General features: G+C 44.4%; 87 protein-coding genes (1 of these 87 only partly in view). 52 read left to right on the top strand and 35 right to left on the bottom strand.

Going from position 1 to position 109,456, the window contains the following annotated elements:
- Positions 1 to 336: 336 nt before the first annotated feature.
- The 4 genes from A3EU_RS30755 to crcB are packed head-to-tail and all read left to right on the top strand — an operon-like array spanning position 337 to position 3,651.
- Entirely contained in the window at positions 337 to 1,260 is a 924-nt protein-coding gene (locus A3EU_RS30755) for a carbohydrate kinase family protein (RefSeq protein ID WP_020537226.1), read from the top strand.
- Between the two features lie 24 nt (positions 1,261 to 1,284).
- Positions 1,285 to 2,193, top strand: coding sequence for a pseudouridine-5'-phosphate glycosidase (locus tag A3EU_RS0116135; protein ID WP_020537225.1), 909 nt, complete (start codon positions 1,285 to 1,287; stop codon positions 2,191 to 2,193).
- Positions 2,194 to 2,223: 30 nt separating this feature from the next.
- The gene (locus A3EU_RS0116130) at positions 2,224 to 3,282 is read left to right on the top strand and encodes a glycosyltransferase family 4 protein (RefSeq protein WP_020537224.1); all 1,059 of its coding nucleotides are present in this window, start codon (positions 2,224 to 2,226) and stop codon (positions 3,280 to 3,282) included.
- Positions 3,283 to 3,294: 12 nt separating this feature from the next.
- Positions 3,295 to 3,651, top strand: a complete 357-nt coding sequence (crcB, locus tag A3EU_RS0116125; RefSeq protein ID WP_020537223.1) for a fluoride efflux transporter CrcB — start codon at positions 3,295 to 3,297, stop codon at positions 3,649 to 3,651.
- Here the strand turns inward: crcB and A3EU_RS0116120 are convergent.
- The 7 genes from A3EU_RS0116120 to A3EU_RS0116085 form a co-directional block, all read right to left on the bottom strand.
- The gene (locus A3EU_RS0116120; protein WP_020537222.1) at positions 3,641 to 3,979 is read right to left on the bottom strand and encodes a hypothetical protein; all 339 of its coding nucleotides are present in this window, start codon (positions 3,977 to 3,979) and stop codon (positions 3,641 to 3,643) included. The genes crcB and A3EU_RS0116120 overlap by 11 nt on opposite strands.
- 7 nt (positions 3,980 to 3,986) lie before the next feature.
- The gene (locus A3EU_RS0116115) at positions 3,987 to 4,259 is read right to left on the bottom strand and encodes a hypothetical protein (protein WP_020537221.1); all 273 of its coding nucleotides are present in this window, start codon (positions 4,257 to 4,259) and stop codon (positions 3,987 to 3,989) included.
- Positions 4,256 to 5,008, bottom strand: coding sequence for an LPS export ABC transporter ATP-binding protein (lptB, locus tag A3EU_RS0116110; protein WP_026211427.1), 753 nt, complete (start codon positions 5,006 to 5,008; stop codon positions 4,256 to 4,258). The genes A3EU_RS0116115 and lptB overlap by 4 nt, the downstream gene beginning before the upstream one ends.
- A 39-nt stretch (positions 5,009 to 5,047) precedes the next feature.
- Positions 5,048 to 5,806 carry a hypothetical protein gene (locus A3EU_RS32950; RefSeq protein WP_156825790.1) on the bottom strand — a complete coding sequence of 253 codons (759 nt, stop codon included), beginning with the start codon at positions 5,804 to 5,806 and terminating at the stop codon, positions 5,048 to 5,050.
- A gap of 56 nt (positions 5,807 to 5,862) precedes the next feature.
- A complete protein-coding gene (locus tag A3EU_RS32945) occupies positions 5,863 to 7,299 on the bottom strand; it encodes a glucosaminidase domain-containing protein (RefSeq protein WP_020537218.1) in 1,437 nt (478 codons plus the stop codon).
- Between the two features lie 184 nt (positions 7,300 to 7,483).
- Positions 7,484 to 8,554 (bottom strand): phosphotransferase family protein, encoded by a 1,071-nt coding sequence (locus A3EU_RS0116090; protein WP_020537217.1) that lies wholly within the window; start codon positions 8,552 to 8,554, stop codon positions 7,484 to 7,486.
- Positions 8,555 to 8,615: 61 nt separating this feature from the next.
- A complete protein-coding gene (locus A3EU_RS0116085) occupies positions 8,616 to 9,806 on the bottom strand; it encodes a Pycsar system effector family protein (protein ID WP_020537216.1) in 1,191 nt (396 codons plus the stop codon).
- Between the two features lie 296 nt (positions 9,807 to 10,102).
- Between A3EU_RS0116085 and A3EU_RS0116080 the strand changes: the two genes are divergently transcribed.
- Entirely contained in the window at positions 10,103 to 11,650 is a 1,548-nt protein-coding gene (locus tag A3EU_RS0116080) for a hypothetical protein (protein WP_156825789.1), read from the top strand.
- 24 nt (positions 11,651 to 11,674) lie between these two features.
- The gene (locus tag A3EU_RS0116075; protein ID WP_020537214.1) at positions 11,675 to 13,036 is read left to right on the top strand and encodes a DUF5723 family protein; all 1,362 of its coding nucleotides are present in this window, start codon (positions 11,675 to 11,677) and stop codon (positions 13,034 to 13,036) included.
- A gap of 76 nt (positions 13,037 to 13,112) precedes the next feature.
- Here A3EU_RS0116075 and A3EU_RS0116070 read toward each other — a convergent pair whose 3' ends face one another.
- From A3EU_RS0116070 to A3EU_RS30735, 10 genes are all read right to left on the bottom strand, one after another.
- A complete protein-coding gene (locus tag A3EU_RS0116070) occupies positions 13,113 to 14,747 on the bottom strand; it encodes a S41 family peptidase (RefSeq protein ID WP_020537213.1) in 1,635 nt (544 codons plus the stop codon).
- A gap of 149 nt (positions 14,748 to 14,896) precedes the next feature.
- Positions 14,897 to 15,964, bottom strand: coding sequence for a ribosome small subunit-dependent GTPase A (rsgA, locus tag A3EU_RS0116065; RefSeq protein WP_020537212.1), 1,068 nt, complete (start codon positions 15,962 to 15,964; stop codon positions 14,897 to 14,899).
- 22 nt (positions 15,965 to 15,986) lie between these two features.
- Positions 15,987 to 16,754 (bottom strand): alpha/beta fold hydrolase, encoded by a 768-nt coding sequence (locus tag A3EU_RS0116060; protein ID WP_020537211.1) that lies wholly within the window; start codon positions 16,752 to 16,754, stop codon positions 15,987 to 15,989.
- Between the two features lie 76 nt (positions 16,755 to 16,830).
- Entirely contained in the window at positions 16,831 to 18,048 is a 1,218-nt protein-coding gene (locus A3EU_RS0116055) for a metal-dependent hydrolase (protein ID WP_020537210.1), read from the bottom strand.
- Between the two features lie 79 nt (positions 18,049 to 18,127).
- Complete coding sequence (locus tag A3EU_RS0116050) at positions 18,128 to 18,586, bottom strand: NUDIX domain-containing protein (RefSeq protein ID WP_020537209.1); 459 nt, start codon at positions 18,584 to 18,586, stop codon at positions 18,128 to 18,130.
- Between the two features lie 244 nt (positions 18,587 to 18,830).
- The gene (locus A3EU_RS0116045) at positions 18,831 to 20,228 is read right to left on the bottom strand and encodes a vWA domain-containing protein (RefSeq protein ID WP_020537208.1); all 1,398 of its coding nucleotides are present in this window, start codon (positions 20,226 to 20,228) and stop codon (positions 18,831 to 18,833) included.
- A 220-nt stretch (positions 20,229 to 20,448) separates the two neighbouring features.
- On the bottom strand, positions 20,449 to 23,790 hold the full coding sequence (gene ileS, locus A3EU_RS0116040; RefSeq protein WP_020537207.1) for an isoleucine--tRNA ligase: 3,342 nt from the start codon (positions 23,788 to 23,790) through the stop codon (positions 20,449 to 20,451).
- Between the two features lie 420 nt (positions 23,791 to 24,210).
- The gene (locus tag A3EU_RS0116035; protein WP_020537206.1) at positions 24,211 to 24,936 is read right to left on the bottom strand and encodes a hypothetical protein; all 726 of its coding nucleotides are present in this window, start codon (positions 24,934 to 24,936) and stop codon (positions 24,211 to 24,213) included.
- A 37-nt stretch (positions 24,937 to 24,973) separates the two neighbouring features.
- Positions 24,974 to 26,761, bottom strand: a complete 1,788-nt coding sequence (locus tag A3EU_RS30740; RefSeq protein WP_020537205.1) for a CocE/NonD family hydrolase — start codon at positions 26,759 to 26,761, stop codon at positions 24,974 to 24,976.
- A 34-nt stretch (positions 26,762 to 26,795) separates the two neighbouring features.
- On the bottom strand, positions 26,796 to 28,424 hold the full coding sequence (locus tag A3EU_RS30735; protein WP_020537204.1) for an ArnT family glycosyltransferase: 1,629 nt from the start codon (positions 28,422 to 28,424) through the stop codon (positions 26,796 to 26,798).
- A gap of 131 nt (positions 28,425 to 28,555) precedes the next feature.
- On the opposite strand from A3EU_RS30735, the gene A3EU_RS30730 reads away from it, so the two are divergent.
- The 3 genes from A3EU_RS30730 to A3EU_RS0116010 all read left to right on the top strand — a co-directional run bounded on the left by A3EU_RS30730 (position 28,556) and on the right by A3EU_RS0116010 (position 31,794).
- On the top strand, positions 28,556 to 29,320 hold the full coding sequence (locus A3EU_RS30730) for a M15 family metallopeptidase (RefSeq protein ID WP_245569365.1): 765 nt from the start codon (positions 28,556 to 28,558) through the stop codon (positions 29,318 to 29,320).
- A 154-nt stretch (positions 29,321 to 29,474) separates the two neighbouring features.
- Complete coding sequence (locus tag A3EU_RS0116015) at positions 29,475 to 30,440, top strand: AAA family ATPase (RefSeq protein WP_020537202.1); 966 nt, start codon at positions 29,475 to 29,477, stop codon at positions 30,438 to 30,440.
- Positions 30,441 to 30,678: 238 nt separating this feature from the next.
- Complete coding sequence (locus A3EU_RS0116010; RefSeq protein WP_020537201.1) at positions 30,679 to 31,794, top strand: DUF4837 family protein; 1,116 nt, start codon at positions 30,679 to 30,681, stop codon at positions 31,792 to 31,794.
- Here A3EU_RS0116010 and A3EU_RS0116005 read toward each other — a convergent pair.
- Positions 31,791 to 32,210, bottom strand: a complete 420-nt coding sequence (locus A3EU_RS0116005; RefSeq protein ID WP_020537200.1) for a Fur family transcriptional regulator — start codon at positions 32,208 to 32,210, stop codon at positions 31,791 to 31,793. The two genes, A3EU_RS0116010 and A3EU_RS0116005, sit on opposite strands and share 4 nt — an antisense overlap.
- A 127-nt stretch (positions 32,211 to 32,337) precedes the next feature.
- On the opposite strand from A3EU_RS0116005, the gene A3EU_RS30725 reads away from it, so the two are divergent.
- On the top strand, positions 32,338 to 32,748 hold the full coding sequence (locus A3EU_RS30725; protein WP_083937446.1) for a MerC family mercury resistance protein: 411 nt from the start codon (positions 32,338 to 32,340) through the stop codon (positions 32,746 to 32,748).
- Between the two features lie 315 nt (positions 32,749 to 33,063).
- Here A3EU_RS30725 and A3EU_RS0115990 read toward each other — a convergent pair whose 3' ends face one another.
- Both A3EU_RS0115990 and A3EU_RS30720 read right to left on the bottom strand, forming a co-directional pair.
- Positions 33,064 to 33,771, bottom strand: a complete 708-nt coding sequence (locus A3EU_RS0115990) for an SGNH/GDSL hydrolase family protein (protein WP_211213941.1) — start codon at positions 33,769 to 33,771, stop codon at positions 33,064 to 33,066.
- A gap of 496 nt (positions 33,772 to 34,267) precedes the next feature.
- Positions 34,268 to 36,919 (bottom strand): DUF5686 and carboxypeptidase regulatory-like domain-containing protein, encoded by a 2,652-nt coding sequence (locus A3EU_RS30720; RefSeq protein WP_020537196.1) that lies wholly within the window; start codon positions 36,917 to 36,919, stop codon positions 34,268 to 34,270.
- A 413-nt stretch (positions 36,920 to 37,332) separates the two neighbouring features.
- Here A3EU_RS30720 and A3EU_RS0115980 point away from each other — a divergent pair, with 413 nt between their 5' ends.
- From A3EU_RS0115980 to A3EU_RS0115950, 7 genes are all read left to right on the top strand, one after another.
- Entirely contained in the window at positions 37,333 to 37,650 is a 318-nt protein-coding gene (locus A3EU_RS0115980) for a hypothetical protein (protein ID WP_020537195.1), read from the top strand.
- A 28-nt stretch (positions 37,651 to 37,678) separates the two neighbouring features.
- Entirely contained in the window at positions 37,679 to 39,580 is a 1,902-nt protein-coding gene (gene mutL / locus A3EU_RS0115975; RefSeq protein ID WP_020537194.1) for a DNA mismatch repair endonuclease MutL, read from the top strand.
- 102 nt (positions 39,581 to 39,682) lie between these two features.
- Positions 39,683 to 40,465 carry a rhomboid family intramembrane serine protease gene (locus A3EU_RS0115970; RefSeq protein ID WP_020537193.1) on the top strand — a complete coding sequence of 261 codons (783 nt, stop codon included), beginning with the start codon at positions 39,683 to 39,685 and terminating at the stop codon, positions 40,463 to 40,465.
- A 221-nt stretch (positions 40,466 to 40,686) separates the two neighbouring features.
- Complete coding sequence (locus tag A3EU_RS0115965) at positions 40,687 to 41,658, top strand: rhomboid family intramembrane serine protease (protein ID WP_020537192.1); 972 nt, start codon at positions 40,687 to 40,689, stop codon at positions 41,656 to 41,658.
- Positions 41,659 to 41,661: 3 nt separating this feature from the next.
- A complete protein-coding gene (locus tag A3EU_RS0115960; protein ID WP_020537191.1) occupies positions 41,662 to 42,681 on the top strand; it encodes an endonuclease/exonuclease/phosphatase family protein in 1,020 nt (339 codons plus the stop codon).
- 142 nt (positions 42,682 to 42,823) lie between these two features.
- Entirely contained in the window at positions 42,824 to 44,326 is a 1,503-nt protein-coding gene (gene cysS, locus A3EU_RS0115955) for a cysteine--tRNA ligase (protein WP_020537190.1), read from the top strand.
- A 52-nt stretch (positions 44,327 to 44,378) separates the two neighbouring features.
- Entirely contained in the window at positions 44,379 to 45,152 is a 774-nt protein-coding gene (locus A3EU_RS0115950) for a sulfite exporter TauE/SafE family protein (protein WP_020537189.1), read from the top strand.
- Between the two features lie 42 nt (positions 45,153 to 45,194).
- Here A3EU_RS0115950 and A3EU_RS34835 read toward each other — a convergent pair whose 3' ends face one another.
- Positions 45,195 to 47,201, bottom strand: a complete 2,007-nt coding sequence (locus tag A3EU_RS34835; protein WP_020537188.1) for a 4Fe-4S binding protein — start codon at positions 47,199 to 47,201, stop codon at positions 45,195 to 45,197.
- A gap of 257 nt (positions 47,202 to 47,458) precedes the next feature.
- Here A3EU_RS34835 and A3EU_RS0115940 point away from each other — a divergent pair, with 257 nt between their 5' ends.
- Complete coding sequence (locus A3EU_RS0115940) at positions 47,459 to 49,006, top strand: glycine--tRNA ligase (RefSeq protein WP_020537187.1); 1,548 nt, start codon at positions 47,459 to 47,461, stop codon at positions 49,004 to 49,006.
- A gap of 177 nt (positions 49,007 to 49,183) precedes the next feature.
- Here A3EU_RS0115940 and A3EU_RS0115935 read toward each other — a convergent pair whose 3' ends face one another.
- The 3 genes from A3EU_RS0115935 to A3EU_RS30710 all read right to left on the bottom strand — a co-directional run bounded on the left by A3EU_RS0115935 (position 49,184) and on the right by A3EU_RS30710 (position 53,781).
- Complete coding sequence (locus A3EU_RS0115935) at positions 49,184 to 50,605, bottom strand: outer membrane beta-barrel protein (protein WP_169433362.1); 1,422 nt, start codon at positions 50,603 to 50,605, stop codon at positions 49,184 to 49,186.
- Positions 50,606 to 50,651: 46 nt separating this feature from the next.
- Positions 50,652 to 51,218 carry an RNA polymerase sigma factor gene (locus A3EU_RS0115930; RefSeq protein ID WP_020537185.1) on the bottom strand — a complete coding sequence of 189 codons (567 nt, stop codon included), beginning with the start codon at positions 51,216 to 51,218 and terminating at the stop codon, positions 50,652 to 50,654.
- Positions 51,219 to 51,318: 100 nt separating this feature from the next.
- Positions 51,319 to 53,781 (bottom strand): DUF5916 domain-containing protein, encoded by a 2,463-nt coding sequence (locus tag A3EU_RS30710; protein WP_020537184.1) that lies wholly within the window; start codon positions 53,779 to 53,781, stop codon positions 51,319 to 51,321.
- Between the two features lie 282 nt (positions 53,782 to 54,063).
- On the opposite strand from A3EU_RS30710, the gene A3EU_RS0115920 reads away from it, so the two are divergent.
- From A3EU_RS0115920 to A3EU_RS0115905, 4 genes are all read left to right on the top strand, one after another.
- Positions 54,064 to 58,092: a tetratricopeptide repeat protein gene (locus A3EU_RS0115920; RefSeq protein ID WP_020537183.1), complete on the top strand. Its 4,029-nt coding sequence runs from the start codon at positions 54,064 to 54,066 to the stop codon at positions 58,090 to 58,092.
- Between the two features lie 98 nt (positions 58,093 to 58,190).
- Entirely contained in the window at positions 58,191 to 59,126 is a 936-nt protein-coding gene (locus A3EU_RS0115915) for a glycosyltransferase family 2 protein (protein WP_020537182.1), read from the top strand.
- A 107-nt stretch (positions 59,127 to 59,233) separates the two neighbouring features.
- Positions 59,234 to 59,923, top strand: a complete 690-nt coding sequence (locus tag A3EU_RS0115910; protein ID WP_020537181.1) for a helix-turn-helix transcriptional regulator — start codon at positions 59,234 to 59,236, stop codon at positions 59,921 to 59,923.
- A gap of 79 nt (positions 59,924 to 60,002) precedes the next feature.
- Positions 60,003 to 60,962 (top strand): alpha/beta fold hydrolase, encoded by a 960-nt coding sequence (locus A3EU_RS0115905; protein ID WP_026211426.1) that lies wholly within the window; start codon positions 60,003 to 60,005, stop codon positions 60,960 to 60,962.
- 141 nt (positions 60,963 to 61,103) lie between these two features.
- On the opposite strand, the gene A3EU_RS0115900 is transcribed toward A3EU_RS0115905, so the two are convergent.
- From A3EU_RS0115900 to A3EU_RS0115885, 4 genes are all read right to left on the bottom strand, one after another.
- Positions 61,104 to 64,496 carry a methylmalonyl-CoA mutase family protein gene (locus A3EU_RS0115900; RefSeq protein ID WP_020537179.1) on the bottom strand — a complete coding sequence of 1,131 codons (3,393 nt, stop codon included), beginning with the start codon at positions 64,494 to 64,496 and terminating at the stop codon, positions 61,104 to 61,106.
- 283 nt (positions 64,497 to 64,779) lie between these two features.
- Positions 64,780 to 65,607 carry a DUF2306 domain-containing protein gene (locus A3EU_RS30705; protein WP_020537178.1) on the bottom strand — a complete coding sequence of 276 codons (828 nt, stop codon included), beginning with the start codon at positions 65,605 to 65,607 and terminating at the stop codon, positions 64,780 to 64,782.
- A gap of 117 nt (positions 65,608 to 65,724) precedes the next feature.
- Positions 65,725 to 66,414 (bottom strand): LytR/AlgR family response regulator transcription factor, encoded by a 690-nt coding sequence (locus A3EU_RS0115890; protein WP_020537177.1) that lies wholly within the window; start codon positions 66,412 to 66,414, stop codon positions 65,725 to 65,727.
- A complete protein-coding gene (locus A3EU_RS0115885; RefSeq protein ID WP_020537176.1) occupies positions 66,401 to 67,441 on the bottom strand; it encodes a sensor histidine kinase in 1,041 nt (346 codons plus the stop codon). The genes A3EU_RS0115890 and A3EU_RS0115885 overlap by 14 nt, the downstream gene beginning before the upstream one ends.
- Before the next feature lie 136 nt (positions 67,442 to 67,577).
- Here A3EU_RS0115885 and A3EU_RS0115880 point away from each other — a divergent pair, with 136 nt between their 5' ends.
- The 6 genes from A3EU_RS0115880 to A3EU_RS0115850 all read left to right on the top strand — a co-directional run bounded on the left by A3EU_RS0115880 (position 67,578) and on the right by A3EU_RS0115850 (position 76,148).
- Positions 67,578 to 69,290: a hypothetical protein gene (locus tag A3EU_RS0115880; RefSeq protein WP_020537175.1), complete on the top strand. Its 1,713-nt coding sequence runs from the start codon at positions 67,578 to 67,580 to the stop codon at positions 69,288 to 69,290.
- 200 nt (positions 69,291 to 69,490) lie between these two features.
- A complete protein-coding gene (locus A3EU_RS30700) occupies positions 69,491 to 70,309 on the top strand; it encodes a thioredoxin family protein (RefSeq protein ID WP_020537174.1) in 819 nt (272 codons plus the stop codon).
- Between the two features lie 618 nt (positions 70,310 to 70,927).
- Complete coding sequence (gene thrS, locus A3EU_RS0115865; protein WP_020537172.1) at positions 70,928 to 72,847, top strand: threonine--tRNA ligase; 1,920 nt, start codon at positions 70,928 to 70,930, stop codon at positions 72,845 to 72,847.
- Positions 72,848 to 73,072: 225 nt separating this feature from the next.
- Positions 73,073 to 74,986: a T9SS type A sorting domain-containing protein gene (locus A3EU_RS0115860; RefSeq protein ID WP_020537171.1), complete on the top strand. Its 1,914-nt coding sequence runs from the start codon at positions 73,073 to 73,075 to the stop codon at positions 74,984 to 74,986.
- 88 nt (positions 74,987 to 75,074) lie between these two features.
- On the top strand, positions 75,075 to 75,557 hold the full coding sequence (locus A3EU_RS0115855) for a DUF4265 domain-containing protein (protein ID WP_020537170.1): 483 nt from the start codon (positions 75,075 to 75,077) through the stop codon (positions 75,555 to 75,557).
- An 81-nt stretch (positions 75,558 to 75,638) separates the two neighbouring features.
- On the top strand, positions 75,639 to 76,148 hold the full coding sequence (locus tag A3EU_RS0115850) for a type III secretion system chaperone family protein (protein WP_020537169.1): 510 nt from the start codon (positions 75,639 to 75,641) through the stop codon (positions 76,146 to 76,148).
- A 27-nt stretch (positions 76,149 to 76,175) separates the two neighbouring features.
- Here A3EU_RS0115850 and A3EU_RS0115845 read toward each other — a convergent pair whose 3' ends face one another.
- Positions 76,176 to 77,855, bottom strand: coding sequence for a T9SS type A sorting domain-containing protein (locus tag A3EU_RS0115845; RefSeq protein ID WP_020537168.1), 1,680 nt, complete (start codon positions 77,853 to 77,855; stop codon positions 76,176 to 76,178).
- Between the two features lie 290 nt (positions 77,856 to 78,145).
- Here A3EU_RS0115845 and A3EU_RS0115840 point away from each other — a divergent pair, with 290 nt between their 5' ends.
- Complete coding sequence (locus A3EU_RS0115840) at positions 78,146 to 78,472, top strand: T9SS type A sorting domain-containing protein (protein WP_020537167.1); 327 nt, start codon at positions 78,146 to 78,148, stop codon at positions 78,470 to 78,472.
- A 112-nt stretch (positions 78,473 to 78,584) separates the two neighbouring features.
- Here A3EU_RS0115840 and A3EU_RS35640 read toward each other — a convergent pair whose 3' ends face one another.
- Positions 78,585 to 80,477 (bottom strand): glutamate-cysteine ligase family protein, encoded by a 1,893-nt coding sequence (locus A3EU_RS35640; protein WP_483805859.1) that lies wholly within the window; start codon positions 80,475 to 80,477, stop codon positions 78,585 to 78,587.
- Positions 80,478 to 80,755: 278 nt separating this feature from the next.
- Between A3EU_RS35640 and A3EU_RS0115830 the strand changes: the two genes are divergently transcribed.
- From A3EU_RS0115830 to A3EU_RS0115775, 9 genes are all read left to right on the top strand, one after another.
- A complete protein-coding gene (locus A3EU_RS0115830; protein ID WP_020537165.1) occupies positions 80,756 to 81,286 on the top strand; it encodes a hypothetical protein in 531 nt (176 codons plus the stop codon).
- 102 nt (positions 81,287 to 81,388) lie between these two features.
- Positions 81,389 to 82,303, top strand: coding sequence for a hypothetical protein (locus A3EU_RS0115825; protein ID WP_020537164.1), 915 nt, complete (start codon positions 81,389 to 81,391; stop codon positions 82,301 to 82,303).
- A 16-nt stretch (positions 82,304 to 82,319) separates the two neighbouring features.
- Positions 82,320 to 83,216 carry a hypothetical protein gene (locus A3EU_RS0115820; RefSeq protein WP_156825788.1) on the top strand — a complete coding sequence of 299 codons (897 nt, stop codon included), beginning with the start codon at positions 82,320 to 82,322 and terminating at the stop codon, positions 83,214 to 83,216.
- A gap of 534 nt (positions 83,217 to 83,750) precedes the next feature.
- A complete protein-coding gene (locus tag A3EU_RS0115810; protein WP_044086062.1) occupies positions 83,751 to 83,963 on the top strand; it encodes a hypothetical protein in 213 nt (70 codons plus the stop codon).
- 150 nt (positions 83,964 to 84,113) lie between these two features.
- Entirely contained in the window at positions 84,114 to 85,088 is a 975-nt protein-coding gene (locus A3EU_RS0115805) for a DUF4271 domain-containing protein (RefSeq protein ID WP_020537160.1), read from the top strand.
- Positions 85,089 to 85,186: 98 nt separating this feature from the next.
- Complete coding sequence (locus A3EU_RS0115800) at positions 85,187 to 85,969, top strand: uroporphyrinogen-III synthase (protein WP_020537159.1); 783 nt, start codon at positions 85,187 to 85,189, stop codon at positions 85,967 to 85,969.
- Between the two features lie 88 nt (positions 85,970 to 86,057).
- On the top strand, positions 86,058 to 86,729 hold the full coding sequence (locus A3EU_RS0115790) for an NUDIX hydrolase (RefSeq protein ID WP_156825787.1): 672 nt from the start codon (positions 86,058 to 86,060) through the stop codon (positions 86,727 to 86,729).
- A 760-nt stretch (positions 86,730 to 87,489) separates the two neighbouring features.
- Positions 87,490 to 88,311 carry a hypothetical protein gene (locus tag A3EU_RS0115780; RefSeq protein WP_020537155.1) on the top strand — a complete coding sequence of 274 codons (822 nt, stop codon included), beginning with the start codon at positions 87,490 to 87,492 and terminating at the stop codon, positions 88,309 to 88,311.
- Positions 88,312 to 88,347: 36 nt separating this feature from the next.
- The gene (locus A3EU_RS0115775; protein ID WP_020537154.1) at positions 88,348 to 89,385 is read left to right on the top strand and encodes a S66 peptidase family protein; all 1,038 of its coding nucleotides are present in this window, start codon (positions 88,348 to 88,350) and stop codon (positions 89,383 to 89,385) included.
- Positions 89,386 to 89,487: 102 nt separating this feature from the next.
- On the opposite strand, the gene pyk is transcribed toward A3EU_RS0115775, so the two are convergent.
- Positions 89,488 to 90,921 carry a pyruvate kinase gene (gene pyk / locus A3EU_RS0115770; RefSeq protein ID WP_020537153.1) on the bottom strand — a complete coding sequence of 478 codons (1,434 nt, stop codon included), beginning with the start codon at positions 90,919 to 90,921 and terminating at the stop codon, positions 89,488 to 89,490.
- A 438-nt stretch (positions 90,922 to 91,359) separates the two neighbouring features.
- Between pyk and A3EU_RS0115765 the strand changes: the two genes are divergently transcribed.
- The 7 genes from A3EU_RS0115765 (at position 91,360) to A3EU_RS0115730 (ending at position 98,832) form a co-directional block, all read left to right on the top strand.
- Positions 91,360 to 91,599, top strand: coding sequence for an acyl carrier protein (locus A3EU_RS0115765; RefSeq protein WP_026211423.1), 240 nt, complete (start codon positions 91,360 to 91,362; stop codon positions 91,597 to 91,599).
- Positions 91,600 to 91,751: 152 nt separating this feature from the next.
- On the top strand, positions 91,752 to 92,996 hold the full coding sequence (gene fabF / locus A3EU_RS0115760; protein WP_020537151.1) for a beta-ketoacyl-ACP synthase II: 1,245 nt from the start codon (positions 91,752 to 91,754) through the stop codon (positions 92,994 to 92,996).
- A gap of 299 nt (positions 92,997 to 93,295) precedes the next feature.
- Positions 93,296 to 94,033 (top strand): ribonuclease III, encoded by a 738-nt coding sequence (rnc, locus tag A3EU_RS0115755; RefSeq protein WP_245569363.1) that lies wholly within the window; start codon positions 93,296 to 93,298, stop codon positions 94,031 to 94,033.
- 1,590 nt (positions 94,034 to 95,623) lie between these two features.
- Complete coding sequence (gene porG, locus A3EU_RS0115745; protein WP_020537148.1) at positions 95,624 to 96,430, top strand: type IX secretion system protein PorG; 807 nt, start codon at positions 95,624 to 95,626, stop codon at positions 96,428 to 96,430.
- 9 nt (positions 96,431 to 96,439) lie between these two features.
- Positions 96,440 to 96,850 (top strand): secondary thiamine-phosphate synthase enzyme YjbQ, encoded by a 411-nt coding sequence (locus A3EU_RS0115740; RefSeq protein WP_020537147.1) that lies wholly within the window; start codon positions 96,440 to 96,442, stop codon positions 96,848 to 96,850.
- Between the two features lie 45 nt (positions 96,851 to 96,895).
- On the top strand, positions 96,896 to 97,525 hold the full coding sequence (locus A3EU_RS0115735; RefSeq protein ID WP_020537146.1) for a LysE family translocator: 630 nt from the start codon (positions 96,896 to 96,898) through the stop codon (positions 97,523 to 97,525).
- 236 nt (positions 97,526 to 97,761) lie between these two features.
- On the top strand, positions 97,762 to 98,832 hold the full coding sequence (locus A3EU_RS0115730) for a lysylphosphatidylglycerol synthase transmembrane domain-containing protein (protein ID WP_044086075.1): 1,071 nt from the start codon (positions 97,762 to 97,764) through the stop codon (positions 98,830 to 98,832).
- A gap of 373 nt (positions 98,833 to 99,205) precedes the next feature.
- Here the strand turns inward: A3EU_RS0115730 and A3EU_RS30690 are convergent, their stop codons facing one another.
- Genes A3EU_RS30690 through lpxK form a run of 3 tightly spaced genes read right to left on the bottom strand, consistent with a single transcriptional unit; the run spans position 99,206 to position 102,286 of the window.
- Positions 99,206 to 99,895 carry a DUF547 domain-containing protein gene (locus tag A3EU_RS30690; RefSeq protein WP_020537144.1) on the bottom strand — a complete coding sequence of 230 codons (690 nt, stop codon included), beginning with the start codon at positions 99,893 to 99,895 and terminating at the stop codon, positions 99,206 to 99,208.
- Between the two features lie 25 nt (positions 99,896 to 99,920).
- On the bottom strand, positions 99,921 to 101,222 hold the full coding sequence (locus tag A3EU_RS0115720) for a 1-acyl-sn-glycerol-3-phosphate acyltransferase (protein WP_020537143.1): 1,302 nt from the start codon (positions 101,220 to 101,222) through the stop codon (positions 99,921 to 99,923).
- Positions 101,219 to 102,286 carry a tetraacyldisaccharide 4'-kinase gene (lpxK, locus tag A3EU_RS0115715; protein WP_020537142.1) on the bottom strand — a complete coding sequence of 356 codons (1,068 nt, stop codon included), beginning with the start codon at positions 102,284 to 102,286 and terminating at the stop codon, positions 101,219 to 101,221. Before lpxK ends, A3EU_RS0115720 begins: the two co-directional genes overlap by 4 nt.
- A gap of 37 nt (positions 102,287 to 102,323) precedes the next feature.
- On the opposite strand from lpxK, the gene A3EU_RS0115710 reads away from it, so the two are divergent.
- Together A3EU_RS0115710 and A3EU_RS32935 are read left to right on the top strand one after the other, a co-directional pair.
- The gene (locus A3EU_RS0115710; RefSeq protein WP_020537141.1) at positions 102,324 to 103,046 is read left to right on the top strand and encodes a nucleotidyltransferase family protein; all 723 of its coding nucleotides are present in this window, start codon (positions 102,324 to 102,326) and stop codon (positions 103,044 to 103,046) included.
- A 10-nt stretch (positions 103,047 to 103,056) separates the two neighbouring features.
- Positions 103,057 to 103,713 carry a DUF2459 domain-containing protein gene (locus tag A3EU_RS32935; RefSeq protein WP_020537140.1) on the top strand — a complete coding sequence of 219 codons (657 nt, stop codon included), beginning with the start codon at positions 103,057 to 103,059 and terminating at the stop codon, positions 103,711 to 103,713.
- Positions 103,714 to 103,730: 17 nt separating this feature from the next.
- Here A3EU_RS32935 and A3EU_RS0115700 read toward each other — a convergent pair whose 3' ends face one another.
- On the bottom strand, positions 103,731 to 104,423 hold the full coding sequence (locus tag A3EU_RS0115700; protein WP_020537139.1) for a hypothetical protein: 693 nt from the start codon (positions 104,421 to 104,423) through the stop codon (positions 103,731 to 103,733).
- 281 nt (positions 104,424 to 104,704) lie between these two features.
- Between A3EU_RS0115700 and pth the strand changes: the two genes are divergently transcribed.
- The 5 genes from pth to A3EU_RS30680 form a co-directional block, all read left to right on the top strand.
- Complete coding sequence (gene pth / locus A3EU_RS0115695) at positions 104,705 to 105,367, top strand: aminoacyl-tRNA hydrolase (protein ID WP_020537138.1); 663 nt, start codon at positions 104,705 to 104,707, stop codon at positions 105,365 to 105,367.
- 122 nt (positions 105,368 to 105,489) lie between these two features.
- On the top strand, positions 105,490 to 106,959 hold the full coding sequence (locus A3EU_RS0115690) for a phytoene desaturase family protein (RefSeq protein ID WP_020537137.1): 1,470 nt from the start codon (positions 105,490 to 105,492) through the stop codon (positions 106,957 to 106,959).
- Positions 106,960 to 106,979: 20 nt separating this feature from the next.
- On the top strand, positions 106,980 to 107,816 hold the full coding sequence (locus A3EU_RS0115685) for a phytoene/squalene synthase family protein (RefSeq protein WP_020537136.1): 837 nt from the start codon (positions 106,980 to 106,982) through the stop codon (positions 107,814 to 107,816).
- Between the two features lie 30 nt (positions 107,817 to 107,846).
- Complete coding sequence (locus A3EU_RS0115680) at positions 107,847 to 108,548, top strand: carotenoid biosynthesis protein (RefSeq protein WP_020537135.1); 702 nt, start codon at positions 107,847 to 107,849, stop codon at positions 108,546 to 108,548.
- Between the two features lie 11 nt (positions 108,549 to 108,559).
- Positions 108,560 to 109,456 carry the 5' portion of a lycopene cyclase family protein gene (locus tag A3EU_RS30680; RefSeq protein ID WP_020537134.1) on the top strand. Its footprint extends 258 nt past the window's final position, so the window shows 897 of its 1,155 coding nt (coding positions 1–897); it begins with the start codon at positions 108,560 to 108,562; its stop codon lies beyond the right edge, outside the window.

The raw sequence follows: 109,456 nt of genomic DNA, 5'->3' as shown, positions 1-109,456 counted from the left end.
AGGAAGCTAAATCGCGTTTTATTTTCTGCGCAATACTAAGAGCTTGTTGGGAAATTTAATTTGGTGAAAAGGAAATAGTTAAAGTATTCGACGGAAATAGGTTGGTGCTTCCTGATTTTCAAGGATTTTCGAACCTGCCGTCGANCTAAAAATCTCACTTAGCCCGCTAAGCTCGATTTTGACTTCTTAGACAGAACCGTAAATCGTTGAACTCCGAGGAGGAACGACGATCAGCGAAGCTAAAATCAGTTCGCAAATTTCCCAACAAGCTCTAAGTGAGCGTAATACAAATTGGAATCACTTATTTTAGCTCGAATATTAAACATCCCTGAAAACATGAGTAGACCAATCTTTGTGTTGGGGGCAGCGCTTACAGATATGGTAGGCTTTCCTCAACGAAAACCAGCTTTAATGGATTCTGTACCTGGGCGAGTAGCCAAAACTTCAGGCGGAGTGGGCCGAAATCTTGCTGAAAACCTGGTTCGACTGGGTTTACCTACCGAGTTGATTACCGCTTTTGGTGACGACCGCAATGGTAAGGCACTTCTTTCTGAATGCCAGGAACTAAACATAGGTGTACGTTATAGTATTTTAGCTAATGGCCGCAAAGGGGCATTGCACCTCGCTATTTTAGACGAAAACAATGACCTATATGCGGGAATTGCAGACCTTTCTATTTTAGAGGTGATTACTCCTACGTACTTAGCGTCTCAGTTGCCAGCATTGGAGGAGGCTAGCTTAATTTGTTTGGAAACCAATACACCGCCAGCAGCTATCGAATGGCTATTGGAACAAGAACTAGATGTACCGATTTACCTTGACCCTGTTTCTGCTCATTTAGCAACACGGGTACAGCATCAACTTGGGAAGTTTCATACCATAAAAGTTAACCGTCGACAGGCAGAAATCTTGGGTGGTCGCCCGCTAGATCAATTGATGGATGTTGAAAAACTGGCCAATAAATGGATCGCATCGGGGGTTCAACGCGTATTTATAACGCTGGGCAGCCAAGGGGCTTATGCTGCTGATGCCGAGCGGCAGATACACCTGCCTGCGGCAAAGGTGACTGTGGCCGATACTACTGGCGCAGGCGATGCTTTCCAGGCTGGCCTTATCTGGGCCAGTTTGCGGAAATGGTCACTGGAAGATTGTTGCCGAGCAGGGTTGGCCGCTTCAACCGTAGCGGTACGGGCCGAAGGTGCAATTAATAAAGAAATGTCGCAGGCGATCTTATTAGAGCATATTCGTAAATTTTGCTAAGTATTTCCCAAACCTGATAAACCAATGAGTCCATACTTGAAAAAAAGCCCGGAAGTCGCCGCCGCCTTAGCAGAAGGGAAAGCCGTAGTGGCATTAGAATCGACAATTATTTCGCACGGAATGCCTTACCCGGAAAACGTGGAAACGGCACTAAAAGTAGAAAAGGTAGTGAGAGCTGCGGGTGCTGTGCCGGCAACGATTGCTATTTTGGACGGAAAGTTGTGTGCGGGCTTGAGCCTTGAACAGATAGAAACCCTTGGAAAAGAAGGTACAGCAGTAGCCAAAGCCAGCCGCCGGGACATTCCCTTTCTTTTGGCAAGAAAGGAACTGGGCGCAACGACGGTTGCTGCAACGATGATCATTGCCGCCCAGGCTGGAATCGAGCTTTTCGCGACTGGCGGTATTGGTGGTGTTCATCGAGGTGGAGCAATGAGTTTTGATATTTCAGCAGATTTACAAGAATTGGCAAGAACGAGTGTCGCAGTCGTCTGTGCTGGCGCAAAGTCTATATTGGACTTACCTTTGACATTAGAATACCTAGAAACTTACGGTGTACCCGTGATCGGCTATCAAACCAATGAGTTTCCGGCCTTTTACTCCCGTGAAAGCGGATTGAGTGTAGATTATGCATTGCATACACCAGCAGAAATCGCCGAAGTTTTGAATACTAAATGGAGTGCAGGCTTAGTAGGTGGAGCAATTATAGCCAATCCTGTGCCGGAAAAATTTAGTATGGATGCTACTTACCTTAACGGTATCATTGAACATGCACTAATAGAAGCTACGCGTGACAAGATAAAAGGGAAAGCTGTTACGCCCTATTTGTTGAGTAAAGTTAAGGAATTAACCGCGGGCAAAAGCCTGGTTTCCAACATTGAACTGGTGCTTAATAATGCACGGTTAGCTGCTGAAATAGCAGTAGCTCGTAGCTAGTATGGCGATTTTTTCACTTAAAAAAGAAGCATGCTTTTATTGGTATTCAGCTTCCTTACTGCATTCGCACTAACTTATTTTGCGATACCGTCGATTATTCATATTGCGCGTGACAAGCAATTGTATGATGTGCCAGTTGAGCGTAGTTCTCATTATGAAAGCACCCCTTCTTTAGGGGGGATCGCTATTTTTTCCGGTGCTATTTTTTCCATGATTTATTGGACCCCCCTGGGTGGATCAGATCACTTGCAGTACGTTCTTTGTGCGATGCTAATTCTTTTGCTTATTGGAGCTAAAGATGATATCTCGCCTGTTTCGGCTAATAAAAAAATTATTAGTCAGATCATGGCTGCTTCTATTTTAGTGATAAAGTCAGATACGCGCTTAGAAAGTCTCTATGGTGTAATGGGCCTTCATGGGCCACTACCTGAAATTATGGTGATTATTCTTTCTGTTTTTACCATTTTGGTGATTACTAATGCATTTAATTTAATTGACGGCATCAATGGCTTGGCAGGAAGTTTGGCGGTGTTGATTTTTACCACTTTTGGGGTATGGTTTTTTGTCGCAGGTTTTACTCCTTTGGCGGCGATAGCTTTCGCTGTAGTAGGAGCAGTATTGGCTTTTCTTAAATACAATTACTCTCCTGCTCAAATTTTTATGGGAGATACAGGTGCTTTGATGTTGGGATTAATGTCGGCATTTTTGGCAATTAAGTTTATTGATTTGAATGATGGTTTAACGGCGAGTAACCCTTACCGTTTAAAGGGAGGGCCAGCGGTGGCAATAGGTATTCTGTTGATTCCACTGTTTGATACCATTAGGGTGTTTTCGACTAGAATAATTAGGGGGCAACCTCCACTAAAAGCGGATCGTCGGCATATTCATCATTTGTTAATTGATGCCGGAAAATCCCACACAGAAGCAACAGCTATTCTGGTAGGATTGAGCATGTTTGTTATTGCTTTGGTCTTGTTTTTCCACGATAAGCTGAATATGCACTTGGTTATTTTATTTGAGTTGGCACTTATGAGTGTTTTTAGCTTTTACTTTCATCAAAAGGCCAACCATAAACGTAATACCAATTAAAGAGCTTATGTTATGGCGTATTTCTGGGTTTTTTTTGGAGGTGGGCTAGGAAGCTTGTGCCGCTTCGCTTTAGCAACCTGGCTTAATCGGGCGGAAGCTTATCCATGGGGAACCTTCGTAGCAAACGGATTGAGTTGTATTATTCTGGGAATGCTGGTCGCTTTTGTCAGCAAGCAAGGCTTAAGTACAGAGTTGAGATTGCTCTTGTTGACGGGTTTCTGCGGTGGTTTTTCAACGTTTTCAACGTTTTCAAATGAACTGGTACAAATGCTGAGGCAAGCCAATTATTTTACTGCGGGGAGCTATCTTCTAGGGAGTATTTTCTTTGGCTTATTGGCCATCTGGTTAGGGATGAAAATTATTGAGTGATACGTTTCTTTGTAACGGTATCAAAAAGAGGAGCTAGTTCCAGACTGTCTTTTAGTTCTAATAATTCCGGTTGATCAGGTCGTAGTGGCTTAAGAGGCCGATCCAATGTGTCTTTTTTTCGGCGAGCTTGCTCGATAATGATAGAGTCTGCAAGGAGCCCAGCTTCTTCGAGCGCTCTATCCAGGCATCGGCGATTGATGATGGCCTCAAATTCAGTGAGGCGTTCCTCTACCTTTTCTGCAATAACAGCATCAATATCAACGTGCGTAGCACTTTCACATCCAGCAAAAAGAACCAGGAAGAATAGAACTGATAATAACTGCCACATACTTTAATTAATTTGCTGTTCTGGTGCGTAAACGCTCCTCTTCTGCCAGTCGCTGTTTGACGATACTGTCAACCGCTAATTGTACCATTTCGGGATAACGTTGCTCACACAAGCTGTCCCAAATAGGGCGTAAGCTATCCAATTTGCTCGTGTAGAGCGTGTCGATTCTGTTGCGTTCTGTTGGTGTAAGGCGTAAGCTTACGTTTTGTGTTTGGTTATCACAAGCCGTAATAAGGATGAAAAATATTATGAGGAAGAAGGCAGAAATAATTCGGTTCATTCGCGATCATTTACATCAATAACCTTTCGTCGAAGTTCAAAATGCTTACCGAGATATACTTTTCGGACGATTTCATCGGCAGCTAACTCTTCGGCCGTACCTGCTTTTAGGATGCTCCCTTCAAACATTAGGTAGGCCCGATCTGTGATAGACAGTGTTTCTTGTACATTATGATCGGTAATCAAAATGCCAATGTTTTTGGTCTTAAGCTTAGCCACAATGTATTGAATATCCTCTACCGCAATAGGGTCGATACCAGCAAAAGGTTCGTCGAGCAGGATGAAGTTGGGGTTGGTGGCTAGTGCTCGGGCGATCTCGGTACGCCGACGTTCTCCGCCAGAGAGCGTGTCGCCAAAAGATTTACGTACTTTTTCCAGTCTAAATTCCTCGATCAGTGATTCCAGCTTATCTCGCTGTTCTTCCTTGCTGATAGTTGTCATCTCCAACACGGCCTTGATATTATCTTCTACAGAGAGCTTCCGAAAGACGGAAGGTTCCTGTGGCAGGTAACCAATGCCCCGGCGAGCGCGCTGGTACATGGGTAAATCAGTGATGTTTTCATCATTGAGGAAAACATTGCCTTGATTGGGTTGAATAAAACCAACCGTCATGTAAAAGGTAGTGGTTTTTCCTGCACCATTAGGGCCGAGCAATCCAACAATCTCCCCTTGGTGTACTTCCAGGGAAACTTCTTTTACGACTTTGCGACGGCCATAAATTTTTACTAAATTTTCACTGCGCAGGATCATCATATCTGGTCGAAATCGATAGTTTAATAGTTTTGCTTACTAATCAATGTATTCCACTTTACGCAAGAATCGTGCACCTACGGTTATTTCAAAAGTAAGGTTGCGGATTTTACGCTCCTGTAGGGTGGTTGTTTGCCCGTTAATTGGATTTCTCACATTGTTAATGCTCGGTTGCTGGTACTGCAGCGAAAAATCAGGATTGACCGTAAATTCTACTATCCCCTCAACATATTCCGAGAAAGGAAAGTTGAGTCCTCCTCCTGCTAGAAAGCCATAATTGAATCGGCGAACACCAAAAATCTGATTTTCTGAAAAATAGACATTGAAAGGATAGATCCCTACCGAGATCTGGTTGACTTGAGTAAATCGTTCGTATTCATCCAGGTTGGTCGTCAGTGTATAATCACCGCGAACACCAAATAGATAGTATACATTGCTATTGCCTACTTTAGTGATAACCTGTTTGGCTCCAAGCGATAAACTAAGATTATGAAATTCAAAACGCTGTGTAGGAAAATCAACAAAACTAGCGTTGAAGGGATTCCCAAAAAGTGAGCGCCGAATAGCACTCCCTTTCAAGTGATAACCCATTTGTGCAAAGAGAGAAAACTGACCTTCTGCAGGAGCGCTTTCTACCGAAAGGATCGCGTGATAACCTACAAGAGGGTCGCGTTCAAAAGCATTCCATTGTTGGGTAGCCATCGTCAAACCTCCTTTGACGCCATAAAAAGAGCCTTGGCCCCAGCTTTGATAACTCAATAAAAAAGATCCAAGGAGTAATAGTAATCTGATATACATGGTAGTAAGGGATAGTCTGGGTACAAACATAAGCTATCCCTTACTGTTCTCCAATTTTACTTAACACGAAGCTTCATTCCAGCCTGAATCGTATTGGTGGTAATACCATTAAAGCTTTTCAATTGATCAACGGTGATGTTATAGCGCCGTGAAATGCCATAGAGCGTTTCTCCAGCAACAACCGTATGGTAAACCGGAGCACCACTTGTATTATCGCTAGGGTTTGTGGTTGGTGCTGGAGGGTTTGGTACTGGAGTGATTACTGGTGGATTGCTCGTGTTTGGTGCAGTAGGTGTTGTTGTAGGACTGGGTGCTGGTGGACGGTTTGGATCAACGATGATAATAGGTACATCAGGCTTAGTGCCACCACTCGTGGGCGTTTCTGGTTGTACGATTACAGGAGGAGGCGTTACAGGGCGCGTTGGCGCAGGTAAAGTCTCTTCTTCCTCAGGTTCTTCCATGTCCAATTCGCCGTTTGGCAAAACGGGTGCAGCTGGGCTTAAATCTAACGTTTCTTCCTGCTCAGAACGGAGTTTTGGAGCATCTTTTACTTTGCATCCTCGAAGTTTTATTTTTTCATTTACAGCAGGTTCTTCCCCGGAAGATAGGCGGTTACGCTTATACAGTTTACTCATTTTTACAGCATACTCCTGTGAAATAGTAAACATGGTCTCTCCTATGCCGACGGTGTGATATTTATCCTTGCCGCGGTAGCCGTTTCTCTTTGGTTGTAAATAAATACGCTCTCCTTCTGCAACGTCTTGTTGGCTATTGCCGATTTTCTCATTATAGCTAATCAAGTTACGGACACTTACATCTACTCTTTTTGCAATATCCTCCAGGCTCTCGCCTTCTGAGACGACAACATAACGGACATCATTGTTATCAAGAATACCACTAGCAACGATATCTGAAGGGGTGTCAATATCTACAGCGGTAGTATTGTCATAACGGAAAAGTTCATAACGCTCAATGAGTGAAATGAGACTTTCAGGATACGTAGGACTGGTTGCATAACCTGCTTGCTTAAGCCCGTAAGCCCAGTTGCGGTAGTCCATAGGATCTAACCGGAAAAGAAACCCGTAACGAAAAGCCTTGCGAGGGTCACGAAGAAATTCAGAATGTGCGATATAGGAGGCATCACTGTTTTTATAAGAACGGAAACAGCTTTTAATGAGCTTACCATTGGCGTCATAGTCATCGTCTTCACGGTAGATGTTATCACCTTGCCAATCAGCACCACATTTGATGCCAAAATGGTTGTTGGCGCGGCGTGCAAGAATACTCTGCCCTGCATTAGACTCCAAAAGGCCCTGTGCTAATTTGATACTCGCTGGAATACCTGTCCGTTCCATTTCCTGTACGGCAACATCCTTGAAGCGATTAATATAATTAAGCTGGGTTTCACTTTGTTGAGCCATTAACCCAAATGAAGGGGTTGCCAACAAAAGCAGCAAGGGTAAAAGAGCTAGTGATTGAAATCGATTGAACATTACGCAGGAGGTTTTGGAGATAATTAAGCCGGTATAAGATAAGGAAAATAGGGATGCTGTTTTTCTATCTCTAAAGGTCTTCTTTTACGAGATAAAAATCAGCTTATTAACGCTAAAGTCTGTTCTAACTATTTTGTCGAAAGCAAATTCTTAGTCTTTTTTTAACGGTATTGGCTCATAAGCGCTACAAAAGTCGACTAATACGGTCTTTTTCAATGGCGAGGCGTGCTAGGTTACCGAAATAATGTACAGCATGAATGAGTTCGCCAAAACGAGGATCTTTGCTGTGGCCTTGCTTCCAACGAGAATAAATTTGCTGGACAATTACTCCTATTTTGAATGCACCGTAAACGAAGTAAAAGAGAATATCATCAAGTTGATGGCCAGTGGTGTGTTGGTACCTCTCTACGACTTCCATCCGCGTGAGGTTGCCAGGTAGCCAAGTTAAATTACCTGCTGCCAACTGCATTACTTTCGCTTCGGGGGCTTCACTCCAATAGGCAAGGCTGGTTCCTAAATCCATACGGGTATCTCCTACGGTAGCCATCTCCCAATCTAAGACAGCCAAAATACGCGCAGGTTCTGCTTGGTCTAGTACCAGGTTGTCATACTTATAATCATTGTGGATTAAGCCCGGATAGCCATCGGCCGGTTGGTTTTGTACCATCCAGTTGGCCAACTCTTCCATAACGGCAATATCGTCTGTTTGTGCATTGTGGTAGCGTTTTGTCCATCCACTTACCTGGCGTGCAACGTAACCTTCAGGTTTACCCAACTCACTTAACCCGGTGCTTTCAATGTTGATTTGATGCAATAAGGCGAGATTGTCGATGGTTGCTTCCGAGATGGCCCGCATTCGTGGCGGTGATAAATCAAGACCTTTGGGAGGTTTGTTTCGTAAAATTACGCCTTCTACCCTCTCCATGATATAAAAAGTATACCCAAATAGAGTTTCGTCTTCACATAGATGAATAAGCGCAGGGATACGGCCATAAATAGTTCTCATTTTTTCTAAAACCCGGTATTCACGAGCCATATCATGGGCCGATTTGATCTTTGCACCAAGGGGTGGCCTGCGTAGTACCCAGTCCCCAAGGTTGGTGCGAAGCAGGTAGGTTAGATTAGAAAAACCACCAGGAAACTGTCTTACTTCTATGATGTTGGTAAGCTCGGGGACATGTTTTTTTAGATAAACACTAAGCGTATCTATATTAATCTTCTCTCCGGAACGTACATCAATGGTTTGATCTTGCATAGTTACTAATAAGGAGGACTAAAGGATAACACAAAAAGAAAGCTTCATTTTCTGCGCAATACTAAGGCAGGAATAAGGTGAATAGAAACAAGGCCACGGTGATGATGAGCCCTACCATGAATATGTTGTAGGAAATAGACAGGTAACGATATTTTTTGTCCAGTACTTTTCCCAGGTGGTATAAATCCTCTACCATACTATTGTAAAGCAAAGTACTACTTTGGAACGTTTTATTCATTGCCTGGGTGAATTTCCCTAAAGGAAGACGAACAAAATTACCGAAAAAAGCCAAACCTACAGGTACCTCCTCTTCACTAGTAGGTAGCTGTGTAACTTTCGGGCGAGCAGAAAGGACCGCAAAGATCAGTGACGCCAAACCAGTAACCAAGAAAATTACTACGGGTAGCAAAATCATGGGTTGGGTTTCCGCTATATTTCGATAAGATAAAAAAGTAATCAGCACACTGATGAGTATCGAGTTGACGCTAATCATAATATTGGCCTTGTTATCAGCAATAGCACTGAGGTTAATATGATTGCGGTATACTGTGCGAAAATAGGTCTGTGTTCCTCTGATAGGCAAGCTGGTTTCAAGTTGGCCAAAAGGCGCTTTTGTTTCGCCTGTGGTTACTGATGCCTGGTTGCGCCTTATCTTTTCGAGTCGTTTTTTCTGAACTAAAATTTGATGAGCTATTTTTTGTTGCCAGTATGTTTTTCCGGCGCTCGTTTGGTAGCGAAGATTGAGAAGCTCTTGTAATTTTAATTGGGCTTGCTCTACTTGTTGCCCTGGGCCACTGCGCAGTTCTTGTTCAAGTGCTCTTAAGTCTGCCCAGTGGTGGTTATCACTGTTGCAATAGATACCAATTAGTGCGTCAGCTAAGAGCTTACTGGCTAGGTTGTCAGGAGTTTGTTGATAAGTGGCTTTTAAGCAATATTCAACAAGGGGGAATAAGTTTTCTTTTTCTTGTTGTTTAAGAAAATCTCGACTGCTGGCTTGTGCCGCAGAGAAGGGGTGCTTACGATTCTGTAGATAGCCCAGTGGGTAAAAGAGTGCTGCTATTTGGGCCGTCTGGATAGTGTCGGGGTCAGCGTGTTCTGAATTTCCAAATTGCAAAACCAACGCTTCCAAAAAATAGGCCAGTTGGTCATCATAAAGTAGTACTTGAGGATCTTGGTACTGTATACACAAGGCCGTTATATGCTTTTTGGCAGCAGCGATCAAAGGGTTGAGTACAGTTGGCGAGACGTCCATTGCTTGTTTTTAGATAAGCTCAAGATAAGCAGTTGGCGGTAATTATTAAGTCTGAGATAATTTTTGTCTTCCGCGCTGCGTTTTTCCAAAGCAGAATGAGTAGCCTTGCAGCATTTCCTTTACCTTTACCGTTAGAACAACGAAAGGTTGAGGTTTTATCTCTTCTGTTGATTCTTAGCAATGTCTACCCACTTCCCCACAGAGATTAAAGGCACCTTCCTTTATTTAAATTTCTTACAGTGCAATGTTGTTGTCATAGGCAGTTGTTGCCGTAAGCCTAAACGTCTACGAGAGTTATGAGAAAATGGAGCCAGTTAATGGTCTTGCCGCTACTTCTATTGTTAGGATGTAGCCAATTTGCAGACCTAGAAGGTGTGGAGCGTTCGAATTATGATGCAGCTTATGCTGTGCCGCTACTCAACACCAGTTTTTCAATGAATGATCTATTGGAAAATTTTGAAGAAAACTCAGTACTTACCGTTTTGCCTGATGGATTGTTGCGTTTGCAATACAGCGGGAGCGTACTGACAGAAAATGCCGATGATGTTTTTGAAGCGATCAATTCGACACTTTCTGGTGTTGGAGGGATCATTATCGAGGACAATATTCAGGCTTTACCTTTTTCCGGACCTGATGGTTTGGTGATTGATAGGATGGAGTTGAAAGAAGGCCAAATGTTTTGGCAATTCGAAAACTGCCACGATAAACCAATTACTGCAACAATGACCTTCCCGACAGTAATGCTAGATGGAGAGCCATTGTCCTTTACACGTACCATTGCAGCTGATACCGGAACAGGGACTTGTCCTTCGCTAAACAATGCTTTGTCTCCGATAAACCTGGAGAATTATATAATTACGCCAGAAAATGATTCTATCTATGTAGAATACACTGCGGTGGATACCGACGGTGTAGAGATTCCTCCTTCTTCCAATAATTCTATTCTCATCCTGGGGCTGGCATTCAGCTATGCAGAAGGGTATATGGGGCAGATTCAACATTCTAGTGGGGTGGATCGTATTGATATTGATTTCTTCGATAATTGGATTAGAGGGGATGTTTACTTTGAAGATCCTGTCATTACGTTCAATTTTGCCAACTCTTTTGGTATTCCTACCCGATCGGTAATTGAGCAGTTTGATATCATTACAGTAGATGGTGATACCCTGCCTTTGGAAAGTATCTATATCGAAGAAGGGATTGATTTTCCTTTCCCTACCTTGAATGAAGTTGGACAAACAAAATCTACCGATTTTGTTTTTAACAAGGATAATTCTAATATTCGAGAAGTGCTAGGTGCAGGGCCAGTAGCTATCGTCTACGATGTAGATGCGGCGACCAATCCAGAGGGAAATACAGATATCCGAGGGTTTGTAACGGATAGTTCTTTTTACGAAGTAAGGGTAGATGTAGACCTCCCTCTTTATGGTTCTGCAATTAACTTTGGTGTGCGCGATACATTCGATTTAAATCTAGGCGATTTTGATAAGGTTGATTATGCCGAATTCAAGCTGGTGACAGAAAATGAGATGCCCGTAGCGATAGGTATTCAGGGGTATTTTCTTGACGGGAATGGTACTGTTTTAGATTCTTTGTATACTGAGTCGACTCGCGTAATTGCCGGGGCACCTGTTGGAGTAGATGGCCGGCCTACAGGTATGCAGGAAACGGTTACTTACAGTGATTTTCCTTCGGATCGTTTTGCTATTATCAAAAATGCTGCAAAACTGGAAATAGTAGCTACCTTTTTCACAACAACAGATGGGCAGCAATCGGTACAGATTTTAGGTGACCAGGATGTAAAGGTGAAGCTAGGCGCCATCTTTGGTGTAACGGAAAATTAGGAAATCTCTCTAAAAATGTATCTAATGAAACATATTTTTATACTGCTGACATTAGCAGTAATGAGTATTACCTCTTTGCGAGGACAAAGTGATTTAAGTAGCCTGTTATTAAGCAATAGCTGGCAGGAAATGAATGCCAATCCAGCTTTACAACCAGCAGGTATTGTTGTCAATTTGCCAGGTTTTTACAACAATCTGTGGTTGACCAACATCACCTTTAATGACTTGGTGGTGGAGGAAAACGGTACAACGGTTCTGGATATTAGCAATGCGATTGACCAGATGGAAGCGCAGAACGTTTTGCGCGAAGATTTTGATATTGAAACCATCGGAATCGGTTTTCACATCGGGCGTTTAGGGCTTAGTGTCGGGCACCGGCTACGGTTCAATGCGCTGATTGATTACCCTAAAACGCTGGCACAGCTTATCTGGGAAGGTAATGCGCAGTTTGTTGGTGAAACCGTCAGTTTTGGGCCGTCATTTGATCTTACCGCCTATCATGAATTTGCACTTGGCGCTTCTTACAAAATTGGTGACAATGTGCAGATTGGTGGTAAAGTAAAATTGCTTAGCGGAGGTGCAAACTTGAATACAGAACGCAATGACTTACAGCTTACGACCAGTGATGATGTGTATCAATTGACGATGGACGCTGACCTTTTACTGAACACAGCGGGCACCCTCTCTTATGATGGCTTACGAGATGTAGGGGTAGATTTTAATTTTGGCAATTTCTCTACAGAATCATTGTTTAGTGGCAATAGTGGATTGGCTTTTGACCTGGGGATTGCGGTGAAATTGGGTAAACTCCAACTGTCAGCTAGCGCCCTGGATTTAGGTGCAGAAATCAGCTGGGAGGAAGAAGTAGCCAACTATTCACTAGATGGCCTCTACGAATTTGAAGGCCTGGATGTAGCCCAGCAGCTATTGGATGATGGAGAGTCTTTTGGAGATGTTATTGATTCCCTGTATAACACCTATGAGCCCACAGAAACCAACAATGGTTACACGACGACCATTGGTGCGAAATACTACTTTAGTGGTCAGTATGAAGTTTCGGAAGATATTCTTGTAGGCTTGATCGCCTATACCGATAACTACAAGGATGTGAACACTACCGCAGTTGCTGTTTCCGGAAGCATTAATTTTTCACCCGTACTTCGGGTAGGAGGCTTCTACGGTTTGCGCAATGAGCGACTGGATAACCTGGGTGTAAATGCGACCTTAAGTCTTGGCCCCGTTCATTTAATGGCAGCAACCGATAATATCATTTCTGCCTTTCGGCCAAAAGATGCTCACCTGGCTAATTTTCGAGTAGGATTGAATTTGGCTTTCGGTCAGGAAAAGGAGGATGTTGACAGGAGTAATGGGAATAGGATGTTTTAGAAAAGGCTTTTCTTGAAATAAAAAACGGTGCTGCTTTCACGAAAGCAGCACCGTTTTTTATTCAATGAGGAGATGTTTAATTCCCCAGAATACGGTCGTACTCCGCTTTATTGTTCAAAATCCGAATCGCTTCGTTAACCTCTGGGTCATTGCGTAAACCGATCTGTACTTTACCTTTTTGGTAGTAATACCGGCCAGCAATTTCCTTTTCAATCAAGCGGATAATCAAATCGCGGTGCTTATTGAGTTCTGATGCTTGTGCATTATCGAACTTCAACTGTAGGGCGGTGATCTCACTCGTCAGGTTTACTTCTTCAGCGGTTGCTTTTTCAGCCAGTGTTTTCAGTACTTTTTCGGCATCACTTTGGTACGAAAAGTTGGTCCGTTGCAGGTAGGTTTCAAAACCGGCAAAATCTGTGAACCGGAAGGTGTCCGTAGAGTCGATCGTGGGATGATCTTGGGCCCATTCCGTGACGTAGTTGAAAATAACATCATCCTCCAGCAAGGATTTGATGATGCCATCATCAGTAGCAGCCTCCAAAAGGATATCAGGCTTCACACCACCACCATCAAGGACGGTTCTGCCGCTTCTTGTTTTAAACCGGGCACGCTTTTCATCGGCAATAGCCACAGGTTCGCCGTTTTTGTATTCTACACTTTGGATACAGCGCTCGCTGGGGATATAGTATTTGGCAGTAGTGACTTTAACCCGGGCGTTATAACCGACTTCCATGGTGTTTTGTACCAATCCTTTACCGTATGTACGTTGACCAATGAGGATTCCTCGATCATAATCCTGCATCACACCACTAACAATTTCAGAAGCAGAGGCAGAACCTTTGTCTACAAGTATTGCCAAAGGAATTTCGGTATCAATCGGCTGGTTGACTGTTTTGTATGCTCGGTCCCAGTCTTTGACCTTACCTCTGGTTGTAACGACAACTTCATCGCGAGGAATGAAAATATTACTAATGTTTACCGCCTCGTTAAGCAGTCCACCACCGTTGCCACGTAGATCGAGAACGAGCCCTTTTAGACCAGGGTTCTCCTGCTTGAGGCTTTGAAAAGCTTCAATGATATTACGGCCAGCATTGCGCGTGAAAATTGAGAGATTGATATAACCAACACCCTCGTTGAGCATTCCGAAATAAGGAACGTTGGGAACGTCAACATCACCACGTGTAAGCTCAATGTTGATGTTTTCCGGTACACCCGGTCGATTGATAACCAAACGCATTGTAGTTCCAGGAAATCCTCGCATGATCTCTTCCATCTCTTCCATGGAGCGACCAAGAGCGCTTTTCCCATCTACAGAAATAAACCGATCGCCAGCTTTCAATCCAGCCATGTCGGCGGGTTGATCTTTGAACAATTCGGTAATGGTAATGTATTCTCCAATCTTCTTACTCTTGGTGCCAATACCGTGATATTTACCCTCGTTAATCACTCGGTAACCTTCAATGTCCGATTCGCTGATGTAGTTGGTAAAGGGGTCTAACGAACCCACCATTGCTTCCAGCCCCGTACGCATCAATTGACCAGGGTCAATCTCGTCGACGTAGTTGGTATTTACTTCTTTATAGAGGTTCGTGAATATTTCGATGTTCTTGATGATTTCGAAATACTTATCCTTCTCATTGCTAATCGTAAAAGCGGTACCCAGTAGAAAAGTAGCTACCAAGCTTCCGACAATCAGAATACGCTTACTCATTGTTATTCGTTTTTATCACCCAAATTATACGCTTAATATAGAGGAATGTTGTCAACTGACGATAAATTGACACTAGTATTGCTGTGAACGTTTAGGTAAGAGGTGTGGACGATGAACGGAAGTCCTGATCACATAACTTTTGCACGTCCTCAGTATTTATTTGATTTTCTGGATTTTTTAAAATGTTTTATCATTTTTCCAAAATCTTTATCTTTCTTCCTTTTTTCTGCCACCGTTGCTTCGTAGTGCTCTCTTTCTCGTACCATTTTTTGATAATTCTGATATAAGTTACTATCAATTTCACCTTTTTCTATTGCGTCTAGTATAGCACAATCAAGCTCTACAGTATGAGTACAATCTTTAAATTTGCATTGTTTAGACAAATTGGTAATTCTTTCAAATGTGATTTCCAACCCAACTTCTGCATCAGCTATTCCTATTTCCCGCATTCCCGGGTTGTCTATAACAATTCCACCATCCTTGAGAACCATCATTTCTCGATGACTGGTGATATGGCGCCCTCTGTTTGTACTTTCACTAATCAAGTTGGTTTTCATCAAATCTTCGCCTGCCAAATTATTCAAAAGGCTCGATTTTCCAACTCCGGAGGAGCCTAGTAAACAATAAGTCTTTCCCTTTTCTATTAGCCCTCGAAGTTTATCTATACCCAGTTGGGTTTCATTACTTATTGATATTAGAGGAATATTTTCAATTCTTTCTTTGACTTGTTTTTCCAAGTCTTCTAGTGTGCCCTTCTCTATTAAGTCTATTTTGTTTAATATAATGATGGGTTCCACGTGTGATGTATGGCAAATAGTTAGATACCTTTCAAGTCTATTAATGTTAAAATCTCTGTCTACTGCTTGTACTAAAAAGCCATAATCAATATTAGTAGCGATAATTTGCTTTTCTCCATGCTTTCCTACAGCTTGCCTTTCAATGATCGTCTTTCTGGGAAAAACATGATGAATTAATACTTTATCATCATCATATTCTGAAATGGCAACCCAATCACCTACCGCTGGGAAATCTGACCTTTCTTGTGCTGTAAACCTTAAATGGCCTATTATTTCTGCTTCGTATTCTTTTGAAATAGTTTTTACGATATACCTTTCTTTGTGTTCACTAATTACTCGACCTACTTCAAATGAAGAGAGGTTATTCTCTGTTCGATAATTTTCTAAACTTGTAGTATACCCTAAGTCTTCAAGCGTCATTTTCTTGTATTCTGTACAATACTTATTGTTCTTCTAAAAAGGTACTGACCAGTTGAAAAAGTTCCTCTGGTTTTTGAGCATGAACCCAATGCCCCGCGTCTGCGACAGACTTCAATTCAGCAGCAGGAAAGTTTTTTTGTAAAAGAGGAAGGTCGGTATCATCAATATAATTGGACGCAGCTCCTCGGATAAATAAAGTTGGGCCATCAAAATTTTCGTCCGCAGTAATGTTCTCGAGTATGGCCTCATAATCACGCGTAAGGATGGGCAGGTTCATTTTCCAACGGTAGCCGCCTTCCTTGTTGCGTGTAAGATTTTTTAGTAAAAACTGACGTACACCGAAATCGGCAATACGCTCTGCGAGTATACTGTCAGCTTGTTTACGATCTTCAATGGTTGCTAAATTCAAATCATTGAGCGCTTCTACAATGGTTTCGTGCCCACCGGGATACTTCTTCGGAGCAATGTCAACCACAATAAGCTTATTGACCATATCTGGAAAATGAGTGGCAAACTGCATGGCTGTTTTTCCTCCCATCGAATGCCCCAGCAGGTTTGCCTCATACATCCAGTTTGCTTCCATAAATGCCTTTAAGTCTTCCGCCATAAGCGGATAAGAATGCGCATCCATGTGAGGGGAACGCCCGTGATTTCTTTGGTCGATGATAAAGACGGTGTAATGCCCCGCCCAGCGCTTGGCCAGTGTCTGCCAATTGTCTAGTGTTCCAAAAAGTCCGTGGAGTATAAGCAGTGGTGGCCCTTGGCCAAAAGTTTTATAGTTAAGTTGCATCGTTATTAATCTGTGTCAAAAAAAACGTAGACTGGACTTTACCGAAGGCATTCCTACAGAATAGTCCGTCCAAAAACTATTGTCCCATTATCCGTTCCCACAACCCGGACATACTTGCTTCCCGGTCTTCAGGCCCCTGTTGAACATGAACGGCTTGTAATTGCCCGGCCTTTTCCTGCAGGAGGAAATAGAAAATATGCTGTGGCCGTTTTCCTGGAACATCAATCTGTCCGTAGCGGAGATCATTCATCCTAAAGGTAGAATCATTTTCTTGTTCTACATTAAAGTAACCATCGGAAAACCAACGCAGAATATTTACATCGCGATCATCCCAGTGGTCTTTGACCAGTTGATGGTTTTTAGGAACCTCTTTTAGTTTAAAAAACGGTGCTTTATCAAGCAAGGAGTACTGCCCCATATAAAAACTGGTAGGCGTTTCGGCCGTACCCTGCCAGAGGAGACTGTTAAGAATCGTTGGCCCAACCACGTGTCGCGTAGCAGTGATGTTTTCTTTCTCCAGGGTAGCTTCCATGCGTTGATTTGCATACCAAAAAAAGCTGGTGCATAGCAGGAGGTAAGCGCTACTGATAATGATCCCCGCCCAATTGTAACGCTGCCGCTTTTTGCTGCCGCGTATTTGCCTGCTGGCCAAAATAAGACAAACCAAAAATGGAAGAGTATAAAGTGGGTCAGCGACAGATACCACGTTCCATGCGATTCTGATGGTGCTGAAAGGCTCAAATAATTGGGTGCCGTACGTCGTACAAGCATCCAGTAAAGGGTGGGTAAGGATAGCCCAGAAAAAAAGTTGTGTCCAAAGCCACCAACCAGGGTTTTTATTGACGGAAGGTGTCTTGCGCCTTTTTTCACGAAAGTAAATAACCAAAGGGAACGCAATCATCGCCAAGCTTACGACCAAGGCGATACTGCCGATATTATTTATTTCTAGCGGCATCAACGAGCTGCCGATTAATACAGCAAGGAAGAAAAAGGCCCATCCCGCAAATAGAGAGACCTTCTCATTTTTCGGCCATTTTCCTTCTTTACCTCCGTATAGTCGGTGTACCAACAACCCCATTCCCAGTGGAATCACAACAGAAAAAAGAATAGAATGCGTGAATGCGCGATGATAGGCTAGCGCACTAACTTGGTCGGTAACGAAGTTGGCGAAGATATCAAGGTCAGGAAAAGTACCCGCTATTGCGCCCCAGAGCATAGCTCGGTTGCCGGCTTTTTTGCCTAGTACAACTTCGCCTACTGCGGCGCCCAGTGTGATTTGTGTAAGACTATCCATGAATGATGTTGGATGTGAAGAACGATGGTACAACACCAAAAGCACGCCGTAAGTTGAAGGACTAGGTTACTGTAATTTTTTAGTCCATGTCCCCCAGATAAACAGGCCGTTTGGGATGATCCAGGTCAAACAGCCATTGGATCATATCCAGAGGGTAAAACTTAGCCTCTGCAAGCTCTTCTAGCGGTACCCAACTTACACCAATTTGGTAACGATCAGCTCCCGTTCCCATCTTAGGCTCGGAGCCTGGCGCCAAATGGCAGCGAAAGAAAAACTCAACCTGATGGACGTGCCGCAGGCGGGCCTGCCCAGGGTGATTGAGCCCGATATAATCTCTAACAAACAGCAACTCCCCTACCTCTACTTGCACACTGGCTTCTTCCCAGCACTCACGAACCACAGCCTCTTCCAGACTTTCTTGGTACTCTTGCCCACCACCAGGAACACAGTGGAAAATACCACGTTTGTCCTCGTTTTTATTGCAAAGGAGTTTTCCATCTTGGATGATAATTGCTTTGACTGAGTTACGGATACGCATAGTTCGGGCTTTTAATGATACACGATGAAATGTAGGCGAACAAGGTAATGTTAAAAAAGATTCCAAGAGGTGCTGTGTAATTACGTTTTTCTGGCGGTTCTATGTATGTTTTTCTATTTATTAATACACTAAAAACTCTATATGACTAAGTGAGTTCACCTTGAATATGCCACCCTTATAATCCCTTATATTTCCTGATATGGTTCAAAAAAAAACCTGGTGCCTTTGGTGGTGAAAAAAATACTTACTCCGGAAAAATCGCCCACAAATTCTCCGTCGCAGCCCCCCAGCAATCGACTCTCCGGAGTTCAGGGAGATCAAATCGACAGGCTTTCACAAGATCAAAGCGGTATTCTTCCAGCCGGCAGCGGTTGCCATCCATGTAGAGGAGTCGGCCAAAGGTGTTTTCCGTAAGGCAAGTATATTCTGCGAAAGCATTGGTATTGTCTAAGCTTGCCCCGAGGAAAGTCATGATATTGATAGTGATTTTCTGGCTGGCCAGGCTATTGGTCCACTCACAGATATCTACGCCAGGCAGGCGACACACATTTTCGCCATCACTGATGAAGATAAGCGCTTTGGAAGTGTTGGGGTTGTCGGTGAAAAGGGTTGGCGTTTCTTGAAGAATCGTCAATAAAGGGGTCGTTCCGTCCGGTACCAGGAATTGTAAGGCATAGCCCATGTCTTTACGACTCAGTTCTCCGGCAGGGTGCCACAGGCGCGGTACGGTACCGCAGTCTCCGCCGATAGTACCAATGCCTACCTGGGTTTCATCAGAAAAAGTTTCGAGTAGTAGCTGAGCTGTTTCACGCATCACATCAAAGCGATCTTCTCCAATACAGCTGACTTCTTCCATGACCATGCTCCCTGAAATGTCTAGTAGAAAGACGACCTCGTCGTAGTCTACAAATTCAAGGAGTGGCTGCACATTGGCAGGAAGGCTGGTGTATTCGTAGGTTTTTAGTTGCCGGTCTTCGCGATTTTGAATACTATCCTCTACAATGAATTCAGTAGCAATACCGAGGGTGTCTATCAGGCGTTGATAATTCTCAGCGGCTTGTCTATTCTGTACATCAGCGCGATAAGCAGCAAGAAAACTGACCATACCCCGTTCTAAATCTCTTCGGTGTACGTGGTAGTGTGGGGCCAGGTCGGCGTGAGCTGCAGCACCTTTTCCTTGGTTCATCACCTGTGCGTATCCGAGGGCATTGAGCATGATAGAGCGCTCCTCTGGATACGGTAATTCTGTTTGTAATTCAATCGCTCGATTTAAGGGGGCAATAGCTTTGCCATAGCGTAGGCCGTAGAGATTGATCATCCCGGCGACAAAATGCTGCAAACTGGCCAAGTGTACATAATCTGGGTGCCGAGGGCTAAGCATGGTTTTACCATTGCCTAGTACTTCTAGCGCATCGTCTGTTTTTTGCTGTTGCCCCAAAGACAAGGCGTAGGCCAGCGCAAAATTATATTGATTAGGATGTAACTGATATGCTTTTCTCAAATGATTTTCAGCCCGACTGTAGTTGCCTTCCGAAAAATAGTACGACCCCAGGAAGTAATTGCGATAAGCTTCCTTTCCACCACCAGCCATTGCCGCCTGGGTGAAAAGGAAAAGCAGGAATAGGAGTAACAATCGTTTCATGGGGATCGTCAGGTTAGAGGAAAGTGTTGCCGCACATAGTATTGTGCAGAAAACAAAGTGTATTTTTTCTTAAGTTTTTCAAATAGTTAAAACGCTTTAAATGAAGCGCTTATTTATCTATTATGAAAAACAAAAACACACTTTGTTTTCGTGCTGTTCCTCAAACGCAAGGCGGCAACACTTTATGTCTGTACTTAGAAAGAATAACTACGACCTAATCTTAAGATCGCTTATTCACTTCAATCGTAGCCTGCAATTCTCCAGGCAATTCTATCGCTTCTCCCCCATTTGGAGTACCAATACTTAGCTCGTCGGCCAGTACTTCTCCTTTGATCAAGTCGCCAAAGTTGGTCACAGCACGCGCAATGGTTGGGTCTTCGCTGATGACTACTGTGATGCGGTCCATTACTTCAAAGTTCTTATCCTTGCGGATATTCTGAATGCGATTGACCAGCTCTCGTGCCATACCTTCGTCTTCCAGAAGATCAGTGAGCGTCAAATCTAAGGCGACGGTTAAGCTGCCATCGGTGGCTACTTTCCAGCCGGGGATATCCTCGGTGGTGATTTCGAAATCTTCCATTGTCAACTCGAAGTTCTCATCTCCTACGACTAAAGTATAGGTTCCTGATTTTTCGAGGGCTGCAATATCGTCCTGGTTGAATTGGTTGATCGCCTGTGCGGCGGCCTTCATGTTTTTACCCAGTCGCTTACCAAGGGTCTTGAAGTTGGGCTTGATCCGCTTTTTGAGGAAGCCTTCTTCATCATCGCGCAAATAAGCTATTTCCTTCACATTAACTTCAGCTAAAATGAGGTCTTTCACCTCTTCTACCTGGCGTTCGAAACCGGCATCAAGTACCGGCAGTAAAATCTTTTGTAGCGGCTGCCGTACCCGGATCATATCCTTTTTACGGATACTAAGTACAAGGCTGGAAATACGCTGGGCATAATCCATTCGCTCCTCCAGGCCAAGGTCAATCAAGGATTCGTTGGCAGGCTCCAATAAACTCAAGTGTACTGAATCAAACTGTAGGCGAGAACCTTCCTTTTTGGCGTCATCTTTTACGCCTTCTGTAAGGTTGCGGTACAACCAGTCACTAAAGAATGGTGCTACTGGCGACATCAACTGGGCCGTAGTTACAAGGCATTCGTACAAGGTCTCGTAGGCGGCTTGCTTGTCGGCATTCATTTCTCCTTTCCAGAAACGACGGCGACAAAGGCGTACATACCAGTTGCTCAAGTGTTCGTCTACAAAGCGTTCGACGGCACGACAGGCACGAGTAGGCTCGTAGGCAGAAAACTGCTCTTGAACCTCCTTCGAGAGACTGTTGAGTTTTGAAATAACCCAACGGTCGATCTCAGGACGATCTGCCACCGGGATACTTTGCCCCGCTTGTGGCTGCCATTTATCGATATTCGCGTAAAGCGTGAAGAAGCTATAAGTATTAAAGAGCGTACCGAATAGTTTACGGCGCACTTCTTCAATGCCTTCCAGATCAAACTTGAGGTTGTCCCAAGGGTCGCTGTTAGCCATCATGTACCAGCGGGTAGCATCTGCGCCGTACTGCTCCAATGTTTTAAATGGATCGGCAGCATTGCCGAGTCGCTTCGACATTTTCTGGCCGTTCTTGTCCAGTACGAGTCCGTTGGAGACGACGTTTTTGAACGAAACGGTATCATAAGCCATCACGGCAATCGCATGTAGCGTATAGAACCAACCACGGGTTTGATCAACACCTTCGGCGATAAAATTGGCAGGGTAGCTTTGCCCAAAAGGAGCGTTGAAAGGCTGCTCGTCGCCGGCGGCCAGTTTCTCGTAGTCAAGTCCCCATTGGGCGTAAGGCATGGAGCCAGAATCGAACCATACGTCGATCAGGTCCAGCTCGCGCTTCATAGCTTGCCCGTCTTCACTTACCAGTACAACATCATCAATGTAGGGGCGGTGAAGGTCTTTAGGTACTTCCTGGTTCAAGCCCAATGCTTTATTGGCTTTCTCTACCTCACGGGTGAGTTCGGGAATAGAGCCAATACATAACTCTTGCTTCCCGTCTTCGGTCCGCCAGATCGGTAGCGGAATTCCCCAAAAGCGAGAACGACTCAGGTTCCAATCTTGTAGGTTCTCCAACCACTTTCCGAAACGACCTTCACCAGTACTGGTAGGCTTCCAGTTGATGGTCTTGTTGAGTTCAGACATGCGCTCTTTGTAATCGCTGGCACGCACAAACCAACTATCAAGTGGGTAGTACAATACTGGGCGATCTGTACGCCAACAGTGTGGGTACGAGTGCAGGTATTTCTCAGAATGGAAAAGTTTATTCTCTTCCTTCAGTTTGATTACGATGTCAACATCTGTTGGGCGATCTTCTTTCTGGCCATAATCCTTTACGTAGCGACCGGCAAAATCGGTGACTTCTGCCACAAATTTACCTTGGCGATCAACCAGTGGCATAGGGTTGTCAAACTCATCTTTCACCAACAAGGCAGGGATGTCATTTTCCTTAGCCACGCGCATATCATCTGCACCGAAGGTTGGTGCAATGTGCACGATACCGGTACCATCTTCGGTGCTCACGAAGTCACCAACAATCACGCGAAAAGCGTCACCTTCGGGCTTAACGTAAGGCATCAGTTGCTCGTAGCGAGTACCTGCCAACTCAGCGCCGGTCATTTCGGCTACGATTTCGATATAAGGGTAAGGCTTGTTGCCAGGAACGGCATCAGCTGCCGTCATGTCGGGCTTAGCTTCTGAGAAATAAGCATTCAGCCTATCCTTCGCGAGTGTCACGAAGATCGGTTCCTGTGTATAGCGGTTGAAGGTACTGACCTTCACGTAAGGAATCTTTTTGCCTACAGCAAGTGCTGTATTTGACGGGAGTGTCCAAGGCGTAGTCGTCCACGCTACGATATACTCGTTGTCGGTATCTTTTACTTTAAACTGAGCAACCGCCGAGGTGTCACGAATTTCCTTGTAGGCACCTGGCATGTTTAGTTCGTGCGAACTTAGGCCCGTACCCGCAGCAGGAGAAAATGGCTGAATGGTATACCCTTTGTACATCAAGCCCTTGCGGTGCAAGCGCTGCAAAAGGAACCATACCGATTCGATATAGCTGTTCTCGTAGGTGATATAAGGATTATCCAGGTCTACCCAATAGCCCATCTTGCGGGTCAGGTCATCCCAGATGTCCTTGTAGCGCATCACTGTTTCGCGACACTTCTGGTTGTACTCGTCGACTGAAATTTTCTTACCAATGTCGTCTTTGGTGATGCCTAATTCTTTCTCTACACTCAGTTCGATAGGCAAACCATGCGTGTCCCAGCCACCTTTGCGGTCAACGCGCTCCCCTTGCAGGGTATGAAAGCGACAGAAAATGTCTTTGATCGCACGGGCCATCACGTGGTGAATACCAGGTAGGCCGTTGGCAGAAGGAGGGCCTTCATAAAAAACGTAAGTCTTCTCTGGATCGCGCTCCTGGATAGATCGATCAAAGATTTTTTCGTTCTCCCAAAATTGGAGGATCTCCTGATCGATTTCCGGTAAGTTCAGCTGTTTATACGACTTGTACATCGGTAGCGTACGGATGTTTAGATTCTCTGATCTTTTTTGTGTTTGGAGTCAAGCGAAAACAAAAATCACGTTCCTTGTCAGTCACTTACGATTGTTGCTTTAGCTTGACCACAAAAAAATCAGAGAAGGTTAATTTTCAATGAATGTGCAAAAGTACAAAACAAAAAGCTCCGACAGAGGCCATCTGTCGGAGCTTTTTGTATAGCAAAAATTAGCACCTACAGATCGCCGGGCGAACTGATGATAATAATGCTAATAATTATACTTTGCTGTTGCATGTGGCGAATATAGGTGTTTTTTGGAGATGGGGCAAGAAATAAATGAGCGGTCGTTCCTTTCAGTTGGTAAAACTAGGTACGCTTGACCTGGAATATGTTGCTTCAGTATCGAGTACGCTTGCTTCATTGCTTATTTTCTGAATCACTGTTGTTTTGTCAGAATGTAGCCTACTCCAATCATCGCCATTTGATCAAAAGCTACATGGTTAAAGCTTTCTTTCCCCCCGATGCCACAATTAAGTCTTAATGCTGTAGAAATCGCAATTTTATCACTTACCATAAATTGGAATCCAGCCTTTATAATAATTCCAAATTCTAGTTTATTCAAGTACTCATTGGGATCATAATTGGTTCCTCTGCTATTATTTGTAGGAGTCGAAATGTTATAATTATCTACTACAGTTCTGGCCAACGGAACCCCTAGATAACCACCCATGTCAAAATAAAGAGGCATCGTTTTAGTAAGCCTACGACCAACAAATCCTGAGAGATTCATATAAGTTAAGTCCATGTTGATTTCGTGACTTATCCCACCCGCAAGGCCTCCAGCGTACGTGCTCACAGTGAGTGTTCTCCTTAAAACGGACAACTCTACACTTCGTCTTTTCTTTTCATGTGCCTTCAATAAAGCAAGACTTATTACTCCTGTTCCAGAATTATCTTCCACATATGTTCTGTAAGTAAATTGCTCGTTTTTGTACCAATGACTATATTGATTTACACCCCAATAGCCTGTTATTACTTTTGTTTGGGCAGAACCTTGTGAAGGAAGGGAAATGATTGCAAAAATACCTGTTAGAATAGCAGTTTTTACAGGGTTTATGTGGATATGTGAGAGGGCATTCCATAATATTACAATTGATTTCATGGGTTTACTTTTATATAGGAGTGTAAGCGCTTCAAGTTTAAAAATCCTTTAGAACCGGCAAATCAATAAACGAAACATAAGCCTTACTTCGGTGGACCTTGTAAACCGGAGTGCCCTCCTTTGGTGCTCGATCAAAGGTGTCTTTGTCGGAGCCTGCAATTGCGATTCTCAAGGAATGCCCTTTTTTCATAAGTACGGAAGTTGGCCACAATTTGAACGTGATTTCTTCCACTTTATTCATCGGCATTGGTGCTGCATCGAGTAGATAAAAGGAATGATAAGGAACATGATCGGACATCGGGTTTTGGGATATTTTACGATGTTCAAGCAGTAGTCCGCCCTCCGTGATATAGCGGCTCTTTCCGTTGGGATCAATGTCTTCCAGATAAACAAAAATGGCACCCTCTTGATGGGTAGAAGATAGCTGCAGGGTTATCGCTGGAGTTCCCGTAATTTGCAGATCTTTCTTGAAGGGGTCCGTTGTATATGTTAGCATCATGGAATCGACAGCATTCCGATTATCAAGATTTAAAACAGGTTTGCCCATTTGTGTTGACCACCTGTTGTTATTTCCTGTTGAAACAGAAAAGTCGACCCGGTATTCATCGATACCTTTAGGTTCGTTGGATGGTGACGTCGCTAGCTTTCCGTTTTTAGCCAAAAAGTATTTAACGCGTGATTGTCCCTGAGGAGGCCAACTATCAGTTGTTTTGAATGCTTCTTCGCCAAAGTTGTAATATTTTACGGTTGGCCAGTCATCAACCTCCTCCCCTTTGACTTTCAAATAATGATCAAAAAAATCCAATTGCAGTTGAAGCTGCTCCGCGACAGAAGGAACGGGATCGATTGCTTTATCCGAAACAATAAACGGGCTTGCATGTGATCCTCCTCCGTGAGCAGTAGGCATTAAGACTACTTTTTGTGGATTGGGAAAATTTTGTAACCTTAATAAAGCACCCTCTGCTGTACCCGCATCCATCCAACTCGCTAGGACTAGCATAGGTACCTGTGATTCAGAAATCTCTTTCTGCCAATGAATTGGAGAGCACTCTTCGTGGGTGAAATCGCCAAACTTTGAGTCTTTATATTTTGCATCTTTTGCCGCCTCTAACACATCGGGATTATCTTGATGCTCAGCAATTGCTTCTTCCGGAAAGGTGGCCGTAACCCGTCTAACGCTTGTCTGTAAAACATCTGTAGCGTTATTGTCCAACCAATGGACGACCTTACTCCATTCGGCAATAAAGCTAGTGGCAAGCATTCCGTAAGGCCTGCCTGGACTTTCATAAATGTCAAAATCTGACCAACCGGGAATGACTGCTTTAACTGCTTCGTGGCCCGTGGCACATAATAATTCTGCGGTAGTTCCTGAATATGACGTTCCGTAAGCACCAACACTGCCATCTGACCAGGGCTGGTTGACGATCCAATCGACTATATATTTGGCATCCTGCACTTCAGTAGGGGTGTATTCCCCTGGTCTTCTGCCGTAAGAAGCACCGGTTCCTCTGACATCAACTTTGACCAAAATATAATCATTGGTTAAGAAGATACTGTCTCGCTGGCGCAGTGCTGGTGTCGAAGCGCCGGTTTGAGGATCTTCTGTAGATCGCCAATACCTTGTCAATTCTATAAGTGCTGGTAATTTTCTGGTTTTATCTCCTTCCGGAAAGTATACATCAACGGCCAACTTTGTTCCATTGACCGCCGGAACATAATAAGACGCTGAGGCGCCAAAAGAAACGTCGGCTTTAGCAGCCTGATGGCAACCTGGTTGATAGACTGAAACAAGGAGAATGGTGAAAATAAGTTGCAGGTGCTTCATTTTCAATGAATTATTTGGATGTTAACATATATCCCTAAAACCCCGGCCTTTCCCCCACCGTCAACCGCTCAATTTCCTTGGGATCAACCGTACGCAATTGTCCCACGTAATAGTTTGGATAGGACGAATGACGAACCATAAAGGAATCTACCTGATTACGGAATAAGGTGGGATCATACTGCTGCGCATTATAGATGTAGTAAGTAGTAGTGTCAAATTCGCTATATACCCTGGGTATGATCCGGTTCATTGTTTTTTCAATATGGTACGAATTGGCAGGCTCCATGTGCGTCTCGTTAAAGACTTTCAGTTCGCGATCCTGCCAGCGGTTAGCAAAAGCGACGGACGAATTTTCGAGGTTTTGCCCCCGTCCGCCCATCGCTCGGGGAGGGAGGGCTAGCAAGTCGAAACCAACCCTAAAGACAATAAACGCAGCGGCAAGAATAAAAAATTGAGAGGAGGGCTTTTTCCAGTAATAATAAAGCAAGCCAGCTAATGGCAAAAAAGCACTGATCCCCTTTAGGTAAAGATTTGGGATGGCTTGGGTGTCTTTTACAAACAAAGTAGCCAAGGCTCCGCCCGCTAAAGCAAAAATGAAAACACCGCCAAGGATGTAAAATACCTTATCCCAGTTATCGCGCTCGGCGGTAGCTGGGGGGATCATTTTGACCAGCAGGATAAAGCCCAGTGGCAAGAGCATCAAAATATAGCGAGGGTAAAAATTCGGCGAAAGCCAATAAACGGCCAGGTTGACGAACAGTGCATAAAAACAAAACCTCAGGAAGAAATAGCCTTGTAAGCGTTCTCTGTTTTTCTTTTTTACCAATAAATATAAAAGTAAAGTCCATGGGAGAAAATGGTAGAATAACTCTACCGGGAAATTAAGGACGTGCTTGATCGTGTCTCCCCAACCGTAAGCAACGGCAGTACGCTTACCTGATTCTACAAAAAGGGCCTGGAAAACATTTTCCAAGCTGTTATACTGGTTGTAAGCGAGGTAATAAACAGCCAATATTCCTACCGCTAAAAGTCCACTGCCGATATGCGAGAGCGAGAATAACCGTTTCCATTCCTTTTTTAAAATGAGGTAAGTTATCAGTGTCAATCCTTGAAAAACAATCGCAGGCAACCCTTTTAGCATAAAAGCCACAACCATTAGCAGGTAGGAAAGCAGAAACATTCGATTCCAGCGTTCTCGCTCTCCCTGATGATAGATGACCATAATGAGGCCAAAAGTTACCCAGGAAAAACAAATGTCGATCAAGCCCAAAAGCGATTCCCAGAAAAGAATGCGGCCGCAGGTAAGTAAGAGTAAGGCCACCAGAAAAGACCGCTCAAAACTCATATGCCGGCGACAAACACGGTATACCGTAGCTGCAAACCCTAGTAAGCAAAGTACCATGGGCAGGCGCGCTGCCCACTCACTTGCTCCTCCGTGCAGATAAAAAGACAAGGCCAGTATCCAGTTCCAAAGCGGGGGCTTGTTATAATAATAATCACCGTGTAAAGTCGGGGTAATGTAGTTGCCACTCCAGAGCATTTCCAGTGCCACCACTGAGCGATTGCCTTCATCGTCGATAAAGGGCTGTACGCCTAGATTAAGGAGAAATGCTACAGGAATAAGTAGCAGGATGGACCAGAATAGCCAGCGAGGTAGTTGCACTTCTTTACGTATCTTTGGATGAGGAACAGCACAAAAACGAATGCCCCATTTGTTTTTTGCGCGATACTAGGTACAAAAGTACGGATTCAAGAGCAATCAATTTACAACCCTACCATAGAGCAGACTAATTTATGGAGCAGCCAAACACCTTCTTATTTAAAAACACATTGCGGCAGTGGATGCTTTTAGCCCTATTGAGTACAGGAGGTTTGGTCGCCGCTTGCGAGGCATCGCCTGCCGAAAGTGATCAAGCCGAAACGACGAAAGCGAAGATCATGGAGGTGGCTCAATTGGATACTGTCGTAAAGCCACCACCGCCACCCGCTCCCGATACCTTTGATTATGATACCACCCAGTGGCTGGAATTGATCTATCTAGACAGCACCATTCAGTTGGATTTGCGTTACGCCACTGAAAATAATTTTGTCGGTCAGGTGATGTACGATTGCCCAAGGTGCTTCTTGCGCCCCGCAGCTGCACGGGCAGTGATAGCTGCTCATCAAGAGCTGCAAGCCGAAGGCTTAGGCTTGAAAATGTACGACTGCTACCGTCCGCGTGATGTACAATGGAAACTTTGGGAAATCTTTCCCCAGCCCGGCTATGTCGCCGACCCCCGAAAGGGCTCTATTCATAACCGGGGTGGAGCGGTAGATCTTACTATTGTTACCTTAAAAGGAGAGGAATTAGCGATGGGTACAGATTTTGATTTCTTCGGCCCCAAGGCCAATCATACCTACACCGACTTTCCGGAAGAGGTACTCAAAAATCGCATAAAACTAAAGACCTTGTTAGGGAAATATGGCTTTTCGCCCATTCGTAGCGAATGGTGGCATTACAATTTTAGAGAGGAAAAATATGAGCTGGCAGATGCAGAATGGAAATGCCCAGAGGAATAAGCGCTAGTTAATCACGTTCTGTCTTTTGAACCATTCCTAACGAGATACGTATACATTGCAGTCAAGCATTTGACTATCTTCGATAAATTTAGCAACTTGCGTCCTCTTTTAGCTAGAATACTAAGTGAGCGTATAAAAATAATGTATTAACCCCATGGCGGAGTATAAATCAGATGTAGAAGCGGTAGACGCCCTTGCCCGCGCTTACCAAGCGTTGAAAACCGAAATAGGTAAAGTAATTGTAGGGCAGGATGAAGTGGTGAAGACCGTAATTATTTCCCTCTTCAGTAACGGCCACAGCTTATTGGTGGGGGTACCAGGTTTAGCAAAAACCTTGTTGGTAAGTACCATCGCCGAAGTGCTTGACCTCGATTTCAAGCGTATCCAGTTTACACCGGATTTAATGCCGAGTGATATTACCGGTTCGGAAATCCTGGATGAAGACCGCCACTTTAAGTTTAATAAAGGGCCGCTGTTTTCAAATATCGTCCTTGCGGATGAAATTAACCGTACGCCGCCTAAAACACAGGCTGCTTTATTGGAAGCCATGCAGGAGCGTTCAGTTACTGTAGCAGGGGTGCGCCATCCATTACCAGCACCATTTTTTGTATTGGCTACACAGAACCCTATTGAGCAAGAAGGTACTTACCCGCTGCCAGAAGCGCAGTTGGACCGTTTTATGTTCAATATTCCGCTCACCTACCCTTCTTACGAAGAAGAAATTGCGGTAGTGAAAGCTACGACAGGCAAGAAGGTTACAGAGTTGAAGCATATCCTGAGCGCGCTTCAGATTATGGAGTTTCAGCAATTGGTACGAAAGATTCCTATTGCCGATAACGTATTGGAATATGCTGTAGGTTTGGCATCAAAAACTCGCCCCGGTACAGATCGTGCAACGGCAGAGGTTAACAACTACATCAGTTGGGGTGCCGGCCCACGTGCTTCTCAATACTTGGTTTTAGGTGCTAAGTGTCATGCCGCTATCAGTGGCAAGTACTCGCCAGACAAGTCGGATGTACAGGCCATTGCCAACTACGTGTTGCGCCACCGTATCGTACGCAATTACAAAGCAGAAGCAGAAGGCGTCACCGAAGAAGATGTGATCACACATTTGCTATAGATAAAGTACTTGTTGTACTAAAAGAGACAAGTGAAATAGCCTGCTAGTGGAGAGTTTTACCATTGGCAGGCTATTAATTTGATTATGTTGGTCAAGTGGATAACCAATAAACTAACCCGGTGCTTTCGACCGGGTTTTTTAATTTAGGTATATCTTTACCAAACAAGCTCTAAAGAAAGTAGTACGCCAAAAGTGGCGTTTCTTTCATCTATCCAGTTATCAAAGATTAATAACGAACATGCAAAGAATAAATAAGCCTAGAGCCGACCATTTTGTCGGACAAGTAGTCTCCTATATACTTGTCTTTAGCTTCCTCGTATTGAATGTTTTTTCTTGTGCCCCAGAGGCTGTTCAGAAAAGCTTCGAGGCGGATAAAATTGCTTTTGGTAAAATCAATCGTATCAACGTACTGTGTGATCAGGACGTTTGGGATGGCCCGCTTGGAGACAGTATCCGGTATTATTACGGTGCAGCCTACCCTATTTTGCCTCAGCCCGAACCCATCTTCGATCTTCGGCATATTACACTGGAAGATTTGCGTAAGGATCCGCTGCGGAAAGAATTGCGGACTTACATCATTGTTGGCGACTTAGCCGACCAGAGCTCTGAAACCTCCGCCTTGATTCGTCGGGATGTAGGTACGGAAAAAATTAGCTCTACGACTGCCGAGAACGGCTATGGCAATTCTGTGGCCCGCAACAAATGGGCAAAAGGGCAAACCATCGTCTACCTTTACGGTAATTCAGCTGATAAGTTGGTCGATAATATTATCAATAGCTTTTCTGCTGTGGCTAAGCGTTTGCATCAAGCTGATGAGAAAATTATCGATGCTACCGCTTTCTTCAACGGCGAAAATGTCGGCTTAGCCAGTGAAATCAGTGCCCTTATGGGCGTGAAAATGCGCATACCAGAGGAGTTTAAGCCTGCAATGAAAGAAAGTGATATCGTTTGGCTACGCCGGGAAACTTCCGAAGCCAGCAGTAATATTATTTTGCAAAAGGTTCCTTACACTGATCAGTCTCAGTTGTCCAGAGAAGGAATCAAAGCCATCCGCAATGAGATGGGCAAGGCCTATGTGTCTTCTACCCTACCCGACACCTATATGCGAATCAATGACGTGGATCTTCCTTTGATCGTGGAGACCACGAGAGTCAATGGTGATTACGCACTGGAAGCCCGCGGTATTTGGGATATCGTCAATGACTTTATGGGGGGAGCATTTGTGAGCTACCTCATCTACGACCCCAACAAGGAAGAGCTACTCTTTATGGATGCCTTCGTGCATGCTCCAGGAAAAGAAAAAAGAGATTTGATGCAGCAGTTGGATTATATTCTTAATACTGCGCAGTACTAATTTTCACAGTTATTACAAGTGCCCTCCAGGACCAAGTGGGTTTGCTGAACTTTGAAACCTCTAGGTACCTGGATGGTGCTTGTTGTAATACTATCCAGGCAGATGGTCTTCCCACAGTCATTACAATGAAAATGCGCATGCTCATCATGGTGTCGGTGCTCGGTACAAGCATCATTACAAAGCGCATATTTTGTAGCGTTTCCGCTGTCTACCACCTGGTGGATAAGCCCCTTGTCTTCAAATGCCTTTAGTGTTCGATACAGCGTTATCCGGTCAGCATCAGGTAGTCGCTGCTCCAATTCTGGATGCGTAATGGCCTGCTTTCCCGCTTCCAGAAAAATCTTCAGCACCTCCCCTCGCATAGCTGTCTTGCGAAGTTCGTGTCGTTGTAGTAATTCAACAATTGTTTGATTCATTTTACAAAGATAACCAAAGCCGAAAAAATAAATTTATGCATCTTGTCTACTTTCATAAAACCTTTTAACTTGCAATATTGTTGCATTTGTCTATCTTTGTGAATAATCTAACAGGTTAGGCTTAACTATGCGACTAATTCGTTCTTATTTAGATATAATGGGCTTCTCCGCCTCTTTTCTCTGTGCAATACATTGTTTGCTCATGCCTTTGATATTGTCTTTCGGTTTGGTAGGCGGCCTCAGCTGGTTGGAAAGCCCGCTGGTAGAGTGGACTTTTATTTTGAGCACACTGGTTCTCGCAAGTTGGTCTTTACTCGGGTCATTGCCTCACCACCACAACAAGCGCCCTTTGATCATTGCCGCCATCGGATTCATCATTATCCTTGGTGTTCACCTGTTAGAGCATGTCGTTGGCCATTTCGTTGCCGCTATTGGTGGGGTACTGATTGCTTATGCTCACTACATCAACTGGCGCTTACTTCACAACCATGACCAAGCTCCTACTCCGTCTTCTGCTTATGAACTGATTCACGAGTAATTCAAGAAAAGAGTTGTTTCGCTTTTGGGGCCATGCCTTCTCCCGACTGATGCAGTCGGGATCGGCACCAGGCCATCCGTTCTTACCTTCGGTACCACTGCTGTCCCTTGTCCTTAGTCCCTCCGGGCCTCGCACTCCAGGCGCTGCCTTGCGTGTTAAGGATGGCTAATAGTAAGTTACCCATTTTAGGCTAGAGATTTGGTTGTTGAACAAGGCGCGAAGAACGAGCATAGCCAAAGCTACGCAAGTGATGAGTAACGAAGTTCAGCGACGAAAGATCAGTATTAAAGGGAGGAAGTTATTATTCGCCAACCCCTAATCTTCCAATTCCTCTTTTACGGTCGGTAACATTAAACTCACCCAACGCGCATACTGTGCACCAGAAGGGTGAAGGCCATCACTAGCTACCAATGAGGGCATGCTTAAGCCCTCTCTGGAAATCGGTGTAATATCAAAGTACCGCACCCCATAAGTTTCTGCAATAGCTTTGTTGACCGCGTTGTAAGCGTCAATACCTTCACTGATCGTGGGGTTGCCATTTCCGAAAGGGGTAAAGGCATAATCAGGTATCGAAATCACGAAAACCCTCGTCAGGTCGCCTGCCGCAAATTCTATGGCCTGCTCCAGCAATGACCGAAATTCTTCCTCGTAAGGTCCAATGGGCCGGTTCCTATATTGGTTATTTACCCCAATCAGCAGCGTGACCAGATCATACGTGGTTTGGAGATCATCACGCACTGCAATGCCATCCGCCAATTCATCTGTCGTCCAACCCGTACGGGCAACAATATCTACCGGAGAGAGCTCAATGCCAAATGGCGCCAAACTATCAGCCAGCTGCTTGGGGTAGCGCTCCCTTTCGGCTACAGATTCTCCAATCGTGTAAGAATCCCCCAGCGCCAGGTAACTGATCGGCGTAGTTGCTCCGGGCAGCGGCGGAAAAGGCCCCTGCGGTTTAGCTACCTCATTGGTGTTACAAGTTCCGATTAGTATAGTGACAACAAGGAGGAAGAGATATCGCATGGTAATGAATTGGTTATACATTTAAAGCTAAAGTCAAGAGGATTGTTTACAATGCCTCATTGTAAAAATGTATTCCTATGCGACGTCGGATTAATATCTGACACTTATTAATCCGACGTCGCTATGTATCCTTCCTCTGGAAGTATCTCGTGAATGAAAGTCAATACAAACGATTTAATCATTTGTCCGATATAGGCGGACTTAAAAAATCAGGTATTTGTACGACGCTCTCCGAGGTCGGAGTAATCTTGTAAATGTTGTAGCTACCAACGTGAGACCTCTGCCGAGGTCTTAGAAGTACCTTGTGAAAATGTCAACTAAATGTCGGAATCTAATAAGGAATCGTTCATTTTTTTCCTGCCAATAGATGGCACTTGGTATAACATCCATTTAGGGTTATCAAAATCTCTATACCCTTTACCTCGTACTTGATACAGTGAGATTTGCCTTATGCCCTTTGCTTCTTAGGAACTCAAAAGGCAAATCTCACTTTAACTTAATCATTCGTCTCCACATCCACCGTAGCGAAACTGCCAAAAATATTAGAGGCCACGCCAATCCTGATACCCCAATCTTGATATTTACCATCCTGGAAGCCAACAATAGCCTCTACCCGCAGGAAGCGCAAGATGTTGTCGATGCTGTAACCGACCTCGGTATAGTGATTGCTTTCAGGAGTGTTGAGATAGTTGACGAAAAAGTTTTCTCTAGCCCCCGTCATTTGTATTTCCCAAATTTGAGTTAGCAAAAAGCGGCGAAATTGGTAGTGGGCATGAGCAGCCAACCAACGATCGCTGGTGCTATAGGTGTAGTAGGGCAATAAGCGAAACGCTCCCACAGGGTCAGCAGTTGTAAAAATCATCTGGTTGCCTGCAAAGTGCTGGTAATCGGCCAGGCCTACGTAGTCGTTGTTTACATAAAGCCCCATGTCTAACTTGAGGTCAATTTTACCACGGGCGCCAGGGCGGATGGTATGCCGGTAAGTAAGCCCTACCCTTTGGTAATCGGTAATACTTTCATTGAGGTCAGGGATGCCTTGGCGGTAGTTGAGTGTAAAACTAGGCGAGGAGCCCTCTACCGCAGAACGATTGCCATTTCTAATGCTGTATTTTTGCCAAGGATTGAGGGTGAATGAAAGGTCCAGCGTTGCTGCCTTCTCGGTTTGTGGGACCAAGATTGGAGCTTCCAAAATCAAAGGTACATTGTCTGCGTATACTCTACTTTCGGAGTTGATCCAAGTTTGGCCAGTTGTGTTTTGGAGGGTACGACGGTCAGCCCACTCTACCATTACGCTGGCCTTGGCCGTTTCGCGCCAGTTTTTCCGCCAGTTGGCACCCATGAATTTTTTCTCGTAAATATTTACGTAGTTGCGTTCCCCTAGTAGCGCGTAAAAAGTATTGAACAACTGGTTCACGGGCCGTGGTTCGTTGTATTGGGTGACCATGCGACCACCGCTCAATCGGAGCAAATTGCGGCTGTGATCTGGCCCAAAGCGGTAATCAGCATCGCTGTCCCAAGTCAGGCGATCCCACGAAAAGCCATAGCGTGGTGTTAGTGCCAACTGAAAGCGATTACTTTCACCGCGCTGGGTGTAACGTAGCCGGGTTTCCAGCCAATAACCTTCTACGGGGTTGAATCCGGCATTGTGTAGGCCATCATAATGGATGAGTTTACCTTCGCCTAGCTTAAGGTTGGTACCACTGATGATATTGAAAATCGGAAATTTGTTTTTCTTCTTACCGGCGTTCTTGACGCCATCAGCAGCCTCTTCTTCGGCAACTTTTGCGGCAACGGTTATCGAATCCTGTACTTCATAACCACGTACTTCCGCCTTGGTAAGCGGAATAGGGCGAATAACAGCCCAATAGCTAGAGTCACGCTTGGTGGCGAGGGAGTCAATCACTTGAGAATAGTTAGATACAACTTCGGGTTCTTCCTGTTCTTGTTGTTCTTCTTTTTCGTACTCCCGCATCATCCGGCGAAGGTCTTTTCGACTCAGTTCCTCGCCGCTGTTTAGTTTTTCGTCAATACTTGCCAGGTCTTGTCGATCTTTTTGGCGGGCTTCTGCCGTGCGGGCCAGTTCGCGGTCAATTTTTTCATCAATCACCTGAAAATCTACATCCAGATCAGGATTGATCCTTACTTTATAGTCACTGACAGAGGCTAGGTAGCGGTAATCAAAACCAAAGCCGAAAATTTTACCAGTCACTAAAAACTTATGGCTCACTGGTAGCCATACACTCTCTTCCACAGGGGCGTATACTTGTTTGATATCAAAGCGAATACCTAGTTTGTAAACTTCAAGCTCCAAACTGTGGATGCCCCATAAATCTTCAATAATATAGATGTAGCCCGAGAAAACATTATCGCCGCGACTACGTGGAGTGACTTTGATTTTATTGACATTAAAACCACGGTCATTAAAATATCCGGCAAGTTCAAACTTGTAATAGCCAAAAGCTTTGGTAGAAAGTGGAGATACCGCCTGTGCCACATCAGGCTCATAAAAACTACCGTAAATATAACCGTTGGGGCTAGAGCCATTGTCTTCTCCTTGGGTGTTTACTGATATAACCTTTTCGCGAAAGGTATTGGGGCGCTCGTACTCAATAAGGGAGACAGATTCCGAGGTGAAAGCTGTTGTTGAGTCGGCTTTTACGCCTTCTTTTTCTAGCATTCGTCGTGCTATGCCAGGGGTGTTGAGCAATCGGCCAGAGCCCTTGATGTAAACCCTGGCTTCGTAATAATCTACCTGCTGGCGATGGAAATCTGCTTTTGCAATGGCTTTTCGCATGACGGTATACGCAGGGTCTTCCCCTCCATCAATAATCTCTACCGCATCCAACTCGAAAGTTTGAGCAACCAGCTGAATATTTAGCTCTTTCATGTTTTGCCCAATACTCACGCGTTGCACCTGCGTTTCGTGCCCCAAATGCTGAAATACTACGCGGTAATCACCAGGCAGCATTCGAAATTCATAATAGCCCTCGATATTGGTGACGGTGCCCGAACCAAGTTCGTCAATATAAATCGTGGCAAACTCAAGTGGCTCTCCGGCTGCGTTGCGGATAAACCCTTTTATTCCACCAGCGGCATAAATGCTACTGACGATAAGGGTGAGAAACAATAGGGTTGTAAACTTACGCATGAATTACAGATTTTATGTAGGGTTGACTTTTAATTAGGATGCAAAATAGTTGCTCTAGGTTCGTCAAACAATATCGTTGCTAATCTACACCAGGTCAAAAAAAGAAGACAGCTTAATGATTCTTTAAGACAAAGGGAAGAAAAAGGATTATTAGTTGATTTGCACTAACAATTCCTTAAGAGGGCTATCATTGCAACAAGCGCCAAAGTAAGACTGTTTATCATCTTGCATCTGAAGTAGAGTTTTCTAAATTAGTATTTTTACCTAATCGTTAGTGACTCTTTAAGTTGGATTTGTTGGGGGGAGGTGCCAAAAATAGGAAGTCGGACCAAAGAAAACCCTCAAAGTGAAACTCGTCGAGCAACCAAGTAAAGGAGACTTGAAAATAATTCAGAGAAGAAAATAGAGATATTATGTTCGGTAAAAGACGCATGTTTAAAGTGCCCGTGCACCAGAAGTTTGATTACAAACCGATGTATTACGATCCGAAAAAGGAAGAACTAGAAGAGCGGATCAAAGGTTTGAAAGAGTTACAGAAAGACGATGTTGAAGGAGCCAAGGCACGAATTGCCAGCGGGATGCGGAGTAGCTATTTGGCCGATCAGCAGTATCGCAAACGGCAGGTGTTGCGCTCTAATCTGGTCTTGGTAGGTGTAGTAATTATGTTGATTGTCTTGGGCTACCTCCTTTTAAATGTATATTTGCCTGACTTGAACAAATTTATTCAGTAAGCTTTTTTGCGCAATACGTAGTTATTAGATGTCAGATATTATCCAGCTCTTACCAGATGCTATTGCCAGTCAGATTGCTGCAGGAGAAGTTATTCAACGCCCTGCTTCGGTCGTCAAGGAATTGATGGAAAATGCTATTGATGCTGGTGCTGATCACATCCAGTTGATCATTAGGGAGAGTGGGAAAAACCTGATTCAGGTGATCGATAATGGCTGCGGTATGTCGGAAACAGACGCCCGTATGTGTTTTGAACGACACGCGACAAGCAAGCTGCGGGTTGCGGATGACCTTACTCATATCCGCACGATGGGCTTTCGTGGCGAGGCCATGGCTACTATCGCGGCCATTGCCCAGGTAGAGTTAAAAACTCGCCGCTATTCGGATGAATTGGGCGTGCGTATACTGATGGAAGGCTCTGCGTTGAAATCACAGGAGCCTTGCCAAACGGCTTCTGGAACTTCTATATCCGTTAAGAATTTATTTTTCAATGTGCCTGCCCGTCGTAATTTCCTGAAGTCGAACTCTGTGGAGATGCGGCATATTCTCGATGAGTTTCAGCGAGTAGCTTTGGCGCATCCTGATATATTTTTCAGCCTGCACCACAATGATTCGGAAACTTACCACCTGCCCGTTGGGAATCTTCGGCAGCGGATTGTCGGTATTTTTGGTAACAACTACAACCAGCGCTTAGTACCGGCTTCAGAAGAGACGGATATCTTGCAATTATCGGGTTTCGTCGGGAAACCTGAATTTGCCAAAAAATCAAGAGGAGATCAATTTTTCTTTGTCAATAGGCGCTACATCAAAAGTAGTTACCTGCATCATGCGGTCATGTCGGCCTACGAGGAACTGTTGCCACAGGGGGTTCATCCTTTTTACGTTCTATTTCTCAATATGGATCCTGCTCGCATTGATGTGAATGTACACCCTACAAAGCAGGAGATTAAATTTGATGACGAAAAACTAGTTTACAATTACCTCAAAGTTGCAGTTCGCCATGCTTTGGGGCAATACAGTGTGACTCCCACGCTTGACTTTGAGCAAGGAGGCAGTTTCTCGTCCACACGTATGAGCCCTCCTCCAAGGGTGGAGCGATTCAACACCATTGAGTCTAGCGCTACAGCAAAACCAGGTACAGGGGTTCCACGAAGTAATAGTGGCGCTTCAGGTTCTTCTGATAGTAGTTTTCGAAGAGATAAAAACAACCTGGAAAACTGGCAAAAGCTTTATGAAGACCTCGGTGAAGGAGAGGACACAGCTCCTGCTTTCCCAGAAACGGAAGGAGGAGATGGAATGATTACCATCGAAAGCAAAATGTCGCAAGACCTCCCCCTTGGCCCCAATGCAGAGCAAGGATATCGAGAGGACAAGAATCCTTATCAATTACATCATCGCTACATTGTCAACTCCATCAAGTCGGGTTTTGTCTTGATTGATCAACAGGCAGCACACGAGCGTATCCTATACGAACAATATTTGCAAGCACTGGAGCAACAAAAAGGCGTAAGCCAAGGGCAGCTCTTTGCCCAGACGATCGAACTGAGTCCAACAGATGCTGTTCTGCTCAGCGAGATGTTACCAGAATTAAAACTTTTGGGTTTTGATATCGAAGAATTTGGCCAAAACGCTTTTGTTATCAATGGTTTGCCTACAGAAATTGCAGGAAAACAAAACGAAGTAGCCATTATTGATCAATTGATTAGTCAATACCGGGAACAACTCGATCTAAAATTAGGGACCAAGGAGACAATAGCCAGAGCGATGGCCCGCAGTGCGGCAATAAAGCGCGGCAAACGCTTGGATGTTTCCGAAATGCAATTAATTATTAATCAGCTTTTTGCTTGTTCAAACCCCATGCGTAGCCCTAGCGGTCGTTCCTGTTACCTGACGTTTTCATTAGACGAGCTAGAGCAGAAGTTTGCCGAATAAGGGGCTACCTTGGTAAGGTATAGGGGGCTTTACAAAACAAAAACGACTTTTGTAAGCTTATTAGTTAACTGTAGACTTACAAACAATCATACCTGTTCAACCATGCGAATAACTGACGTAGCCAAAAATTTGCTCATCATTAACGTCTTGTTTTTTCTGGCGGGGCTCATTTTTGGTAATGAGCAGATGCTAGATTTGATGGCTTTGCACTACCCGGCTTCGCCATTGTTCAAGCCCCTACAGATTGCCACGCACTTTTTTATGCACGGTGGTATGCTGCATTTGTTTTTCAATATGTTTGCGCTGGTGCTGTTTGGTTCTTCTCTGGAGGCGCTTTGGGGCCCACAGAAATTTTTGTTTTTTTACTTTGCATGTGCTATTGGGGCTGCCGTTTTACATATGGGGTTTACCTGGTGGGAGATGACGAGTATAGAGAACGCTATAGCGCTTTTTAAGGAATATCCCACCTATGCCAATTTTGATAACTTCTTGGAAGCCAGTAGGCTCAATCGAGATTTTCTGAACCAGGATGCACTCAATCAAATGAGCCGTGGTATGACTCCACAGATGATAGGAGAAGCAAACGGTGTGATTAGTGAAATCTACAATGGCAAGCTCAATATACCAATGGTGGGTGCCTCGGGTGCTATCTATGGGTTATTACTGGCCTTTGGGATGTTGTTTCCGGAAAGGGAGCTCATGTTGATTTTTCTACCTATACCAATCAAGGCTAAGTATTTTATTCCGGTGTTGATGCTGATTGAACTATATCTAGGNCTTAATCAGTTTTCTTGGGATAATATTGCTCACTTTGCTCACTTAGGAGGGGCAGTTACAGGATTCTTCTTAATTTTGTACTGGCGAAAATTTGGTAGCCGCTGGTAGAGAAAACGCAAAAGAAAGCATCGTTTGTTTTTGTAAGCAATACAGAAAATAACGACCGTAGGTTTTTTTGTTAAAACTTACTGATTGTTATTTCGTTATCATAATAGGTGACAAGCTAACTTTTCTGGCCTGACAGTAGAGAAGTCCCCTAGGTTGCCAAGATGCTTCGCCATCTTTTAATCATTTTGAACGTTCGTATAACGAGTAGACCAAAATCCGACATGTTTAGGTCCATCTGGGAAGATATAAAACGAGAATTCAGTTACGGCAATATGGTAACCCGCCTGGTTATCATCAATGCTGGTGTATTTGTTGTCATTAATTTGATTTGGGTTATCCTTCAAATAAGCAATGGTTACACCTCCTCACCTCTTTACAGAGAAATACTTTCGCTCTTTGCAATGTCTTCCAATTGGCTGGATGTCCTTGTCTATCCATGGTCGATTATCACCAGCATGTTTCTTCACGAAGGGTTTTTCCATATCCTCTTCAATATGCTTATGCTCTATTGGTTTGGGCGCGTCATAGGGGATTTAGTGGGAGATCATCGAATACTTCCTTTGTATTTGCTTGCGGGCTTGGCGGGGAATTTGACCTATTTTATCTACGCCAACTGGATTCACCCTTCTCCGGGCATTGCCTACGGAGCAAGTGGTGCCGTTATGGGCATTGTGATTGCTGCAGCCGTGCTTGCACCAGACAAGGAGATGCGATTAATCCTACTTGGTGATGTAAAATTAAAATACATCGCTGTCGCACTTCTACTCATTGATGTTATTGGTATAGGTGGCTTGGATAATACCGGAGGGCATTTTGCTCACCTTGGCGGCGCTGCTTTTGGTTGGTTTTTTATTCGCCGATTACAGCAGGGGGATGATCTTTCTGCTCCTGTTAATAACTTTATTCATAAAGTAAGAGAGTTTTTTCGCGGACTGGGACAGGATCGGAGCAAAAAGAAAGAGCGGGGTGGCCCAAGGGTGGCTTATCGCAACCCAAATAATAAAAAAGAACAGGCTACACGTAGTAACCGATTCACTCGTCGTAAGACAGAAAAGAAAACCGGAGGAACGCCTGGAAATGGCCTTTCTCACGAAGAAAAAGTAGACGCTATTCTGGAAAAAATCAAGGAGAGTGGCTATGAAAAGTTAACAGAGGAAGAAAAAAAATACTTATTCAACGCCAGTAAGAAGTAGCTCTTGATCCGCTTATCCCACCTTATTCTAGTGATTGTCACCCTGGCATCTTACTTGCCTCGACTCATTAATCCAGATGTTTTTTGGCCGATAGCATCTATGGGCTTGTTAGCACCCAGTCTGTGGGGACTAACATTTCTTTTTGCAATTTACTGGTTGTGGAAAAAAGACAACGCTGTTTGGCTTTCGGTGATAACCTTGCTACTAGGGTGGGATATGCAGAGTAATGCTTTTGCTATTCCAGATGGAGGCGCTACAGCAGCTACCACAACAGTTAAGGTCGCGTCCTTAAATGGTCATGGTTTTCGAGAGCAAACAGATGAAGATATTGCCACGTTTTTGAAAACATTAGATGTAGACGTACTTCTTCTCCAGGAATTTAGAATCAGAGAAGAAGGAAATGCTCTAGCAAAGGAAATTCAAAAGCAAGCGGAGTTTCCTCACGTTTATCGTGAAAAAGAAGCCCAGTTGGCTGTTTTTAGTCGCTACCCATTGAAGAATGGAGAAATACATTATTTTTCTAATCGTGTCAATGGATATCTTATGGTTGATGTGGTAACAGAGGAAGGAACGTTTAAACTTATCAACGCTCACCTTCAAACCAATGGTATTTCAAATTTAGCTAGCCAAGTAACACAAGATGGTAGCCTTCAGGAAAAGAAAACATGGCAGAAAGTAAAAACCATGTTTGGCCGCTATGGCCGTTCCAATAAAGTACGGACCCAACAAGCCCGCAAAATTCTTGCTGCTAGTCAAAAAACAAGTTTACCTGTACTGCTAGTAGGTGATTTCAATGATATTCCTACTTCTTACCTCTACGAACTTTTTCGGACTGAATTTGAGGATGCTCACTTGGCACAGTCATGGGGGCTGGGAACAACTTATGAGGGCTTACTTCCTGGTCTACGCATTGACTACATCCTGCCGGATGCAGATTTCACAATCTATGATTTTGACCGAATTCCCTGTTCTTTTTCTGATCACCAGGCAATCCGGGCAGAAATTAGCCTTCAAAAGCACTAATCCTTTTCAAAAAAGCGGTTTGAGCCAATTCTGTTGTTATTTTTGCGGAAATATTGATAGGTGGGGACAAAATGACCAAAAAATTGGTTAGCAATAAATATCTCCTTCTAAATAAGGAACAGCACCCAAAAAAGCTGAATACATGAGTCAGGATTTAATTGTTCATAACAGCCTGAAACGGCAAAAAGAAGTTTTCACCCCTCTGGAAAAGGGATACGTGGGTATGTACGTATGTGGACCAACCGTCTACAGCGATGTCCATTTGGGAAACTGCCGCACCTTTGTCAGCTTTGATGTGATCTACCGTTATTTATTGCATCTCGGTTACCGGGTGCGCTATGTGCGGAACGTAACCGACGTGGGCCACCTTACTGGTGATAGCGATGACGGAGAAGATAAAATGTCGAAACGTGCTAAGCTGGAGCAGCTGGAGCCAATGGAAGTGGCCCAGAAGTACACGATTGGTTTTCACGACATGATGCGTATTTTTAATACGCTTTCTCCTAGTATCGAACCTCGTGCTACAGGGCATATTCCTGAACAAATCGAAATGGTACAGGCTATTCTGGACAATGGTTTCGCCTACGAAAGTAATGGGTCTGTCTATTTTGATACCCTTAAATTCGCTGAGGAGAAAGGGATTTACGGAGAACTATCTGGCCGCAAAATCGATGAGCTGCTGGTAGAATCTCGTGATGATTTGAAAAATCAGGACGAAAAACGCCATCCTGCAGATTTCGCCATCTGGATGAAAGCATCACCGGAGCACCTCATGCGTTGGAACAGCCCCTGGAGCGTAGGTTTCCCTGGTTGGCACCTTGAATGTTCTGCCATGAGCAGAAAATACCTCGGTGAACAATTTGATATTCACGGTGGTGGTAGTGACTTGAAATTTCCACATCATGAAAATGAAGTAGCGCAAAACGTAGGCGCTTGTGATTGCACGGGTGCCCGCGTCTGGCTGCATACGAATATGCTGCTGATGAACGGCCGCAAGATGAGCAAAAGTGATGGCAATACGGTCACGCCTGATCAGTTGTTCACGGGAGATAGTCCCCACCTTTCTAAAGGTTACAGCCCGATGGCGATCCGCTTCTTTATGTTGCAAAGCCACTATAGTTCGACCCTGGACCTAACCGACGAAGCATTGCTGGCTGCAGAAAAAGGCTACAAGCGTTTGCTGGAAGGCTATGACGTACTAGGTAAGCTAAGCGGAGCTAGTGGTGCTGACAGCGATGAACTGGATAAAGAAATCAACCAACTCATTGACGGTGCTTTCGCCGAAATGAATGACGATTTCAATACGCCTAAAGCACTGGCTCGACTTTTTGAACTGGTGAGTAAAATCAACAGTTTTAAAGGAGGCCAGCTTTCACTAACTAATATTAGTGCTGCGACGTTAGACCGCCTCCAAGCGAGTTTCCGGACCTTCATTTTTGATATCTTGGGTCTGGTAGACGAAGCATCTGCTGATACCGGAAATGGTGATGCCATGGAAAGTGCGATGCAACTGATCCTTGATATTCGTCAGGATGCACGAACGAACAAGGATTGGGGGACTTCTGACAAGATTCGCGATGCACTCAAGGCTGCCGGAATCGTAGTGAAAGACGGCAAAGACGGTGCTGAGTGGAGTGTGGAGTAAGTTTTAGGTACTTGGTACATTGTACTGAGTACATTGTACCAAGTACCTTTATATGATCTATATTATTGCCGTAATTGGTGCCTTCGTGGCCGGAGCCATCAATACCTTGGCGGGGAATGGGTCCGCTATTACACTTACTATTCTTACGGAAATGCTAGGGCTGCCAGGTAATGTCGCCAATGGCACTAACCGTGTAGGGATATTTACCCAAAGTGCGGCCGGGAGTTGGGCCTTTTACCGCAAAGACCGGCTCAATATTGGCAAAAGTGGCCTCTACATTGCACTAACAACCGTTGGAGCCTTCATTGGTATTTACGTAGCATTAAAAGTCAGTAATGAGGCCTTTAAGGAAGTTTTTCGCTTTCTTTTGGTGCTGATGTTATTCGTTATTCTGGTGAAACCTGCGCGTTGGTTACGAGAAGATACCGATGCCAGGGAGTTGCCTTTATGGATAAGTATCCCCGTGTTTTTAGCACTGGGTTTTTACGGTGGTTTTATCCAAATGGGTATGGGGGTTTTTTTTCTGGCAGCGATGGTGTTGGTTGCCCACTACAATCTCGTAGATAGCAATGCTGTGAAAGTGGCTGTGGTAGCCATTTATACATTAGTAGCAGTACTCATCTTCGCCTGGCAGGGCCTCATTGATTGGAAAATTGGCGGCCTGATGGCTATTGGGCAAACGGCTGGCGGTTACCTTACTGCCCGTTTTGCAGCGACAGATCCTCGCGCCGGGAAATGGGCTTATCGAATCTTGGTAGTGGTCGTCATTTGGGCCATCCTACGCATGTTTGGCGTGACGGCCTGGGTGTGGAAGTTGTTTGTTTGACCATAGACGGCCATGATCGTATATCTATGCGGTAAAACTATCTTACCCCAATAACGTCACCTCCGTTTCTGTGATATGAATAGCCCGTAGATCACTAGCGCGCTCGTCGATATCTGCTGCCGCGTTTTCCAGGCGTAGTACGCCGCGTGGGCATACTGCTGAGCAAACACCACAACCAACACAAGAAGAACGGACGATATCCTGACCACGCTGGGCGTAAGAACGTACATCGATGCCCATTTCGCAATAAGTAGAGCAATTACCGCAGGAAATACACTGCCCACCATTAGTTGTAATCCGGAAGCGTGATTTGATGCGCTGGACTAATCCCAGGTAAGCCGCCAAAGGGCAACCAAAACGACACCAAACGCGGTTACCCATCAAGGGGTAAAATCCGGTGCCGACCACGCCAGCGAAAATCGAACTGATGGCAAAGCCGTATACCGAGCGGACATCGTAGTGGCTAAAAGAGGCAATCTCATTGCCTGTATTGTTGAACGCCAGTAGTTGCCAGCCAGCGATTGCGCCAAAAAATACCAACGCAGCGGTGATAATTTTTCGTGGTGACTGAGCTGGGTTCTCTTTGCGGTGAAGGAGCACCAAACTACCGATCACCAATCCGGCCAATGCAATCATGACCCAGCGATTTATTTTAATAGTAGCCTTGTAATTTTCGAGAATGAAGTGATTGTAATTCAAAAGAACAATTACCCCGATAGCCGCTACCCACATCATGATCATCGCACCTTTAGGGAAGATGTCAACTTTCTGGTTACGTGCAAAAACGTAAGCGGGAAGTGCGATCAATAATGCAGAAACGAAGTAGACAAAATTGGTTTTATTCAGCCAGCCTTCGGCTTCTGTAGCCAAAGGCAAGTAACTGTAAACGACAATGACGGTCATCACAACCGAGAAAACAAGTACAGCGTGAATGGTCCAACGTTCAATCTGCCAGGCTTGGGTAGATTTATCACTAAGCTGGCGGTAAGGGTCGCCGAGGGTCTCTGCCAAGCCACCACAGCCACATACCCAGGAGCAATACCAGCGTTTTCCGTAAAAGTAAGTGATGAGAGGCACTGCGACCACCATCAGGATGATACCCCAAAAAAGCAAGAATAAACCAAAGCCTCCGGAGCTGGTAAGTTCATTGATGTTATAATCGAAGAAGAAAGAGTAGTTCAGTGGCCAGATGTTCTTGAGGTCCATGCTAGGCTGGTTCAAGGCCGACATCAGTTCAGGCAATAGGAACGCAAAAGTCGTTTGGAAAAACATCACGGAGCCTGTCCGGATCATTTGGTAGCGGTTGTGCCGGTATTTGATAATCATCCGAATTCCCATTACCAAGATGGCAATGGTGTATAGCAGTCCATACAAAAACCAATTGCTTGCTGGGCCACCGTTGAGGGCCATACTGATAGGGTCAACCATCAGTATCCAATTGACCATGTGCTCAGGGTAGAAATAGAGCAGAATGTAGAAGCCAATTAGGAAAATACCAGCCGCAATGCCTAACCAGCCGCGACTGTGCAAGCTGCTGTGGTAGATATGGTTGTTTTTGATACCTGCGTGTTCGCGTCGCCGGGGAAGGATATATAGCAAAGCGCCGATGATACCCAATACGATACTTAGTAGAAAAAACAGCCAGGTATTTCCTGGTAACAAGCCTGTACTGGAAGCTTTGGTCACCGGGAAAATTAATCCCTTTAATTGCCAATCTTGTAATAAAGAACTCCAATATTCGCCATCACTTTTAGTGAGGCCCTTTACTTCTTCGACATCCGTTTTAATGGCTGTCTGCGCGTCAGATAAGACCTTTTCAAAAGCATCTAAAAAAGCGAAACTGTTGGGGTATGACTTTCCTGCCATTTGTTGGGCACTCTGTTCTACGAAACCGTAGTGATAATCATTACCCAGGCTATCTTTTACAGCAGTTAAAGACAATTCGTAGTGACTAAGTGTTAAGGAGCCAATGAATACCGCCAGTGCAAAAATAAAAAGGCCTATGCCAAGGTATTGCAAAATGTTCTTTTCGGTGGATTTCCCGGACATGAAAGGTGGTTTTTATAGTGACAGCAGACAAGTTACACAAGCATAAGCAGTGGTGGTAGTATCAGGGGCTTGTTATCTGATCGAAGTGTCCGCCTGGCTACTCTTGGAAAAGGTACATCTTCTGCGGTAAACAGAAAAATCAACTTTGGAATGAACACCATTATTACCAGTAAAGGAACTAATCGCTTATCTTTGCGCCTTCTATCAAGCAAGTCCTTTTCTGTTGATGCAAATCTACAGGAATTAAGAACATAGCCATGGCACAACAAAACGATCAATTTAAAGCGCTGGTAGCGCACTGTAAGGAATACGGATTCATCTATCAGTCGAGTGAAATTTACGACGGCCTAAGTGCCGCTTATGACTACGGCCCCTATGGTTCGTTGCTCAAAAACAACCTCAAGGAGTACTGGTGGAAATCTATGGTGCAGATGCATGATAACATTGTAGGTATCGATGCGGCCATCTTTATGCACCCCAAGACCTGGAAAGCTTCTGGCCACGTAGATGCTTTTAATGATCCATTGGTAGATAACAAGGATAGTAAAAAACGCTACCGTGCCGATGTTTTGGTGGAAGATTACATGGATAAGATCGAAGCCAAGATCAACAAGGAAGTCGCAAAAGCACGTAAGCGTTTTGATGACTTTGACGAAGCGATGTTCCGTTCCACCAATGGCCGGATCGTGGATTATCAAGCAAAAATCGACGAAGTTGCCAAGCGTCTGGCTACCGCCATGACCGATGGAGACATGGAGGGCTTGAAAACCTTGATCGAAGACCTCGATATTGCGGATCCAGATACGGGTAGCCGAAACTGGACGGATGTTCGTCAGTTCAACCTGATGTTCTCCACTCAATTGGGTAATATTGCTGGCGAGGAAGGTAAACTCTACCTACGCCCTGAAACAGCACAGGGTATTTTTGTCAATTTCTTGAACGTACAGAAATCAACGCGTCAGAAATTGCCATTTGGTATCGCACAGATCGGTAAGGCTTTCCGTAATGAGATTGTGGCTCGTCAGTTTATCTTCCGGATGCGGGAGTTTGAGCAGATGGAAATGCAATTCTTTATCCAGCCGGGAACGCAGAAAAAATGGTACGACTACTGGAAAGAAGCCCGTCTCAAGTGGCACTTGGCTTTGGGGACTTCTGCCTCGAAGTACCGCTTCCACGATCACGATAACCTGGCCCATTACGCAGATGCTGCGGTGGATATCCAGTTTGAGTTTCCCTTTGGTTTCAAAGAACTGGAAGGTATTCACTCGCGGACGGATTTTGACCTCAGCAGCCATCAGGAGTTGTCGGGTAAAAAACTGACTTACTTCGATTCTACGACCAAGGAAAGCTATGTTCCTTACGTATTAGAAACGTCGATCGGTTGTGATCGGATGTTCCTAGCGACCATGAGTAATGCACTGATGGATGAGCAGGTGCCAGGTCAGGATGATCCTAATAATACGCGTACGGTATTGAAGTTGCACCCGGCATTAGCACCTATCAAGGCGGCTATCTTACCGCTAAAGCGGACAGAAGACCGGATTGTAGGCAAAGCCAAAGAGCTGTTTGATAAGCTGAAAATGGTATGTAACTGTCAGTACGATGATACAGGCTCGATTGGTAAACTTTACCGTCGGCAGGATGCGATTGGTACACCGTTCTGTATCACTGTAGACTTCGATAGCCTCGATGACAATATGGTAACGGTGCGAGATCGTGATACGCTAGAGCAGGAGAGAGTACCGATAGACAAGGTGCCTGAATTGGTACGTCAGCGTACGGATATGAGTCAGTTGTTTATGTAATGACACTCATGAATAAGTAAAAAAATCCCAAGCCTTTTAAGTAAGGTTTGGGATTTTTTTATTCTGGAATATATGTGACAGGCTTTTTGTCAAAGCCTTGCCAAAAGAGGTAATGCTTGCCAAGTTATCTTGATAGCGGTTACTAGAAGTATAAAGCGAAAAGGTAGATTGAAAAATCTACAGCCGCACCTTCACACCCATGCCAATACCAAAGTTGTGAATACGATCACGGTAAGGGCCGAGGCCATCGTTGAATAATGGCAGCGAATGGTGATAGGTAGGCTGTACGAACATGCTCCAATTAGGCGTCATGTAACGTTCCAGGCCTACGCCGAAATCTGCGTAAAGGGTAGCATTTTGCAAAAAGGAGCCTCCTTCTAGCCAGCCGGCAGTCAGGGCTTTGTTTTGTAGTGGTTCGGGCTTGTCTAGCGCAGATGAGCCTGAGTTGGCATTCGGGTTACGGGCAATACCTGCAAATTCTGCTTGGTCAGTGAGGTAGTAGTTCGCACTCAGTATCAGGTTCACACTGGCACCACCCTGGGCGTACATTCTCCACTTGTCATGCAAAAGGAAATTATAACGGAAGTTGAGCGGAATATTAACGGTATTGAGTTCAAAATCACGTAATCCCAGCCCAGTATAGCCCTCCCTTAGTGTACCTGTGACATAGACTGTAGGGATAGCTTGATAACGACGAACAGCATACATCGCCCCTGTTTCTATTTCCCATTTGCCGTGTTCTACGCCTAAGGTGATACCTCCACTATAACCAAGAGAGTAACGATCATAGGAAACAACAGAGCCGTCTTCCAATTCTTGAGAAGGCGTAATGACCCGGTTGTAATCAGGAGAACCAGCAAAGCCAATTCGGAGAAAAGTTTTTCGCTCCACGGGGCGGATAAACTCCAGTAACTCATTTGGGTCACCATAGTTAAGCAGAGCTGTTTTTCCGCCATCAAGTGCAGCAAGTGCTCCTTCTTTATGAAAATCATCACTTGGTGTGCTGATCGTTTCCGTTTTTTCAGCGAAAAACTGTTTGAGTTGCTGTTGTGCATCGACTTCGTAAGGAATTCGACTTAAGTCATTGGCTGGCAGCGGTTCAGCACGAGCGAAAACAGGGCGTTGAGCAACCTCTTTAAGCTGATTAACTTCCTGGAAATGTTTTATTAAATCACTGTCGCTTTTTTCAGCAGCTAAAGTACCGGCTGTTGAAGAGGATGCAGCTTGATCATCAGAAACAAAACTACTTGCAATGGCCGAGGACTCATCCTGATCGTTAGGGGACGGTGATGGAGCAGTAGAAGCAAAAGGAATGCCAGGAGGAGGAGTTGCAGGAGGAGTGGGTGCAGTAGGAAGATGCTGCCAAGCGGTAATAAAGAGCAAAAGCAGGAGCGACAGCTCCATAATCTTGTAATGGGTAATAGCTTGTATACGTCGGCGCTCTAGTTCAAGGCGAGCAGCGAGTATTGCCCATGAATTTTGTTGATAAGGGACATGCATTCGCTGCAGGCGTTCACCTATTTCTTCATCGAAGGCATCAGCAACATCGACTTCATCAAGGCGGGCAGCCAGTTGATCCCAGCTTCCGGGTTTAAACACAGGTTTAACCTGGTTTACCTTGTTCCGAATGATTCGGTCCAAATTGTTATTTCCCTTTTCCACGTCCATGTTGTCCTTTCAGTAAAACCTGCAATTTAGATCTGGCTTTTACCAGGTTTGATCGCGAGGTACTTTCTGTAATTTTCAATTGTTCTGCGATTTCCTTGTGCGAATAACCTTCAATAACGTAGAGGTTAAATACGGTTCGATAAGCTGGCGTTAGTTTTTGAATAGCAGCCAGAATTTCTTGCTCGCTACACTTGCTAATCGCGTCAGCTTCGTCGGTGCTCAAGTCAAAAGCCTGATCAATGTTTTCTGTTCGCCGGCGTACTTTACGTCGGTAATAGTCAATGGCAGTATTCACCGTGATTCTGCGCATCCAAGCGCCCAAAGAGGTGCCTGGTTGATATTTATTAATACTGCGGAAAATTTTAATAAAACTTTCATGCAGTAAATCCATCGCTTCGTCCTCATGGTGCGAATAGCGCAAACAAATGGCCATCAGCGGACTGTAGAATTCTTCATACAGTACCTGCTGAGCCCACCGCTCTTTGCGGACGCAAGCGCTAATTAAGTCGCGCTCATTATAGTTGATGGACAAGGCGATTTCCATAAAACCAAGTGCTTGGGCAATGTGTCGTTAAACAATACATTGCGAGGTCCTCACCAAAGATAAACGAAAAAAGCCATTGTTACGCTGCTTGTACAAGGCTTTAACGTCTTGCCAGTGACGCATAATCTAAAAAGTAAATGACCTTTATAGAAACACTATTGTCTTGCGGGGATTGAAAAAGGCCATCCAGGTTACGGAAATAATCAGGAGAAATTTCTTCGCTTTCGCTGAATAAACTGTTCTTCCAGACAACAAAAATATCGGAACCAGGAGCAAAACGCCAGCGATAAATAAGGTCTATGTTGAAAGCATCAAAGTCATTATTATGTTGGCCACTGTAGTTGGTGTCAATTAATTGCCCATCATCATCTAACTGATGAAAACGCTGGTAATCTACGGTAGACCAGTAATGTCGCATGCGACAGCTAAGGGTCATATTGGCATTAAAAGTGTAATTGGTACGAAAAAAGGTTTCGACAGTTTTGCGGTTACGTCGACCAAAGAAAATATCCTTCCGGATACTGGTTTGCCCTGAAATAGGATCGATGACTTCGGTTTCCTGGTCATTAACATAGCCGGCATCGTTGTGACTGAGGTTTTGTTCTACGCCAAAGTTGAAATTAAGACGATCGCTTACCCTGAAACGAAGGCTTACTTCTCCGGAAATATTGTTCCAGTTGTTTTCTGTAGCTGCCCAGTAATTGCCGTTCAGAGAAACTCTCACTCGCTTTCGGCGATCAGATCCCATCCAAAAACCAGCACTTCCTGAAGCAGGAAGACGCCAAACTCGGCCATCCTCTCTAGCTTCAAAATAGTTGTTTTCTCGGGAGGGAGATAGGTTAAACCAAATGTTGTAGTTCCAGAAAGATTTACTCTCTGCGTATGTCCATACATTAAAACCCCAGCCGGTGTATACACTTGGCTTATAAAGCCGATTGTAATTTGCAAAAAGCCCTATGCCTCCTCGGTTAAACCGACCAAATGCTTCAAATTGATTGTATTCTATGAAGCCACTGAAATTGCGTTCATTGTTGTTATTGAGGAAACCGAGGTCATTGGGGTCATAGGTGTCACTTTCTTCGGAGTAGTTTAGGCCAGCTTGAATCTTGCCGCTTGTTTTTCGTAAACGAAGAGCAGTAGTGTGTCCGAGGTCGGTTTGCTCAGTGTAGTATTTTTGACTCACTGCGACCCGCCCACCGATGGAATAAGTATTGGCTTTGTTGCGTAATAGGAAGTCGGTGCCGGTAACGTTGGCATCGTAGTGGTCGCCTTCCCGAAGAACGGTCGTGTTGATGAGGGTAGCGTAAGAGTTGTGGGGTAGATTTTGATCAAGAACGAGTACATTATAATTGGTCAAAGGGTCAGAAAGGACACTTGTTTCACCCAGCTCGGTATCTCTAATTCTGGCATAGGTACGGCCCGAAGTCGCATTGAAAAAACCTACGCCAAGTCCTTTTGCTGTGCGCCCGGAAACTTTGGTTGCGTTATACAATTGAGTTTGTGATGGGTTGCTTAGAATATCTTCCTCTGCGTATTCATCAGTAATATTGCCATAATTGAGTGGCTGGCCGCCAATACGCCGGGAATAGAAAAGGCCACCTTTGTTGAAAAGCTCGGTGCCTTCTGTGAAAAAGGGGCGATTTTCGTTAAAACGAACCTCAAAAGGAGAAAGGTTGAGCACTTGATTGTCGGAGGCTGCTTCACCAAAATCAGGAATGAGCGTCATGTCCAGCGTAAAGGCATCGGATAAACCCCATTTGATATCCATACCACCATTAAAACTATGCCCGTAGGTGTTTACCGTTTCGGCGGAAGCGTCGTGATGTTGTTGCCCATAAAAAGCAATGAAAGGGGTTGCCTGCAAGCGTACAGGAGAAGAGATGTTTTTCAATCCGGTAAGGTAGCCTGCCTGATTGAGGAAACCATTAACCTGTGGATCAACCTCACTCCAAAAGCTTTTTTCCTGCGTAAGGGCAACCGAGCGTACCAGGTTTAGGTGCCATATTTGTTCTTCTGTTTCCGGGAAACGGAGGGCAGAATAAGGAATCATTATTTCTGCAACCCAGCCTTGACTATTGATATTGACCTTGCTTTGCCATACGGCATCCCAGCCTTCATCTTCCCCAAAAGTGGAATATTTGGTGTCGAATTGTACATTGGCAGCGGATACGATAAAACCAAAACCATTGATTCCGTCTCGGTAAGCGTCAATAATAACACCAAACCAATCGGTATTGGCGAGATTGTCTCGTTCGGATAATTCTTTTTGAATACCAGCAGGGGTGTCATCATACATCATGGCGCCAATATAGATGCCCGTATCGTCGTACAATATTCGCACTTCTGTCTTGGCATTGGCTGATTGCCCGGGAACGGGTCTGTTTTGGATAAAATCTCCTGCTGGAAGGGCATTTAACCAAGCTTCATCATCTAGTACGCCATCAATTACGGGGGCTTGGTTAGTAATTACAGCATTTACTTCTTTTTTATCAGGGTCAATACCGTTGGCTGCCTGCCCCAGGACAGGGAGCAAGAGCCAAAGCAATAATGTAGGGGATTTCATGAGGTTTTGGTTTTGGATATACTAGTAGCGGGTCAATATCTAATTGCGAAGAAAAAAAAAGCTATTTAGTCCTCTAAATATTTGATTGTCAAAGATGCCAATAACCGAGTGGGTGGTGCAAAAACACTACTTTCTACAACGAGGGATACTTGTAAAGGCATAAATTCAGTTTACTATGAAGTATATGAGGGGCGGGGATTTCCCAAAACTTTGTAATTTGCCCAATGATTGCTCAATGGCTACTAAACAAAGCCAGCACGAAGAGATACCTTAATAGCGACGGTGAAGCATCTTATTCCATACTTTATTCATGAGCGCCTATTGGCGAACGAACAGCAAGGTAGTTTGCGTGCGTTCACCTTGTTTATTGATTTAAAGGGATTTACACCGTTGACCGAAGGGCTGATGCGCGAAGGTAATGCCGGAGCAGAGCGACTTTCCATCGTTCTAAACGAAATCTTTGAACCCCTTATTCGCTTGGTTTACGCCCGTGGTGGTTTTATCCCTTATTTTGCGGGTGATGCCTTTACGGCTATCTTTCCGGCAGAAGATGAACGACAAAGTGCAGAAGCACTCATCCAAACCTCGGCCATGGCACGCGCTTTATTTCAGCGCCGGAAGAACCGTTTTGGAAACTTTACGATTGGCCTCAAATTTGGCCTGAGTTTTGGAGATGTAGAATGGGGTATTGTTGGTTCTGACCCTAAGAGTTTTTATTTCCGAGGGCAACCTGTTGATAGTTGTGCTTATTGTCAGACGCTGGCAGAGAATCAGGATATCGTTATTGATGGCTCTCTTTTACGGCGTTTGCCAGATCATACGCTTGAGTTAGATCCTGTGGGTGAAGATGCCTACCGGGTGACGAGCACCATTAACATTACAGGTTTTCCTCCGCCATTAGAATGCGATGAGCTAGACAGAGAGACGGCTTTGATGTTTTTACCGGAAGCCGTTGTAGATTACAAGCAGGAGGGTGAATTTCGACCAGTAGTTTCCATTTTCTTATCCTTTGATGGTGTCAGTAATCATGAGGAAATCAATGAGTTCTCGGAGATTGTTTTGCGGCAAACGGCAACGTTTTCTGGTTATTTTAAGGAAATAGACTTTGGAGATAAAGGAGGCGTCATTACCATCTTTTTTGGTGCTCCTGTAGCTTTCGAGAACAATGTTGATCGTGCGCTGGAGTTTTTGCTTAGTCTGAGGGAGAAGCTCCGACCTACCCAAGAAAAGCACGACTGGAAAATCAGGGCCGGAATGACGGTAGGCAATGCCTATACCGGTATTGTTGGAGGTTACGAACGCTGCCAGTACGCCTGTGTTGGTAACCGAGTGAACTTGGCGGCTCGCTTGATGACCAATGCGGAATGGGGCGAGTTTTTCGCTGATGAAGAAATTCAAAAAGCCAGTAGTTTTCGGTTTTTGCATACTGGAAATATCAAGTACAAGGGGATCAAAGGAAATGTACCTACCTATAAATTACTAGGGCGTAATTTCAACGTTAAACCTACCTATACGGGGAAGTTGATTGCCCGTGATGAGGAGCTCAAAAAAGTAATTGATTTTGCCGAGCCGCTTTTTGAACACAAGAATGCCGGAGTCGCATATATTTTTGGAGAAGCTGGTGTTGGTAAAAGCCGACTGACTTTTGAATTGCGCAATCTTCTTTTAGATGGCAATCGTCTTCAGTGGTTTGTATGCCAGGCCGATCAAATTTTGCACAAACCTTTCAACCCGTTCCTTTATTTTCTGCAAAATTACTTTGAGCAATCGCCCGAAGAAAACGACTTCACAAACAGGCTCAATTTTGACAACCGGTTTAGGCTGCTGAGGGAACAACTTATCGAGCTTAACACAGAAGGGGTAGAGCTTACTCTCCGAGAATTGGAAAGAACCCGACCGGTGTTGATTGCATTGTTGGGGCTTTCTTCCGAAAATTCTCTGTGGGAGCAACTGGATGCAAAGGGCCGTTATCAAAATACGATTTGGTCGATCATTAATTTATTGATTGCCGAAAGCCAGTTGAAACCATTGATTGTTGAGCTGGAAGATAGCCACTGGTTGGATGATAGTTCGGCGGAGTTGCTTCAGGAACTCACCCGGCAGATGCCTCACTATCCATTGTTTCTACTGATTACTTCCAGGTACAATGATGAGGGGTCTAAGCCATACCCGTTAACACCAACTACTGTTACTCGATTGGAGCTTCCGTATTTGGAAATAGAGCTAAAAAACCTACCGGAAGAAAGTGTACGCGTATTTGCCGAGTCGGTACTTGGTGGGCCTATCTCTGAGGCTTTTCACGCTATGCTTATTCGAACGACTAACAACAACCCGTTTTACCTGGAGCAGATTTTAGAGTATTTCACCGAGAGTGGTTTACTCACCCAGGATGAAGATAAATGGACGATCAAAGACGAAAATGTCAAGTTGTCTAATTCTATCAATGCCATTCTTACCGCAAGGATAGATCGTTTATCTGAACAGGTAAGAGAAACCGTAAAGGCGGCGGCAGTCATTGGCCGTGAATTTGACATTCCCATCTTGTCGGAAGTCATGCGTGCCCAGGGGTTATTTGCAGATCGTTATCTGGATAGTGCAGCACTGCTGAAAGAAGAAATAAAATCGGCGGAGCAGGTGCAGATTTGGATGGCGATGAATGAGTTGCGGTATATTTTTAGGCATAGTTTGTTGCGTGAAGCGGTGTATAGTATGCAGTTGCAAACACGCCTCAAACAGTTACATCGCTTAATTGCGGAGGCTATTGAAAGGATTTATCCCTGGCAATTAGAGAGCCGCTACGTGGATTTGGCTTTTCATTATGAACAGGCAGGCGTATTCAATAAAACCTGTGAATACTTACGTAAAGCAGCTGATCACGCGCGTAATAACTACCAGAACCAATTGGCGCTGGAATATTATGAAAAACTGCTCAGTTATCTCGGTGCCAAGGCGGATAGTGCGGATGAAATACAGACGCATCTAAAGCGAGGAAAGTTACTTCAACTCATCGGTAATTGGAAAGAGAGTGAGGAGGCCTTCCGTCGTTCGCTGGAATTGGCAAAGAGTTCAAGGGATGTAGTGATGATTGGGGAAGCTAATAATCATCTGGGGCACCTGCTTCTGCTTAGAGGTGAATACGATAAAGCTGCATCTTATCTTAATACAGCTGCAGGCTTGTTTGAATCAGTTGATGACAAGATTGGTTTTGCTAAAGTTAATGGTCACCTGGGGAATCTTCACCTTCGACTGGGCGAGTACCCTGAAGCGCAAGAATGTTTTGAACGCAGCTTAGATTCAGGCTACGGTACCGGGGCTTCTACGGGAAGTGCACAAGTGGTCGCCAATCTGGCGCTTACGCACATGAATCAGGGGCAACTGGAGGAAGGGATTGCTGTTGTGCGAAAACAACTGCCACTGCATCGCCAACGTAATGATAAGCAAGGTATGGCGGTTTTACTCGTCAATTTAGGCATTGTCCAATACGAGAAAGGCGACTACTCTGATGCTGGAGAAAGCTATGAAGAGGGCTTGAAATTAGCGGAAGAACTAGGGAATAAACAACTCGTCTCTATTGCGATGGGGTCGTTAGGTTTAGTGATCCAACAGCAAGGGGATTACGAGCGGGCGATGGACCTTTTTCGCAGAGACCTTGAGTTGACAGAAGAACTCGGGGATAAACAAGGTATTGCGATTGCACTGGGCCTTGTTGGTGATTTACTCAAGCTGGTAGGAGACTTTTATCCGGCTGTAGAGTATATGCAAAAAAACTTGATGCTCTGTGAAGAACTAGGCTATCAAAAGGGAATCGCTAAGGCGGTTAATACTTTGGGAGATATCTTTTTCTTTACAGAGGAATACGACCGAAGCCTACATTTTTATGATCGGGCGATTGAAGTAACACGTAAGATCAATCACAAAATTGTTCTCTGTTCCAGCTTGATAGAGAAGGGGCTTGTTTTGATAAAAGTTAAACGGGTAGCCGAGTTGTTAATAGTAGAAAAAGAAGCACTGGCGCTGGCGAAGGAATTAGGAAACCCTGATCTTATTTTTGATGCCCGTGCTTTAGAAATTCGTGCTTTGTATCTACATGGTCATACAAACGAGGCATTGTTATTACTAGATGATTTAAAGAAACAGCCCCTCAGTACCGAGCAGCAAGCTGAGGCTGCTTACATTCGTTTCATACTCTTACCAGTTGATAAAACAGCTCGTGATTTGGCTATACGCTTGTTCGAAGAGCTTTACGCTGCAACCCCTCAGTACCTCTATAAAACAAGGCTGGAAAAGCTTAGGCAAGAACGTGGAGATTAAAGTTAATTGGAAGCTTAACGGTTGATAAATATTCAGAAAGGTAATAAAAGCAGAAAAATTCAGACCTTTGTCTTTTTCTTAGCGACGATACCCTCCATATGTCTATAAAGTTATCGGTAATAGTTACGGTCTTCAATGAAGAAGAAAATGTAGTGCCATTGATCCAAAAAATCAAAACGGCCCTAAAAGATGTTGAGTACGAATTGATCTATGTTGATGATGGATCTACGGATCGGACTTTGAAAACATTACGAAAGGAGCTGTATAAGCGGCTTGTGATTGTAGAGTTTAGGCGCAACTATGGCCAAAGTGCAGCCTTGATGGCAGGTATTGATGTGGCACAAGGCGAGTTTATTGCTACGATGGACGGTGACTTGCAAAATGACCCCGATGATTTGCCGAAGATGTTGGCTATGGCCGAAGCCGAGGAGTTAGATATGGTAGCAGGTGAGCGCGCTAACCGGCAGGATGGAATGTTCTTGCGTAAAATTCCCAGCTGGATCGCTAACTACATTATCCGTACTTCTTCTGGTGTACATTTACGTGATTATGGCTGTGCTATTAGGGTCATGCGTGCCGAAGTTGCCAAAGATTTAGGCTTGTACGGAGAGTTACACCGCTTTATTCCTGTACTGGTGAGTTTAGAAACTTCAAGGATACAGCAAATCCCGGTCAAGCACCACGCTCGGCAGTTTGGAGAGAGTAAGTATGGTTTAGGCCGAACCTTCAAAGTCGTCAGCGATTTACTTTTGATGCTTTTCTTTAAGCGTTACCTCGCCCGGCCAATGCACTTGTTTGGGAATTCAGGTATTATTATGTTTTTAGTAGGCGTATTGATCAACCTCTATCTTTTGGGCCTCAAAGTTATGGGCCAGGATATTTGGGGCAAACCCTTGATGATCTTGGGCTTGATCCTGCTTTTGGGCGGAATTCAATTCATTACCATTGGCATTGTGGTAGAAATCCAGGTACGTACTTATTATGAGTCGCAGGGGAAGCGGCCATACAGTATTCGGCAGATTTTCCGGGCGTAGTGATTGTATAACTTCACTATACAAGGAAGGTGTGTAGATTATTTATTTCCTCATCTCTAAAACTTTAGCATGCTATACCGTAGTTGTAGGCCATAAAAAAATCCCAAATGCAAGGAGATGATATCAAGAGAATTTCAAGGCTGACTGCAATTCTGACTCAATTGCAAACAAAAGGAAGATTGACGGCTACAAGTCTTTCTGAAAAATTTGGTGTCAGCAAACGAACTATTTACAGAGATTTAAAAACATTGGAGCGAGCAGGTGTACCTATTTTTACCGAAAAGGAGAAAGGGTACACCTTGATGGACGGTTATAACATACCACCGGTAATGTTTACCGAAAAACAAGCAAACGCCTTAATACTAGCAGAACAGTTGGTATTGAAAAATAAGGATGCCTCATTTGTCAAGGATTATTCGGAGGCAATTGATAAAATAAAATCAATTCTAAGATATAAGGTCAAAGACAAAGCAAATCTACTTGCTAATAGAACTCAATATAACCAAGTCATAAATCAAGAAAGGAATAGTAGTAGTTTGTCGGATTTGCAAAATGCGCTTACCAATTATAAGCTTGTCAGGATAGAATATATTAATAAGGAGGAAACGGTAACGAACAGATTGATAGAGCCGTTTGCACTATTAAGTACCGAAAATTGGTATTTGGTTGCAATGTGTCGTTTACGTAAGGAATTTCGGTTTTTTCGATTAGACCGAATTCAAAAAATAGAAATTCTATCAGAAGAATTTGAACCTCACAATATGACTTTACAAGAGTATTTCGACCAATACCATTAATCTTCGCAGACAAGTGACATAGGGTTGTCACTCGTCAGGTATAAGTTTGCAGTATTAATTAATCTTTATGATAAGTAAAATGGCAAACGTATTAAACCCAATACCTGATGTAACCGATTTTCCCAAGCCAACCTTGATTGCAGTCAATGATGTACAACTAGAGGTCTTTGAAGCAGGTCGAGAGAATGAAGGAAACCCTATTATACTCTGTCATGGTTTTCCTGAGCATGCTTTCTCTTGGCGTCATCAAGTACCAGCTCTTGCTGCGGCGGGATTCCACGTCATTGTTCCTAATCAACGTGGTTATGGTAACTCATCCCGTCCGACCGAAGTAACCGGTTACGACATTGAACACTTGACAGGAGACCTCGTAGCACTTCTCGATCACTACGGATACGAAGATGCTATTTTTGTCGGTCATGATTGGGGAGCAAATGTTGTTTGGAGACTGGCACAGTTACATCCCAAACGGGTAAGTAAAGTGATAAACTTGGCTTTACCCTATCAAGAGCGTGGAGAAAGACCATGGATTGAGTTAATGGAAGCAATATTTGGCGGAGACTTTTATTTTGTTCACTTCAATAGACAGCCGGGAGTCGCAGATGCTGTATTGGCTGAAAACACATCCCAGTTCCTTCGTAACCTGTTCCGCAAGAACGTACCACCTGCGCCGCCTGAACCAGGGATGTTGATGATTAACCTTGCAAGAGCAGCAAAACCATTTGGTGACCCGATAATGAGCGAGCGCGAACTTTCTGTTTTCGTTTCTGCCTTCGAATCATCAGGCTTTACAGGTGCTATAAATTGGTACAGAAACCTTAACCGAAACTGGCACTTACTTGCGGAGGTAAACCCAATCATTCAACACCCCACACTCATGATTTATGGCGAACGGGATATGATTCCGAAGTTTGAAAATTTACCAGCGTTCGTACCTAATGTGGAAGTGACCAGCCTGGATTGTGGTCATTGTATTCAACAAGAAATGCCAGAAGAAACAAACCAATCGATTTTAAAATGGCTAGAACAACAGGTATGATCTGAAACTTCCTTCGGTCGCGTTCTGCATATCATTCTACGATACCAAGTAGGTGAGGTTTGCCTAAACGTTTCTTGCTTTTAGAAACACAAAAAGGCAAGCCTCACTATTATACCCGTTACTAAATGGTTTGGGAACGGTTTACATATTCCTCCTATACTGCCCACCCACCTGATAAAGTGCGTGTGTAATTTGGCCTAAGGAACAGAACTTGGTAGCTTCCAGTAATTCATCGAAGAGGTTTTCGTTAGCAACTGCTGCGTCTTGGAGACGTTTCAATGCGGCGGCACCTTCTTGCTTGCTCGCGCTTTTGAGGCGCTCTAAGGTGGCAATCTGTTGTTCCTTTTCTTCTGTAGTGGCCCTGATGACTTCACCGGGAGTAATGGTGGGTGAGCCTTCTTTGCTCAGGAAGGTATTGACGCCAATGATGGGCAGTTCGCCGGTATGCTTCAACATCTCGTAGTGCATACTTTCTTCCTGGATCTTATTCCGCTGGTACATGGTCTCCATTGCGCCCAGTACGCCGCCCCGTTCTGTGATGCGATCAAACTCCATCAGCACCGCCTCTTCTACCAAGTCTGTCAATTCTTCAATGATGAAACTGCCTTGGAGCGGGTTCTCGTTTTTGGACAAACCCAGCTCGTGATTGATAATCATCTGTATGGCTACTGCCCGGCGCACACTATTCTCTGTAGGAGTAGTGATAGCCTCATCGTAGGCATTGGTATGAAGGCTGTTACAGTTGTCGTAAATGGCATACAGTGCCTGAAGCGTTGTACGGATATCGTTGAAGTCAATTTCCTGTGCGTGTAAGCTGCGCCCGCTGGTTTGAATGTGGTACTTCAGCTTCTGACTCCGATCATTGGCGTTGTATTTCTGCTTCATGGCTTTCGCCCAAATACGGCGTGCCACTCGGCCAATAACGGCGTATTCTGCATCAACACCATTGCTAAAGAAGAACGATAAGTTAGGTGCAAAATCGTCGATATTCATCCCTCGCGAAAGGTAGTATTCCACGAAAGTAAAGCCATTGGACAAGGTGAAGGCAAGCTGCGAAATCGGATTGGCCCCTGCTTCTGCGATATGATAACCGGAGATAGAAACAGAGTAGAAATTGCGCACGCCATGCTCAATAAAAGAAGCTTGAACGTCGCCCATCAGTTTGAGTGAAAACTCGGTACTGAAGATACAAGTATTCTGCGCCTGATCCTCCTTGAGAATGTCAGCTTGAACAGTACCACGTACGGAACGGAGTGCTTTTGCACGCAGCTCAGCGTATACTTTTGGATCGAGTACCTGGTCACCAGTAAGGCCCAAGAGCATCAAGCCCAAGCCATTATTCCCTTCCGGCAAATCGCCGTAATAAACCGGGCGATCTAGTCCCTGGTCATCATAGAGTTCTTTGAACTTAGCTTCTACCTGATCTTCAAGACCGTGCTCTTTGATATACAATTCGCATTGTTGATCGACGGCTGCATTCATAAAGAAGGCACAAATGGTAGCCGCTGGCCCGTTGATGGTCATGGATACCGAAGTACGCGGATCACAAAGGTCAAAACCGGAGTAGAGCTTCTTGGCATCATCGAGGCAGCAGACGCTTACGCCGGAGTTGCCCACTTTGCCGTAAATATCGGGTCGATAATCGGGATCTTCGCCGTAAAGCGTCACGGAGTCAAAAGCGGTAGACAAGCGCGCGGCCGGCATTCCAGAAGAAAGGTAATGGAAGCGCTTGTTGGTACGTTCGGGGCCTCCCTCACCGGCAAACATACGGGTAGGGTCTTCGCCTTTTCGCTTAAATGGGAATACACCAGCAGCGTAGGGAAACTCGCCGGGCACATTTTCTTGGAGGCTCCACTGAAGGATGTCTCCCCAGGAGCGGTATTTCGGTAAACTTACCCGAGGAACCTTGGTGTTGGAAAGCGTTTTGGTAAAGGTCGGTACTTTGATATCGCGGCCCCTCACCTGATAGACGTATTCGTCGGCGGTGTAGCGTTGCACTTTAGCCTCCCACTCTTCGAGCAAATGCCAATTGTGACCGTCGAGGTCGCGTTTGATTTCTTCCTGAAGATTTTCCAAATCTTCTGTGCGATGCTGGTCGTTTTTGGCTGCCGATCGAAGGGTGTCAATCGTTTGCTGGATGCTGTAAAGGCGATCTGCAATGTCTGCCTGATCCTGGGCCCATTGGTTGTAGGTGCGGATGCTCTCTGATATTTCAGATAGGTAACGAACGCGTGCAGGTGGGATGATAAATATCTTTTCACTTTCACCCAAGACACTTCCACTGCTGGCTGCTGCCAGGCTGGTTTCGCACCGCTCATCTACTTTGGCAAGTAGAGCTTGGTACAAAGAATTGACACCAGGATCATTAAATTGACTGGCGATTGCGCCGTAAACGGGCATTCCTTCCAGTTGCTGATCCCAAAGCTGGTGATTGCGCTGGTATTGTTTTTTGACGGAACGGAGAGCGTCGAGGGCTCCTCGCTTATCGAATTTATTTACGGCAATGATGTCCGCAAAATCCAGCATGTCGATTTTTTCCAGTTGGGTGGCTGCGCCGAATTCAGGCGTCATCACATAAAGGGAAACATCAGAGTGGTCGATGATTTCCGTATCCGATTGGCCAATGCCTGAAGTTTCTAGAATGACGAGGTCATAGCCTGCCACCTTGAGGATGTCTACTGCAGACTGCACATGGGCCGAAAGTGCCAGATTGCTCTGGCGGGTCGCTAATGAGCGCATATACACACGGTCTCCCGCGATGGCGGGGCTCACGGCGTTCATCCGTATGCGGTCACCAAGGAGAGCACCGCCGGTACGCCGCTTAGACGGGTCGACGGAAATAATGCCCAAGGTCTTTTCCGGAAAATCACGTAAAAACCGACGAATGAGCTCGTCAACAAGGCTTGATTTTCCAGCGCCGCCTGTACCTGTAATACCAAGTACGGGTGTTTTTATAGTAGCAGCTTTTTCCTGTACGTCCTTTAGCCAGGTAGCATTTTCTTTCGGGTAGTTTTCCGCAGCGGTGATCAAGCGGGCCACAGCGGTAGCTTTGCGCGAGGTGAATTCTTTTACTTCGCCATTAAGTTGCTCGCCGAGGGGGTAGTCTGCTTTGCTTAAAACATCGTTGATCATGCCCTGCAAGCCGAGGGTGCGGCCATCGTCTGGTGCGTAGATGCGATCGATGCCGTAAGCGTGTAACTCTTCGATCTCGGAAGGTAGGATGGTTCCGCCACCGCCACCAACAATCTTGATATGACCAGCACCACGTTCTTTCAGCAAGTCGTGCATGTACTTGAAAAACTCGGTATGCCCACCCTGGTAAGAGGTGATAGCAATCGCCTGCGCATCTTCTTGAATGGCGGTCTCTACAATATCTTGCACGGAGCGATTGTGGCCCAAGTGGATGATCTCGGCACCGCTGGATTGCATAATGCGGCGCATGATATTAATGGCTGCATCATGGCCATCGAAAAGGCTGGCGGCGGTGACAATGCGAATTTTGTGCTGCGGTTGGTAGGGAGCTACTTGCTGCATCAGTTGCGGTATTGGTTAGGACAGTCTAATACTTGCTCAACAATTAGTAGACTTGTTCTGTTGAGGCAAATCGTCAGGAAAATTGATGCTTTATCGACGACGCGAAACCTTTTTTAGGAGCCTAGCCTTAGCTAAGCGACTCAAAAAAGGTACAGCGTTGGAAGATAAGGCGCGATTTAACTCCGATTTGATCTCTATAGAACAAGTCTGATTTAAGCAAGGGTTCTAATTTGGTGGCGCAAAGATAGGTATTTAAGGCTATTTCCGTTCTACTTGAATAGGATCAAAGGTGAGGTGCCCAAAATACTAAGGCTATCATAGCAATACCTCCGATCATCAATAGACTTAATCCAATAAGTGCCCCTACTCCGAACCGTTTTATGCGCAAGCTAGAATGTTGTTTGGCATAAAAATAGGCTTCAAGAATAAGCAAAGGGACGAGCGAATGACCAAAACTGAGGAAAATGTCAAACGGGCCATTGAGATTGCCATTAGTACCAGGCGCGGTAAAGCCTGTTATTAAAATCCAGATGCCATAGCCCAGGCGGAAAAACCATACGCCGCTCACCATCAAGAATGCCCGGATCGCCCATTTTTTGTGCGCAATAAAGTCTCTTTGCATAGCCGTTCGCCAAGCCAAGGTAGAGAACGTAATAATTAAAGCAGCGTTGAGGGTATTTCCTAATAATCCCGTAATACCACCATGAGCACCTCTGGTATAAATCATGTACAAACCAGCAAAAGTGACCACAAAAGCAGTGAGGTAAAATATGCGGCCATTCCAGCGGTGGAACAAAGGGAAGTGCTTTCTGATGGCGGCAGAAAACTGAAGAGGTCCGCCAAAAGTAACAACTACAGCCAGTGCTAAATGTACACCTAGCATCAAGTTGCCCATACTATCGCCTTTGATGATACCGTGCCCTAATGCTTCATTAACTTTTTCGTACTCACCACTTACGGCAATGCCACCGTAAAAGGCGACAATGTAATAGACAAACATCCATTGGCCGATAACGGCGATGGCAAATAGGACTTGACTGAGCTTTTTAAGGCGCTTGTTCGCTTTCGTTAATTGGCCTGCTTGCTGTGCTGCTTGAAGATCGGAAACCATTTTGTTGACTTTTGAGGGTTTTCAAAAGCCAAGATTAAATGCTTTAGGCGCGTACTGCAAAGAGGATACACCAAATGGAGGAATGTGTCTGCAAGGAAGCGTTTTTTATCTGCCAGTTTATCCCTTGATTCTTGCTAGAAAAGCCTCTTTATAAGTGGCTGAAATTGGAATCCGTTGATCAGCAATTAAGATTCGACCTCGTTCAATGGTATCAATTTTGGCAATGGCTATCATATAGGACTTATGGACGCGGGCAATAAGATGGGCGGGTAGCATTTGTTCCAGCTCACCGAAATTTTGTAGGGTCATTATTTTTTTGTCCACACAATGAATTCTGCGATAATCCCGCATCCCTTCGATGTATAAAATGTTTCCTACCAGGATTTTTTCAAGACGGTTCTCTGTTTTTACGAAAATGAATTCAATAGCTGTTTTGGGGGTGCGATTAGCCAGGTTTTCCTGGGCTTTATTGACGGCTTGTAGGAAGCGTTGAAAAGTAAACGGCTTCAATAGGTAATCGGTTACATTGAGTTCGAAACCTTTGAGGGCGTACTGCTGGTAAGCGGTGGTGATGATAACCTGACTGGAGATAGCAGTACTTTCCAATAACTCTATTCCTGATAGCTCGTCCATGTTGATATCAAGAAAAAGAATGTCGACGGTGTGAGTCTGCAGGTAGCTCAGGCCAGCGAGCGCATCTTCAAATGTTTGATCTAATTGCAGGAAGGGGACTTTCTCTACATATCCCTTGGTTCGCTCCATCGCCAAAGGTTCGTCTTCTATGATGATACATTTATACAGCTGCATGCAAGAGCTTTAGTTCTACGGTGTAATTCCCACCTTGCTGGTCAATGTGAAGGCGGTGTTTTTTAGGATAGAGCAATTTTAAGCGTTTTTCAATAAGGCCATTTCCCAATCCGTTCTGACCATTCGAGGGAGCGTTCTGTGCGGTAAATTTATTTTGGCAACGAAATAAAATAGCATCTTTCTCTATCTGAACCTTTATAGTCACCGCTTCCTTTGTCTTTTTGTTTCCGGTATGCTTGAAAGCATTTTCAATAAAAGGAATAAAGATCATGGGAGCGACCTTCCTATTGGCGGGTGTACCCTCGACTTGGTAATTTACGTAATTGCTATTTGCGGTTCTGATTTGTTGCAGTTGAACATATTTCTCAATGTATGCCAATTCTTGCGCGAGCGGAATGGTTTCTGCTTTGGTTTCGTACAGCATGAAGCGCATCATGTCTGATAGCTTAATCAGGTAGTTGGAGGCCAATTCCGGATCTTTCGCAATCAGTACATCAATATTGTTAATGGTATTGAAAAGAAAATGTGGGTCGAGTTGTGCCTTGACCAGTGCCAACTCCATTTGATGATTCTTTTCTACTAACTCTTCTTTTAGTTTCAGCTCATCAAACCAAGTTATAAACCCTTTGATAACGAGTGCTATAATCCCAAAAACAAGCGCTATTGCAAACATAAAACCCAAAGCGTAAGGCAAGCCTTGTTGAATACAACCTAGCGCTACGGAGGAAGTAAGGGCGACAAAAAGTACGCCTATCGCTACTGCTCCCACTGCAATCAATAGCCCTCCAGTAACGGCCTGGAGTACTTTTTGCTTTTGTAGGTAGTGATTAAAAAGATGATAGAAGCAAGCGTAGAAAGAAACGACTGCAGGGACGATTGCTCCTCCTGTGACAAAAGAAAAATAATAGCGGCCATCCCCCGCTTCGAACTCCTCTCCCTGGGTTCCAAGGAAAAACACGATCAGCACCAGTACCAGATACCCAAGCCAAAACCCTAAATGGAGTAATGTGTAAATTGATCTCTTCATTGTTTTTCAAAAGTAAGGCTTTTGGAGGAAGTGCAACTAATATTCTGTCAGCCACCCTACGAACGCTGATTCCTTAAAGCATATTAATGTTAGATTCTTTATTTTTAAGAGGTAACTGCTTAAAAACCTTTCTCTTATGCGCTCTATAACTACATTTTTACTATGCTTTGTCCTGCCGTTTCTTGCCATGAGCCAGGATATTATTCCTTCCTCGGGTAGCGACCATATCCAGCAAAATTTTTCTGAACAACCTTGTCCGTTTGATACGACCGAATTGGTGGTTTTGCCAACGGAGTGGTCGGTCTACCAAACATTAGAAGGTACCTGGGATGGTACATTGGATAGCTCTCGCTGCCTCAGTTTTCGGGAAATGGATGGCGACTGGATCCTAGATCTGGAGACCTTGGATTCTACACTGCCGCTCTTCTTTCGCTACAAAATGGAGAATCAGGAAACCCAGCTTCCCACCAATGGGATGTATCGGAGTGTTGGCAACTACTGGACGGATGCACAGGTAATCCTTGCGGACACCTGTGCTGATGAATTGTGCTCTGGTTTACTGGCTATTTATACGGTACCATTTTCAGCAGACAGTACCGTCCAGCGAGTTGTACGGGAACTGGCGGGGGCTTATAAAGAAGTCAGTGGCTGTTGGCCAACAGAGAACCTGGATAGTATCTACTTACAGGAATACATTATGAAGTTTTCTTTTGAGGAAGAGGACCTCTCTGGTTTAACCTTTAAGCCACGGCAGTTTTTTTCGGACCCCATATATCAAGGCCCATGGGGCGGCTACGGGCAGGTCTGGGCTTTTGTGTTTTATGAATACATGGCTATAGGTGAAACCACTTATAGAGGTTATTTACGTGAGACTGTATTTCCTGATGATGAGTATTACGACTATTATTATGTTCAGCAAGATGGACTTGGTTTTCCTAGCTTTGACCATTATACCTACGTAGAGGCCATTCCTGATTTTGAAGCAGATACGGTTCTGGATTTAACTATTTACTTCGAGTCAGAAGATGAGCTCACTTTTCAGCCTTTCACGGGTGTTCGGGGGAGTTTAGTTGATGGTTCTGATACGCTACGGCATAACCTGACGCTGGATTATGCGATCCCTAATCTATGTCAGGTCTTTTTTGCGGATTTGATCGTTCCCGACAATACGACTTATCTGATGGGGAGCGGTGCCTTTGAATTTGCTAATAAACGGTCGTGTCTTATGTTTCAAACAGGGGGTACCTTGGCAATAAAAGAGGAGGCTGTTTTTGATTATGGACGTTCAGGTATCGGCGTCTTGGGCCTTGCCCGTGATGGGCATTTAGACTTGAAGCAAAACAGCACAATGACCATTGACAGTAAAGTGATGTTGGTAGCCTATACCGGTAGCGAACGAGAGCAAGCTTACGCACACCTGGCACCGGGGAGTACACTACGCTTTGGCCCCAACGCCAACCTATCTCGCACGCTGGGAAACAACATGTACCTCAATGTTTACATGAATGGCGGCACACTTGATGACAGTGAGTTGAGTAAGGAGGAACGGCAGCTTATTCGGCGTATTTATCCTCAGGTGGCTTTGCCTGTGGCAGGAAAAGCTACGGTAGCACCCAACCCTAGCTCCGGTGAAATCATGCTGGTAATGCCGGAAAGTGAATTAAGCGGCGATTGGCCTTATCAGGTGTTCAACGAATTGGGCCAGCTGGTTGCTAGTGGCGAACTAGAGGCACTGGTAGAAGGTCGCTACCGTATACGCCCAAGTGCAACAATGACGAGTGGATTGTACCGAATATTGGTACAAACAAATGATGGGCCGGTGGTTGCGAATTGGGTGTATGAGAAGTAAAGCCTTTACTAGTTTATAGTTTTCGGAGAGCAGGTAAAGCCTATGGAAATCGTCAGGCTGTACTATGATTGAGAGGTGGATTTTAGTTTTTTTAAAAAAAAGCGGGTACAAGAGGGAAGGAAAATTGATAAGAAATGTCTAATGTGTCGATACAAATAAATTAACCATTTGTTCTGAACAGGAATATAAAACACATTGTCATGAGAAATATGTCCTTTGTCCTTTTATTGGCGCTTTTCAGTATTAGCTGTAATGCGCAACAAACACGGCATGAAAAACAAAGCATCTCTGAGGGTTATCAAATTGGAGATAAAGCCGAAGATTTCCAATTAAAGAACGTAGATGGTAAGATGCAATCTCTATCTATGATCGAAAATGCGAATGGATACATTGTTGTATTTACCAGTAATGAATGTCCTTTTGCAAAAGCGTATGAAGATCGTCTCATAGCGCTACACAATGAAATGGCTCCAAAAGGATATCCAGTCATTGCAATAAATTCTAATGACGGAGCCGAAGGAGGTGGGAATACTTTTCAGGATATGATCACGAGGCACCAAGAGAAGGGATTTCCATTCGTTTATCTAAAAGATGAAAAACAGGCCATTTACCCGAAATATGGAGCGACCAAAACGCCACATGTTTTCTTGTTAGACAAGGATTTGATCGTCAGGTATATTGGTGCTATCGACGATAATTCTAACTCTCCGGAAGATGTAGAAGAAAGATATGTTGCTCAGGCTATTGCTGCATTGGAAGCAGGAAAGTCTCCTGACCCTGCTACTACAAAAGCAATAGGTTGCCCTATTTCAAAATCAGGAGAAGGTGGATCAAGACGAGGTCCTAAAGGGCCTCCCAGCCCTGAGAAAATCATTGAGATGATGGACACTAATAATGATCAGCAAGTAAGTAAAGCAGAAGTACAAGGTCCGTTAGCAAGAGATTTTGACAGATTGGATGTAAATAATGATGGGATGCTCAGCAAAGAAGAGTTGTCAAAATTATCAAGGTCAAATTAATGTTTGAAAAGCAGTTCGCAAAATTCCCCAACAAGCTCTAAACTTGACTTTCGGCAAAGTGTCGAAAGTCGTAAAGAGATGCGTGGACGATGGCATCGCCACTTTGAGTAGAAGGTAGAGGGACTTTAATACCCCTAGTAGAAATGTCTTGTAAATTTTCCAACACCGGGTTTTTAACTGAAGTTGGGAATTAATGTTTAAACGATCTACTGTCCCTATACCTTCTACCCTGAGGGCTGCGAAGCAGCCTGCATCCTTTCTACGGACTTTTGCCGACGTCGAAGGCATACCTATGGCAAAGTCCAGCTAATTATAAAGTACTAGCCAGTCTCCCAAGTGTATATTAGAAGCATAGAGAATCTGTTTTAGCACCAATTACCCCCTTCTCCTCAAATTTTTCTTTTCAATCTACCGTATACCCCGCTGCACTTGCTAACTTTGCGGCCAGATTTTAGGCGAGGGGAACTTTATTGGTGGATAGGAAGCTTATTTACCTTAAATATTTCCATCTTCTGAGATCTACTATCTATCACAAGCCACTGGGAACGGCTGGGCGGGAGCTAGTGTTATTGTAGAACACTTACTCACTTAAGCAATCGGCGGCTATAACTATTGACAATGATCAATATTACTTTACCAGATGGTTCGGTGCGCCAAGTAGAGAGCGGCTCATCGGCTATGGACGTGGCTAAATCCATTAGTGAGGGTTTAGCACGTAATGTGCTCTCTGCCAAAGTGAATGGAGAAGTTTGGGATGCCAACCGCCCCATGACGACGGATGCTACTTTGCAATTGTTTACCTGGAATGATAAGGATGGAAAAACGACCTTCTGGCACTCTTCTGCTCACTTGATGGCAGAGGCATTGGAAGCCCTTTATCCGGGAATTAAACTGGGTATTGGCCCTGCTATTGACACCGGATTCTACTATGATGTAGATGCTGGTGATCGTGTGATCAGCACCAATGACTTGCCTGCTATCGAAAAGAAGATGCAGGAACTGGCACGCCAAAAGAACGATTACGTTCGCAAGGATATCAGCAAAGCTGATGCGGTTGCTTACTTTGAGGAAAAGGGCGACCAGTATAAGCTGGAACTGCTGGAAGGCTTGGAAGACGGCGAGATTACCTTCTACACCCAGGGCGGTTTTACGGATCTGTGCCGTGGGCCACACATCCCTAATACAGGGACAATCAAGGCGGTAAAATTGATGAACGTTGCCGGAGCTTACTGGCGTGGCGACGAGAAGAATCAGCAGATGACGCGTATCTACGGCGTTTCTTTTCCTAAGCAAAAAGAACTGACGGAGTACCTTCATTTATTGGAAGAAGCCAAGAAGCGTGACCACCGGAAACTGGGCGCGGAACTGGATTTATTCATGTTCAGTGATCGGGTTGGAGCAGGTTTGCCGATCTGGCTACCTAAGGGTAATGCTCTGCGGGAACGCCTGATGAATTTCCTGCGAGAAGAACAGGAAAAGCGTGGTTACAAGATGGTAACCACTCCACATATTGGTAAGAAAGAGTTGTACGTGACTTCTGGTCACTATGAAAAATATGGGGAAGACAGTTTTCAGCCGATCAAAACCCCTCGGGTAGATGAGGAGTTTTTGCTGAAGCCAATGAACTGCCCTCACCACTGTGAAATTTTTGCACACCGGCCTCACTCTTACCGCGATTTGCCTTTGCGCATTGCTGAGTTTGGTACCGTTTATCGCTATGAGCAAAGTGGCGAGTTGCACGGCCTGAGCCGGGTGCGTGGCTTTACGCAAGATGATGCACACATCTTCTGTACCCCAGACCAGCTGAAGGAAGAATTCCTGAATGTACTGGACTTGACGGAAACTGTGCTGAAGAAAATGGGCTTTGAGGAGTTCACTGCCCAGATCAGTTTACGTGACCCTGATAACCCGAGTAAGTATATCGGTTCAACAGAGAACTGGGAAGCTGCGGAGAGTGCGATTATCAACGCTACCCAAGAAGTAGGGTTGTCTACTACGACAGAGCTTGGAGAAGCGGCCTTCTACGGTCCTAAGCTCGACTTTATGATCAAGGATGCTTTAGGGCGCTCTTGGCAATTGGGTACTATTCAGGTAGATTACAATCTGCCGGAGCGTTTCGAGTTGGAGTATATCGGTGCCGACAACAAAGCACACCGTCCAGTGATGATTCACCGGGCACCTTTTGGTTCGATGGAGCGCTTTATCAGTATCCTGATTGAGAACACGGCAGGTAAATTTCCGCTGTGGCTCACGCCTGAGCAGTACGCCATCTTGCCGATCAGCGATAAGTTCAACGGCTATTGCGAAGAAGTGCAGCAAGCATTGGCAACACACGACATTCGCGGCTTTATTGATGATCGTAACGAAACCATTGGTCGTAAGATCCGCGATACGGAATTGAAGAAAATTCCTATCATGTTGATCGTTGGTGAGAAAGAAGCCGAAGGCAATGCGGTTTCCGTTCGTATTCAGGGCGAAGGCGACAAAGGTGCGATGTCTATTGAGGAGTTCGTAGCCTACTTCAAAGAATTGTTGTAGCAGTTAAATACTTCATCGACGTCCGGCATTCGCCGAAAGTCGAGCTCAATAATTCAGTAATAAGATCATCAGGGCGGAACAGCAAATGTTTCGCCCTATTTTGTTTTATCGTCTCCCATCTATGATTTCCCTTAGTTTATTGACAACAGAAACCTTGTAGGTTATTCTTTACTGTGTCCTTGATATTTGCAGGTGTTGCTTTTATGTTCAAAAAAAACACCTGAAATGAATAAGTTTATATTTTCTCTTCTTTTATCTCTCACTTTCTCTTTATCGGTTAACGCGGCCATCGAATGGACGGGAGGTTCTGGCAATTGGGAAGATGCCAACAACTGGAACACTGGTCAAGTACCTGGGATTAGCGATGATGTACTCATTCCCTCGGGAGTAGTAGAACTCAATAGTAATGCTACTATAAGGTCCTTGGATCTAGGCGCTGGTGCCAATTTGATTATCAAGCCATACGCTCGATTGACGGTTTTGCCCACAGCGGTTACTTTTTACCCTGTGGTCGTTTATGGAAAACTCAATATAGAAGGAACCTTGCAAGTCCTTGATCAATTAGGAGGTGGATCAACGTCACATTATATTACCCTCTATGGTTACCTCCAGGTAGAGAATTCAGGAACGGTGGAGCTAGATGGCCGTGCTATAGTTGTTTATTCTGCCGGAGTATACAATAATAGAGGACTGACCCGTATCGAAAATTTTAATTGGAGAGGCCTTAATGTTTTTGGTGTTTTTCTTAATAGTAAAACCTTGGAAATAGAAGGAGAAGAGGCTGAATTAGGAGTGAAAGTATTTGGCAATGGTCAGTTTGTTAACCATAAAAATGTTTATATCAACAATGCTACCAGAGGGATAGAAAATGAAAATAGGGTTTACAATACGCGCTCTATTTTCTTAACGAATTGTGGGAGTGGTATCTTTAATTATGGTCTGGTAGACAACCGCTATTCAGGGTTGATAAAGGCGGAAGGTTCTGATGTCTCTTTTGATTTTTATAATGCAGACGGAGCTACGATCAGGAATCGTGGCCGGATTCAGACGAGCAACAGTGATGTAGCAACAGGAATTCGCAATTACGGTAGTATTACCAATTATAGCAATGGGCGCATTTACCTGGAAGGTGAATACAATTATAGCTTATTGTTAAATGAGGAGGATGCTGACTTTCTCAATTACGGGAGAATTAACCTGTATGCCAGCGCTAGCGCTAACCGAGATGGATTGAGAAATAAAGGTGACTTTACTAATTACTCCAGCGGAAGGATCAGTGTCGAAGGCGATTATCCTACCGCTTTTTATAATGAAGAAAACTTCACGAATCAGGGGTATCTATTCGTGGCTGGTGACCAGTTGTTGGCCATTCATAACAAAGGGGTCTTACAGAACTCTTCCTGTGGAGAGATAGTAATCGAAGGTTATTTTGATAACGATGTTAATAGTGTTTGGCTCAATGATTCGTGGCTTCGCCTCACCACTGATAATGCCCCTATTAATGACGGGTTCTTTCAAAATACGGCGATCATTGAAGACATCTACAATGTATTGGATGGCGTGAATATTTTTAATGACGGTGTCATTGCACATTTGCTTAATGGGCCTCTTTTTGTAGGGATGAATAATAATATTTTAAACATCGGATCGCTTAGCCAGCTTGGTCTTTCTGAGTTGTTTTACGATGCCCCTGAGGGGAATAAAATGGGAGAATATGATGAGGGGAACAATGAGTTGGACCTCTACGCTGATGCTGAAGGATTGGAAACAATATATTTTTCAGCGGAGCTACTGGGGTACAATTGCACAGCTTGGTTTGCCGTCAATATTATGGGAGGTATAGAGTATTCATCAAGCCCATTTGCCAGCCTTCCAACGGGGAATTCTACTGTTACCACAACTAAGGCCACTGTTTATCCTAATCCAAGCAATGGCTATATCCAGGTTGACTGGCCAGCAGCAGCTGTCGAGGAGGAAATACGCTGGTCGGTGATCAGTTTGCAGGGGCAAGAGGTAGCAAGAGGCACTACTGCACTTGGGAATATAGATTTACGTCATTTGCCCGCATCGACTTACCTGCTGCGTACCCAAGACGGGGCTGGGCTATGGCAAGTAGCAGAACGTATTGTTATTCAATAGCGAAGCTGCTCGTATCTTTCTACGTACCTTTGCCGCCGCCGTAGGGATGTCTATGGCAAAGTCTTGCTAAAAACTGAAAAGTAAAAGAATGGCAACTGAGAAAAACAAGGTAGAAGTACTGTTCAAATACGATAGCCCTATCCTGGAAGAAGCTATTATTGAAGTATTGTGGGCAGAAGTAGTCGATGAAGAAAAGGGCCTCTATCAGCTTAAGAGTATTCCTTTTTATGGCGCCTCCATTGCTACGGATGACCAATTTTATGCCACTTACGATAAAGAGGAAACCGGGCTATTATATCGCCAGACCACCAAGAGTTCAGGGAATTCTATTGCCGTAGTAGCCATTATTAACGAGGAGTATGACCAAGAAGAAATGGTTACGGCTTTTGAAAAACTAGGCTGTACCGTAGAGGAACTCAACGACCGCTATTTTGCGATGGAAGTACCCAAGCGTGTTTTTTATGGCGACATGAAAACGATCTTCAACAAATACGAGAAAGATAATCTGGAGTATGCTGAAACGTATTTATCAGCCAAACACCAAGCAGATTTGCGCAGAGGAGGGAAGTAAAGCAACTGCTGCTTCTGTCTCCTCGCTCTACGAATATCATTCCTGTAGAAATATCTACCTTCGCATCTAACAAAGTCTCTTATGTCTACCGAAGAAAACCGTCAGCTTGTTGACCTCCAATACTTGGAGGGGATTTTCAAAGAGCACGACATCAGCGCGCTGCTCATTGAGAAATCGGAACAATCTCCCTTAAACTATCTCATAGCGCCGTTTCCGTCCGTACCTGATGCACCAGAATCTTCCGTGCAGTTGATCTATATCCCTACACAAGACACCCTGGACGAGACCAACTTGCTGCAGTTCTTTGCTTACCTGTCAGAAGAGGCAGTAGCGGAGCCGGAAAGCACCAACGAACTCCTGCATTACCTGAATCTTCGCACGCCAGTTGGGTACTTCGGTGTCACTGCGGAAGGAGGCCTGTTTTATCGTTACGTTTATGCGTTGCCACGCTTCCAGCCGCCCAACAAAGAGACCTTTCTGGACACGTTCTCTATGTTTTCCAGTACTTTTGTATCCTTCGGCCCACTAATCCTGAGCGTAGCCCAGGGAAAAATCGACCTGGAGGTTGCCAAGCGCCAACTTGGGGCGTAGCCACTGCTGCTATGTCCAAGGCTAGCTTTATTGCTTACTGATTTTCTGGCTAATAACCCCATTGTCCGTAACCACTTTTAGCCAATAAACACCTGACGGCAGCTGGGTTAAAGAAACCTCTTCCCGTTCACCAAAGCCGAGCTTTTGCTGAAGCATCAAGCGGCCTGTTTGGTCGTAAACAGACAATGCCTGTAGTTGAGCGCCGGGCAAAGAGAGCGTGATTTGATCATTGGTAGGGTTCGGGAAGACTTGCAATTCATTGCTTGCCAAAAGCTGCTCTTCTGTATCTACCACCGTGAAGGTTTCGCAGAAGTGATCGTTTGCCGTATTTTCATCGAGTTCACTGTTGGGTGCTGCCGTAAATAAGCAGAGGTCTAGGTTAACAATGAGGTTGCCATTCTCATCGTAGTCTACACCATGGTCGCTACCGTAAGTGAATGGAACGCTGATGCTGGAATTCGCAGGAATAGTGATCGCTTCTTGCGAAAAAAAACGGCCTTCGGCACAATTGAAATTACCTTGAATGGGCCCACCAATCAGGAAATTGTCTACCTGTGTATCGCTAAAATTGGTAACCTGTACTTCGCCTGACCAGGAAACACGGACTCGATCGAATATATCCCAAATGTAGAGATCGAAGCTGTCAATGGTCATGTTGAGCCCCGTAATGCCAATATCTGGGCCAGTAATTGTAGGGAGGCCCGTACTTTTTCGGACGTAACCATGCGAGAGATAAGCGTAACCTATTTGTGATTCAAAAAGATCATTGCCTAGCTGATAAAAAGTACCATTCTCTTCAATGATTTGCAAAAGTGTTCGGTCTGGTGTTTCCCAAGTATTGGTGATAGCTACTTCCGCTTGATCGGGTAGAAAGGTTGCAATAACATGAGGAGAACCGAGTGTGCTGTAAACCTGTACGCCTGCCTCGTCAATGTGTAGCCGCGTACCTTCTATGAGGGTAACGGGGAGTGGGAAGTTGGAAGTTTCTTCTGTACTGAAATTGTAAAACCAGAGACTAAGGCCATCTGTCCAATAAAGACCGTCTGCATCTGCCTTAAGGTCGGTGATATAGGTATCGGAGTTATAAATTTCCTGTTGATCACCGGAGGCTTCTTTCATAATAATGGAAATGTCGGTGCTTACGGCAAAAGCATCGTCGGAGAGCACCGCCAAATGAACAATTTCAAGACCATCAAAGCTCCAGGAGAGGTCGGTGGTACCATCGCTGTTTAGGCGTTGGACTGTTAAGCCTGTGCTCCAGAAGACTTGTCCGTTAGGCAAGGGACGCACAGACATAATGCCTCCTTCATTGGCTTCGTTGTCCAATTCTTCACGATGGAATAGGACTTCTCCGCTGGCACTGAAGTGGGTAATAATTGCCATGAATTCAAAAGAAACATCATCGGACATTCTTCGCCACCCAGCAGCCCAAATAGAGCCGTCGTTAGCAAATTTCACATCGGTATAGGTGCCGTAGTCCATTGCTGCTTCGTCGCTGCTCCACAATTCTTCACCTGTGTTTTTATCAAGGTAGCTAAGATGAGGAGTGTCACATTGACCATGGAAGCCTGCAAGCGCAATGGCGTTTCCGTTTACGTCCATAGCGGCGTAATTTGCCCACTCATCTTGAGGGACAAAGCTGAAGTCATTTTGGGCATTTAAGAAAGAAAGTGCAAAAAAAGCAAGTAGTGTGATTGAGCGCATCATACTGGAGTAGGTTTAGTAGAGAGATGTTTTTTAAGTCTTTTTCAAGATTATTATTTTCTCCAACATGAGAAAGCAAATAGCTGACAAAAAAGCTTTGACCGGTAACGGAATCGTGATTAACGGCATCAATGTGCAGGTAACCGACAAAAGCCCCCTTAGGAATTATTGTGTTGTTTGTGTTAAATTTTATTTAAGTACAGTAAAAATCCTTTGTTTTGCTAAACATTTTATGCTATTTTGAGGATATTATACTGTACAGTTTCATAATCCCAAGTCAAACCCCAGAATAAATGAAGCACCTTATACTCCTTTTTTCTTTTTGTTTGTTAAGCAATTTTGCTATCGGTCAGACAAGTTTCCATACCTTCGGAAGCTCTCCGGCCGTTACAGAATTACAGGTGTTTCCTAATCCGGCAGTAGACTATATCCAGGTAAGTACCAATCAGGATGTTGAGCGTGTAGCTGTGTTCAATTTAGCGGGGCGCAAAATTAAGACCTACACTTACCGGGCAGAAGATAAATATTATGTTGGCGATTTACCGAAAGGCATGTACCTGGTTCAGTTATTAGGGGTACAGGATCGTCGCCTTGCAACAAGGCGTATCAGCATACGTTAACGATTTTGGCAGCAATGCCTTTTTTGTTTTGACGCTCGAATGTAAAAATGGTAGGGCCTTCTGCGCAAGTAGAAGGCCCTACCATTTTAAGAATTTGAGTGAGTGAGACAGTTTACTCTTTGGCTTTCTTTTGCAGCTTTTTTACTTGTGCTTTTGCACTAGCGGCTTCTTCTTTACGGTTTGCTAACCGTTCTAATAAGCGACTAGATATTCGTACGAAATCCATTTCGGTAATGATGCCAATCAATTCGTTGTTTTGGACCACCGGTAAACAACCGATCTTTTTCTCTCGCATCATTTTCATGGCGACCACGATATTGGCTTTGGGGTCTATGGTGAGCGGCGTCTTGATCATGATGTCTCGTACAGCTGTTACAGGTGTTCCGTTCACGGTTTTTCCATTGGCGAAATAACGCAACATCATTCGGCCGGTAATCAGCCCAATAAGGTCACCTTTGGTGTTTTCGACAGGCATATGGCGGACCTTTCGCCAGTCCATCAAGTGGGCTACCATTTCAATGAGGTCAGCTTCATGGACGGTAAATAAATCCGTTTCCATAAACTCCTCTACGGTGAGGGTGGCAGGGCCATACTCTTTCAAGTCGCTTTGTTGTGGCATTTCCCAGGTGTGTACAGGTTTTCCTTCATCTTGCTGTTTGAGCATGCAGGCGGTTAGAATAGCAAGTGCTTCGTCGCGATTTACTTCTTTCTTAAGTTTACTGAAGGCCCTCAATTGCCAGCGGGCACCATTCATGTGGGCTTTGGCTCTTCCTTCAATTACGCCAAGGTATTTGTCGATATCTTTTTTATCAACTTTCCTCAGTTCCAACCCTTCCCGTGCGATGGGTAGTAGTTCTTCTAGTATCAATTCACAAGCACCGATCTTTTTATCACCAAACCAGGTGAAGTTGGTGTCGATACCGAATTTGGCAGCTTTGCCGAAGTTGTCGCGAACATCTTCCCAGGAAATCTTCTCGCGAATGTCTGCATGGCGGGCGGCCATACCCGTCATTGCACCTAANCAGAAGGCTGCATTCGCAACTTCGTCAATTACGGTAGGGCCAGAAGGCAGCACTCTGTTTTCGATGCGTAAGTGTGGCTTCCCATTGTCGCTGATGCCGTAGCACGGGCGATTCCAGCGATAAACGGTAGAGTTGTGCACTTGAAGGGCCTTCAGTTTTGGAGCTTTTCCGTTGCGTATTTGTTCAATACTGTCTTCCGTTATTTCGGTGTCAAGTAAAACGCGGAAGCGAGCAATATCTTCTTTGTAAATCTCCATCAGGGATTTATCCAACCAACCTGAGCCAAAACTTACGCGAGGGCTTCGTTCTCTGAGGTGATCGTGGGTGGTACGCACATCAAGCGCCTGTTGGAAGAGTGCTATCCGGGATTCGTGCCACAAGCGTTTACCAAAAACAATGGGCGAGTTGGCTGCAATCGCCATAATCGGTGCAGCTAGTGTCTGCGCAATATTATACATCTGAACAAAGGAATCAGGCGTCACTTGCAGGTGTACCTGAAAACTAGTGTTACACGCTTCCAATAGGGGAGAGTCGTGCTTGACCAGCAATTCATCAATACCTGATAACCGTAATTCGTAGGCTGTGCCGATCAATTGCTGGTTGATCGCTTCCATGAGTGCAAAATACCGTGGCCGAGGCGTAAGGTTATCCATCGAGAGGTCAAACTTCCGCAGCGTAGGAAGTATCCCTGTAAGTACAACTTCTGCCCCCATCAGTTGAGCTTGTTTACGGATCGTCTTCTGATGCTGCATGTTTTCTGCCTCCATTTCGCTGAGGCATTTTCCTGTGAAAACACGAGGTGTGAGGTTGGTCTCTAGGTTGAACCGTGCCAATTCGCCATCGGCCCAGGGGTACTTGCTAAGTTTTTCTAAAACCTCAGGGCCAATAGTGGCCGGAGTCAAGTCCTTCTGGTCGACTAAGCACATTTCCTGTTCAGCACCAATCCGGATAGTATCGCTTTCAAACCACTCATTTTGTAGCATATATTCCAGCGCACGAACATCCTTAAGCAGATGTCGTACAAAACTGTGCATGCTTTTTTCATCTTGTACTAGTGTAACTCTTTGTTCCCCCATGATCTATACTTTGAGCAATTGTTTGTTGGCATATTATCTGGCTAATATAATCGTTTGTAATTAGCCAAGGAGACTTCCTGAATAATTTTGTCAAAACAGACGTTGTTTATATAAAATTCTGCGGTACAGCGTTTGGTAGTAAAACCTGATCTTTACCCAAGTTTTTAATACTCAATCTTCTAGCTATGCGGTTATTCTTTGGACTTTTTCTACTTACAGTCGTGACGTTGTTCGGTTCTTGTCGTGATGAAATTGGAGAATCTCTCTTTGAGATGGACTACCCACCGAAGTCTTTTACGCTCGCGGCGGGAACCAATACTTTTGTTAGTTCTGTAGTGGCGGTTTCCAACATCCCTACGAATTACCCCAGTTTTCTGAATGCCAGTGGCTACTCTGCAACGGATGTTACCAAGATCGTCCCTCGTTATGCACGCCTGGTATCGGTTGACGGTCTGGATACTGGTTTCCTTTCGGAAGTATCGGTACGTATTTGCCCCAATAGCCAACAGGATTGCACCGCAGCTGACGAGGCTTTTTATATAGATGACATCTATCGTCGTAATATTAGCAATATCAACCTCCTGCCTGCATTGGGGAATTTTAAAGATTTGCTTTCCTCAGGGCTCTATAAATTAGAGGTGGTATTCTTTCTCGGGGAAATATCTCCCTACAGTGTAGATTTTAGGTTGGAGTATGGTTTTGAGGCGTTTAAGTAGGGGATGGTGTTACTTTTCTCCCTCACCGCATTATGCTAGTAATTCTACTCTTTTAATTTCCGGAACAATGAGGGTGGTGTTTTAATTACAAAATACCAAGTTATGATGCGCTATCTATTTCTGGCAGCTTTGCTGCCCTGGCTTTGCTGTGCTTGTACTGATAGAGAAGAAGAAAATTTACAACAAGCAATGGATACATTTGAGCGAGTAGATTTCCTGTTGGACAAAGTTGGTAAGGACGATTATCAAATGACCATAAAAATTTTACGAGATGACATAAAAAGAAAATATCAACCGATAGGACCAGTAATGGACACTATTCTTTTAGCAACCAAAGAATTATTAAGTGCTATTGGAGTCTGCGATTTTGCACTCCGTCATGAGAAAGATTTTTCAAGAGAAAAACAATTAGAACACTTTGCTACATTAGAGAAAATTCTTACTGCTACAAACACTAGGATAGAAAGAAGTTATTACCAATTTATGGAAGAATACGGAGACTCTATTAGCTTAAAAAAAGAGGATGCTGTAAAATATACTCAGTGGCTTTCTGACCACACACTAGTTCCGAAAACATTTTGGCAAAATAGCCACTACACTAAGTTCACGGATAGAGACCTACGCTTTTTGCTTGCTAAAATGAAAACAGATGTGAAACAGCGGGCTGCTTTCCTTATTTACCATTTCGCAGAGCTGTCGGGAGGAATGAATGATTGTGGGTACTTTTATTCTTTGCCGGAGATTATCCAGCAGCAGAACAAAATGGTCAGAGGGAGGTCGTTTAAAGCTATTATTGGTTTTCCTGGATTGTGTTATGAGCATTCGCGCTTTAATCTCCATATCTATGTCAATGATAAAGAGCTGAGTTCTGCAAAAGGACGTTTTGCTTATTACACCTCTGCCCCAATCTATCAAGACGAAAAAACGATCTACATCACAGGAAAATTGAAAGACCCTGTGACAGGAGAAATTCAGGTATTGATAGAGGATTTTCCTTATTCGATTATTGTGGATTAATAAAGAACTGAGTCTTATGAGAATGATTGTCATTGCATTGGCAGGCACTGTATTCCTAATGGCTTCATCTTGCCAGAAAAGTAGAATTGATACGGACTTGCTGAATAGTATGTTAGTAAGCCAGCAATACGCCGCCTTACAACTTGAAGAAGACAACGATTTATTGTTCAGCAATACACAGTATCTTCTATATAGCGAATCCAAAAAGAAGTACAGGCCTATTGGCGATTTTATGGAGAATTTTAGGCTTGCGATTGATTCTATAAGAAACGAGTTGAAAGAAAATTCAGATGTAGCATTAGGTCAGCAGGATCAAAATATGGAAAAACTAAGCCACTCGTTGATTGATTTTCACTATTCAGTTTTAAATGACTTTGAAAAACTTTTGCTTACCAATGATTCCATTCTCTTTTTAAGAGAAAATAGGATCAAAGCTTATTGCAATAAGCTTGCTGAGGCTGTTTCCTTTATTCCTGAAACAAATAGAGAGCTCTTTGGAAAAAGGTTAACAGCTGTTGAAAGAAAAGTTGCTCTTCAAAAGGTTATTTTAGATTTAAACATATTAGAAGCTCAAGTGCTCTATTTTGTGGCTGACTTGCTTGGTGGAACCTCGATTTGTGGATTCTCTGTCTACGAGCCCGTTGTCTACAAAAATAAGGATATCAATCAAAAGGAAGGAAATACTTTGATTGTGATAGAAGAATACCCGGAGCCTAGTCAATCCGAGGATATTCACCTCACCATAAACGGCCAGAATATTCCCGTTTATCAAGGGTTATATATCGCTTATCCAGATAGTTTATTGAAAATCCATCACAATACACTGGAATTTTCAGGTATCTATTTTAACCACCTAACTGGTGAAAGAAATGATTTTCTGTCTACTGATCCTTATATTTTGGAGGTCGAATAACTCTTGGCGCACCTAGACTTGCACGAGTACCTACACAAAATTCAGTTTTCCGTATATTGTTGAGTTAAACAGCCAAAGCCTCTCAAAAGGAAGATGAAAAGGACAAATTGCCAAAGCAATTGACACCACAAAAACAAAAAAATCATCTAACAAACAAACCATCTAACCATCCATCCATGTCCCGCACCTTCCTCCTTCTTACGTTTTTAGTATTAGCCACCTCGCTGTTGTCGGCCCAAAAAAAATACCAAACTGAAACCGCTGCCGCTGCGATGCTTCCTGCATACTGCGATTTTTTGAGCCTCCCTTGTGATGCCAATACCCCTGCGGAGTTGGAGCCTAATATCAAGTGGTGCGAAGCACAGTTTGGACAGCGAGATTTTGTTGTGAAGCGTTTGCCCACCGCAGGTATAGCGGTTTTATTGGCCGAATACATGGTGAAAGAGGACCTCCAACAGTATTGTTTTACGTGCAACCCGTACGCCGCTCGATGCTCCTACGGGNATATGGTTGGAGGGCGCAATGGTGGATGCTTTGCAAGAAGATATAGTTAAAATTCGTACCCACGGGGGCTCAATTCCAATTGCTCCTTTTGTGGAAACACTGGGCGTCCCTGCGGTGATCGTTCCTTTGGTTAACCCTGATAATAATCAGCATAGCCCTGATGAAAATTTAATGCTCAGCAATTATTTCCGGGGAGTAGAAGTCTGCTATAGCATTCTACGCACCAAAATCCCGCAAGAATAAATTACATTTGTGACAATATATTGCGCAAAAAACAAATTAAGCTTCCTTTTGGGTTTTTCAAAAAGTAGACACGCTTAAATTGAATAGCTTAGTCTCCTTTTTGAAAAACGTCGGCTCAATTTGTTTTTGTGCTGTTTCTAAAGAATCTATATGCGTTTTTGGGCTTTATTCTTCGTGGTGTCTGGATGGGTATTTACGCTAAGTGCGCAAAATACCAACAATCCCTTTGAGCTAAGCCCTAGGCTTGACCCGACTGCTCAAATAGAAGAACCCGTAGAAGAGAATACAGCGTCAGAAACAAATCCTTTTGAGTTAGACCGGGCGGGTAGGCCTACTGCGTCATCGAACGAGTCTAGCGCTGTGGATACCTCGACTAATCCTTTTGACTTAGCTGTTCCTACTACGCCTGTAGGTGATAACGAAGCTGTATCCGGTGGTGAAGAAGAATCCAGTGATGTTTCGGTAACGACCGCAGAAGGTGCGACAACAGGCGGCAGTTTGCTGCTGATTACCTTGCTCTTGTTAGGAGCTGCAACGTTGAGTCTTATCTTCTTTCGAGGAATGTACGTCAAGGCTTATCGAGCGCTTTTCAATGACAATCTACTCTCTCAGTTATACAGAGAAAGAGAGGCTGGTGCTTTAGGTGTATTTCTAATCACTTATGCGGTTTTCTTCCTTGCAGCGGGCTTTTTTACAGTATTAGCACTTCGGCACTGGGGGTATCTTGAAAAGCAGGAGCTGTGGTCACAGTTTATGTATATTACTGCGGGTATTGCTAGCCTGATGGTTGTCAAGCACTTACTTCTGGCAATTATTGGGTATGTTTTTCCTGTACAAAAAGAAACAAGTCGTTACAGTTTCACGATTATGATTTTTGCCATAGTACTTGGCCTTTTTCTTACGGTGGGTACTGCTATCCTTGCCTATATCCCCGTTGAATACCAGACACCAGTCATTTATATCTGCCTCGGGACAATGCTAGTGGTGTATTTGTTGCGTAGTTTTCGAGGGCTGTTTATTGCTAATCGATTTATTTTCAATTACCAGTTTCACTTTTTGTCGTATATTTGCGCCGTCGAAATCGGGCCTGCCCTATGCTTATTTAAATATTTGACCGATTTCTGAATAAGTGATGGAACAACTTGTTTCCGTCAACTTACCAAGTGGTTTTTCACTTATGAGATTAAGCGGCCGGCCATCTTTTTCTAAAAAAAACCGTGTGCATGGCAGCAAATACCAATGTGATGGAGGAGACGTACAAACGCGTTAAGAGTATCCTTATTTCCCAGCCCAAACCAGAGCGGTCCCCTTACTATGAGCTGGAAAAGAAATATGATCTCCAGATAGACTGGCGGCCGTTTATACATGTAGAGGGGGTAGAAGTAAAGGAATTTCGAAAGCAGCGCGTTCGTCCAGACGAATTTACTGCAGTCATTTTTACGGCAAAAAATGCTGTTGACCATTTCTTCCGCATTTGTGAAGATATGCGTATCACTATGCCGCAAGACACGAAGTACTTTTGTCTGACAGAAGCGATCGCTAATTATTTGCAGAAATTTATTATCTACCGGAAGCGTAAAGTATCTGTAGGTAAGCGTCATATCCAAGATTTAAGCAATGCGTTGAAAAAGAACAAAGACGAAAAATTTCTTCTTCCTTGTTCCAACCTTGGCGCTAAAGGTGTTTCCTCTTACTTGACGGAAATGGAGCTTAACTGGCAGGATGCAATGATGTATAAAACGGTGAGCAGTGATTTGTCGGACCTTAGTGATGTCACTTATGATATTCTGGTCTTTTTCAGCCCTCTGGGGATTACCTCTTTGTACGAAAATTTCCCGGAATTCATGCAGAAGGACACGCGTTTGGCTGTTTTTGGCAGTTCTACTACCAAAGCTGTTGAAGAGCATGGGCTAAATGTAAATATCCGAGTTCAGCCACCAGAAGTTCCTTCAATGACGAAGGCACTGGAAATTTATCTTAAGCAATCTAATCCGGATATCAGTTAGTTCTATATCCTGTGTTTATAAAGATCTATGCATCCCGAACCTTGCCTTTGTGCTTGGTTCGGGATGTTTGTTTTTATTGATATCAACCATGTGTTATTCCCTGCTGTTGGTAAGGGAGAATACCCTCAAGCCAGTTATGATTGATTTTATCGAAAAGTTAAGTCGAAACTTACAGTCACCGTTACCTGGGCGTAAGGCGCAGTATAAAATGGCGCATGCCGTTCGCCAGGATACGCCTTTGCCACCATCAAATGCTAAAGAGGCTGGTGTTTTAGCTTTGTTTTATCCCAAGGCTAAAGATTGGCACCTGGCCCTCATTCTACGGCCCAATAAAAATCCTAATGATCGTCACGGAGGTCAGGTGAGCTTTCCTGGAGGAAAAAGAGAGGCGAGCGACGAAAACCTACAGGCAACAGCTTTGCGTGAAACAGAGGAAGAAGTGGGCGTAGATCGGCGTGATGTTGAGGTTCTTGGCGCTCTTACAGATTTATATATTCCTGTGAGTAATTTCCTTGTAGAGCCATATGTAGGGTTCCTTGATTATGAACCGGTCTTTAATCCTCAGCCTGAAGAAGTAGAGCAGGTGTTAGAGATTCCTTTTCTTGCTTTTATAGACGCACAAAATCGTCAGTTGAAAGATTTGCGGATCAATTCACAAATGACGCTCAAAAAAGTCCCCTATTTCGCAGTAGAGCAACAAACGGTATGGGGGGCAACAGCGATGATGATAAGTGAGCTGTTGGAGGTTTGGGAACAATAAATCTCCACCTTTAATGAGCATCAAAGCTTGACTTATTCAAGAGATGCTGCATTAGTTCGTGAAAATCAAGCACAGGAGAAAAATTAAAATCTTGGTAATGAGTCGCTCGAAGGCGTAGGTTGTGTATCTGGTCATTTCTAATTTCCAACTCTATCATAATATTGCCGAATTGTTGGTTCNTTTTTTCGCCTTCAGTAAACTCCAAGCGAGGTTTGAGATAGTGTTTTTCGACAGTTTCTACCCATTGGTTTCGGTTATAGGTTTTCGTATCTGATATTTGAGTACGATAATTGAGGGTTTTAATCCTTTCTTTAAAGTAATCAAAAAGGAAAGTTGCTTCTCGGCGGGTATAATTTGTACGGTGAAAGTAAAGAATGAACCCTTTGGAAGAAGGGAGGTTTAGAAAGTCGATACCATCATCGTTAACCGAACCTCTTTTGTGATAAACGGTATATTGATCAGCAAGCCAATCAATAAGCCTCCGTAGAATGTAGGACGATTTCCATTGCTCATAATCTGTTATTTCTTCAACTGATCGCTGGATAAGCTCGTGAATGATCGGTTGGCTAGAAGAGCTCTGGGCTACTGCTTTTTCTAAATTAAATAATCGCTGCCAAAAGCCGGACATGTGTTGAGGTATAAAAGGGTGGCGAAACTTGTATATTCGAATATGTTATCCTAACATTTCGCTTGGGAGATGGTTTGTGATGCGAATTTTATATTTTTGGAAAACTAAAGAAATCCCTCCAATAAGTTCAATATGCTACCTTGGCACGAACCTCATTCCTGGCTATATTATTTGCTGCTACTCAGTTTAGGAGGAGGAGTGTTGATGAGTGTTACTGCAGGGAGTTTGTTTTTTTTGAAACGCTCGGGCGTAAAGCGGGCTAATATTTTTTATGGTTTGCTTTTGCTTTGTATCGGTGGAACACTGCTGCACAATATTATTTATGTAACAGGCTTTTACGATCATTACCCCGCGTATAAGTTTTTTCCTATCTATTTTACGTTGGCTATTCCCGCCTTGCTTTTTTTTCATGTTAAACTAAGCCTTTATCCTGAATATCGATTGCGCTGGAGCGATATGAAGCATTTTATGCTGCCTCTTGCGCAATGGCTGTTTTTTTGGTCCATTTTTCTTCGCCAACCGATTGATAAACTGGCCGTAAGCCGAGATTTTTATAACCCCTTTTACGGAGGCTTGGAACAAGCCATTTATTTAGCATCTTTTTTTGCCTACCTCTATTTTTCTTACCGTTATGTCTATCAAAGACGCTATCACCTCCGACAGTCATCGGCAAACCCTCAAAAGCGGGAGAAGTTAAGTGTTGGAGAAGGGCGGAAAGTCTGGTACTTAAGCAAATTGCTTAAAGGGTTGTTTATCCTTTTTGGCATCCATACGGCCTTTGTCTTGACAGATTTTTTTTGTTATGAGTTTCTCTATATCAATTTACGTTCCGTCCGGGTTTATGCGGGGTTAGGGGCAATGTCTTTTGCAGCAATGGTCTATTTTTTAAGCGTCTATGGTTTTCAGGTTTTGTTCTGGGGCCGCAAGCGCTTGGGAGGCAACAGAAAGTGGTAGTACTTGTATCTATCTGGCAACTAAAACAACAACATCATGAACCGCAGAACCTTTAATGCTACTTTGCTTACCGCAACAGCGGGCCTTTCGCTTGGGATGAAAGCAAATGCTGAAAGCAAGAAGCCCATGTTGCTTCCACCCCGTTTGAGGCCCGGTGACCAGGTGGGCCTCATTACTCCTGCTTCTTATATCGAAGATGAAGGCTTGGAAAAAGCAGTGAAAAATATTGAAAGCCTTGGCTTAAAACCAGTGTTAGGAAAAAATATCCGGGCAGATTATGGTTCTCTGGCGGGTAGTGATGGGCAGCGATTGGCAGACTTTCATCAACTTTTTTCTAATCCCGAAATAAAAGGAGTTTGGTGTGCCCGAGGTGGCTACGGTTGTGCGCGCTTGCTGCCAAAGGTTGATTTTAAGATGATCCGTAGAAACCCCAAGGTGTTTGTGGGTTACAGTGATGTTACAGCGCTTCATATAGCTATCCAACGCTATGCTGGTCTGGTTACTTACCACGGCCCGGTGGGCAGCTCTACACTCACGGATTATACCCGGCAGCATCTTGAAAAAATGCTTTTTAGCCCTGTTGACAACTATAGCATTGATCTTGCTCCTCTACAGAAAGAGAAAGCGCTGGAAGAAGAAATTTATACCACGAAAATTATTCGTCCAGGGGTAGCGGAAGGGCGATTGGTTGGTGGGAATTTGACCTTACTAGCCAGCGCATTAGGAACGAAATACACGCCTAAACTCAAGAATAAAATTCTTTTTATGGAAGATGTTGGTGAAAAACCTTATCGGATAGATCGGATGCTCACCAGTTTACGACAAGCTTGGCCACTGTCTGATTTGGCGGGTATAGCAATGGGGGTTTTTGCTGGTTGTGAGCGCAAAAGCGGCAGTCGCTCTCTTTCCCTTCTCGAAACGATTGAAGATCGATTAGGAGATTTAGATATGCCCATCATTTATGGCTTGTCTTTTGGGCATGTTGATGATATGTGTACCCTTCCAATGGGGATTAAGGCTCGGCTGGATACCACAAGTAAAAGTATTACGCTGCTGGAACCATGGATTAAATAAAACATGGGTTCTCGCTATGCAGCGAAAACCCATGTTAAAAAAAACGTAGTCGAAATGTACGCTTAGTCGTTGATGACAATCAAAATTCGGGATGACTCGTGTTTATTCTACTACCGTGATCTTTAGCATATTTGTCCGATGACGGCGGTGAAGAGGCATACTGCCGGTGTTGACAATGATATCTCCTTCTTTTACTCTTTCATTAGCTTTCAGAATCTCTACAACATCTTCGATGGTCTCATCAGTAGTAGTGAAACGGTCATAGTAGAAGGTACGTACTCCCCAGCAAAGATTGAGGGTCGCTAGCATGTGCATTTGGTCGGAGAAGATATAGACTTTAGCGTTGGGGCGGAAACTAGACACCTTAAAGGCTGTATAGCCAGAGTTGGTCATTCCAATAATCGCTTTGGCATTAATCTCCTCTGCAGTACGAGCTGCATTGAAACAAACGACATCAGAGAGGAAAGTCCGCGATTTTTTCGGAGATACTGGGCGATAATGCTCTATTGAATAGTGTTTTTCGGCTTCATCAATGATTTTATTCATTGCTTCCACTACTTTTACGGGGTGCCGGCCTACCGATGTCTCTGCGCTCAGCATTACTGCATCTGTTCCGTCTAGTACAGCGTTGGCTACGTCTGTAATTTCTGCCCGAGTTGGGCTAGGGTTCGTAATCATACTATCCATCATCTGGGTCGCTACGATTACCGGACGTGCCCGTTGGATACACTTTTTAATAATGTTTTTCTGGATAAGTGGAAGTTGCTCCATAGGAACTTCGATACCCAAATCTCCACGTGCGACCATGATACCATTGGATGCTTTGATAATCTTATCCAGATTTTCAATCGCCTCAGGCTTCTCAATCTTCGCAATGATTTTCGCCGGGTGTTCTACAGCATCCAATCGCTTACGCAAATCCTTGATGTCTTTAGCGTTGCGTACAAACGATAATGCAATCCAGTTGACGGGTTGCGTAAGGATGTAAGCAAGGTCACGTTCGTCTTTCTCTGTTAAAGAAGGCAACGAGATTTTAGTATTGGGCAGGTTTACGCCTTTATTGGAAGATAAAGTACCTCCAAAAAGCGTTTTCAATCGTACGGTATCCTTCTTGTTGGTCTCGATAACCTCAAAAACCAGTTTGCCATCATCGACGAGTACGCGCTCGCCAACCTCTACATCTGTGGAGAACTGTGGGTAGCTCATGTAGATGCGTTCCCGGTTCCCGATGCAGGGTTCGTTGACAAAGGTGATAACATCGCCTTCAGCCAATTCGAGTGCATTATCTTCGATTTTACCAACGCGCAGTTTCGGTCCTTGAAGATCAGCGAGGATACCAACATGGAAGCCGTATTTCTCATTGATGTAGGTGATCCGGTTGATGGTTTCTCCGTGTACGGCGTGTTCACCGTGAGAAAAATTTAGGCGAAAGGTATCTACTCCAGCCTTAACTAAGGCAAGGAGGTTTTCGTAAGAACTACAGGCAGGGCCCACAGTTGCAAGTATTTTCGTATTTTGGTGATCGGTGATCTTCATGGTTGAGTTTTTTTTCTATGGAGGGTAGCTACAAGTGACGGAGAGGAAGTAATAATCGTACAATCTTTAAAGAAAATTGGAAGATTAATTTCCGTTACCTTTACCAAGGTAAGTGTATTTTTTACAATAATAGGGTGCAAAAGTACTGATCTACCACAATTTCAACAACTTATTATGCTTTGTTTTTTCGCTAATCCTCCTAAAATCAGTTATTTCCAGTAAATTAGTTGCTGAAAAATATGACTAACCCAGAAGTTGTTAACCCCCAATAAAAGGGCAGCAATTATGGACTCAGCCAAATTAAAAGACCTCGAGATGAGGAGCCAATAAAGCGGCTGTAAGGGGAGGAAGTGAAAAATTTAGGCTAATTTTTTGGTTATACTGGTGGTTATATTTTTCTTTGCAGCCGCATTCGTATATCATAAAAGCGAATTGACCATGTCTAATATTGCAGAAAAAGTGAAAGCGATCATCGTCGACAAACTAGGAGTTGACGAGTCAGAAATCGCATTGGAATCAAGTTTTACCAATGATCTGGGAGCAGACTCTCTAGATACAGTAGAACTCATTATGGAATTCGAAAAGACTTTCGATATTTCTATTCCTGACGAACAAGCTGAGAACATCACCACCGTAGGTGAGGCTGTCTCTTATCTTGAGTCTCAGGTTAAGGAGTAATTTCCATCTAGTATACCGTCCGGAGGATTTACCCTGCCGCGTGTGACTTTTATAGCTGCACCGGTAGATAATTTTTCGGACGGTTTCTTTTTTATTGGAATCACTTTCCGCTTCATTACTACGGTGAGGTGTTTTTCTAAAAGACCGAATCTATGAGAAGAGTGGTAGTTACTGGGCTAGGTGCCCTTACGCCAATCGGCAACAATCTTGCTGCTTACCTTGAAGGCCTTCAGAAAGGAATGAGTGGTGCTAATCGTATCACCTATTTTAATCCTGAAAACTTCAAGACCCAATTCGCTTGCGAATTGAAGGAATTTGATGCGACCGAGTTTATCGATCGTAGAGAAGTTCGACGGCTAGACCGTTTTTCGGTCTATGCAATGGTAGCAGCTGACGAAGCTGTAAAACATGCTCAGCTCGATCCGGAACAGCTGGATGTTGAGCGGGTAGGTGTAATCTGGGCGAGCGGTATTGGTGGCTTGCGATCTCTTGAAGAAGAGATCACTTATAATGCTACCAGTGATCAACCTCGTTATAATCCGTTCATGATTCCCAAAATGATTGGGAACATGGGAGCCGGGCATATTTCTATGAAGTATGGTTTCCGAGGGCCTAGCTATGGAACAGTTTCCGCATGTGCTTCTACCGGGCATGCGCTTGGAGCTGCTGCTGATGATATTCGCCTTGGCCGTACTGATGTAATGGTTGTAGGAGGTTCAGAAGCTGCTGTTACGGAAGTAGGTATTGGTGGATTTAGCGCCATGAAAGCGCTGTCTACACGGAATGATGACTTTGCTACAGCGTCGCGTCCTTATGATGCAGAACGCGACGGGTTTGTCCTGGGAGAAGGAGCAGGTTCATTTATTCTTGAAGAACTAGAACATGCTAAGGCACGAGGTGCGACCATCTATGCAGAAGTGATGGGGTATGCCGCTACCTCTGATGCTTATCACATTACGGCCCCCCATCCGGAAGGCTTGGGAGCGAGTACATGTATGCGCAACGCATTGAATTTTTCAGGTATCAATATTGATGAAGTAGATTACATCAATACGCACGGTACCTCTACTCCTTTGGGAGATATAGCAGAACTAAAGGCCATACAGCAGGTCTTTGGTGATAAGATTTATAACCTGAATATCAGTTCTACCAAGTCCATGACAGGACATTTGCTTGGAGCAGCAGGTGCAATTGAAGCAATTGCGTGTATCTTAGCAATTCAACATAACTTTGTGCCGCCTACGATCAATCATTTTAATGATGATCCCGAGATTGATAAACGAATCAACCTAACCTTTAATGAGGCTCAGGAAAGGGACGTTAAGGTAGCATTAACGAATACATTTGGCTTCGGCGGGCATAATTCCGCAGCAGTCTTTAAGCGCTTCGAAGGATAGACCAGCGGGTCTTACTTTGGGCAATAGTGGGTTTTGCGATACGTTAGAACGTGTTGAAATGTGATTTTTTGGAGGTAACAATGATTTGTTTCTCCAAAAAACCACATGTTTTTTCTATTTGTAGTATACCCAACCACCGTCCGGGACACAGATTTTCTGTGCATATTCCTGATGAAGTGCAAAATGTTTGTACACAAAAGAGAATGGCTGTAAGCCTTCACTTTTGTATTATTTTGTACAGTTGGAGCTAGCGCAATATGGCCTTGCCTCGTTGCACTGCTTTCAAAAACCGGTATGCTGTGTTTCGATTAATTAAACGATTCTACAACGGGTATATCTCTCCAGAGAAACATATAGCTCGTCGATTGCGCCAGATCATAGGGTTTACACCCGCGAATCTGCGTATTTTCAAGCAGGCCTTTTTCCACAAATCCACCCAGTCGGAAAAAGATTATGCTATGCAAAACAATGAACGCCTGGAATACCTGGGTGATGCTGTTTTGGGGACTATCGTTGCGGAGTATCTTTTTCAGAAGTACCCCAATGCTGATGAAGGCTTTTTGACCAAAATGCGGTCGAAAATTGTCAAGCGAAAATCCTTAAACATTATTGGTGACAACATGGGAGTAGATATGCTCCTCAATGAATTCAATAATACCAGAATCAGCCGCTCAATGCTGGGTAATGCGGTAGAAGCCCTTGTCGGTGTTGTTTACCTGGAGAAAGGCTATAATGGTACGAAGCGGTTTATTATCCGCCGGATGTTGCGGAAGTTTGTAGATATTCACGAACTAGAGTCCTACGATGATAACTACAAAAGCCAGCTTTTGGAACATTGTCAGAAGAATGGTCAGAATGTATCTTACCGGCTCCTTACCCGCTACAAAATGGACAAACGTGATCGCTTTAAGGTTGCCGTTATGATTGATGGGCAAAAAATTGCGGTCGCAGATGATTTTAATAAAAAAAGCGCTGAACAACAGGCTTCAGAAAAAGCACTTAAGAACCTTAATATCCCTGTCCACGGCGAAAACTGATAACGATAAGTAAGTAGTTTGAACCATGGCTGATTCTCCCGTATCCTGGTCGTATGAACGCTTGCTCCAGCTTGCACCTGATGCCAGCTCACTGGAACAGGCCCGGCGCCTCTTTTTTGCCAAACGTTGGCAAACCCTTCAGGGAAATGGGCAATACCTGTGGGGAGAATATGAAACTGCTTATGGCCATAAATCCAGCGCGATCGTACGCCTGGAACCTCCTCTTTTTCGTTGCTCCTGCAAAAGCCCACGCCGCCCTTGTAAGCACGCCCTCGCGTTGGTGCTCCTTTTCTTGAATCGTAATGAAGTATGGACAGTGAAGGAAGAGCTTCCTGAATGGGCCATTAAATTGTTAGGAAGCCATTCAGCTACGGGAACCTCTACTACAAAGTTATCATCTCCTGATGTAGCTAAGCAGGAGAAAAGAATTCAACTGATGGATCAGGGAGTTGGTGAACTCGACAAATGGTTACAACAACTTGCACGACTTGGCTTGGCCCAGTTAGCGAATGCTCCAGAGGAATGGGAAACATTGGCCGCCAGGATGGTTGATGNTAAACTGGGAAGTATTGCCCGTCGATTACGTATTTGTCATTCCTTGTTTGAACAAGAGGACTGGGTAGAGGAAGTAACCGCAGAAATTGGAAAACTTTACTTGTTTGTTCGAGCTTGGCAGCGGAAGTCGACTCTCGAAATCGACCAAAAGCGAGAACTACTTCAGGTGGCAGGTTGGAACTTACGCAAAGAACGTGTGCTTCAAGAGCCTGGCTTGCAAGATAACTGGCTGGTGTTGGGGTTGATCACCGGCATCGAAGAAAAGCTGCGTTATCGGCGAACATGGTTTCGGGGAGAGCAAACGGGCAAGTATGCTTTGCTACTCGATTTTGCTTTCGGCAATCAAGGTTTTGAAGACCATTGGGTAACAGGTAGTGTGCTAAAAGGAACGCTGGCCTACTATCCAGGGCAGCCCCAATTGCGGGCGGTATTCAAAGCTTACCAAAGTTCTCGAGAACCCTATGAGGCTGCCGCCGCTTATCCCCACCTTCATGAAGTACAGGCGCGTTATGCTCAGGCACTAGGTGCTTCTCCCTGGCTTTTAAGCTTTCCGGTATTGATCGATGAGGTGACACCGATCTACCATTCGGAGGAAGAGGCATTTATGTTGGTTGATAGCAAAAAGGCCTTCCTGGAGATGGCGACGAGTACCGCCAACTGGAAACTTCTGGCCCTCAGTGGCGGGCAGCCAATAACTTGTTTTGGGGAATACGATGGAGAATCTTTTCTACCTATTTCTGCCCTCAGTGAAGGGCGGGTGATCTTATTATAAGGGATTAATTTTTTAAAGAACACTGATGGCATACCATAATAAAGGGCTTAGTCGTTTCAAAAGCGCTTAAGGTGTGGCAATATCCTTACCTTTGCGGCGCAAAAATTGCAAGTTTAACCCAGTAGGGATCGCAAGGCGAATTGTCTACAGCTTTTCAGCCTTACTAAAGCATTATCATGAGGAAGGTTAGTATCTATTGTTTGTGTACGTTGTGGCTATGTTCCGGGTTTTTATCCGAGAATACTCTTGGTGCCCAATCCTTAATGCGGGGTTGGGAAGTAGGTCCCTGGGGAGGAGTGTCTTATTACTTTGGTGACCTGAATACCAACTATCGACTAGATCGTCCAAATCCGGCAGGAGGAATACTGGCGCGTTATAACTTCAACGAACGCTTAGCTTTTTCACTGAGCGGTAATTACGGAAAGATCGAAGCTTATGATAGTGACTCCCGCAACCCTTATGAATTAAATCGCAACCTTAGTTTCGAAACAGATATATGGGAGGCTACAGCCCTTTTTGAATTTAACTTCCTTCCTTATTTTCATGGAAGTAGAGATGATTTCTTTACCCCATACCTCTTTGGTGGACTTTCGTTGTTTAGCTTTAACCCGATGGCAGAATACGACGGGCCTATGACGCTGGATGGCGTAAACCCTGGAGAGATGGTCGAATTGCGCTCATTGGGAACAGAGGGCCAGTTTAAAGGAGAAGAGTACTACACCACTACGGCTGCACTTACTTATGGAATGGGGTTCAAATTTGATATCAATTACGAGTGGAGTATCAATATTCATATAGGTGCCCGCTCTACTTATACCGATTATCTTGATGATGTCAGTAGCGTTTATCCTGATCGGACAGACTTGCTGAAAGACCGGGGTGAACTGGCGGTGTATATGTCTTCGGGGAAGTCACTAAATGCTGAGAATGGTAGTGCCTTAGGCTTGCAAGGCCGCCAGCGCGGAGACAGTAACGACCGTGATACTTATCTTTTTGCAGGGGTAGGTGTCATGTATTATTTTGGTGATGTGCGCTGTCCTTCTTATGGCAAAGGTTCTAAGCGCAGGTAAGACAAGGCTATGGTTCAGCAAATAGAATTTTCGCTCCCAGCATATTCGCGCGGATACCACCTTATTACCCCTAAGGTTTTAGCACAACTACCGGACTTGCCTAAGACGGGGTTATTGTCGATTTTTATTAAACATACCTCAGCAGCACTTACGGTCAACGAGAATGCAGATCCTTCTGTTCGCACTGATTTCGAAAGTATTGTTAATCATATTGTGCCTGAGAATTTACCATTCTTAAAGCATACAATGGAGGGCCCAGACGATATGCCTGCTCATATTAAAGCTAGCTTTATTGGTAGTAGTGTAACGATCCCTATTACCAATGGTCAACTCAATTTGGGAACATGGCAAGGGGTTTATCTTTGTGAATTTCGTAATCACGGTGGGTGCCGCAAGCTCGTTGCGACAGTGTATAGCTAAAACTCTTATTTTGAGCTTTGATTTCTTCCTTCAACAAGCTTTATCATGGCGATTTTTCTACAAGGTGTATACTGGGGGCTATTACTAGCCATTTTGGTAGGCCCATTATTGGTTGCGCTCATTCAAGCTAGCCTGGAACAAGGAACGAAAGCAGGGTTGATGGTAGGCCTGGGGATTTGGGTCAGCGATCTGGCATTTATCCTTAGCGTTTACTTTGGCTTTCGGTTTATTGAAAAAATAAGCGAAGCCGATAGTTTTGAACTCGGTGTTGGCTTGGTTGGAGCATTGATTTTACTTATTACAGGAATAGCCACCTTACTTACGCCGCCGCCTTCCCTTGATGATCCTGACCACCTATTGAAAGGCACCCGAGGTAGCTGGGCACTCTGGTCCAAAGGTTTTCTTATCAATACGGTCAACCCTTTTACCGTTATTTTCTGGATTACGGCCATGTCTACCGTTGTACTTGAACGGGATTACAATGGACTGGAATCATTACTGTTTTTTGGTGGTCTGTTTGGGATGATTGTTTTTTCTGATTCACTGAAAATTTTTCTCGCACATAAGATTCGCCACCGCCTTACGCCAAAGCACCTTTGGTGGGTACGGCGGGTAGCAGGTATTGCCCTGATCGTTTTTGCTTTTGTATTGGTTGCCCGTTCTTGGTTAAGTTAGAGCTTGTTGGGGAATTTTGCGAACTGCTTTTTAACGATTTGCGGTTCTGGCTAAGGAGTTCAAATTGAATTTAGCGGGCTAAGTGAAATTTTCACACCGACGCCAGGTTCGTAAACCCTTAAAAAGCGGGAAGCATCAATCTTTTTTCCTTTAATTCGACATATTTGTTTTTCACCAAATGAAATTACCCAACAAGCTCTTAATATTGGCTATTTTTGCAGCAAACTTATACTGCATTGAAAAAGGCGCTAACCAACATCCTTAAGTTTCTTGTATTCCTGAGCGTAGGTCTCGTTATTTTGTACTGGGTATACCAGAAACAAAATGCTGCTTACCAGGCAGAATGTGGCCTCAAGGGAATTGCCGCAGATGATTGCAGTCTTCTGCAAAAAGTATTGACCGATTTTGCTTCCGCAGATATTTTCTGGCTACTCGTGGTCTTGGTTTGTTTTACGATTAGTAATATATCGAGGGCGTCACGTTGGAATATGCTCTTGCAGCAGTTGGGTTTTAAGCCACGCCTTATCAATGGTTTCTTGACCGTTATTCTCGGTTATTTTGCCAACTTAGGCTTGCCACGAGTTGGTGAAGTTGTTCGTGCGGGCACAATGGCTCGCTACGAAAAAATCCCCGTAGAGAAAGTAATGGGGACGGTGGTCGTTGATCGCGTGATTGATGTGATCAGTATCCTTATTGTGACCGCATTAGCACTGGTGTTGGAGTTTGATACCTTATGGGCATTCCTCCAAGAAAATAATGCTATCGGTGAAAAAATAAGCGCGAACAGTACCTTGCTTTTTGCCTTGGCAGCACTGGGGATAGGTGGTTTACTGGCGCTTTACCTTTTGCGTAAACGGATACAACAGACAAGGATTTACGAAAAAATAAGCGGTATCCTATTGGGTTTTGTCGAAGGCCTACAGACAATTGGCAAACTTGATCGACCTTTTATGTTTGTCTTGCACAGTATCAATATATGGGTCATGTATTTCTTAATGACCTATGTTTGTTTCTTTGCTTTCGAGCCTACGGCTGCACTTTCTGCGAGTGTGGCGCTGGTTGTTTTTGTTTTTGGCGGTTGGGGAATTGTCATTCCTTCACCCGGAGGCATGGGAACCTATCATTTTTTAGCCACGACAGCGCTTGGCTTTTATGGCATAGCAGGTGATGACGGCTTTTCTTGGTCCAATATATCTTTCTTTACGATCCAAATTGGATGTAACATCTCAATAGGATTGTTGGCCTTAATTCTATTGCCGATCATCAATCGTGAAAAGGTAGAGGGTTCTTCTACAGCAGGTACCTAGTGGATCACCCTGTAAGTTTCGTTATGCTAAGTCGCCGATTTTCGTGCTTGGGCGAGGAGCTGACACCGGAGTGTAGCCATAGCTACATGAGGATTTCAGGGACGAAGCACAAGTGCAAAAAAGCAAGACTTGGGTGTAACAGAATTTACGGGGTGGTCCACTAGCTTCATACTCCTTCCAAAGATTTTTTGGGGCCATGCCATCTCCCGTCCCGACTTTTTTAGTCGGAACGGGATCGGCACCGGGCTATCCGTTTTACCTGCGGTACCACTGCTCTCCCTTGTCCTTGGTCACTCCGTGCCCCGAGCTCCAGGCGCTGCCTTTCGCACCAATAATTTCCGAATCCGCTCGTATCCTACTTTCAAAGGATGGCCTACTCTTTGGCGAAGTTGTTCAAATCTTCGTCCCAGTTATAATCTTTAAAAACAATGCGGTAGCCACCTGTATTCACCTTGAGGTAGTGCTCGACTATTTTTCGAATGCCTCTGCGTCCACCAAAATCACCAAGATACCAATAGCCTAATCTGCTGAAGTGTATTTCCTGCTTATCTGGAAAGATGTCGGTTTCGCTTTCCAAAAAACTTTGGCTGGCCCAATCAAGTTGTTGGTCTATTTTTTCAAAAGCATAAAAAGCAATGGGTGGGCAGCTGATAGCTCCGCAATTGAGAGCGAAATGAATGCGGGCATCTATTTCTTTCACAGCTAACTGACGGATTAATTTTGGCACAAATAGATTGGGGAGGTACCCCAACGCAAGTTTCGCCCGATAGCGCCGCAGAATACCATGCTCGATCTCATCAAGGCTGAATGTTTGCCCAGCGATATGGCATAGTTTTTCTCGATAGATGGCTGGCTTATCAATACCATTATTGCGGCGAAGATGCAGAAAGAAAGCATTGTAACAATTTATCCAGAAGGTTTTCTTTTGTTGCTCAGAGCGGAGCTCTTGAAACAATATAGGCAGAGGAAGCGCTGAAATTTTTGCCAGATGGTCATCTGGCTGCTGCTGCATTTTTAGCGCGAGTAAAAAATCGGCTGCTATTTTTGGGATATCCTTATTCACGTTCTTTTTTTACGAAAACAGCGTGCTAAGAACCCACAACCGCGGCTAATTGTTTTCTGGTTTCCTCCAAATCAGCCGCTTCCTTAACGTGCTGCTTCGCCCATTTTCGGTAACGAAAACCTTCCCACCGAGGTAGAAAATGACGGGCATAAACCCAGGCTAGTAAGCCAGAGATGGGTAAGCTTAGTAAGTACCAACCAGCGAAAGGCGCTCCGAGTAGCCACTGCGCAAGCTGGTATTGCAACCAATAGAAAAGAGGAAAAGTGAGTGCGCCTGCCAGAATTTTTACGGTGCTACGATAGCCGATGTAAAGCTGAATTTTGCGTTCAAGTAGGCGCGGTATTTCGTAGGGAAAAAAGTTGTTGATTCTACCATATAACCATACCGGCCAGCCAAGAAGGACAGGGATGGTCCATAAAGATTTTCCTTTACGGCTAATACCGCGATCTGTCTGCTTGATCGCCTTTAGTTGTTGGCGATAACTATTGGCCATTTCTACGAGTTCTTGATAGGCTGTAGGCTGTTCGGCAGCCAGTATTTTGAGTTGGCCAAGCAGTTGTTGGGTACGATCATAATGCTGCTCTACAGATACTGGCTGATCATGTTGGAGTATCCGGTCCAGGCGGTAGAGCAATTGATCTTGCTCCTGATTATCGGTATGGATGAGCAACTTGCGGTTTTCATTTTCCAGGTGTTCGGTAAGGTCTTTTACAGCCTGGATTTCATTCTCTTCGAATGCTTCTTGCCAATCCGCGACCCTGATGGGCTCGCCAGCTTCCATATAGAGCCTGCTTCCGCAATGGGTAGGCTGTTCGTAGGTAAGTCCTACAGGGTAAATATGTAGATTTAACGAAAACCCCTTCTCTGCTTCAGCGCCCAATGCGATACGGGCAGTACCTGTCTTGAAGGGGCGTAAATGACGTTCGAGTTCGCTACCGCCTTCTGGCGCAATAAAGATGATCCCGCCATTGCCAAGGTGATTAAAACTAGCAGCAAAGCTCTTGCGATTATCGACCTTTTTTATTTTTTGATCCTTACCAGGACGCATGATGGGAATACAGTATAAATATCGCAATAGAAAACCCACGACCGGGTTTTTGAACATACTGGCATTGGCCAGAAAAAACGATTGCCGAGGCGTGCGAGAAATGACATTCAGGGGGTCGACCATCGTGTTGGGATGGTTGGAAATGATAATACCCGGCCCTTTGAAGGCTAGTGCTTTACGGTTGCGAAACGTAGTAAACGGGAAGTAGATGGCCTGGTACAGCAGCACCAGCACCTTAAAAAAGTAATAAAGCAACAGAAGCAAAAAGCGTAGAATCACACCTTGAAATTGAGTAAGTACTGCCGAATGATTTCGTCGAACTGTGGCCCTTCTCCAAAGTGAAACTGTACTTCGGTGGGCAGTACAAATATAGGCAAGCGTTCCTTTATCAAAAACTCGCGATGCAATTCCAGCCGCATTGCGTCTTTTTCGGTGGTAATGATCACCTTTCTGTTAGTGTCCATTTTCTTAAAAGAACGGTGCAAGTTGGAAATATCTTCTTTGTTGAAATAGTGATGATCAGCAAACTCTAAACTCTGTACAGAGCCGACTTGTGATTGTAAATAGTCAATCAAATAATCGGTTTTAGCGATAGCGCAAATGAGGAGGACGTCCAGTTTTTCATCCAACTGTAGACGGTAACGAGGGTTAAACTGGTAATAAGGAGCCTGGTAGGCGTAGTACGAAAAAAACAATTGCTGGTGCGGAAGTGGATTGATTTCGGCGCGAATCGCTTCTTTTTCTTCCTGCGAAATAGTTTGTGGACACTTGCTGATGATAATGACATCAGCGCGTTCATAGGATTCTCTCCACTCGCGAAGGCGACCGGCAGGCAGTAAGAAGTCTTGGGTGAAACGATTAGAATATTCGGTGAGTAAAATATTTACCCCCGGCTTAACAGAGCGATGCTGGAAAGCATCATCTAGCAATACCATTTGAGTATCGCTCTTTTTCATGACAATCTGAGGAATCGCAAAAGCACGGTCTTCTGCTACATATACGCCTATGTCTGGGTATTTGCGTTTGAATTGTAGCGGTTCATCACCCACGCGTTCGGCGTTATTGTTGCGCTCTACTTCCAGAAACCCCCTGGTTTTGCGGCTGTAGCCTCGGCTGAGGGTCGCTATTTGGATGTGTTCACGCAAAAGACGGATAAGGTACTCTATATGAGGGGTTTTGCCTGCCCCACCAACAGAGAGGTTACCGACCGAGATGACGGGTACACTAAAGGTCATGGACTTGAGCAGCCCCGCACGATAAAACGCATTGCGCAAGCTCACCCCCATGCCATAAAGGAGGGAAAAGGGAGCCAATAATAATTGTACGAGCTTACGTTGAATCATAATTTAATACATTTGTGCGCTACTAACTAACCTGTTTATGAAAGCAATGGTTTTTGCTGCTGGCCTGGGTACTCGCCTACGCCCTTATACCAACGACCGACCGAAGGCATTGGTTGAAGTGCAAGGTAAAACCTTGTTGGAAATTGTACTACGCCGCTTGCAATCTTTTGGCGTGAAGGAGGTCGTCGTCAATGTTCACCACTTTGCTGATAAGGTGATTGCGCATCTGCAAGAACACGAAAATTTTGGCCTCGAAATTCATGTCTCCGACGAACGAGACCTGCTGCTAGATACTGGCGGTGGACTGAAAAAAGCAGCACACTTGTTGTCTGACGCTCCTTTTCTGATTCATAATGTGGATATTTTGAGTGATCTGGATTTAGGTCAGCTTTATGCTGCGCATCAGCCAGGGCAGAACTTAAGTACGCTGGCCGTCCGACAGCGGGAAACCTCTCGTTATTTAGAGTTTAGCCCTAAAGGTGAGTTGTGTGGTTGGAAAAATAAAAAAACCGGTGAGCGAAAAATCAGTAAAGAAGAAGTGACCGTACTCGACTGGGCCTACAGCGGAATGGCTGTGATTGATCCAGGCTTGTTTGCCTATTTTCCTCAAGATAAGGAGGTGTTCTCCATAATAGAGGCCTGGTTGGCCGCTGCTAAAAAAGGAATTATTCGTAACTTTCCTCACGACGATACGAAATGGCTGGATGTAGGAAAACCAGTCGCGTTAGAAAGGGCTGCTAGGGAATTTAATCTCGACTAAATAACTTAGCATGAAAATATTTTGGCGAACAACAAAGTGGATATCCTTGACCCTGCTTGGGGTAGTACTCGTGTATGGCCTTTTGGCCTTGGTGTTCTCTTTGTGGAGCACCAACCCTCCTGACAATGATTGCTCCAAAGATAAGATTGTTTACGTGACCTCAACGGGTATTCATCTGGATGTCGTTGTTCCTGTCGGAGATCTTCCAGAGGGACTTCGGCACGCCTCTTTTCAGGATAGTATTAGCACTCACATCGCTTATGGCTGGGGAGAACGAAATTTTTATTTAGAAACACCTACCTGGGCCGACCTCACCTTTAGCAATGGTGCGCAAGCATTGCTGGTAAACAGCGCTCCTGTGATGCACCTAACCCGCTATCAAGAGAAGAAGCCTGGATGGGTAGCCGTGGAATTATGCGAGGATGCCTTAGCGGAATTGCTCGTTTTTATTGAAGATTCTTTCCAGAAAACAGCCAGTGAGGAATGGGAACAGATCGGAACTACAGGCTACAGTGAGAACGATTTTTTCTACGAAGCTAATGGACAGTACAATGCGATTACCACTTGTAATACCTGGTTGAATAATGCGCTAAAAGCTGCCGAGGTAAAGACTTCACGCTGGTCGCCCACGACACATGGGATTCTATATCATCTGGAGCGTCCCTGACGAAGAGCTTGGTTGGGTTAGTCGAGATAAAATTTGTTGTATTGGCGAACGGCGGCAAGATGAAAACGGGCTGGCTTCTTTACCATTAAGCTAGCGATACACGTGACCAGCCCGGCTCCGGCTAATGTTACACCTGCTATGCGGGCGTCGCGACCATCCTGATCCATTAGTATCCCTCCAATAATCAGGGCTCCAAGGCCAGTGCCCAGCATGATGAAAACCTTTTTTTGTTTTCGCTTACCTAAGCCAAGTGTTTCCTGTATTTGGGCCAGTTCTGTTTGGTCAATCTCTGGGTTGGGGGTGTTTAGTACCTCTAATAAAGTGTTGTATTTGAGCGATTGTAAATCTCCAAAAGGAGCACGCGAGAAATAAAAATTTTTAGAGCTACTGTTTGATTGGTAGCTTTTTCCTTCAAAGACGTTATAGTAGCCCGTTTCGATTCGGGGTAAAATACTAGCGTTGAAGTTTGCTCGATAATCTCCATCGAGATTATAAAACTTAACTTGTTCAAAGGGGATTTTATCCCCATTGAGCTGGAAGAAATTCGTCTTAATGAATCCCCTCTTAGCTGTAAAGTCAGAAGAGAACAATAAGGTACTGTCTTTGAGATAGACGAAGTCTTCTTCAGGCATGTTTGTTAACGATTCGTCTTGGGCAGAGGTGATACTGAAGACAAAGAGAAGTAAAGCAGGGAGCAAGTAGCGTTTCATAAAAGAGGTCGTTTTGTTGTTGAAATAGTACAATAAATCGTAAAAAGAGGAGGAACGATTTCGTTGAATACGGGTTTAATTATAACTTGATGATGAAGATAACCTCTTTTTTGTAATTCAAAAGCGGTGGGCATCGCCCAAAAGCACGCCGCATCCCGATTGATCGGGAGAGGAGGACAAGGGGTGGAAGTGGTATGCGCGGACTGGCTTTGCCAGGAGCACATAAGAACGGACGACCCGGTGCCACCCGCAGGGCTGGCATGGCCCCAAAAAATAGAACTATGGAAAAATCCCTAATTTCGCACCTCGTTGGCCTGATGCGTAGAATTGATGAGGGCTTCAGCGAGCTATTTAGAAAAAATGATATTGTTTACGACCCCATGAAGTATCTTATTGTAGGTTTAGGAAATATAGGTGCCAAATATGAAGGCACTCGGCATAATGTTGGTTTTGATGTTGTGGATCACTTGGCACAGGCTAAAGAAGTGAGCTGGAGCACAGATACCTTGGGTGATGTAGCCCAGTTTAAGCATCGCGGGCGCACGTATATTCTGTTGAAACCATCAACATATATGAATCGTAGTGGGAAAGCGGTGCGCTATTGGTTGCAAAAAGAAAAAATAGAGAAGAGCAACCTCTTGGTGATAATGGATGACCTGAACTTGCCCTTTGGGAAGCAGCGACTACGTGGTAAAGGAAGTGATGGTGGGCACAATGGACTCAAGGATATTGACCAGATGACGGGCGGTAATGACTATGCGCGGCTACGATTTGGTATTGGAGATGAGTTTTCAAAAGGTAGGCAAATCGACTTTGTCTTGGGAGAGTGGTCGACAGAAGAGCGTGAGACCCTTGCTGATTTGGTTAAATATGCTGGTGATACGGCATTGAGCTTTGGGGCAATTGGTCTAAACCACACCATGAATAAGTTTAATAAAAAGTAGGTCGTACCGTTTCTATACGCAGAAAATGCAAAGATTGATTTGTTTTGTTTAACTTTTAGTGTTGTTTCTTAAACAAAACAAGGAGTATCCTGTTTCTCCCATGTTACTAAAACAGGACCACCTTGTCAAAGAAAATTATTGTTGTTGGTGCGGGTTTCGCCGGCTTAGCTGCCGCGGCTAGCTTGGCTCAGAAAGGCCATCAGGTCACAATCCTGGAAAAGAACGAAGGCCCGGGAGGGAGGGCTCGCCAGTATCAGGCACAAGGGTTCACCTTTGATATGGGGCCTAGCTGGTATTGGATGCCAGAAGTTTTTGAAGACTTTTTCCAGCGTTTTGGTAAAAGTACTGCGGATTACTACGAATTACTACGATTAGATCCTTCTTATATCGTCTACTTTGGTAAAGATGACGAAATGGAAGTGCCGGCCAAGATGGAGGCACTTTATGCCATGTTTGAGTCTTATGAACCAGGTAGTAGTACCAAGTTGAAGCAATTTTTGGACGAAGCTGCCTATAAATATAAGGTGGGCATGAAAGAGTTTGTCTTCAAGCCTAGTCATAGTATTATGGAGTTTGCGGATCTACGTATTCTCAAGAGTATGTTTGGTTTGCAAATGTTCTCGAGCGTTTCATCGGCCATTCGCAAATTGTTTAAGAACGAAAAACTGATTCAGTTACTGGAGTTTCCAGTACTCTTTCTGGGCGCAACACCCCAAAAGACTCCTGCTCTTTATAGCTTGATGAACTATGCTGACCTTGCTTTGGGCACCTGGTACCCTAAAGGCGGTATGCACGAAATTGTAAAAGCGATGGTGAGCCTGGCCGAAGAGCAAGGGGTGGAGATTCGGTACAACCAGGAGGTAAAGCAGATCAAGGTTGTTAACGGCAAAGCAAAACAGGTAGTAACGATAGATCAATCGTATGAAGTAGATGCCGTCGTTGGCGGAGCAGACTACCACCACTTGGAGCAACAAGTATTGGAGCCACATTTGCGCAATTATTCCGCCAGTTATTGGGATAAACGTACAATGGCCCCCTCTAGCTTGCTATTTTATGTGGGGGTAGATAAAAAGCTACCAGGCTTGCATCATCATAATCTTTTCTTCGATGAAGACTTTGCCCTGCATGCTGAGGAAATCTACGAAAACCCCAAATGGCCGACCAAGCCATTGTTTTATGTATGCGCACCATCGGTGACAGATGAGACGGTGGCACCTGCTGGGCAAGAAAACCTGTTCTTTCTGATTCCTTTGGCCCCCGACCTGGAAGATACCGATGAGCTGCGCGAGAAATATTTTGAAGTCGTTTTGCAGCGGTTTGAAAATATTACCGGGCACGACATCCGCGACCATATTGTATACCGTAGGTCTTATGCACACCGGGACTTCGAGAAAGATTACCACGCGTTTAAAGGCAACGCCTATGGCTTGGCAAATACACTGTTGCAAACTGCTTTTCTGAAACCTAAAATGCGTAATCGCAAAGTAAGTAACCTCTTTTTCACTGGTCAGTTGACGACGCCCGGACCAGGGGTGCCACCGTCTTTGATTTCTGGCCAGGTAGTGGCCGAAGAGGTAGACAAAGTCCTTTAATAGAAAAACCCTGTTGTAAAATGATGAACTTATATCGCCAAGTTTGTATGGAATCCAGTAAGCTGATTACTCAGCGTTACAGTACTTCCTTCTCTATGGGTATCCGCGTATTTGATAAGCGTTATCGCGATCCAATTTATGCCATCTATGGATTTGTGCGTTTTGCAGATGAGATTGTTGATACTTTCCATGATTACCCCAAGGCTGAATTGCTAGCCAGGTTTTGGGAAGATACTTACCGAGCGATAGAAGAAGGGATCAGCTTGAACCCCGTACTACAATCTTTCCAGGAGGTAGTGAACACCTATGGAATCGAACGGGAATTGATCGATGCCTTTCTGAAAAGCATGGAAATGGACTTGCATGAAGAGACACATGATCAGGCGAGTTACGAAGAATATATTTACGGTTCAGCAGAAGTAGTGGGACTGATGTGCCTACGTGTTTTTTGCGAAGGAGATAAAACTCAGTTTGATGAATTGAAAGCCTCGGCCTGTAGCTTGGGGGCTGCTTTTCAGAAAGTGAATTTTTTACGGGATTTAAAAAGTGACTTTGATGACCGTGGGAGGGTTTATTTTCCAGGAGTAGACTTTACTAACTTCACGAATGAAGATAAAGTAATGATCGAAGCCGATATTCGTAAAGATTTTGATGATGCCTATAAAGGTATTGTGCGTTTGCCAAAAGGAGCTCGGTTGGGGGTTTATCTGGCTTATGTATACTACCTGAATTTGCTGCAAAAAATTACAGCCTCCCCTGCAGATCGTGTAGCAGGGAAAAGAATACGAGTAAACGATGGACGTAAGGTGGTATTGCTATTTAGCAGTGCTTTGCGAAATAGCCTTAATATTTTGTAAAATGATTGTTGGCATAACTAGCATGGGTAAATGTTGAGTGAACAACACTTTTTTAAGAAATATGTAAATCGATTGACCGACCGCTGGTCAATGAGCAAACTGGAACTCCTGTTTGCCTGCTTTCTGGTGTTTTCTTTTCTTTCGGGCGTCCAGGCACATTTGATGCCGAGTGTTTATCCGCTGACTAAATCCATTACAGACGGGCTATTGTTGGTAGTGTGTGGGCCTCTACTTTGGTTTATTTACCAACGCCATCAGGATACTCGTTTTTGGTGGTGGTGGGGCATTACTTATTTGTCTACCTTCTTCATTGAAGTTCTCGGAGTTGCGACAGGAGGAATCTTTGGAGAATATGCCTACGGCCCGACGATGTGGGTGCAATGGCTCAACGTCCCCTTGGTGATTGCACTCAATTGGACCTTACTGATCCTTGCGATGCACCAGGTCGCTTCTTATATAGCTCCCAAGTCTTCACTGCTTACGGCCCTATTTACGGGAGTACTCATAATGGGGTATGATTATTTCATAGAACCTGTTGCCATAGCATTGGGTTACTGGACCTGGGAAGCTGTAGACATACCATTACAGAATTATTTAGCCTGGGGAGTGATTGCTTTTTTGTTTAGTTGGCCATTAAGCTATTTGAAAATCACTTACCGCCATCCACTGCTTATAATATATGGTGTAGCGCAGCTTGTTTTCTTTTTGCTGTTGCAGGCTTTGTTTATCTAGCATCAAACCTTATGGACAACTCCCCTACTTCTTATGATTATGACTTTATCGTTGCTGGCGCTGGCGCCGCTGGGCGGAGTTTTGTCTACCACCTTCTACAGTCACCCTTAAGAGGCAGTCGGATTTTGTTGTTGGATAGAGAACACAAAAAGGAAGATGATCGGACTTGGAGTTTTTGGGAGGTAGGTAGTGGCCCTTTCGAAGAAATTGTGCATCACCGTTGGCCTATACTTTGGTTTTATAATGAAGATTTTGCTCGTAAAATGGAAATTGCTCCATTTACGTATAAGATGATTCTAGCGGCAGACTACTATAGGTATACGAATGAAGCTTTTGCAAAAGCACCACACGTAGAACAACAGATCACAAATATTCATGCAATTCGGAATACGAACAATGGAGTAGAGGTAGAAACAGATGATGGTACAGTTACTGCTCGTTGGTGTATCAATAGTACAGCTCGACCAGCAATAGATAAAAGCAAAGTAAATTACCTCGATCAGCACTTTCGGGGGTGGTTTATTAAAACAGCGAGCCCGGTCTTTGATTCAGGTCAAGCTGTAATGATGGACTTTCGTACACCACAAGAAGGAGAGTTCCGGTTTTTATATGTGTTGCCAACGAGTAAGACAGAGGCGCTGGTAGAGGTCGCTATTTTTTCTAACCAGCATTTACCTGAAGCGGGTTATGATAGGATCATCCAGAATTATCTTGACAAGCATTGGCCCCAGTTGCCTGGTTATACCGTTACACGAACCGAAGCGGGTAATATTCCGATGACGGATTATGACTTCCCTTTATTTAAAGACCATATTATTAATGTAGGAATGAGTGGAGGAGACACCCGTGCATCAACAGGGTATACCTTTATATATATACACCGACGAATAGAACGAATTATTGATGGC

Source organism: Lewinella cohaerens DSM 23179 (genome assembly GCF_000379805.1).
GTDB classification, from domain to species: Bacteria; Bacteroidota; Bacteroidia; order Chitinophagales; family Saprospiraceae; genus Lewinella; species Lewinella cohaerens.
Note: the sequence above shows the minus strand (reverse complement) of the source record. Positions and strands in the feature narration are given on the sequence as shown.

Bases quoted from the DNA above. Each gene is read 5' to 3' on its own strand.
- A3EU_RS0116050 (WP_020537209.1), bottom strand. From the start codon at position 18,586: ATGCGTATCCGTAACTCAGTCAAAGCAATTATCATCCAAGATGGAAAA.
- A3EU_RS30705 (WP_020537178.1), bottom strand. From the start codon at position 65,607: ATGGTTTCCGATCTTCAAGCAGCACAGCAAGCAGGCCAATTAACGAAA.
- A3EU_RS32945 (WP_020537218.1), bottom strand. From the start codon at position 7,299: ATGTTCAATCGATTTCAATCACTAGCTCTTTTACCCTTGCTGCTTTTG.
- A3EU_RS0115890 (WP_020537177.1), bottom strand. From the start codon at position 66,414: ATGCAGCTGTATAAATGTATCATCATAGAAGACGAACCTTTGGCGATG.
- thrS (WP_020537172.1), top strand. From the start codon at position 70,928: ATGATCAATATTACTTTACCAGATGGTTCGGTGCGCCAAGTAGAGAGC.
- A3EU_RS0116070 (WP_020537213.1), bottom strand. From the start codon at position 14,747: ATGAGTAAGCGTATTCTGATTGTCGGAAGCTTGGTAGCTACTTTTCTA.
- A3EU_RS0116010 (WP_020537201.1), top strand. From the start codon at position 30,679: ATGCAAAGAATAAATAAGCCTAGAGCCGACCATTTTGTCGGACAAGTA.
- A3EU_RS0116085 (WP_020537216.1), bottom strand. From the start codon at position 9,806: ATGGACGTCTCGCCAACTGTACTCAACCCTTTGATCGCTGCTGCCAAA.
- A3EU_RS0115685 (WP_020537136.1), top strand. From the start codon at position 106,980: ATGATGAACTTATATCGCCAAGTTTGTATGGAATCCAGTAAGCTGATT.
- A3EU_RS0116060 (WP_020537211.1), bottom strand. From the start codon at position 16,754: ATGCAACTTAACTATAAAACTTTTGGCCAAGGGCCACCACTGCTTATA.
- A3EU_RS30700 (WP_020537174.1), top strand. From the start codon at position 69,491: ATGAGAAATATGTCCTTTGTCCTTTTATTGGCGCTTTTCAGTATTAGC.
- A3EU_RS0116015 (WP_020537202.1), top strand. From the start codon at position 29,475: ATGGCGGAGTATAAATCAGATGTAGAAGCGGTAGACGCCCTTGCCCGC.
- A3EU_RS0116005 (WP_020537200.1), bottom strand. From the start codon at position 32,210: ATGAATCAAACAATTGTTGAATTACTACAACGACACGAACTTCGCAAG.
- A3EU_RS30725 (WP_083937446.1), top strand. From the start codon at position 32,338: ATGCGACTAATTCGTTCTTATTTAGATATAATGGGCTTCTCCGCCTCT.
- crcB (WP_020537223.1), top strand. From the start codon at position 3,295: ATGGCGTATTTCTGGGTTTTTTTTGGAGGTGGGCTAGGAAGCTTGTGC.
- A3EU_RS0115950 (WP_020537189.1), top strand. From the start codon at position 44,379: ATGATCTATATTATTGCCGTAATTGGTGCCTTCGTGGCCGGAGCCATC.
- A3EU_RS0116115 (WP_020537221.1), bottom strand. From the start codon at position 4,259: ATGAACCGAATTATTTCTGCCTTCTTCCTCATAATATTTTTCATCCTT.
- A3EU_RS0115980 (WP_020537195.1), top strand. From the start codon at position 37,333: ATGTTCGGTAAAAGACGCATGTTTAAAGTGCCCGTGCACCAGAAGTTT.
- A3EU_RS0116045 (WP_020537208.1), bottom strand. From the start codon at position 20,228: ATGAAACGATTGTTACTCCTATTCCTGCTTTTCCTTTTCACCCAGGCG.
- A3EU_RS0115845 (WP_020537168.1), bottom strand. From the start codon at position 77,855: ATGATGCGCTCAATCACACTACTTGCTTTTTTTGCACTTTCTTTCTTA.
- A3EU_RS0115855 (WP_020537170.1), top strand. From the start codon at position 75,075: ATGGCAACTGAGAAAAACAAGGTAGAAGTACTGTTCAAATACGATAGC.
- A3EU_RS0116080 (WP_156825789.1), top strand. From the start codon at position 10,103: ATGAGAAAATGGAGCCAGTTAATGGTCTTGCCGCTACTTCTATTGTTA.
- A3EU_RS0115910 (WP_020537181.1), top strand. From the start codon at position 59,234: ATGCAAGGAGATGATATCAAGAGAATTTCAAGGCTGACTGCAATTCTG.
- A3EU_RS0115740 (WP_020537147.1), top strand. From the start codon at position 96,440: ATGGTTCAGCAAATAGAATTTTCGCTCCCAGCATATTCGCGCGGATAC.
- A3EU_RS34835 (WP_020537188.1), bottom strand. From the start codon at position 47,201: ATGTCCGGGAAATCCACCGAAAAGAACATTTTGCAATACCTTGGCATA.
- A3EU_RS30755 (WP_020537226.1), top strand. From the start codon at position 337: ATGAGTAGACCAATCTTTGTGTTGGGGGCAGCGCTTACAGATATGGTA.
- A3EU_RS30740 (WP_020537205.1), bottom strand. From the start codon at position 26,761: ATGAAGCACCTGCAACTTATTTTCACCATTCTCCTTGTTTCAGTCTAT.
- rsgA (WP_020537212.1), bottom strand. From the start codon at position 15,964: ATGACGCTTGAAGACTTAGGGTATACTACAAGTTTAGAAAATTATCGA.
- A3EU_RS0115990 (WP_211213941.1), bottom strand. From the start codon at position 33,771: ATGCGATATCTCTTCCTCCTTGTTGTCACTATACTAATCGGAACTTGT.
- A3EU_RS30720 (WP_020537196.1), bottom strand. From the start codon at position 36,919: ATGCGTAAGTTTACAACCCTATTGTTTCTCACCCTTATCGTCAGTAGC.
- A3EU_RS32935 (WP_020537140.1), top strand. From the start codon at position 103,057: ATGAAAATATTTTGGCGAACAACAAAGTGGATATCCTTGACCCTGCTT.
- A3EU_RS0115825 (WP_020537164.1), top strand. From the start codon at position 81,389: ATGATGCGCTATCTATTTCTGGCAGCTTTGCTGCCCTGGCTTTGCTGT.
- A3EU_RS0115930 (WP_020537185.1), bottom strand. From the start codon at position 51,218: ATGGAAATCGCCTTGTCCATCAACTATAATGAGCGCGACTTAATTAGC.
- A3EU_RS0115735 (WP_020537146.1), top strand. From the start codon at position 96,896: ATGGCGATTTTTCTACAAGGTGTATACTGGGGGCTATTACTAGCCATT.
- lpxK (WP_020537142.1), bottom strand. From the start codon at position 102,286: ATGATTCAACGTAAGCTCGTACAATTATTATTGGCTCCCTTTTCCCTC.
- A3EU_RS0115900 (WP_020537179.1), bottom strand. From the start codon at position 64,496: ATGCAGCAAGTAGCTCCCTACCAACCGCAGCACAAAATTCGCATTGTC.
- A3EU_RS0116130 (WP_020537224.1), top strand. From the start codon at position 2,224: ATGCTTTTATTGGTATTCAGCTTCCTTACTGCATTCGCACTAACTTAT.
- A3EU_RS0115710 (WP_020537141.1), top strand. From the start codon at position 102,324: ATGAAAGCAATGGTTTTTGCTGCTGGCCTGGGTACTCGCCTACGCCCT.
- ileS (WP_020537207.1), bottom strand. From the start codon at position 23,790: ATGTACAAGTCGTATAAACAGCTGAACTTACCGGAAATCGATCAGGAG.
- A3EU_RS0115940 (WP_020537187.1), top strand. From the start codon at position 47,459: ATGGCACAACAAAACGATCAATTTAAAGCGCTGGTAGCGCACTGTAAG.
- A3EU_RS0115840 (WP_020537167.1), top strand. From the start codon at position 78,146: ATGAAGCACCTTATACTCCTTTTTTCTTTTTGTTTGTTAAGCAATTTT.
- A3EU_RS0115965 (WP_020537192.1), top strand. From the start codon at position 40,687: ATGTTTAGGTCCATCTGGGAAGATATAAAACGAGAATTCAGTTACGGC.
- A3EU_RS0116120 (WP_020537222.1), bottom strand. From the start codon at position 3,979: ATGTGGCAGTTATTATCAGTTCTATTCTTCCTGGTTCTTTTTGCTGGA.
- A3EU_RS0115885 (WP_020537176.1), bottom strand. From the start codon at position 67,441: ATGAAGAGATCAATTTACACATTACTCCATTTAGGGTTTTGGCTTGGG.
- A3EU_RS0116055 (WP_020537210.1), bottom strand. From the start codon at position 18,048: ATGGATAGTCTTACACAAATCACACTGGGCGCCGCAGTAGGCGAAGTT.
- A3EU_RS0116035 (WP_020537206.1), bottom strand. From the start codon at position 24,936: ATGAAATCAATTGTAATATTATGGAATGCCCTCTCACATATCCACATA.
- fabF (WP_020537151.1), top strand. From the start codon at position 91,752: ATGAGAAGAGTGGTAGTTACTGGGCTAGGTGCCCTTACGCCAATCGGC.
- porG (WP_020537148.1), top strand. From the start codon at position 95,624: ATGCGGGGTTGGGAAGTAGGTCCCTGGGGAGGAGTGTCTTATTACTTT.
- A3EU_RS0115850 (WP_020537169.1), top strand. From the start codon at position 75,639: ATGTCTACCGAAGAAAACCGTCAGCTTGTTGACCTCCAATACTTGGAG.
- A3EU_RS0115780 (WP_020537155.1), top strand. From the start codon at position 87,490: ATGCTACCTTGGCACGAACCTCATTCCTGGCTATATTATTTGCTGCTA.
- cysS (WP_020537190.1), top strand. From the start codon at position 42,824: ATGAGTCAGGATTTAATTGTTCATAACAGCCTGAAACGGCAAAAAGAA.
- lptB (WP_026211427.1), bottom strand. From the start codon at position 5,008: ATGATCCTGCGCAGTGAAAATTTAGTAAAAATTTATGGCCGTCGCAAA.
- A3EU_RS0115860 (WP_020537171.1), top strand. From the start codon at position 73,073: ATGAATAAGTTTATATTTTCTCTTCTTTTATCTCTCACTTTCTCTTTA.
- pth (WP_020537138.1), top strand. From the start codon at position 104,705: ATGGAAAAATCCCTAATTTCGCACCTCGTTGGCCTGATGCGTAGAATT.
- A3EU_RS0115805 (WP_020537160.1), top strand. From the start codon at position 84,114: ATGCGTTTTTGGGCTTTATTCTTCGTGGTGTCTGGATGGGTATTTACG.
- pyk (WP_020537153.1), bottom strand. From the start codon at position 90,921: ATGAAGATCACCGATCACCAAAATACGAAAATACTTGCAACTGTGGGC.
- A3EU_RS0115790 (WP_156825787.1), top strand. From the start codon at position 86,058: ATGTGTTATTCCCTGCTGTTGGTAAGGGAGAATACCCTCAAGCCAGTT.
- A3EU_RS0115880 (WP_020537175.1), top strand. From the start codon at position 67,578: ATGCGCTCTATAACTACATTTTTACTATGCTTTGTCCTGCCGTTTCTT.
- A3EU_RS0115700 (WP_020537139.1), bottom strand. From the start codon at position 104,423: ATGAAACGCTACTTGCTCCCTGCTTTACTTCTCTTTGTCTTCAGTATC.
- A3EU_RS0115905 (WP_026211426.1), top strand. From the start codon at position 60,003: ATGGCAAACGTATTAAACCCAATACCTGATGTAACCGATTTTCCCAAG.
- A3EU_RS30730 (WP_245569365.1), top strand. From the start codon at position 28,556: ATGGAGCAGCCAAACACCTTCTTATTTAAAAACACATTGCGGCAGTGG.
- A3EU_RS0115915 (WP_020537182.1), top strand. From the start codon at position 58,191: ATGTCTATAAAGTTATCGGTAATAGTTACGGTCTTCAATGAAGAAGAA.
- A3EU_RS30710 (WP_020537184.1), bottom strand. From the start codon at position 53,781: ATGAAATCCCCTACATTATTGCTTTGGCTCTTGCTCCCTGTCCTGGGG.
- A3EU_RS0115680 (WP_020537135.1), top strand. From the start codon at position 107,847: ATGTTGAGTGAACAACACTTTTTTAAGAAATATGTAAATCGATTGACC.
- mutL (WP_020537194.1), top strand. From the start codon at position 37,679: ATGTCAGATATTATCCAGCTCTTACCAGATGCTATTGCCAGTCAGATT.
- A3EU_RS0116075 (WP_020537214.1), top strand. From the start codon at position 11,675: ATGAAACATATTTTTATACTGCTGACATTAGCAGTAATGAGTATTACC.
- A3EU_RS32950 (WP_156825790.1), bottom strand. From the start codon at position 5,806: ATGTATATCAGATTACTATTACTCCTTGGATCTTTTTTATTGAGTTAT.
- A3EU_RS0116090 (WP_020537217.1), bottom strand. From the start codon at position 8,554: ATGCAAGATCAAACCATTGATGTACGTTCCGGAGAGAAGATTAATATA.
- A3EU_RS0115830 (WP_020537165.1), top strand. From the start codon at position 80,756: ATGCGGTTATTCTTTGGACTTTTTCTACTTACAGTCGTGACGTTGTTC.
- A3EU_RS0115775 (WP_020537154.1), top strand. From the start codon at position 88,348: ATGAACCGCAGAACCTTTAATGCTACTTTGCTTACCGCAACAGCGGGC.
- A3EU_RS0116135 (WP_020537225.1), top strand. From the start codon at position 1,285: ATGAGTCCATACTTGAAAAAAAGCCCGGAAGTCGCCGCCGCCTTAGCA.
- A3EU_RS0115820 (WP_156825788.1), top strand. From the start codon at position 82,320: ATGAGAATGATTGTCATTGCATTGGCAGGCACTGTATTCCTAATGGCT.
- A3EU_RS0115800 (WP_020537159.1), top strand. From the start codon at position 85,187: ATGGCAGCAAATACCAATGTGATGGAGGAGACGTACAAACGCGTTAAG.
- A3EU_RS0115765 (WP_026211423.1), top strand. From the start codon at position 91,360: ATGTCTAATATTGCAGAAAAAGTGAAAGCGATCATCGTCGACAAACTA.